This is a genomic window from Canibacter zhoujuaniae (assembly GCF_011752015.1).
GTDB classification, from domain to species: domain Bacteria; phylum Actinomycetota; class Actinomycetes; order Actinomycetales; family Microbacteriaceae; genus Canibacter; species Canibacter zhoujuaniae.
Genome location: NZ_JAAIKA010000001.1, coordinates 863033 through 976889, shown reverse-complemented (window position 1 = coordinate 976889; position 113857 = coordinate 863033). Strand labels below are relative to the sequence as shown.

Below are 113857 nucleotides of genomic sequence, written 5' to 3'. Positions count from 1 at the left end.
CAGGGTAGGTAATGGTGACGGTTTCTTCAATCACATCACCAGGATTGCTGCCAGCAGGAATGGTCACGGTCACGGTGCCGGTCTCAGGATCGACAGTGACAGGTGAGTTCTCAGGAACCTCAAACTTAGTTCCTGCAGGAACATCCTTGTCACCGGTCTGCTCGACTGTGACAGTATCACCGCTCTTACCTGTTGCAGGGTCGTATCCCGGGTCGTGCTGGTCGCTCTGCTTAGGAGCCTCAGCAGGAACGTCAGAAACGTTCAGAGTTACCGACACTGTCTCAGAGGTGCCGTCTGGGTAGGTTACCTTGACCTCTACAACGTACGGGGTGTCAGAGTCAACGTTTGGAGCAGTGCCGGTAATAGCACCATTCTCGTCAACTGTGAGGCCTGGGATACCCGCATTGTTTACGATCTCGAACTTGGTTCCCTCAGGCAGTGCAGGGTCAGAGGTTGGCGCAGGAACAGTAATAGGAGCGCCCTCATTCACCGTTACTTCTGGATAAACAGGCTGGTATGTATCCACATCAGCAGGTTTAGTGATCTCGAACTTTGCCTCACCTGTTGTTGTTGTGCCGTCAGCAAAGGTTACAACAACTGGAACCGTAATTTCGGTGCCAGGCGCAGCATCAGCAGGTGGAACAACGGTTACCTCACCGGTCTTTGGATCGATTGTTGCGGTCCAACCCTCAGGAGCTTTAAAGGTTTCCGGAATCGAGAATGGATTCTCGGCAGCCAGCTTTGGATCCAAAGCGTCTGCAGAAATACGTTCTTCTTCTTCCGTGGTGGTTAGGTCAAAGCCCTTAACTGGAGAAGTCAGAGTTTCGCCTGGCTTACCGGTTACCTCGTCATAGATAGGCTTGTGCCCAACAACTACCGTGTATGAGTCAACAGCGTAAGCTTCGCCGCGCTCACTGGTTTCTTTATTAACCGGGTAAAGGGTTGCGTTGTAGATAGTTGTCTTTGTCAGATTCCTATCGGTTTCCAGCGGGAATGAAGGGATCGTTCCGTCTGGGCCAGCAGCAACAAGCGGACCGGTTGCAATAACCCGGCCTGTTTCGGCTTCAGTCCACTCAATCTGGTAAACCTTACCGTCAACGAACTGGGTAGGCAGGCCAGAGGTAATAGTCTGCGCGACATCACCCGGTACGCCAGAGTTCAGATCGCCTTCGCCATCGCTAACTCGGAAATCTGCATAGTCTGGGTAGACAGCCATATCCGCATTGTTGATGCCGTTGTACAGCGAAAGGTTTGCCCAACCAGCACCGAGTGCGTTGTAAGCGGTTTCGCTCAGGTAACCGTTTGCCATCCATGGTGTACCGACAGCAATGCCATCAGAGAGGTTCGTTGAGACAAAAACCCAGGCGGTGTTGATGTGCTTTGTGGTGCGGCCACCAAGGGTTGCAACGTCACCACCGCTTGTCGCCCAGCGACCGTCGGTCGGCAGCTCAGCAACAGTGTTGAAACGCTCGTTCTCTGTTGGGCCAGCGAAGTTTCCTACGTTATCCCATGCGACACCGTATGTGCCCGAGAACTGCAGCGTGTAACGTCCACGGTTGTCGGTTATCGCAGATACTGTTTCTGCGATCCACTTCTCTTTACCCTCAGCAGCGATCTGGCGGCGAATCCAGTCCTGCAGCTTTGCCTCATTATCCATGGTCCAGCTTGCGTCACGGACCTTGCCGTCAGAGCCGAAAGTGCGTGGATCTTCAGCGTAAATCTTGGAGAGAGCGTAGTCGGAGAGGTAAGAACCGTAAACGGTTACGTTATCAGCGCCGACATCTGCACCGTTAGGTGAGTAGCGCGGAATGAGACCGCCGGTCCAGCCGGTTGGAGCAACAAGCTTCGAAAGCTCCCAACGGATTTGACCTTTAACCTGGCCAGCACCGTCAGCTGCAGGGGTTGCTTTGACAGCGTCGAGGTTGTGCATGGCGTCATTCTGAGGCTTTAGGCCGTAACGAATGTGTGCACCGGTGACGATGTCATTGCCGATACCAGCATGCACCTCAGTGTCGTATGTATAGGTTGGAGGGCCAAACTGGCCGTTCATGTAGTTTGCAAGCTGCGTCAGATTGCCCTTGTCAGGGTTATCTGCCCAGACGCGCCACTTTTCGCCCTCTGGGAGGTTAGGATCTGCATCAAAATGGTAGGTCTTACCTGCAGCGGTGGTGAAGTCAGCCAGTTTGATGAAGTACTCACCGGCTGCGTTGGTTGTGGTGGTGTAGATAGGGGAGACAGTCCCGTCTTTTTCCTTCCACTGAGCGTAGACGCGCACACCTTCAAGAGGGATCGCGCGCATTTTCGCGTCGTTTTTGCTGTCTACCGCGAAGCCACCATAGCGCTGCACAAAAACCTGACCCGAGATGGTCTGGCTGCCGTCAGAGTTTGATGGGGACTCAATGGCATCAGGGTATTTAGCAGCCTGACCGCTGTAGGTGTAGCGCTGCTCATCAGCGCCTGTCTGATAGACGTTGTCAGGGTTGAAACCGGGGTAGCTTACCCCGACCTCGGCAGGATTATCAGGGGAGGAAGCGTAAGCAACTCCCCCGGCGCCCACACTGAGGCTTCCAACCACTAAAGCAGCTACACCACAGGTAGCTGTGAGCTTCAGGCGTGAAAAACGCCATCTGCTCGAAGAATAATTATTTTCCCTCATCACAGATGAGATCCTTTCTTTAATCGGGGGTGGGGGCGTCGCGAACCAAATACGGGCACACTTCTGCCCCATGCGGGTAGCGACTCGTACCAAGTAAACCAGTTTTCGGCTCTGTCTGCAAATGATCAACTGAGACGCTTCGGGGGGGGGGGATCACTGCAGTTGCCACCCTTGTAGATGGCGCTATTGCAGGCTTTATTATCGGGCAGCGGTGCTGATCTACGCCCTGTAGATTAGCGAACTACTGGCCTTGGGCCGCAGCCTTCTCAAGCGCCAGTTTAAGGAAGTCGCGCGCCGGAGTGTCAGCCGCAGAGGGCTTACCCGCGTAGGCGCCGCGGTACTTGGCAGCAGGGTGGCGCTCGTCCACATATTTGTTGCCCGCACCAAAGAGGCTCTCACGCAGGGTTGAGCCCTCGTAGGCGGTGCGGTAGCGGCCGCGCTTCTGCAGTTCGGGAACGACAAACTCTACGAAATCCTCGAAAGAGCCGGGGGAAACATGGTAGGCCAGGTTAATACCGTCCAAGCCGCCCTCGTCGATCCACTTCTCCAGTTCATCGGCGACGGTCTGAGCAGAGCCCACCAGAACCGCGCCCATGCCGCCGGTGGCACAGTGCTCGGCGATGTCCTTGCGGGTCCACTCCTTCTCCTTGTCCTGCAGGGTGAAGGGGGTCAGGAATGACTGAATAGACTCGGTTTCAACGTATTTGAGGGCCTCGTCCTCATCGAACTGATCCAAATCAACGCCGCTCCAGCCGCCGATAATGCCTTGAGATGCCTCAATGTCCTGGTACTTAAGATACTCGGCATACTTGGCCTGAGCCTTCTCGTCGGTTTCGTCTACAACAACGGAAAGCATGGCCAGGATCTTCACATCATCGCGCTTACGGCCGGCCTTCTCGGCTGCGTTGCGGATGCGCTCGGTCAGCACCTTGGTCAGGTGGGGGCGCAGGGCGGTAATAAAGATAGCTTCGGCGTGCTGGCCAGAGAAAGCCTGGCCGCGTGAGGAGGCGCCGGCCTGGAAAATAACGGGAGTGCGCTGCGGGGAAGGCTCAGTCAGGGCGATACCGGGCACCTGGAAGTATTTTCCCTTGTGAAGAATGGGGTGAACCTTTGAGGAATCAGCAAAGACCCCATTTTCGCGGTCGCGAGGCACAGCGTCGTCTTCCCAGGAGCCTTCCCACAGCTTGTAGCAGACATCGAGGAACTCTTCGGCAATCTCATAGCGCTCATCGTGGTCAATCTGACCGGGCAGGCCCTGGTTTTCAGCAGCAGACTGCAGGTAGGAGGTCACCACGTTGAAGCCCACGCGACCACCGGTCAGGTGATCCAGGGTGGAGTAGGAGCGGGCCAGAGTGTAGGGCTGGTTGTATGTGACAGCGGCGGTAACGCCAAAGCCCAGGTGCTCGGTGACAGCGGCCATGGCGGAAATCTGCAGGAATGGATCGCCCACAGGAACCTGGGCGCCATCATTCAGCACGGGAGCTACGGAATCTTTGTAGACATCGTAGACGCCGACCACATCAGCGATAAAAATGGCGTCAAACAGACCCTTCTCGCACACCTTAGCCAGATCTGTCCAGTATTTAATGGTGTTGTACTCGTCCGCACGGTTACGGGGGTGACGCCACAGGCCAAAGCTCTGGTGGCTGGGAGTTGTCATATCAAAAGCGTTGACGACAATGCGCTTCTTCTCGGTCATGGCGCCGGGCCCTTTCACAACTGATGTTTAGCCCTCCGCGCCCGTGCTGCCACTAGTGCCTTTACCTAAGGTAAAAGAACCGAGTTTTCGCGAAGGTGGCGCCTTGGTTGCGCCGTACTTGCATTCCTGCCTGATCCTCATCTGGGGCACCCCGCTACGGGAGAGGGTTGCCGCCCAACTAGCCAGAGCTTGATGTTGGGACTCTTGATCTCGAGATTTACTGTAACCCACACAGCCCACTAGAGGAGCCTATGTTTCACTTTGTTACGCTCGCTGCCGAAGTTAGCCACCCCTCACCGATTGGTCCGGCAGAGGTTACCGCCGACCATATGAGCGGAGCATCTGCGTAAGTAAGGCGGTCATCTGCCGAGTATAAAGCGGAGGTGATAGTGGAGCGGGTGACGAGAATCGAACTCGCGCTCTCAGCTTGGGAAGCTGATGTTCTACCATTGAACTACACCCGCAATCTGCGTAGGACGCAAAATATAGGGTATCAGATAGTAGAAATTCTGAAATAAAATTTTATGCCGCCCGGTGTGTGGAGAGCATGGAGTGTGGTGTTTGAGAAGTGCCGAAAACTCGGCCCAGAGCGGCACTTCATCCGATGAATTGCGCGCAACTTCCGCGTAAGTACGCGGAAAAATACTTCATCAGATGATGATGCGCTTGGCCTATGCCATGCTCTATGGTGATTGGTATGACAGCGTTTTCTCAGGAAGTAATTCAGGCAGTGCTAACGCACATGAACGACGATCACAATGATGACTGTTTGCTCATTGCGCGAGCATTCGGATACCCTGACGCAACCGAAGCAAAAATGGTGGGCCTTGACACTAACTCCGGCACTTGGCGGGTTGTGAACCCGGCTGGTGAGCACCAGCTGCGCGTTGAGTGGCCGTGTGGCGTGATTAGTGAGCGTGCAGAAATCCGCCGGGAAATTGTTGCGCTATATGAAGAGGCCTGCAAAAAAACCGGCACTGCGCCGCGGGGCAGCGAAACTGCTAGCAGCGAAAACCCGCACGCAGGCGGTTATAGTGCGCCGCACGGCCACCACGGTGGTGGCAACCACGGCGGTGCCCACCACGGTCACCCGGGCAAAAAACAGCCCGCGCCGCTGCCAGACGATGCTCCTTTTTCGGCGGTTGTGCGCCATCGCAGCTGGGGCTTCCACTCAGATAGTGAGGGTGCGAGCTTTATGGCAGATATTATGCGTGGGCAGGCGCCGCTGCAGGACTACATCGACCTTGTCGCACAGCACTACTATATGTATGCCGCGCTCGAAGAGGTAACTACCCTGCTCGCGCAGGAAGACGCTACCCGGCCGTTTATTTCTGAAGAGCTGCTGCGCATGAGTGCGCTCGAAGCAGACTTAGAGCATCTGATCGGTGATGACTGGCGCGAGAAGATTGCGCCGGTGCCAGCGGTTACCGAATACACAAATCGGATTCGTAAATGCGGTGCAGAAGGCTACCTGCCGGGCATCGTCGCACACCACTACACCCGCTACCTCGGCGATCTGTCGGGTGGGCAGATGATCGCGAGGCGGATGCGGAAGCAGCACGGCTTCGAGCATGCGGGGGTTGAATTCTATGAATTCAATAGCATCCCAGACCTTGACGCCTTTAAGAACGAGTATCGTGCAAACCTCGACGCCCTCGGGGAAACGCTCGATGCGGCAGGGCACGAAAGGTTCCTCGATGAGGTGCGGATGGCCTATGAGTTCAACACAGCCGTGTTTAACGACCTGGCAGCCGTTAAAGCGGAAGCAGTAACCCGCGCTACTAGACGTCACGCGACGCTTTAATCGCCGAGCGACAGCTGTGTGCGCATAAACCTTTGCACATTCTGGTCGACGATAACATCACTCGGCTTTAGCGGCCTGGTGAGATAGAGCCCCTCGATTGAGCGCACACGGCTTAACGCTACATAGGTCTGCCCGGCGCTAAAGGCTCTAGGGCCGAGGTCAACAATCGCTCTATCGTATGTGTGCCCCTGCGATTTATGGATCGTGACGGCCCACGCTAGCCGCAGCGGGAACTGTTCAAACTCTGCCGCAACTTCGCGCTCGAGTTTGCCGAGTTCTGCGTCGTAGGTGTATTGAAACCGCTCCCAGACGGTTGGCTCAACCTCGTGCTCCTCGTGGTCAATCTCAACCCAGACGTTACCGGCGATGCGCGATACAACACCGATTGTGCCGTTAACCCAGCGCCCATCGGGATCGTTGCGTAAAAACATCACCTGCGCCCCCACTTTCAGCTCTAGGGTTTCATCGGCGGGGAAGGAGTGCTGCTTAAATTCGCCTGTAATCTCTGCCCGTGCCTTTAAGGTGCGCCCGGGCAGCTCAGCAAGCCGTGCGGCATTAATACGATTCACTGTGGCGTTTGTGGTTGCGAGGGTTATAACGCCGGTAGCGGGTGCCGGGCGACAGCCTGCGGCGTTTATTTCTTCCGCCATATCTGCGGTTACCCGCCCCTCACGCAGCGCCGACAGAATCTCTTTAAAGCGCCCGTCTTTTTGGCGGTGCACCTCATTCAATTCGATAACTGACACTGCAGCTGTCTCCCACACCTTGGCGTCAAAAAACCAGAGCGAACGGTAGGTGTCTTTCATATATGCGCGTTCGTGTTCGTCACGGGGCACCACGGGCGGCAGCTGATACGGGTCGCCGAACATCACAATCTGGCACCCACCAAACGGGTCAAAGGGTTTGCGCCGCGCGAGACGGAGGGCGCGATCGATGCCGTCCATCAGATCTGCCGAAACCATCGAAATCTCATCGATCACCAGCAGCTCAATAGCTGCGAGCATCTTTTTTAAGTCGCGACTCTGAGTTAGCTCATGATCGGCTATAACCCCCACGGGCAGGCGCAGCAGCGAGTGAATTGTTTGACCGCCGACGCCAAGCGCAGCAACACCTGTCGGGGCGCAAATCGCTATTTGTTTCGACGTGTGTCGCGCAAGGTGCTGCAGCAGCGTCGATTTGCCGGTGCCAGCCTTGCCGGTAATGAAGAGGTGCTCGTTTGACAGTTCGATACGCTCAAAAACCGCTTGCTGCGCGGCGCTGAGTTTCACCTTCTTTTTGCGAGCCACGTCTCTCCTTAGTTGCAGGCCATTCTTAAATGCTATCTTTCTAGTTTGCGGATCCGCGGTAGGGCTTGAAACTTCAGTGGTTTTTCGCGCGATCCGCACCATTTCTGAGAACCAGCTTAAAGTTGAGTCAAATTCGCTCAACTTTTGTGAATCTGGCTTGACAAGTGGTGTGCCGCACGTAAACTTGAGTGTGTAAGGCTCAAGTCTGTGAGCCGTTTCGACAAAAGGAGAAAATATGTCACGCGCAGTAGGCATTGACCTCGGCACTACAAACTCAGTAGTTTCAGTTCTTGAGGGTGGCGAGCCAAAGGTAATCGCGAACGCTGAGGGCGCTCGCACAACACCATCAATTGTTGCCTTCACAAAAGACGGTGAAGTGCTCGTCGGTGAAACCGCTAAGCGTCAGGCGGTCACAAACGTCGACCGCACCCTCGCTTCGGTAAAGCGCCACATGGGCACCGACTGGACGATCGACATCGACGACAAGAAGTACACCCCGCAGGAGATTTCCGCGCGCACGCTGATGAAGCTGAAGCGCGACGCTGAAACCTATCTTGGTGACAAGGTGACAGACGCCGTTATCACCGTCCCCGCATACTTTAACGACGCAGAGCGTCAGGCAACCAAAGAAGCCGGTGAGATCGCAGGTCTGAACGTGCTTCGCATTGTGAACGAGCCAACCGCTGCCGCGCTCGCATATGGCCTTGACAAGGGTAAAGAAGACGAGCTGATTCTTGTTTTCGACCTCGGCGGCGGCACCTTCGACGTCTCACTGCTCGAAGTTGGTAAGGACGACGACCTCTCTACCATTCAGGTGCGCGCAACCAGCGGTGACAACCGACTCGGTGGTGACGACTGGGATCAGCGCATCGTAGACTGGCTCATCAACCAGCTCAAGAGCGCATCCGGGGTTGATGTTTCAACCGACAAAATTGCGCTGCAGCGTCTGAAGGAAGCCGCTGAGCAGGCAAAGAAAGAGCTGTCAACCTCAAGCAGCACCAACATTCAGCTGCCATACCTCTCACTAACTCCAGAGGGGCCGGTAAACCTGGACGAGACACTGACCCGTGCAAAGTTTGAGGAGCTCACCAAAGACCTGCTCGAACGCACTAAGAAGCCGTTTAACGATGTTATTGCTGAAGCTGGCGTGAGCGTAAACGACATCGCCCACGTTGTGCTCGTTGGTGGCTCAACCCGTATGCCAGCAGTGACCGAGCTCGTGAAGCAGCTGACCGGCGGCAAAGAGCCAAACAAGGGTGTAAACCCTGATGAGGTTGTGGCTGTTGGTGCTGCGCTGCAGGCGGGCGTGCTAAAGGGTGAGCGCAAGGATGTGCTGCTTATCGACGTCACCCCACTGTCTCTCGGTATTGAGACCAAGGGCGGCATCATGACCAAGCTCATCAAGCGCAACACCGCGATCCCAACCAAGCGGTCAGAAACATTCACCACCGCAGAAGACAACCAGCCATCGGTTTCGATTCAGGTTTTCCAGGGTGAGCGTGAATTCACCCGCGACAACAAGAACCTTGGCACCTTCGAGCTGACAGGGATCGCACCTGCGCCGCGTGGTATTCCACAGATCGAGGTAACCTTCGATATCGACGCGAACGGTATTGTGCAGGTGAGCGCGAAAGACAAGGGCACCGGCAAGGAGCAGACGATCACCATCTCGGGAGGGTCTAGCCTGTCACAGGAAGACATCGACCGCATGGTCAAGGAAGCTGAAGAGCACGCAGCTGAAGATCAGAAGCGTCGCGAAGCAGCTGAGAACCGCAACAGCGCAGAGCAGCTTGCATACTCAGTTGACAAGCTCATCTCAGAGAATGAAGACAAGCTGCCAGAAGACGTGAAGTCTGAGGTTTCAGCAGACCTGAAAGCGCTAAAGGATGCGCTCGCAGGAGATGACGACGACGCTGTTAAGACAGCAGCAGATAAGCTCGCAGAGAGCCAGACCAAGCTCGGTCAGGCAATCTACGCCGCAGCGCAAGAGGAAGCGGCCGCTGAGGGTGCTGCTGAGGGCGCAACTGACGAAGACGTAGTCGACGCAGAGGTTGTTGACGACGAGGGAGAGCAGAAGTAAATCATGACTAATGAGGAACAGCGCCCAGAGGGCGAAGAGGTTCCTCAGGCTGAGGGGCCGGCGGCAGACGCTACCGGCCCTGCGGCGCATGAGGAACAGACAGCAGACGGCGCAAACAGTGCTGACTTTACGGTTGCAGACATTCTCGACGCGGAACAGACCGCTGAAGCAAAAGCAGCGGGCGCACAGACAGCAAACGATGCGGCAGAGGCAGTAGCTGACGAAGAAGCCGCAGATCCGCAAGAAAATCCGTATTTGGAGGATCTGCGCCGCCTCACCGCGGAGTATGCAAACTACCGCAAGCGCACCGAGGCGAACGCTGAAATCGAGCGCGACCGGGCAAAGGCGAGCATCGTGCTGTCACTGCTGGGTGTGCTCGACGACTTCGATCGGGCAGAGCAGCACGGAGACCTGCCGGAGGGCAGCGCCGTTGCCGCTATCGCCCAGAAGCTGCGCACAACGCTCGAGAAAATGGGGCTGGTTGCTTTCGGCGAAAAAGGAGAGCAGTTTGACCCGCAGCAGCACGAAGCAATTGCGCAGGTGCCTGTGCCCGGGCAGGAGCCAAACACTGTGCTTGATGTTGTGGAGCGTGGCTATCGCCTAGGAAACGTTGAGCTGCGCCCCGCAAAAGTAGCGGTGGTGGCTGCAGATGGCTAGTCAGGATTGGTTAGAGAAAGACTTTTATAAAGTCTTAGGCGTCGATAAAGACGTTTCAGATAAAGAGCTAACCAAGAAGTATCACAAGCTGGCGCACAAGTACCACCCGGACTCAAATCCGGGCGATGCGGCGGCCGAGGCGAAGTTTAAAGACATCAGCGAAGCATATTCGGTGCTGTCAGACAAACAGCAGCGGCAGGAGTACGATCAGATTCGCGCGATGGGTGCGGGCGGAGCGCGCTTCAGCCAGGGTGCCGGCGGCTTTGAGGATATTTTCGGCGGCATGTTCGGCGGGGGCGCGAGGCGCGGTGCTCCAAACGGCTCGACGAGCTATGAAGACCTGTTCAACATGTTTGGCGGCGGAGGTGGCGGAGGTTTCGGGTTTGCGCCGACTCCGGGGCGCGATATTGCGGCCAACACCACGGTGAGTTTCCGCTCAGCGGTTGCCGGTGACACCATTACGCTCAACACGCAGCACGGCCAGATAAAGGTGCGGATCCCCGCGGGTATTGCCGACGGGAAAAAGATCAAAGTGCGCGGCAAGGGCGAGCCGAGCCCGAACGGCGGGCCGGCCGGCAACCTGGTGCTAACTGTGAAAGTGCGCCCGCACCCGGTGTGGGAGCGCGACGGAAAAAACCTGCGGGTGAAGGTGCCGATCACCTTTACTGAAGCGGTTTTCGGTGCCACTATCGAGGTGCCAACTCTAGACGGCGAAACCGTGAAACTCAAGATCGCACCGCACACTCCGAGCGGTCGCGTGCTGCGCGTTAAAGGCCGCGGCATCGCTGCTGACGGTGGCACAGGCGATCTGCTGGCAGAGGTGCAGGTGGTTGTGCCATCGCACTTAAGCGATGAGCAGGAGCAGGCACTTGCGGCTTTCCGCGAGGTTGAGCCAAAAGAAAACCCGCGTGACGATCTGCTCGCGCGCGCGAAAGCCTAAGCGAGGTGTTGTTGGATGGCTGACGAACGCATGAATCGGTATTCGCCGATTTTCCCGATCGCGCAGGCCGCTGAGCTCAGCGACATGCATCCGCAAACTCTGCGGCAGTACGACCGGATCGGCCTGGTCAGCCCGCAACGCACCAGAGGTAACACCCGGCGATACTCACTGCACGATATTGAACAGCTGCGCCAGATTCAACAGCTCTCTAACGAGGGCTTGAGTTTGGAGGGTATTCGCCGGGTACTCACCCTGCAAAATGAGGTTGGGCGCCTCGAGCAGCGCGTGCGAGAGCTTGAAAGAGCGCTGGCCGATGCGGTGGTGGGCAGTGAACGCCGTGTGTTTGCAGCCGGTACCGGCGGAGAGGTTGTGAGCGTCAGTCGCGGCACACGCGTGCGCAGAAAAACTGAATTAGTGGTGTGGCGACCCCAGCCTAGGCTCTAGACTGTAACAGTTATGACTGAAACCCGCACCGAGCCGTTGAAAATATTAGTAGGCTGTGACACTTTTACACCAAACATTAACGGCGCCGCCCGTTTTGCCGAGCGTTTAGCTGCGGGATTAGTGGAGCGGGGTCACGATGTGCACATCGCTGCGCCGGCAGCCACTTTCACAACCCACGGCCGCTACCGAGAGGTGGTCGAAGGGCAAGAGATGACAGTGCACCGTCTGCCTTCCTGGCGGCTTTTGATGCATGAGTGGGTGCGCTTTGTGCTGCCCTGGCGCGTTGACCACTATGTGCGGCAGTTGCTTGATTCTGTGCAACCTGATGTGATCCATATTCAGTCGCACATTATTATCGGTCGTGCACTCTCGAAGGAAGCAAAAAAGCGAGGGATTCGCCTTATTGCAACCAACCATGTGATGCCAGAGAACATTGTGGATCTGTGGAGTATGCCGCTGTGGCTGCGCCGGCTGTGCGTAAAGTGGGGCTGGCATGATGCTGACAGTGTGTTGCGCCGTGCCGATGGGATCACCACCCCAACAAGGCGTGCCGCTGACTTCTTAGAGCGCTCAACACCCCGCACAGGGGTGCTGCCCGTCAGCTGCGGCCTTGACGCGAGCCAGTACGTTGCAGACCTGAGCGAGCGCACCGAAAAGCGTGTCGTGTTTGTTGGGCGCATGACGCAAGAGAAACACGTTGACGTGCTGCTGCGCGCAGTTGCGCGGTTAGACGCAGAGGTCGGGCTCGATTTGGTGGGCCCCGGCGATCAGCTGCCGGCGCTCGAGAAGCTCGCCAGCGAGCTGGGTGTGCGGGAGCGAGTGGTGTTCCACGGCCGCGCCAGTGACGAAACGCTGCGTGCAACACTCACCAAGGGGTCGGTGTTTGCTATTGCGTCAATTGCTGAGCTGCAGTCGATCGCAACGATGGAGGCAATGGCTTCGGGGCTGCCAATTGTTGCGGCAAACGCCATGGCACTGCCGCATCTGGTGACGGTTGGTCAGAACGGTTTTCTCTTTGAGCCGCGCGACGACGCTGAGCTGGCGACGCATCTCAAGCACATTCTGTCTCTGCCACACGAAGAATTTCAGGCGATGCAAAAGGCTTCGTTAGAGGCTGTCAAAGTGCACGACATCAATAACACGCTCGACAGGTTTGAAGAACTCTACCGCGGCTAGTTTGCGGGTTTAGAAACCCCAGCTAGTGGTTTGGGGAGTGTCAGACGACGGTTTAGAACGCCGGGCACTAGCTCGGAAGTATCAACCGATATTTTAGAAGCGCCAAACAACTGCTTGGAAGCCAGCAGGTGGGTTCGGTGTGAACTTCGTGTTTTCGCTCACGAGCCCCGACCCGCCAGGGTTGTTAGACTCGATGATCTGCAGGGTGCCGTCGTCGTTTACACCGGTGACAAGCATAGTGTGCACGCCCGCAGCCCAGCTGTGCGGTGAAGCAATGTATTCGTATTGAATAACGTCACCGGGCATCGCTGCAGAGATCGGTAGGCGGGTTGCGTTCTGGTAGTTATTGACCGGAGTGCCGCCGTGCACCCATGCGCCGCCACCAGCGTTAATCCAACGCTTTGCGCTAATCAGGCACTCACCGGGCTGATTCCAACCGGTTGGGCGGCTCGTGCCGATCTCAGAGCGAGCCTGCGCGATAGCGGCCTTTACATCGAAGTGGTGACCGACAACCAGTGAGTCGGTTGAGATTGCAACAGAGAGCGCGTCAAGTGATTCAGATGCGAGGTCGCTATCTACTGTCACGAGTGTTTGTCCGGTGGTTGCAGCAAAAGCTGTTTCAGGATCTTCGTTACCGGCGTATGCGTTGGCTGGAGCGGTTGCGAAGCTGAGAGTGAACGCAGCAATAATTGCAACGACGCTACCTTTTGACGCTCGACGCATGCTTGTTCCTCCTGAAGTGTTAGCTTCGTGGTTTTCGTAAGAGAATTAAACCAACTCGATAATTATCTGTTACTTCTTCGTTATAAAGCAAGTTATCAAACTGTTATTTTAAAAATAGTATTCTGACCGGGTGTTTTCACGCAGTCACAGAGCTGCTTCGAGAGCAGCTGCGAGCTCCAAAAGCGCAAAATCAGAGTTTTTGTGACCAATCAGTTGCACGCTTGCGGGCGCAGCATCATCCACCGCAGCGGCAGGCAACACAGGCATAGCAAGCGCCGGGGCACCCACAACATTCACTATCGACGTGAAGGGAGACCACTCACACTGCGCAATAAAATTTTGCGCCGGAGCTAACGCCTCAAAGCATCCAACCGGCTTTGCGTCACCCGCAAGTGTTGGGGTGAGCAGCACATCATAGGCAGACCACTGCGCGGCAACCTCGCGCGCAAAGACCTGCAGCTGTGCAATTGTTGCGGCGCGCTGATCCGCCCCGATCCCTGCACCTGCCTCCCAGGAATATCTCGCATAAGCCGTAAACTGCGCAAGCTGCTCCGCAGAAAACTCTGTCTGCGCGAACTGCGACTGCCACAGCGTAGAAAACAGGCGCAGATAGTGCGGCGGATACTTAATATCAGCGTGCACAACTGTATGACCGAGCGCCTCCAAAGCCTCTGCGACATGCGAAACTGCGGCGAGGTAGTTGTCGGCAACGCGAATATCTAAGTCGTGGGCGAAGGGGGAGGCGAGACTGACCCCGATGCGCAATTTCTTTGCCCTGAGCAAACCGTCTGCAGCCATTGCAGGCGCACTGCTAGGAGCGATCGCCTGAAAGAGCAGCTTCGCATCAGCGCTAGAGCGCGCCAACACACCAGACACAGTAAGCGGCAGCGTCGCACTCTCAGCACGCTGATCAGTGGGCACAAAACCGCGAGTCGGCTTCAACCCCACAAGCCCACAGCAGGCCGCCGGAATGCGGATCGAGCCCCCGCCATCGCTGCCCGGCGCGACCGGCAGCATACCTGTGGCAACCGCCGCAGCAGCACCCCCGCTCGAACCGCCGGCCGTCAACTGCGGATCAAAGGGGCTGCGCGCGGGCTGCGCGACGAGATTTTCTGCATAGCCGGTCAACCCAAACTCAGAGGTTTGCGTTTTACCCAAGTTCACCGCGCCAGCGCTGCGTAACACAGCGGGGAGCGGATCGTCCTGCGCGGCAGGCGCAGCAGCAAACGCCAGGGAGCCGTAAGTTGTTGGTGCGCCAGCGACAGCGACCAAATCCTTATGAGCTAACGGCAAACCCCACAGCGCGGGAAGCGGCCTCGCAGGGTGCGCCGCGCGCTCGCGGTCTAGAGCCGCTGCCTCTTCACACGCCAGCTCGGCTTGTGTAGAAACAAAGGCGCCATATTTCGGGTTTAAAACGTCGATGCGTGAGAGGTAGTGCTCGGTGGCTTCCGCAGCCGACACAGCTCCCGTTTTTAAGAGATGCGAAAGCTCGGTGGCGCTAGTTTTGTTTAAATCCAAGATGCTGCCCGATAAGTTCACCAATTTCAGCCATATTAGCCAGCACGGCATCACGATTTTCAGTGTCGGTCTGCCACTGCGCGATAGCTGCGTAAGCAACGCGTCGCTCACGATTCATAACCAACCCGACATCAGCACGCGCCGACCCAATTGTGCCGGTTTTGTTCCAGAACCAAATATCGCGATCGTAGGCGTAGTGCGCTAGTGGGTCGAGGTTAAACGGTTGCGCGACCATTGAGAGATCAGCGCCCGCACCCAACCAGCGCTGCAAAATATCGGAGCTGCTCTCACTCAAATCTTCGGCGTTAGCAAGTCGCGTCACGAAACGCACCAGCTCTTCGGCGTTGCCAACGCTTAACTGTTGCGGCTTGTGCACCGGTCTCGGCCAGCGCACAACATCGTTGAGTCGGCTGTGTTTGTAACCAAGACTGCTAGCGTGCTCCCGCACAGTTTCGATGCCGAGCACACGGGTCAGAGTGTTGGTTGCTGCGTTGTCACTGAAAGCACCGATGAGCACCGCGACATCGTAAAGAGAGAGCGTGTTTTGCTGCATCAAATACCACAGGCCAGAGTCATCGATCTGCTCAAACGGTTGACGAGTGACGGTCTCTTCCAGCTTGCGAGTGCCAGCATCCACCTCGTGTAGGAGGCGGTGTAGCAAAAACAATTTACCGATCGAGGCGGTGGCCAGCACAGTTTGCGGATCAGCGCTAAACAGTTCTGCACCCGAATCAATATCTTTAACCAGCACCGACCACTGCGTGCCAAAGTCGCGATTTAGTTCAATAACCACGTGATTTTCCTCTCACAAACTGTTTGCAACAGTTAAATTGCAGTCACCGACAATAGCAGAGAGTGTGCCCGGCACGTTTAGCGGGGTTGAAAGTGCATTTGGATCGTGCCCAAAACTCTGCTCCCACAAAACTGGGATCTCTAAGTCGCTGAGATACTCTGCCAGAAGAGCCTTCACTTCAAGCAGATCCCAGCCGCAGTCGTGCCAAGATCCGAGCACGATACCCGCCGCACTCTTGAGGCGCCCCCAACGCTGCAGTTGTATTAGCAGGTTGTCAATTCGGTAAGTTTCTTCGTCTATATCTTCTAAGAAGAGAATATCGCCGCTTTGAAAAGTAGATTCAGGGGCGCCAATAGCCGCAGCCAGCAGGCTCAAATTGCCGCCGGTGAAGTTGCCTGTGGCTGTGCCCTCGGTTTTCCCGGGCACAAGCACCTCAGTTTGCGGGCCCACGAGGGTGCGGCCACCCCACGGTTCAAACAACCAGCGCTGCACATCTTGGCGAATGCTTTCGGAGTTTTTGAACACATCGTTAGTGGCCATCGGGCTAAAGAGGGTGGGCACGTTTAGATGGTGGCGCCAAGCCTCGTGCAGGGCAGTGATGTCACTGGAGCCTGTTAGCAGTTTGGGGCGCCCGTCACGCCGCACAGAGTGCGCCCGCATGAACTGCCAGTCGATGCCGTCAAGCAGACGCATCGCACCATAACCGCCGCGTGCGCACACAACAGCGTCCACGTCCGGGTTTGCCCAGGCAGCCATGAGATCGGCGCGCCGCACCGCGTCAGACCCGGCCAAATAGCTTGCACGCGGATGCTTTGCGAAAAGATGCTCACTGAAAATAACATGCAACCCCCAGTCTCGATAAAACTGGGCGCCTATTTCTGCTGCCTCGGCGGTGCCGGGGCCGGAAGGTGAAACAATCGCAACCGTGTCACCCGGCTGCAGCGGAGCGCTGTTTAGGTAAGCCGCACGTAAATCCACTGTTTCACGTGAAACATCTAGTGTTTGAGTCATTATGGGTTTTCGTTGATGCTCGGAGCAGCAGCCAGCAGCTGCTGCGTGTAAGGGTGGCTGGGGTGCAGGAGGACGTCAGCGGTGGGGCCAAACTCAACAATTTCACCCTGATACATCACGGCAACAGTGTCGGCGATGTTCCAGGCCAAGCCGAGATCGTGCGTAATCACCAGTGCTGACAGCCCGAGATTTTCGCGCAGCGAGAGCAGCAGGCCGAGAATTTCACCGCGCACTGAGGCATCGAGAGAAGCGACAGGTTCATCGGCTACCAATAGCTCCGGGTCGAGCGCCAGCGCACCAGCAATAACCACACGCTGTCGTTGACCGCCGCTCAATTCCTGCGGGATCGCTCCGAAAAATTTTTCCGGCGGTGTTAGCTCTGCGTCTGTGAGCGCCTGCGCAACCCGCTCCCGCTCGTTTACATCGAGACGCTGCACGCGCAACCCCTCTGCAACCAGCTCATAAACACTCAGTTTCGGGTTGAGTGCTGCCGCGGGATCCTGGAACACCAGCTGTGCATCACGCCTAAAACGTTTGAGTTCGCGGCGGTTGGTGGGAATCGGAGATCCTTTAAAGGTGATAGTGCTGCCCTGATCGGCCGCCTGCAAACCGAGCAGGGTGCGTGCGAGGGTCGATTTACCCGATCCAGACTGGCCAACCAGCGCCATAATCTCACCCTGATGCAGCGTGAGATTAACGTTTTTAACCGCCCGATTGAGCTTCCCGCCGGTGCGGTAGGTGACGCTCACATTCTCTGCCTGAAGCAGCACGTCATCGCTCGGTCCGGCGACAAAACTGCGCTCCTCAAACTCATCACCCAAGTAGCGAGTAACGGGGCGCAGCCGAGAGTTTGGATCGCCGATAACCGGGAAAGCCGCCGCCAACTTTTGCGTGTAGGCCTCGCGCGGGTTATTACAAATCTCGTACGCCGGGCCCACCTCTACCAGCTCACCGTTGCGCATCACCGCGATGCGCTCGCACGTGGTTGCCAGCACAGAGAGGTCGTGCGAAATCATCAGCAGCGAGATGCCGCGCTCGCGCACAAGCACAGAAAGCATATCGAGAATTTGCTTCTGCACAATCACATCAAGCGCGGTTGTTGGCTCGTCAGCGATGATGATATCGGGCTCACAGGCGAGCGCCATCGCAATCATAATGCGCTGCTTCTGACCGCCGCTCAACTCGTGCGGATACGATTTTGCCTTAACAGCCGGCAGATCAACAATCTCTAAGAGCTCAGCCAGACGCTGTTGACGCAGCGCCGCAGTCTGCCACTTATCGGTGACATGTAGCTCGAGCGCTTCAATAATCTGTTGCCCTACTGTGCGAACGGGATTCAGTGAGTGCATAGCACCCTGAAAGATGATTGACGCCTCCGCCCAGCGCACCGCGCGCATTTCACCGAAATTGAGAGTTGCGATGTCTGTGTCGCCGATCAGCACCCGACCTGTTAGCTTTGCCGATTTCGGCAGCAGACGCAGCACAGACATAATCAGGGTTGATTTACCGGATCCGCTCTCACCCGCGATGCCGAGAGTGCTGCCGGCGGGCACAGTGAGTGAGATATTTTTTACCGCCGCAACCTCACCGCGCGCAGCGTGCTTAGCGGTTGCGCTCCCGGAAGTGCGATAGGTGATGGAAACGTCGTCAAAAACGAGGTCTGGCATTAGCGGCTCCTCAACGTTGGATTGACGATAGTTTCAACTGCGCGCCCGATTAGCGTGAAGGCGAGCACAACCGAAACGATAGCGAGACCCGGGATTAAGACATACCACCAGTAACCGCTGGTAGCCGCAGAAACGTCCATCGAATTACGCAGGATCGTGCCCCAAGACTGCTTGGTGGTATCGCCCAAACCTAAGAAGGCGAGCGTTGACTCAGCGATAATAGCCGACCCAACAGTTAGCGTCGTGTTTGCGAGCACGAGCGGCAGCACGCCGGGGAAAATATGCTTCAAAATAATGTGCCAGTGGCCGGCACCTAAGGCTTTGGCTCGCTCAACATAGTCTCGGGTAGAGATCGTCAGAGCCTGCGACCGCACAACGCGCGCAGTGCCCGCCCAGGAGGTGACACCGATCGCGATAATAATTGTCAGCATTCCGCGGCTCATTACGCTCGACAGCACAATCGCCAGAATAAGGCTGGGAAGCACAAGGAAAAAGTCAATAATGCGCATCCAGAGAGAGGCGATCCACCCCTGAAAATAACCGGCGGCGATGCCCACAAGTGTGCCGATAACCATCGACATTGCTGTCGCAGAGAGCCCCACGATAAGCGAGGATCGGGCACCCCACACCATGCGCACCAAAAGATCACGAGAGAGATGATCCGTGCCGAAAAGATGCTCAAGCGAGGGCGGCGCAAAACGCTGGTTGTTTAGCTGTGTGACATCGAGCAGATGCGCTGGTGTAATCACCGGGGCAAGCAGAGCTATCAGACTAACCGCAAGCAGAAAGATGAAGCCAGCCATCCCGGCACGATTCTTAGCGAAGCTTTTACAGAAATCGATTAAGGCGACCCTGCGGCGTTGTGCGGCAATGCTGCTCATGCGTGCCTCACTCTCGGATCAAGTCTGCGATAGACCAGATCGGCAATTAGATTCATGAAAATGATAATGGCGGAAAAAACCACGAAAGTGCCCTGCAAGAGTGGCAGATCCGGGCCGCTGAGCGCTTCATAGGTGAGCTTGCCGAGACCCGGCCAAGAGAACACCGCCTCAACAGTGACAGCGCCGCCGATGAGCCCGCCAATGTGCAGAAAAACAAGAGTGACGGTCGGTAACAGGGCGTTTGGCACCGCATGACGCCGGCGCACAAAATCTTCGCGCAGACCTTTCGCGCGGGCGGTCGTGAGATAGTCCGCGTTCATTTCCTCTATCAAACTGGAGCGCATCACCATCAGGTATTGCGCATAGATCACAGCAACAAGAGTGGTGACCGGGAGCACAAGATGCTGAGCTACGTCAAGCACCACTGAGAGCGGATCTGTGCCGGCTGACAGCGAGCGCATGCCCCCGGTCGGGAACCATTTGAGGGTGCCGCCAAAAATCATCAGCAGGATCAAACCAAGCCAGAAGGTTGGCACCGACCAGAATACGAGGGAGGTGGTTGAGGCGAGCTTGTCAAAGAGACTGCCGCGCTTCCAAGCGGCTTTTTGCCCCAGCCAGAGACCGAGTATGATCGCGATTACGGCAGCGGTGGCGGTGAGCAGAATAGTGTTCCAGAAATACTGCCCAATCAGCTCTGACACCGGCTTGCGATACACGTAGCTCTCACCGAAATTGAGAGTGAAAACGTTTGTTAGATAGTCAACAAACTGCTGCCAGAAGGGTTTGTCAAGGCCGTACTGCTCGCGCAGGACCGCAATCTGCTCGGCGCCAAGGTTTTGCTCGCGAGCGATACGCGAAATAGGATCACCGGGCAGCAGCTTGAAAAAGAAAAACCCGAGCAGGATCACCATCGCAAGGCTGATGAGTGCGCCGCCGATTTTATTGGCTAGGTAACGCCAAAAACTATTGTCGCGCGCCGGCTCTTCCGCGTGCGCGCTGGTTGCAATTGCCGATGTCGACGGTGGTACCACATTTGACATAGGAGTCTCTCCTGGAGGGGAAGCGGTAACGCGGGTGCTCACAGCCCGAGCCGTGAGCACCCGAGAGTGTTACTCGACGTCTGCGGCTTTCTTCTTACGAACTGCAAGAAGTCCACCGATACCGGCGACTGCAGCTACCGCCAGAGCGATCCAGAGGACACTGCTGGCGCCGCCACCGCCAGAGTTACCACCGTCTGCGCTGTTATCAGCGGTGCCAACCGGCTCGACGAGCAGATAACCCCAGTAACCTACGTGGTTTGCAATCACGCCGTCCTTGCTTGGCTGCAGACCGAAGTTCTGGAAGCGATCCGAACGATACGCCTCAAGCTGATTCTGGTACCACAGTGTGACCTGGGTGGCTGCTTCATAGTGCATTGCGAGCATCTTGTGCACTATTTCTGCGCGCGCTTTTTCATCGAGCTCAGTGAGCTGCTGCTGGTAGAGCTTATCGAACTCAGGATTAGTAAAACCGTCTTGTGAGGTGCCGCCTGAGCCGTCCGTTTTAGTCGGGCGGGCAGCGCTGGTGTTAATGCTCAGCTGGTAGTTAGGATCCGGGTTGATTGACCAGCCGGATATGTACATGTCGTAGTTACCGGCATCAGTGTTGGCACTCAGAGTGTCACTATCGGTTGACTCAACAGTCATTTCGATGCCAACACTGCGCAACCACGGCCCTAGATACTCACCGATTGACTGCGCGTTAGAGTCTGTTGCGTCAACATTTAACTTGATTGCCAGACGCTGACCGTCTTTTTCGCGAATACCGTCTGCGCCCTCAACCCAGCCAGCATCATCAAGCTGTTTCTTTGCTGCCTCCGGGTCGAAGCTCTCAATTACCGGATCGTTAGCTGGCAGCGCCCAGGTTGCGTAAGAGGCAGGAATGAAGCTGGTTGCTTTTGTGCCCTGACCTTCGAGCACCTTATCAAGCAGGGTGTCGATATCGACCGCTTTGCGGATAGCCTGGCGCACCTGAAGGTCGCGCAGCGGCTCACTCACCGTGCCATATGGAGTGCCGTCAACGGTTTCATACCCTGGATTCAGGTAGAGAGCAGTGTAACGGCGCCCATGCCCAGAGTGGGTTGTGATGCCGTCTTGATTCTGGAGCGCATTGAACTGGCTTGGTGTCAGACCACTGACAAGGTCAACATTTCCGGCGCGCAAAGCCTGCACCTGCGCGTCAGAGTCGGTGTAGTAAATGTAGTGGATCTTGTCGATATTTGGTGTTTGACGCCAGTAGTGCTTGTTGGCAACCAGCTCAAGGCTCTCATTGGCTGCGTATTTGGTGAGCTGGAAGGGCCCTGAGCCAACCACGTCTGAGTCGTTTGCAAAGGTAGACGGATCGTCGAGCTTTGACCAGATATGCTCTGGCACAATCGGCACCTCAACCCCAGGGTTCGGGGCTTGCGCCGCCTTCAGAGTGATTACGAATGTGTGATCATCGGGAGCCTCGATGCTCTCGAAGTTTTCGACCCTGTCGCCGTTAGCGACAGCCATTTCGGGCACAGTCATGATCTGGTTGTAAGTCCAGTAGATGTCTTTCGCAGTGATTGGCTCACCGTCTGTCCAGGTCATGCCCTTGCGGATCTTGAAAGTCCAAACTTTGCCCGTATCATCAGTTTCCCAGCTTTCAGCAAGGCCCGGAATTGGCTCCCCACCGTCTTGTGAGTAGGCCACAAGGTTTTCGTACTGATACCGGTTGGTGTTGGTGGGCAGCAGGTAAACAGAGGTGAACGGGTTAAAAGAGTCTACAAATCCCGCGGTTGCAATGCGCAGGGTGGTTGCGTCGCTTGCTTCATCTGCCGCTACGAATGCGCCGCCTGTTGCGTAAGAGGCTGTCGCTCCGACTGTCCCGAAAGCGACAGCCGCAGTCGCACACGCGGCGAGAGCGCGGAAGAAGCGAGATTTCGTGGTGTTTACCATGTTTCTTCCCTTCAAGGTCAACAACCGCACATCGTTGTGTAGGCGGCTGATTTCCCAATGCTATTAGGCTTTATTGTTTGTTATCAACCTGAGGTGCAGCGCGCAACAGAGCTGTAATCAAGTCGATACGTTCCCACAGAGACTCAACCAGGATATGTTCATGCACTGCATGAGCACCTGCGCCGCGCGGCCCAAACCCGTCAGCGCTTGGAAAACCGGCCGCTCCTGTGAAGTTTGTGTCACCGGCACCGGCAGCTGGGGCACACTCAATCTCTTGGCCAACTCTGTCAGCCGCACTGCTGATGCGGTCAAGCAGCGCGTGCTCTTTTTTGCCAGGCTCCCAAGTTGGGCGCCGTGACAGGATCTCCACCGCAACTTCGGCCTCATCATGGGTCGGCTCTAAATGCGTGAGAGCGTCAAGCACCTGCTCTTCAGAGGCGGAGTCAAAAAACCGTAACCCGATTTCAGTTGAAGCCTCGTCTGCCACCACATTTGCCCGCTCGCCGCCTGATATCTGCCCGACGTTACAAAGCACCGGCTGCACCGCAGGATCCGCGGTTATTTCTCGCACCCGCAGGAGCTGATCAACAAGCTCATCGATTGCGTTAACACCGTTTTCAGGATCGAGCGCCGCGTGCGCTGCGCGCCCCTGCGTGCTCAACCGCATACGCACACTGCCGCGCCGACCAACTTTTAGCGCACCATCCGGATGCGGTGATTCAAACCCCAACACAGCCTTTGCGCCCGCACAGGTTTCGAGCAGCAGCTCTTTGGTTGTGGGCGATCCAACCTCTTCATCACAAACCAGCACAACGCGCACAGCCTGATGCGCGGTTTCACGCAACCGTGCGAGCGCGGTTAGCATGACGACGATCCCGGCCTTCATATCGTAAACTCCCGGGCCGGAAATTTTTTCTGGCGAGATGCGCAGCGGCACCTTTTCAGCGAGAGTGCCCAGCGGCCACACCGTGTCAGTGTGCCCCAACAGCACAAAAGGTTTGCCGAGACCGGCAAAATCGGCAACCAAACTTGTGCCCATCGCAGTATCGATCAGCTTAACTGTGCCGCCGATACGGGTGAATTCGCTCTTAAGCAACTGCGCAATTTTAGCGCTTTGAGTGGTGTCGCCCGTTGGTGTTTCGATAGTGACCAGCTTGGTGAGCAACTCGATCGGATCAAAATCTAAATCAGCGACTGTTGCACCCTGCATATGAGATCTCCGCGCTATCATTGAGCTGTTATCGACACTGAAGTCTAGATTAGTAGGGTTTTTAATGAGCGTTGGGAAGCCACTCGGGCTTAGCGCGGATGCGGCTTTAACTGCCGCAGCAGCAGCCGGAGAGCTGGATCTTTCCGGCTTTGCCCCCGCAGGTTTTAAGTGTCGCCAGCTCGTCAAACACGCAGACTTAAAACGTGCCTCGCAACTTTACACCGAGGTTTTTAAATACAGCGACGCAACCCTGTTTCTAAATCCGTATCTGCTCAGCGCTCTGTCACAAAATGGCGGATCAACCGTCGGCGTCTTTGACGGCCGAGACTTAATCGGTTTCGCATACGGTTTTCCTGCTGTGGCCGGCGGAAAAAATAATATTCCCGGAACGGTATATCACTATTCACAGGCCGCTGTTGTGGCCGAAAGCCACCACGGTGCGGGAATCGGGAAAGCTCTGAAACTCGCACAAGCAGAGGTCGCGCGCGCCTGGGGCTGCACCGAAATGCGGTGGACCTTTGACCCGAAGCTAACCCGCAATGCGCGCTTTAACTTCAACGGGCTTGGCGCCACTGGTATCGCATATTTAGACGACTACTACCGCACAACAAACAGTGATCGCATTCTCGTTTCTTGGGATCTTAGCGCGCATGAAACAGGGCAAACAGCTGCGCGAGCTGCGGCGCTTAAGAGCCTGCGCAGTGAGTATCCACCAGAACTAACGGCCTTGAATTGGGCTTTTGCGGCTGAAATTGATGCGCATGAACTGGCCAGCCAGAACGCGGTTGTTAGTGCCTGCTGGGTGCCGGTGCCGGCGAACCTCGGCAGCATCGATAACAGTAATGATCCGGCGGCACCCGACCCTGAGCACATTGCGCAGCAACTGCGTGCCACACTGACCGCACTGTTTGCCGATGGATACCAGCTGATTGCGTGCAATCGCCGTGAAGACACCGCCGCTTATCTTGCAGTTAAGTGGCGCAACGAAGACTAGGGAAGGCGCTTAAGAATGCCGAAAATTACCGGAGTTTCACTGTTTGAAGTGCGGTTGCCGCTGCGGCATGAGTTTGAGACCAGCTCACACCGTAAAACCTCACTCACACACATTCTCGTTGCCTTACAAGACGGCGCGGGCAACACCGGCTGGGGTGAGATCGCAAGCCCCGCAGATCCTTTCTTTTGTGCGGAAACAAACGACACCGCTTGGCTTATTGCTGAAAAATACTTCGCTAAACAGCTTGTTGGGGTGGAGTTTGAGACTCCGCACGAACTTGAAAAAAACTGGGCAAAGATCCGCGGTAACGAGTTCGTAAAATCCGGATTCTCAATTGCCGGCTGGGATCTGCTCGCAAAAGCGGCGGGAGTCTCTTTGGCAGCCGCGCTCGGTGGTGAGCGTGAGCGGGTGCAGGCTGGTGTGTCGCTCGGCATCGAAACCAGCATTGACGCGCTCCTGACAGAGGTTGAAAAGCACGTTGCAGCAGGCTATGAGCGTGTGAAACTAAAAATTGCGCCGGGGTGGGATCTAGAGCCAACTCGAGCTGTGCGGGTTGCCTTCCCGGCAGTGGATGTTCACGTTGATGCTAACGCAGTTTATGAGCCCGGCGAGGCAGCATTTGCGCTGTTTAAACAGCTTGACAAATTAGAGCTCACGATGTTTGAGCAGCCCTTTGCGCAGCGCGACTTTCTGTCACACGCCGAACTGCAAAAACGTGTAGCAACACCGGTTTGTCTGGACGAATCGGTGGTGTCTCTCGACGACTTAAGACTGGCGCACGCACTCAACGCTATCGGAGTTTTAAATATTAAAGTGTCGCGCATGGGAGGGCTGACGGTGGCTCGTGCCGCGCACGATTTTGCCGTTGAAGTGGGGATCCCGGTGTGGTGTGGTGGAATGCACGAGTTTGGCATCGGTCGTGCAGCGAACGTCGCGCTCTCAACGCTGCCGGGATTTACTCTGCCGTCAGATGTGTCAGCGTCTGAGAAATACTATCGCGAAGACATTATCGATCCGGTTGTGACCGCCACCGGTGGGATGGTGACCGTGCCGAGCGGGGCGGGAATCGGCCATGCGGTGCGTGAACAGATGGTGCGAGACTTGGCGCTTAGAGTTTTGGAAGTGTAGCGATGGATATTACAAACATCAGAGTTATAGACGGGCACAACGATCTCGCCTGGGCGGCAAGACAAAAGTTAGATTACGGTGTCACCGGGCTTGCTGGCTCTGCAAACGGCGAGCTCGCTCCAGTTATCGCCGGTTTACACACAGACCTGCCACGGCTTCTGAAGGGTCAGGTTGGTGGGCAGTTCTGGTCGGTGTGGGTTGACCCTGCGCTGAGGGGCGCAGACCAGGTGGTGGCGACACTGGAGCAGATTGACTGGGTGCGTCGATTTATTGCGGCCCACCCAGAGCAGCTTGAGTTCACTCCCACCGCTGCACAAATGCGCCAGGCGCTTAGTGCGGGTAGGATCGCTTCGCTAATCGGTATTGAAGGCGGAGAGCAGATTGGCGGATCAACAGCGGCGCTGCGTCAGTTTGCACGACTCGGCGCGCGCTATATGACGCTGACATGGTCGCGCACCACCGACTGGGCAGATTCAGCAACCGATACGGCACAGCACGGGGGCCTGACAGATTTCGGCAAGGCAGTGGTGCGTGAAATGAATCGGATCGGGATGCTTGTAGATCTAGCGCATGTGTCGCCCGATACGATGCGTGCAGCTTTAGACGAGTCGCGCAGGCCCGTGATTGTCTCGCACTCTTGCGCGAGCGCTCTCTGCGACCACCCGCGCAATGTGCCGGATGATGTGCTGCAGCGTATCGGCGCTGGCGGCGGAGTTATCATGGTGGCTTTCGTGCCAACTTTTGTGTCGCAAGCGCGGCGCGATTGGTGGGAGAGCGGTGGCCTAGGCGAGGGGCCGCAGGTGACGGTGCAGGAGGTCGCCGATCACATTGAGCATATTCGCAAAGTAGCGGGTGTGCACGCTGTCGGGTTGGGCGCAGACTACGATGGCACAGATGATATGCCCGCCGGTCTCGAAGATGTCAGCGGCTACCCGCTGCTGTTGCAAGAGCTGGCGGATCGCGGTTGGACAGAAGAGGAGCTGCGCGGCCTCGCAAGTGAAAACATTTTGCGTGTGCTAGAAACTGTCGACGCCGACTATGAAGCATTTATTGCGGGCAGCGCTGGAGCTCCTGCACACGAGTTAGTAAAGCCGGTAAAAACTGTGTCTGACAGCGAGATGCCGCAAGTGCTGTTCGTTGTTAACTGGGCAACATCACTGCCCAGACGCTTTGAAACATGGTTTACTGAAGCCGGCTTCAAACTAGATATTCGCTTTGGTAAAGAGGTTGAGCTGCCGAAAAATCTTGATGACTATGCGGGAATGGTGCTGTTTGGTGGCGGTTTAATGCCCGACGAATTCGAGAATGCGCCGTGGCTGAAGCAGGAGCGACAGCTTGCGCAGGAGGCTATCGACAAAGACATACCAACGCTCGGAATCTGCCTGGGCGGCCAAATCTTAGCTGATGTTGCCGGCGGTCAAGTTAAGGCTAAAACCGGCCCGAAAGAGCGTGGCTCAACGGTGATTAAAACCACCGCGGCAGGCCGCAACGATCCGTTAATTTCCGTGCTTGGCGCAGCCTCCCCAATGATTGAGAATCATGAGGATATGATTACCCGCCTTCCCGAGAGCGCGGTGCTGCTGGCCTCAAGTGATGCGATTGAAATTCAAGCGTTCCGGATTAACGAAAATGTTTACGGTCTGCAGTTTCACCCTGAGGTGAGCGCAACTGACATGTGGGGTTGGAATGCCGAGGAGCTTGCGGCAGAGGGCTTTAATCTCGCAGAGCTTTGCCTTGAGGCCGGAAAAAACGATGCGGCAAACACCGCTGCTGCACGCGCCCTCGCTGCGAGTTTCAGCGAAATCATGCACCGCTACGCGGCAGGGTAACCCGCGGGAGATTACTGCCCGCGCGCACCGTGATCGGTGCTGGTCACGTCGATAACCTCCCAGTTGAGGAAGGAACGCGACGCGGTTGGGCCGCGCTGCCCGTGATAGCGGCTGCCGGTAGCACCGTGCCCGTAGGGCTGATCCGCCGGGCTAGAGAGCTGGAAGAAACAGAGTTGGCCGATCTTCATGCCCGGCCACAGGCGAATCGGGAGGGTTGCAACGTTCTTTAGTTCAAGCGTGATGTGCCCGCTAAAACCGGGATCAATAAAGCCCGCGGTTGAGTGGGTGAGCAGCCCCAAACGGCCGAGCGAACTCTTCCCCTCGAGCCGGGCAGCGATATCGTCAGGCAGCGTCACAAGCTCGAAGGTTGACCCGAGCACAAACTCACCCGGATGCAAAACGAACCCCTCACTGGGATCGGCCTCAACAAGCCGGGTGAGATCGGGCTGTTCTTTTGCGGGATCAATCTCAGCGCTCTTGTGGTTGTCAAAAAGACGGAAGTAGCGGTCGAGGCGCACATCAACGCTCGACGGCTGCAAAAGTTTTGGATCGGTCGGATCAAGCGCAATCCGGCCGGAGGCCAGCTGGGCGCGAATATCTCTGTCTGAAAGAAGCACGCTTTAATTGTAACTGGAAGAAGTTATGGCACTCTCGAGAGCCATTCCTTAGTGCTGAACTTCTCGGCGACCAGCTGCTCGGCACGCTCCATCTCAGCCGCTGTCACACTGCCCATCTCGCCGCCGTGCCGGCGTTTAAAGACATCGATCAGATGCTCAACGATCGCCTCGCGACTCAAACCTGTTTGTGAGCGCAGCGGATCGACGCGTTTTTGCGCGGATTTAATTCCTTTATCGCTAAGTTTTTCGCGCCCGATCCGCAAGACCTTTGTCATTTTTTGCGGATCAATATCGTAAGCCATCGTTACATGGTGCAGGATACCGCCCGATCCGAGCCGCTTTTGAGCGGCCCCGCCAATCTTTCCGTTCGGCCCTGCGATATCGTTCAACGGCACATACCGAGCGTCAATCCCCAACTGCTGCAGACCCTCGATAACCCATTCGTCGAGAAACGCGTAAGACTCCTCAAAACTTAAGCCCCGCACAAGCGATTCGGGCACGAAGATAGCGTAGGTGATGCAGTTTTCGGGCACCATATACATTGCGCCCCCGCCCGAGATGCGCCGCACTATAGCGGTGCCGCTCGCCTCGGCCTCAGCGGTATCAACCTCATTCTTTAGTGACTGAAAACTGCCGATATACACTGCAGGGCCGGTAGATTCCCAGATGCGCAGCGTGGGTTTGCGCAGGCCCGTGCCAACCGCTTGCGTCATCACTTCATCAAGCGCGCTGTTCAGAACCGGGCTGACGGGTGCATCATGCACAATTTCCCAGTCGTAGTCACGCCAGGTTGCGGCGTTTGTGAGGGCTCTGCGCACAGCCACACCGATCGCTTGCGGGGTGACACCGAGCAGCTGTGCTTCAGCGGGCAGCGCTGCATCTATTGCAGTGCGATAGTCGGTAATAGAGCTGTCGGCGCGCATCCCGTTGAGCGTCCGGTTGATTTCAGGTACAACTTCATCGGGCTCGACAAAGAAATCACCTGCGAGACTAAAGTTTTCGATTATGCCACTCGTAACATCGAAATCAACAACCGTGAGCTTGCCGCCGGGCAGTTTGTATTCGCCGTGAAACGCAGTCATGCTTCAAGTTTACGGCGCTGCCCCTTAACGCCAACACAAAAGCCAAACTAAAATTTTAGGGTGCCAAGCAACAACCCAGAAACAGCAAAGTCGTTCGCCAAATTGCCTCACTACCTAGTTGTTGGTGCGGGTCTCAACGGAGCCTCCCTCGCCTGGCATCTCACCGCCGCCGGGCACCGAGTAACCCTCATAGAGCGCACAGCACCAGCAGCTGTCGGCAGCAGTTCACACGGCTCCGCCCGCATCTTTCGCGCCAGCTACGCTGACGAAAAATATGCGCGCCTGACGATGGAGTCGCTCTCGTGGTGGCGCAAGCTAGAAGACGTCAGCGGGCAAAAACTCTTGAATTTCACCGGGCACATCGAACACGGCGACGCAGCTGAGCTGGGCGCGCTCGCAGCGGTTTTGGCTCGCGCCGGGGTGCCGTATGAGCTGATTGAGGTTGCCGAGGCGAGTGAGCGCTGGCCGCAGTATCTGTTGGAGGGTGAGTATGTGCTGTGGCAGCCGCAGGGCGGGGTGCTCGATGCTGCTGCGACAGTGCACGCCCTTATCGCAGCAGCGCAGGCGACAGGGTTGCTTGAGCTCTATCTCGACACAGAAATAGAGCGCATCACGCAAACGGCGACGCAGGCTGTTGCCTACACAGCTTCTGGTGCAGTGTTTAAAGCGGATCACGCGGTTGTTGCTGCTGGCAGCTGGCTGCCGCGCGAACTCTTAGCGCGCATCGATTTCACTCTGCCCACGCCGCAGTTCACAGTGCGCGAGGTGTTGGCGCTGCACTTCCCCTACCGGGAGGGATACAGCGACTTTCCAACAATTATTCACCGGCGCGGAAACGTTCCGGCTTATGCGCTGCCCGGTGGTGCTGACGTTGATGGCACAGCTTTAAAGTTTGCTTTTCACGGTGGGCGACCGCGTCAAGAAGCGCTCGATTATGTCGCTAAATACATTCCCGGGGTTGTGCCAGAGGCTTTTGGGGAGACCCTGTGCAACTACACCCAAACCCCCGATGAGGAATTCTTTATCGAGACTGATCGCAACATTACGCTGTTTTCAGCGTGTTCCGGGCACGCCGCGAAATTCGCGCCGCTGCTTGGCAGGCTCTTAGTTGAGCGTGGGTTACTCGGCAGATAAGCGATCTGAGAGCCAGGTAACGAGATCAGAAATTACCTCACTCCGGTTGATCTCATTGATTAGCTCATGCCTCGCTTCTGGATAGAGCCGCAGTGAAACATGCTGCGCACCGGCTTTCCGGTAGGCGGTTGCAAGCAGCGTCAGACCGTCATTGAGATTCAGCGGATCAGCCGACCCTGACACGATCAGGATCGGAATATTTGCGGCAGCCTGCTTCGGCTTGCCAAATAGTTTGGCCGCATTAGTAACCCCAAACATGCGGAAGACATTAACGTTTGTGGTGCGCGGATCCGCAGCCATTTTGCGCCACACTTCAGGGTCGCGGCTGAGCCATTCATGACCGTTTTTATCGCCGAAACCCTCGTTCAGATCGCCAGAATTCATGTGCTTTGGAGTGCGATACGCACTGCCTGAGAGAATGACCGCGTCCCATAATTCCGGTTCACGATTTATGATGCGTTGCGTCATTAACGAGCCCCAGGAGTGGCCGAACACCGCTACGGGAAGGCCTGGATGCTCACTGCGGATCATCGCGGTTAACTGAGTGATTGCGTCTTCGGTGCCGCGCAGCCCACCCTTGCCGAGTTTGGCGATCTTTGCCGGGTCATCACCCCACTGTTCCAAGCCGGTGCGGCCGTGGCCACGGTGATCGTCCGCATAAACTATGAAGCCTGCGTGAGCGAGATCTTCGGCAAATTCTGTGTAGCGGTCGCTGTGTTCAGCCAGACCGTGCAGGATCTGTACCACACCGATTGGGTTGCTGATATCAATTGTGCTGGGATCAGCCGCGATTGGCCCTGTTGCCTGTTCATCGGGTGATGGCAGCCAGCGCCTTGCATGGATGGTTACACCGTATTTATCGGCATAGGTAAAACGTTCGTGTGCGATGCTCATAACACTTTATTGTGGCACGCACACCTTACCGCCGGCTGTAGACCTTCGCGCCGTCAACAAAGGTTTGCAAGACTGCGCCGCGCAGCACTGTTTCGGCGTCTGCGGTGAGCGGATTGTGGTCGAGCACTGTGAAGTGGGCGCGCAAACCCGCGGCAATTTGGCCGACCTCTTCGTCGCGGTGGGTTGCCCACGCGGCGGTGTGCGTCATCGCTGTTAGCGCTGCTGCGGGAGTGAACGCTCGCTCCGGATGATACGGCTCTAACTCTGGCTGCAGCGCAGAGCGGCCGGTCACCGCGATAAACAGATTTGGCAGAGTTTCGTGCGGTGCTGTTGGCGCATCGGAACCGAGCACAATAGGCACCCTCGCCTCCCGCATCTTTTGCCAGGCAAAACCGCCCTCGGCGCGCGCATCGCCCAGCACCGCCTGCCAGTTTTTCAGCACCGCTGGATCGGCGTGCACCGGTTGCATAGATGCTGTGATGTTGTTTTCTGCCAGGCGCGCAAAGGTCTCTTCTGAGACGTACTCTAAATGCTCTATGCGCGGGCGCAGATCGTGGCCGGGTTGCCTCTCTTTAGCAGCTTCAAAAACTTCGCAGCCGAGGGTTACGGCGGCATCTCCGATCGCGTGAAAAGCCACCTGCAAGTCAAGCTCGTGCGCTCTGACGGTCGCGGCTACGGCTGCCTCGCTAGACCAGATGGGGGCGGGGTGGGCGCCGGTTATGTAGGGCTCGTGCATAGCGGCTGTGCAGCCGTCGATCACCCCATCAGACACAATTTTTATTCCGATCAGACGCAACCAGTCGGTGCCATAGCTTGCAGCGAGTTCATCACGGAGTGCCGCAGCCTCCTCTACCTGCGCGACAACGTTTGCAACCTCACTATCAGGGCGGATCAGCCAGTGCATATTGGTTACTAGCGGCAGCCTGCCATCCCGCTCTAGGCGGCGGCGCAGCGTCGCTAGAATCGTCGGATTACCGGCCATTTCGGTGACGGTGGTCACCCCGGCGGCAAGGTATGCTGCTGCGGCGGTGTCGAGAAAAGAATCGCGGCCTGCGTCATCGACTGCGTTTTCTGCAAACGGCCAGGCGATAAGAATTGCGGCACTCTCAATGAGGTAACCGGTTGCCTGACCGTTCGCATCGCGCACAATTTCACCGCCGTGCGGGTCTGGCGTGTGCTCATCGATGCCGAGCGCAGTCAATGCGGCGGTGTTCACCCACGCAGAGTGCAGGTCGTTCGCGTCGAGAATTACGGGGATATCAGAAACAACTGAGTCAATCAGCGCCGCTGTTGGTTGTGCGTCATCGAATATTTCAAATCTCCAACCGACCCCGAACAGATGTTTTGCGTCGGGGTTTTCTGCTCTGGCCTGCCGCAGCCTTTCCTGCACCTCAGCAATGCTGTTGCAGTCGCGCAACTGCACTTTTTCTAAAGCCTGCCCGAGCATCAGCAGGTGTGTGTGCGCTTCAACAAATGCGGGCATCACGAACGACCCAGATAAATCAACCGCCTGCACCTCAGTGTCTGCGTTTGCAGCGCTTGCCAGAGAACGCGCGGCATCGGCTACCGCACTGGCTGATCCGCAAGCTAAAAACCTACCATCTGCGACCGCAAAAGCCTCTGCGTTTGGCGCGGCGGTCGAGCCGGTGAAAACTGTGCCGTTATGGTAGACCGTAATCGTCATAGGAGAAGCTTTCTGGGCAGCATTATGGATGCGAGTGAAACCGAACATTATTCGGTTTCTGTATTGTATGCAGTAACCTCCGACTGTTGTCAAATATAAGGTGTAGAAATGCCAAGACCCACAACAGCTAAACTCACCCCCGAGAAAATTGCGAAAGCAGCGCTTGCGCAGATTGATGCGGGCGGTGAGGTAAATATGCTGCAGTTAGCCAAAAGGCTGCGCGTCAGTGTTTCTTCTATCTACCACCACGTGCCGAGCAAAGAAGCGGTGCTCAGTCTGGTGCGCCGGCAGCTGCTGACAACCTTCAAGCCGCACATCGACCCCGCGGCAGATTGGGAAACAGGAGTTTTGGCATGGATTAGGCAGAGCGCAAAAATGTATAGCTCCCACCCACATGCGGCGCAGTATCTTGCACAGCTGCCCCTCTGCGAGGAAGAAGCGGCCGAAACCTATGGTGCGCTGTTTGAACTGCTTCGCAAAGCTGGCGTAGCAGCCGGTGACGCGGTGACACTGGTTGAAGTAATTGATGCGTTTGTGATTGGGGCGGCGATTGACGCGAGCTCACCGGCCAGTATCTATGACGCAGTATCACTACCGGAAGAAATGCGGCGCGCTGGTAAAGCCCGCCCCTCCGTTTACGCGCGCAACACTGCGGTCATCGAAACGGGAGCAGCCATCTTTGTCGCTGGAATTAGGGCTCACTACGGCTTGAGGTAACAGTCAGACGCGAAAACTAAACTGAGATCTATGACAAAACTTACGGTTTCTCTTCCCGATTCGAGGCATTTAGCGGCGTTACAGGAAGAGTTTTCCGGCCAAAATATCGACTTTCTTGTGTGGGATATGCGCTCAGCGCCCCCGGCAGAAAAAATTGATTTAGTGGTGCCCCCGTATTTGGATAGTGCCCAAACACTCACAAGGTTAGAGGGTGTTGAGACGCAGCTTGTGCAGTGGCAGTCGATCGGTTATGACGGAGTGAGCGACTACCTGCCGAGCGGTGTTCGCTTCGCCAACGCCGCCTCAGTGCATGAGACCGCGACGGCTGAGCTAGCCCTTGGCTTAATCATCGCAGCACAGCGGGATTTTAAACGATTCTTTCAACAGCAGACCGAGGGAATTTGGCGCGGCGGCACAACACGGGCACTTGCGGATCGCCGGGTTACTATCATTGGTGCGGGTGGTGTCGGCAGAGCGATTGCCGAAAGACTTATGCCTTTTGAGGTGCAAATCACGATGCTGGCAAACAGTGCGCGCGACCTGGAACTAACCGGTGGTCTAACAGTCCCAGTGCGAGAGATCGCCGACCTACACGCGCAGCTGGCAGAAACGGATATTCTGGTGCTCGCAGTGCCACTCACCCCTGATACTGCAGGGTTGATCGGAGCGGTGGAGCTGGCGCAGCTGCCCGATGACGCACTGCTTGTAAACGTTGCGCGTGGCAGGGTCGTTGACACCGCAGCACTGGTCGCCGAGGTCGCAAGCGGGCGGCTTCGCACAGCGAACGATGTCGTAGACCCAGAACCGCTGCCGGAGGAGCATCCGCTGTGGCAGTTGGATGGAGCGATTCAGACTCCGCACACCGGCGGCGATAGTGACGCTATGCACCCGCGTATTTTTGCGCTGTTGGTGCGGCAGATTAAGCACCTTATGCGCGGATCCACCCCAGAAAACCTGGTTAAGCCCTAAACTGGTTAAGTCCAAAGATCCCCATCAGCACCTTGGAGAAATAGAGAGAATGGCAGAAGCATCCCGTCTTGACAAAGTAGTGGCCCTCGCGAAGCATCGCGGTTTCGTCTATCAGGCGGGTGATATCTACGGCGGTTCGCGCTCTGCCTGGGATTATGGCCCACTCGGCACTGCTTTGAAGGAGAACATCAAAAAGCAGTGGTGGCGCACAATGGTGCAAAAACGCGCCGATGTCGTTGGGATCGACTCAAGTGTGATTCTGCCGAAGCAGGTCTGGGAGGCCTCAGGGCACGTTGAGGTGTTTTCTGACCCGCTGGTCGAGTGCACCAGCTGCCACAAACGCTATCGTGAAGACCACCTGATCGAGGCCTTCGAAGAGAAGAAGGGCCGCGCACCTGAGGGCGGCATGGCAGAGATCGTCTGCACAAACTGCGGCGCTCGCGGTGAGTGGACAGAACCGCGCGCCTTCAGCGGTCTCTTAAAAACATTCCTCGGCCCCGTCGATGATGAGGCCGGGCTGCACTACCTGCGTCCCGAGACAGCGCAGGGTATCTTCGTGAACTTTGCGAACGTGCTGCAGTCGGCACGTATGAAACCACCGTTCGGGATCGGTCAGATCGGTAAAAGCTTCCGCAACGAAATCACCCCGGGAAACTTCATCTTCCGCACACGCGAGTTTGAGCAGATGGAAATGGAGTTTTTTGTGAAGCCTGGCACTGATGAAGAGTGGCAGGAATACTGGATGCATGAGCGGCTGCGCTGGTACACCGATCTTGGCATCAACCCTGAGAATCTGCGTTTTTATGAGCACCCGCAAGAGAAGCTCTCACACTATTCAAAGCGCACAGTAGACATTGAATACAAGTTTGGTTTCACCGGCGGCGAGTGGGGTGAGCTTGAGGGCATTGCAAACCGCACCGACTACGACCTGTCAACGCATTCGAAAGAATCGGGTAAGGATCTTTCCTACTTTGACCAGGCAGAGAATGAACGATATGTGCCCTACGTTATTGAGCCAGCGGCCGGCCTCACCCGCTCATTGATGGCGTTTCTGGTTGATGCCTATGCCGAAGAAGAGGTGCCGAACGCAAAGGGCGGCACCGACACTCGCACAGTGCTGCGACTGGATCCGCGCCTGGCACCGGTGAAAATCGCGGTGCTGCCGCTCTCGAAGAAAGAGACTCTAACCCCGCTTGCGCAGCAGATTGCAGATGAGCTGCGCGACAGCTGGAACGTGGACTATGACGATTCGGCTGCGATCGGCCGCCGCTACCGACGGCAAGACGAGATTGGCACACCTTTCTGTGTCACGGTTGATTTTGATTCACTTGAAGATAACGCCGTCACAGTGCGCGAACGCGACACGATGGAGCAGGTGCGCGTGCCAATCGCTGATCTCTATAGTTTCTTTGCCGAAAAACTACGTGGAGCTTAAATTTATGACCCAGAACAACCAGCCGCAAGAACCGCTGTATCCGTGGGCGCAGCAGACAGCTCGCGTGCGCGCTCGCACCGAGCCGCTGCGATATCACGAACTGTGGCGTGGGATTAATAAACCCCGCTGGTATAAGCCGCTTGTAGTGAGCCTTATCGGGGTTGGTTACTATATTGCGATTTCCATTGTTTTCGTCATATTGGCCTTTGTCGCAGCCTTCGGTATTGCTTTTGTGACCTCCGCAGAGAGCTCTATTAACCTAGAAGATCTTCTGATGAGTCTGTCGGCAATTAACACCCAGCATCCGCTCTCTATCTTTATCGGCCTCACATCTGTGGCATTAATGATTCCAGCAGGTTGGTTGGCGCTTAAAACTATGGGCATTAAACCAACCGGACGCTTGTGGTCGGTAGCTTTAAAGATCCGCTGGGATCTGCTGTTGGCGGCATTCGCTATCGCCGCCGTTGTTTTGGTAATCGTGCAGTTTGGCAGCATGTTCATTGTCAGCGCGGTCAGTGGCGAGCCGGTGCTGAATGAGCGCCCGGCCGACTTTGACACTCGCGCGATGTGGATTTCGGTGCTGCTGGTGCTGGTTTTGGTGCCATTCCAAGCAACCGCTGAAGAGTATGTCTTCCGTGGTTTCCTGCTGCAGACATTCGGCAATTGGATGCGCAACCCAGTGGTAGCGATACTGCTGACCTCTGCATTGTTTGGTGCGATGCATATTTACGACATTTGGGGGATGCTTTCTGTCACACTGCTTGGCTGTCTGGCGGCCTACCTGACGATTCGCACTGGCGGGCTTGAGGCGGCAATGGCTCTGCACATTGTAAACAACTATGTCGCCTTCGGTTTCATGGCGTCGGGCTACTTAGACAGCACCTCGCAGGAGAGTCAAACTAGCGGATCTGGCCCTGCTCTGGTGCTCACCGAAATCGTTGTGCTCGCGCTCTTCTGGTTGGCTGTGGAGCTGCTCTGGAAGAAAAAAGCTGCGGATCGAGGCTGGGCAAACACTCGCGTTGATGTCATTGAGGTCGATGTGCCTATTGCGGAGCTAACTGAAGAGCAGCGCCGGCAGGCCGGTCTTGTTCCGGTAGCCGCCCCTAACACGGGTGCTTAACCGATGCGTGAATCGCAGCAACACGCGGTAGTAATCGGAGACAACCCTGCCGCCTTCGCTGCTGCGCTCGAACTTGCTGAGGTTGGCGTAGCTGTAACACTGCAGCTGGGAGCGCAGTCGCTCTGGCCGTATGCGCCAGTGCATGACAGTGATAACGCTCTCGCCACGCTGCTTGCGCGCCCGGGTGAGCTTTCGCGCGATCTTGAAATAGCGATTACACGAGTGCCTGCGGGGCCGCTGTATTTTGGCAGCAATACAGCAACCGCAAAGCAGCTTGTAGGGCCGCGGATAGGGGGTATAACGGGCAATCCGCTCGCCTCCCAAAATCGCTCGTTGTTGGGTGGGGGCGGATCCTTCCGTGCCTACCTAGACAGACTGCTGCCTGTGCTGACGATTGGAAAATATAAAAATCTCCAAGGCCTGCTTAAGCGGCGGATCGGAACCCAGGCTAGCAGGTTAGCGGCGGCTGAATTAACGACGCGCTACCCGCAGGATTTTGCTGTGTTAGAAACACAGGCGGTGTTTCCGGGGCTGAATGAGGCGATCACGCGCGCAGGCTCTCTCACCGGCGGTGTCAGTCTTTTAGCGGCGGAGCAGTCGGAACAGTCACTAATTCTCCCGGCTGCCGGGTGGGACGATGCACGTGAAAAACTGCTGACAGCTTTGCGAAGCTACGGTGTGACCGTAAAACCCACTGCTGAGTTACAGCACGCGACGCTCGCCACCGAGCTAAGTAATGCGACATTGGTGCTCGCGCCAGGAAATCCGGCAGAAGCACAAGAATTTTTAGACGTCACCGCAATTGCAGAAGCAGCTAAGCCTGCTGGAATCTACGGGGTGCTCGAGAAGGTTGCGAGTCTGCCGCGGGTCTATCTGTCGATTACGTATGAAGAGGTGCAGTGGGATGCGCCGCACGGTGCAGAACTGATCGTGACAGAAAATGCGTCACCGCGGCGTCTGCGTTTACTCTACCCAGAAGAATTTGCGTCACGCGGTGATGGGACGGCGCAGAGCGTCAGTATTAGCGGTGAGGCGGTTACTGGAGCGCGCGTTGAAAGTGCGCCGTTTGGCACTGTTGCCCAGATGTTGGAGGTGACAGCTGTGCGTGAAGAAGCTGGCGCGGCAGAGGCAGCACTATTGGTTGGGCCGACCGTTTGGGGCGGCGCAATTGCAGCAGCGGTGGCAGATTTAGAGCCGCTGGTAAAGCGGCTGCGTCGCAAACTAATGGGAATTGCTTAATCGAGCATATCGGCAGGGTCTAGTGCGCCCAACACCGTTTCAACGATCCGCTCTTCAATATCAGCTGGCGCTTTGTCGCCGCTAGCTAGCCCTAGTCGCCGTGCCTCGTCAACCGTGTGCTCGCCGATACATGCAATCACAGTAGAGTCGGTGCGCGAACCAAACTGTGTCGCAACCTCGCGCGCAACCTGCGGTGACGACACCAAAATTGCTGTTATTTCACCCGCTGCGACATCTTCGCGAATGTGCACTGAAGCCGGCACACCAACTGTGCGGTATGCAACAACTTGAGTAACGTCGTGCCCGCGTTCGAGCAGACCCATTGTGAGCACAGGCTTTGCCACATCTGAACGCAGGGTGAGCACACGTAAAACGTCACCAGAGTTGATTTCCGGCCAAACCTTCAAGAGCCCTACGGTTGTGGTGTCTGACTCGTGCGTCGTGCGAGCAACTTCGTAGCCGGCATCGATGAATGCAGCATAGGTTGCCTCACCCGCAACTGCCACCTGGGTGCGTTTTGCGATTTTAATGTGGTTGTAGTCAAGCACATCGACAACCGTTGCGTTCGTTGCGGTCATCCAGTCGTAGTAGCCGGCTTCGAGTTTTACCAGCGCTTCGCGCAGCCGATCTACCTCGCTTGTGTGCGCAAAATCGATGAGGGGCGCCACAACAGGAGTTGCGCCCTGGGCGCGCAAGGCTTTGGCCACTACTTTACCCCATGCGCCCCCGCGCGGAACAAGCACCCTCTGACCGGTTAGCTGCGCTCCCTGATTAGCCATATGCTCACAATCTTGATACATAGCAAAGCGGCCAACACAGCTCACAGTAGAGCACGTGCTGGCCGCTTTGCGCAACACAATTTGCTAATCATCTATTGTTGTCGCTTCGCGAAAAATTAGCAAATACAGGGAGGTTGTTTACTCGCTGAGGCGTTTTGTGACGGCTAGCGCAGCTCCGGTTACCGCCGCACCTGCGAGCAGGGCGACTGCGGTAACGCCGGCGATAAAAACTGCCGGCTGCCGTTTGCGCAGTGCAATCAGTCGCGCCTTCTGGCGGCTGATTGCGTTATCTATACGGGTGCCAAAGTCGAGTCTCTGCGATAGCAGCCCCAGTGTTTGCTGAAGTTCTGTGCGTGCTTCCTTAGCCTCTGCCATATTGTTTGTGCTGTCACTCATCGCCATACTCCCTGTTTGCCGGTCTCGGTGCCAGTTTTGCCGGGCTGCGGCTTCATCTTGTCGGCTGAGTTTTTCTTCACCTCACCCGCAGCATCAAGATCGCTCTTGATGCGTGCAAGGGTTTTGTGCGGCACCGGATTGCCGCGCTTGAACAGCACAACAGCAATGACAGCGAGCAGCAGTATGGTTATAACACCTGCGCCGCCAATTACGAGAGCAGAGAGCCACACAGGCCAGCCCGCCCCTTCGGCGATGCCTGCAACCGCTGCCGCGAGCAGCACAGCTGTGGTCCAAAAAAGAATTACAAGAGCGACCACAACCAGCACAATGCCGATTACGAGGTTTTTAATGCGGCCGCTAACTTCTTCTTTAGCGTTACCGATCTCAGCCTTCGCTAACCGCACCGCCTGTGCTGGCACTCGAGTCAGCAGCGCTAGAGTGCTGGGGGTTGAACGTTTCTTTGAAAACATTTGCTTAAAATTTCTGAAGTTCTAGACAATTAAACGGCTGGGGTTGGTTCAGCGGCGCTCATCTCTTTGAAGCGGCGCTTACCCTTCTGTGCCTTCTTCACCTTTTTGCGGGTGCCGGCGATTGCCTCACCCACCTTGGTACCGATGAACTGACGCACATCGTCACTCCGGTCTGCCGCAAATGATTTTGCTTGAGAAACACCGTTCTGCACAAGTTTGGTATCCCAAACCTTGGAGGCAGTGCTCTTAATTTGTTCGTAACGCTTGCGGCCGGCGCGAGAACCGAGCACGTATCCTGCACCGAAACCTACAAAGAGAGCGAGCTTGCCTTTCATGAGTTCTCCAAACGTAAAAATCTATAAAAATCGGGGTAACAACAAGACTAGCGGGCATTTCTGAGCATCTTCAAAGAATTATGTGGGAAATATGCAGTTTTCGGAATCAAATAGAGTGCAAACTAATAGATATGGCACGCGTTGAAATTTATTCAGATCGTTTGATTCTCAAGTTTTCTCGATCCGAACAGTTCACTTCAATGCTGCCCGGCACGATTACAATTCCGCGTGCACAGATCCTAACCGCTATCTCTACCTCCGATCCTTGGCTCTGGGTGCGTGGCGTGCCCAAGCGGGGAATACATCTGCCGAATCGCCTCGCGCGCGGTATTTGGAAACACCGTGGCGGGCAAGACATCGTCTTTATCCGCAAGGGCGCTGAAGCCTTCGTGCTTGATCTTGACAGCTCTGCGCCAGATGTGCAGATGTCGCCCCAGACGCAGCTGCCACCGCAAACGCAGCGCATACTGGTGTCGAGCAGCCAAGCTGCGCTGGTGATGCAAGAGCTGATTAAAGACGGCACTAACCTGCCACCCGAAAAACGTCAGGTTGACTAATTTTCGTCTCACTCGCTGCTTCCCGACTGTGGCTAGCTCTTTGTAAGCGCTGCCTCTAACGCGGCGAGCAGTTGATCCACTTCTTCGACGGTGGAATCCCAGCCGCACATCAGGCGCACCTCATTAGGCAGCCCGGGCCAATCGTAAAAAATGAAGTCTGCTGCAACCTGCTCGCGTGCGGTGGCGGGCATGGTCGCGAAAACAGCATTTGACTCAACCTTTTGTGTGATCCGAAATGCGGGATCTAACTCGGTCAGCTGCGCTAGCCCCGCGGCCAGTCGGGTTGCCATACTGTTCGCGGTTCCTGCATTTTCCAGCCACAGATCGGTGCCGTAGAGTGCCAGCAATTGCGCCGAGATAAAGCGCATCTTTGAGGCGAGCTGCGTTTGTTGTTTACGCAGATAGTGCATGCCGTGATCTAGCTCCGGGTTCAGCACAATAACTGCTTCTGCTGCAAGAGCGCCGTTTTTAGTGCCGCCGAGGCTTAAAATATCAACGCCCGCATCGCTTGTGAGTGTGCGCAGCTCGGTTTGCAGTGTGGCAGCGGCGTTTGCGAGCCGTGCGCCATCCATGTGCAGGCGCATGTTGTGAGAGTGGGCGAGCTTAGCTAAAGCCGTGATCTCCGCTACCGTGTAGCAGGTGCCGTATTCGGTGGTTTGTGAAATGGAAATCACCGTTGGTTGCGCGTGGTGCTCGACCCCGATAACCGCAAGCTGCGGCAGGACGAGTTCCGGTGTGAGTTTGCCATCCGGGGTGTCGATGGGGATAAGTTTTAAGCCTTGGGTGCGCTCGGGAGAGCCGGTCTCGTCAACATTGATATGTGCGCTGTTTGCGCAGATTATTGCACCCCAGCGAGGTGCCGCTGCTGCGAGAGCGGTAACGTTTGCCCCAGTGCCGTTGAATACGGGGTAGGCCGTTGCGCGCGTCCCAAAATGCTGTTTAATGACCGCAGTAAATTCAGCAGTTGTCGGATCAGCGCCGTATGCTCCGACACGACCACCATTGACACGCTGCACTGCGTCCATAATCGTTGGGTGGGCGCCGCTGGCGTTGTCAGAGGTGAAGAAAATTGGGGCACGCTCGTGTATCTCGCTGCTCATGGCTATAACAGTACCGGCTTAGGTAGGTTGGAGGTATGGCAGTTAAGGTTCTTGCGGTGGGAAAAAAGCACGAATCGTGGGTTTCTGAGGGCATTGCGCGCTATGACAGGCGACTGCGAAAACCCTGGAACATGTCTTGGCAGTTTTTGCCGCACTCGGCGCTTGCTGCAGAGCGGGCGCGAGAGGCAGAATCAAAAAGCATCCTTGAGAAACTTGGGCGCGATGAGTTCGTTGTGGTGCTGGACGAACGCGGCCAAATGCTGAGCTCGCCGCAGCTGTCACAGCGACTCTACAGGGCATTGGGGAGCGGCTCGGTCACCGTTGTAATAGGCGGGGCTTATGGTGTGACAGACGAGGTGCGCGCGCGGGCGGATCTGGTGTGGAGCCTGTCTCCGCTGGTTTTTCCGCACCAGCTGGTGCGCTTAATACTTGTGGAGCAACTGTATCGTGCGGGTGAAATTGCCGCCGGTAGGCCGTATCACCATGTCTAATCCTTGGGAGACATAAGGGCGTTATAAAGTCATATACCCGCGTTTTAGTGTTGAGGTATGCGACTAGAAAGAATGCTTGTAAGCCTCAAACGGGCGCCGTGTAAGCCACACACTACACGCGCTGTTACTGTGCCCTGGGGTGTTGGCCGCGATGCTGTCGGGCGGTTACGTGCTGTGACGAATGTGAGCAACCGCAGGCTGCGGGGCGTGCGATTGATGTGTGCGGGAGAGGGGCTGTTTAGTCAGTCTCTGCCGGTGTCACTTGATCCTGGTGAAACGCTGCGAGTGCTCTATCAGCAGACAGAAGAGATGCGTGACGATGGTGTGCTTGTGTTGCGTTGGTTTGAGCCAGACGGAGGTGAGATGCTGTGGTCTGTGCCGCTGTGTTAGTGCTGTTTTGCTTTGCTCTCTTGGGTTATGCGTTGCCGCAGTTGCTGCAGCCGCGCTTCAGCAAAACGCATATTTTCAGTTTCACCGCGCGCAGTTCCCTGCTCAATATCATCCAATGTGATGTAGCTGCACAGGTCTGCAACAGTAACTCCAAGCGCAAAGGCAATGCGCCCGATTGTAGACAGGTTTGGGTTGGCTGTGCCGCGTTCAATTTTTCCAACTGTGCTGGGGTCGATCCCGGTGAGATCTGCAAGATCGCGCTGCGTAATGCCGGCGGCAGTGCGGAGCTCGCGCACACGCTTGCCGAACGGAACAGAAGTTGGAAGTGCGCTCATTCTTAACATGGTCACTAACCTCCTTGCCAATTTCCACAGGTGAAAAATACGCTGTTTATTCGCCTGGGCATAAATCCACTATTTGCGCGAAAAAACACCAGGTATCGGGGCTGCTAAAAATTTGACCACTACATCTAGTGGTTGACGACACGCCCACCCGAATTATGAGATTCAAAAAATTAAATATTTCAACTCCTTGTGGATAACTTGCGAGGTGAGCCGTAATTGCGCTGAAAATTTTCAACAAGTTGGAATGAAATTAGGGGAAAACCTTGTTCATAATCACACGGGTGTAATTACTGCATCTTGTGGTCTTAAATGATGTGGTTCACTATATGTAGTGCCTGACGTGTTTCAGGTGAGCAACGGAGATAAAGGAATTCAAAATGGCAACTACCGTTTACACAAAGCCCTCATGTGTACAGTGCACAGCTACCTACCGCGCTCTTGACAGCAAAGGTATCGAGTATGAAGTGGTCGACCTCTCACAGGACGAAACTGCGCTCGAAACTGTGAAAGAGCTCGGCTACATGCAGGCGCCGGTTGTTGTAACAGATGAAGACCACTGGTCAGGTTTCCGCCCAGACAAGATCGACGCTCTCGCCGGTCGTCTCGCTTAAGCATTAAAGCTGTTTTACAACTACATACTTCCCAACTGGCCTCAGGTTTCTGCTGTAGAAACTCGGGGCCAGTTGTTACGAATTCAAGATTGAAATCACCTGCGCGCTCGGCATTGCGATTAGAAAGGAGTATCCGGTGGCAAACATCGTTTACTTCTCGAGTGTCTCTGGGAACACCAAAAGATTCATAGAGAAACTGAATCTGCCGGCACACCGCATTCCGCTTCTCCCGAAAGAAGATCCCCTAGAAGTAACTGAGCCGTATGTGCTGTTCGTGCCAACATACGGTGGTGGCCCAGAGACAAAAGCCGTGCCAAAACAGGTGATTAAGTTCTTAAACAACCCGGATAACCGGGCGCTGCTGCGCGGTGTTATAGCCGCCGGCAACACAAACTTTGGGGAGGCGTACGGCCTCGCCGGAGACATCATCGCTAGAAAGTGCAAAGTCCCGCACCTATACAGATTTGAACTTTTTGGCACCCCCGAGGACGTCGACCGCGTCAAAGCAGGATTGGAAGAATTTTGGAAAGCACAATAATCGAACCCGGCCACGACTCATCAAAGGTCAGCGAGATGGATTACCACTCACTGAACGCGATGCTGAATCTGTATGACTCAGACGGCAATATTCAGTTCGATAAGGATCGTGAGGCTGCGCGCCAATACTTCCTGCAGCATGTTAACCAGAACACCGTGTTCTTCCACGACTTTGACGAGCGTCTGCGCTTCCTCATCGAAAATGAATACTACGAGGCAGAGATCCTGGAGCAGTACCCGCGCGGCTTTGTCGAGGAGCTCACAGACTACGCCTACGGTCTAAAGTTCCGCTTCCCAACCTTCCTCGGTGCTTTTAAATTCTTCACCTCATACGCACTCAAGACTTTTGACGGTGAGCGCTATCTTGAGCGCTTTGAAGATCGTGTGGTGATGGTCGCGATCGCTCTGGCGGCCGGTGACCAAGCACTGGCAAAGCGTTATGTTGAAGAGATTATTTCTGGCCGCTTTCAGCCAGCAACTCCAACCTTCCTAAACGCAGGTAAAGCGCAGCGCGGCGAGTTCGTATCCTGCTTCCTGTTGCGTATTGAAGACAATATGGAGTCAATCTCCCGCGGCATTAACTCCTCGCTACAGCTTTCAAAACGCGGCGGCGGTGTAGCGCTGCTGCTCTCCAACCTGCGTGAAGCCGGCGCCCCGATTAAGAAAATTCAGAATCAGTCATCGGGCATTATCCCGGTCATGAAGCTGCTTGAGGATAGCTTCAGCTATGCAAATCAGCTGGGCGCCAGGCAGGGCGCGGGCGCCGTTTATCTCTCAGCGCACCACCCGGACATCCTGCGCTTCCTCGATACTAAGCGAGAGAACGCCGACGAAAAGATCCGCATTAAAACTCTGTCACTCGGTGTTGTTGTGCCCGACATCACTTTCGAACTGGCGAAAAAGGGTGAAGATATGTATCTCTTCTCGCCCTACGATGTTGAAAGAGTTTACGGTGTGCCGTTCGCCGATATCTCGGTCACCGAAAAGTATTACGAGATGGTTGATGATTCTCGTATCCGCAAGAGCAAAATTAACGCTCGCCAGTTCTTCCAGACCATCGCAGAGCTGCAGTTCGAGTCGGGCTATCCATACATCGTGTTTGAAGACACAGTAAACCGGGAGAACCCGATTGCCGGCCGCATCAATATGTCAAACCTGTGCTCTGAGATTCTGCAGGTGAACACCCCAACCACCTACAACGCCGACCTCAGCTACAAAGAGATTGGCAAAGATATCTCATGCAACCTCGGGTCAATGAATATTGCGGCGATGATGGACGGCCCAGACTTCGCTGGGAGCGTGGAGTCAGCGATCCGCGCACTGACCGCGGTGAGTGATATGAGCCACATTACTTCTGTGCGTTCTATTGAAGACGGTAACGATCGCTCACACGCAATCGGTCTCGGCCAGATGAACCTGCACGGCTACCTTTCTCGTGAGCGTATTTTCTACGGCTCTGAAGAGGGTATAGATTTCACCAACATTTACTTTTACACGATTCTCTTCCACGCGCTGTCTGCGTCAAACAAGATCGCGATAGAGCGCGGTGTGACTTTTGAGGGATTCGAGAACTCAAAGTACGCTTCGGGTGAGTTTTTCGATAAGTACACAGACCGCGTGTGGGAGCCGGCCACGGCGAAGGTGCGCGAACTCTTTGAGAAGGCGGGAGTGCAGATCCCAACGCAGGAGGATTGGCGCGAGCTGAAGGCGAAGGTGCAGCAGCACGGTATCTACAACCAGAACCTGCAGGCTGTGCCACCAACCGGCTCTATCTCCTACATCAACAACTCAACCTCATCAATCCACCCGATTGCTTCAAAGATTGAGATCCGCAAAGAGGGCAAGCTGGGGCGTGTTTACTACCCAGCGCCGTTCATGACCAACGACAACCTGGAGTACTACCAGGATGCCTACGAAATCGGCCCAGAAAAGATCATTGACACTTACGCGGCCGCAACTCAGCACGTTGACCAGGGGCTGTCTCTCACACTCTTCTTCCCGGACACCGCAACCACACGCGATGTGAACAAAGCGCAGATCTATGCTTGGCGCAAGGGGATTAAGACGATTTACTACATCCGCCTGCGGCAGATGGCGCTGGAGGGCACCGAAATCGAAGGCTGCGTCAGCTGCATGCTGTAACCGTCAGGGCGGCTGTTGCCGCTCCTGAGGTTCGGTAGAGTCGAATTGATCCACAAGAAAAATAAGGTCTGGAAAGAGAACAATGAGCCCCGCAGATAAGCTCCCGCTCGTCAACCACGTGCAGGCGATTAACTGGAACCGCATTGAAGACGACAAAGACGTTGAAGTTTGGAACCGTCTTGTCAACAACTTTTGGCTTCCTGAAAAGGTGCCACTCTCTAACGATGTGCAGTCGTGGAACACACTCACGCCGGCAGAGCAGCAGCTGACTATGCGCGTATTTACCGGGCTTACTCTGCTTGACACGATCCAGGGAACAGTGGGCGCGGTGTCGCTCATCCCTGATGCGCTAACCCCGCACGAGGAAGCTGTGCTGACAAACATTGCTTTCATGGAGTCGGTGCACGCAAAGAGCTATTCGTCAATTTTCTCAACCCTCTGCTCAACCCCAGAGATTGATGAGGCCTTCCGCTGGTCGGTGGAGAATGAGTATCTGCAGAAGAAAGCGCAGATCATTATCGACTACTATCACGGTGATGATCCGCTCAAGCGCAAGGTTGCTTCAACCCTGCTTGAGTCGTTCCTGTTCTATTCCGGCTTCTACCTGCCGATGTATTGGTCGAGCCGCGCAAAGCTCACCAACACCGCAGACCTGATCCGTCTGATTATTCGCGATGAAGCTGTGCACGGTTACTACATTGGATACAAGTTTCAAAAAGGGCTTGAGAACGAGAGCGAGGAGCGCAAGCAGGAGCTGAAAGACTACACTTTCGCGCTCTTGTTTGATCTCTATGACAATGAGGTTAAATACACCCAGGATCTCTATGATCAGGTGGGTCTCACCGAAGACGTTAAGAAGTTCCTGCACTACAACGCCAACAAAGCTCTGATGAATCTGGGCTATGAGGCAATGTTCCCGCAGAGCGTCACCGACGTGAACCCGGCGATTCTTTCTGCCCTGTCGCCAAACGCTGACGAGAATCACGACTTCTTCTCGGGGTCTGGCTCAAGCTATGTGATCGGTAAGGCGGAAGCGACCGAAGATGAAGACTGGGATTTCTAACTAATGTTTTAACGTCGCAGTCTGACTTTAAACTGCTTCCTGAAATGCCCGCCTGGCTACAAAGTTTGGGCGGGCATTTTGTATGTTGCGGCGTGGCTTTAAAAATTTATTAAAAAATTTTCTGCGGTATCAGTTGTGAGTAAATTCCCGTGTTTGCGGGTCAAAAAGCTTATATGAATGAGAATCATTACTATTAAGGTGCGAAATCGTTTGTTTTTCCAAAAATCGGCTTGAAACTGCGTTTTTAGGGGCGTATCTTGAGGGCGTAGCCAAGATATGGATACGCAGAACAAAGGAGTTTCAAAATGAGCGACACGATGCGCGCTATTACCTACTACGGTGACCACGACATTCGCTTTGAAGAGCGCCCGAAGCCGCAGATCATTGATCCGACCGACGCTATTGTGCGTGTTGTTCGGACAACTATTTGCGGCACCGATCTTGGTATCTACAAGGGTAAGAACCCAGAAGTTGAAGAGACGGTAAAAGCTCGCGGCGAAGAGTGGAACGGTCGCATTCTCGGGCATGAGGGCGTTGGTGTCGTTGAAGCCGTTGGTGACGCTGTCAAGAACATTAAAGTTGGCGATCGCGTGCTCATCTCATGTGTTTCACGCTGCGGCACCTGCGATAACTGCGCGAAGCAGATGTATGCGCACTGCCGCAACGGCGGTGGTTGGATCATGGGTTACATGATCGACGGCACCCAGGCTGAGTATGTGCGCACCCCGTTCGCCGACAATTCGCTGTTCCACCTGCCAGAGGGCTTCGACGAAGACGTTGCAGTTTTCCTCTCAGATGCGTTGCCAACCGGTCACGAACTTGGCGTACAGCGCGGGCAGGTAGCTCCGGGTAAGGACGTTTTGATTGTCGGTGCGGGCCCTGTTGGCATGGGAGCTTTGCTGACAGCGCAGTTTTACTCACCCGCCAGCATCATCGTTGCCGACATGAACGACAAGCGCCTGGAGATGGCAAAGAAGATGGGCGCAACCCACGTCGTGAATCCGGCCACTGGCGATCTTGACGCAGTAATTGCAGAGGTTACCGATGGTCGTGGCGTTGACACCGCTATTGAGGCGGTTGGTCTGCCAGCAACCTGGGATCTGTGCGCCGGAGCTGTGCGAGAGGGTGGCAACATCGCTGTTGTTGGCGTGCACGGCAAGCCTGTTGAGTTTGAGCTGCAGAAGATGTGGATCAGAAACCTCACCATCACCACCGGTCTCGTCTCAGCTAACACGACCGCCATGCTGATGAAGGCGGTGCGTAACAGCGATCTGCCAATCGCCGACCTTGCAACCCACCACTTCACCTGGGATCAGTTTGAAGATGCGTGGGAGGCGTTCAAGAATGCCGACGAGCACAACTCAATGAAGGTTGTTATTACCAACGAGTAACTCTGCTTGATAACCAGAGTTGGCGGCCGATCCGATCCCTCGGGTTGGCCGCCTTTTTTATATCGCGATGGGGTAGTTTTCGCCGGAGAGGGATCACTACTCGCGATGCTGGGTGGTATTTACTGTTTTGCGCGACCAGAGCTTCAAAAATGCTGAGAAAATCTGAGTGCGCTTGACTCAAGTTTTTGCACAGAGTTAAACTTGAGTCAACATAACTCAAGTTTTGGAGTGCAAAATGCAAAATATGAATCCTGGACAGCCAGTCCAAGAAAATCAGAGCGCTCTCGAGCAGTTTGGGCAGAATCTCACAGAGATTGCACGGAGCGGAAAGCTCGATCCGGTAATTGGGCGTGACGGTGAAATTCGCCGTCTCAGTCAGGTTTTGACCCGCCGCACAAAAAACAACCCGGTGCTCATTGGGGCGCCGGGCGTTGGCAAAACAGCGGTTGTTGAAGGGCTCGCGCAGCGTATCGTTGCCGGTGACGTAGCCGACTCGCTTAAAGATAAAGAGCTGATCAGCCTCGACATTTCTGCGCTTATTGCGGGCGCAAAATACCGCGGTGAGTTCGAGGAGCGCATGAAAGCAGTGCTCGAAGAGATCAAACAGGCAGACGGGCAGATCATAACCTTCATCGACGAGCTGCACACCCTGATGGGTGCCGGCGGCGGCGAAGCCTCAGTGGCTGCAAGCCAAATGCTAAAACCAATGCTTGCGCGTGGCGAGCTGCGCCTGATCGGCGCGACAACACTCGACGAGTATCGTCAATACATTGAAAAAGACGCGGCGCTCGAACGTCGTTTCCAACAGGTATATGTTGGTGAGCCGAGCGTTGAAGACACAATCGCGATTCTGCGCGGTCTGAAAGAAAGGTATGAGGCGCACCACAAGGTGACCATCGCCGACAGCGCACTGGTTGCTGCTGCAACAATGTCAAACCGTTACATCACCGCCAGGCAGCTGCCAGATAAAGCAATTGACCTAATTGACGAAGCGGCAAGCCGACTGCGCATGGAGATTGACTCAGCCCCGCTCGAGATTGATCAGTTGCGGCGTGCCGTCGACCGTTTAAAAATCGAAGAGCTGGCGCTAAAGAAAGAAAAAGACGCTGCCTCCAAAGAGCGTCTGGCAGCTTTGCGGCAAACAATCACCGAGAAGCAGTCGGAGCTGTCTGAGTTAGAAGCGCAGTGGCAGCTCGAACGAGACAGTCTAAACCGCGTGGGCAATCTGCGTGAGCGTCTCGACCGTGCCCGCTTTGAAGCGGAGCGCGCACAGCGCGAGGGCAGCCTAGAAAAAGCATCTAAACTGCTCTACGGTGAGATTCCCGTGATCGAAAAGGAACTCGCTGCGGCTGAGGCTGCAGAAGCCGCAGGCGCTTCCGGCGCGCCCAGAATGGTTAATGAGCAGGTGACCGCAGAAGATATCGCTGAGGTTGTTGCCCAATGGACAGGTGTTCCGGTGGGCAAACTGCTGCAGGGAGAGACTGAAAAACTCCTTAATCTCGAAAGCGAGCTGGGCAAGCGGTTGATCGGTCAAACCCAGGCGGTGCAGGCCGTTGCTGACGCTGTGCGGCGCAGTCGCGCGGGTATTAGCGATCCGCACAAGCCGACCGGATCCTTCCTCTTCCTCGGCCCAACCGGCGTTGGGAAGACGGAGTTGGCGAAAGCTCTGGCTGAGTTTTTGTTTGACGATGAACGCGCTATGGTGCGTATCGACATGAGCGAATACGGCGAGAAACACTCGGTGTCGCGTCTTGTCGGTGCCCCTCCCGGTTATGTCGGTTATGAATCAGGTGGGCAGCTGACAGAAGCGGTGCGTCGCCGTCCATACTCTGTTGTGCTGCTTGACGAAGTTGAGAAAGCACACCCGGAAGTTTTCGATGTGCTGTTACAGGTGCTAGATGACGGGCGCTTAACAGACGGTCAGGGTCGCACAGTCGATTTTAAAAACGTGATTTTGGTGCTCACCAGCAACCTCGGGTCACAGTTTTTGATCGATCCCGATCTAAAAAAGGACGAGCGTGAGGCGGCTGTTATGGCCACCGTGCGCGCCAGCTTTAAACCAGAATTTCTGAATCGTCTCGACGAGCAGGTAATCTTCACCGCGCTGTCACAGAGCGAACTGGGGGAGATAGTAAATATTGCGGTTGAGAAGCTGCAGGAGCGACTCAGCGAGCGTCGTCTCACGCTGGGAGTGACCCCTGAAGCGCGAGCATGGCTCGCAGCTCGCGGCTACGATCCCGCATACGGTGCGCGCCCACTGCGTCGCTTAATTCAGCGTGAAATTGAAGACAAGCTCGCACGTGCTCTGCTCGCCGGCGAGGTGCGTGACGGTGACACCGTGCGTGTCGTGCTCGGCCCTGACGGCACCGAACTTGCTGTCGAACAGGTTGAGCTGTAGTGCGTCACTTAAGCAGAATGCTCTGCCACAATTGAAGGTATGACTGAGCAGACTGCAGCGCTGGGCACTGATAGCGCAATCCTCGCTGCCGCCGGCCCACACCCTGAAGCCTCAACTTTTGGTGTGGGCCCGTGGCCTGGCGGGCGTGAGAACTGGCCGACGGAAGAGTTCTATGACCCCGAGCTTTTAGAGCATGGGGATAGCCGGAATGTTATCGATCGCTACCGCTATTGGAAGCTTGAAGCGATTAAGGCAGACTTAGACCAGTTTCGTCACAGCTTTCATGTCGCGATTGAAAACTGGCAGCACGATATGAACATTGGCTCTATCGTGCGCAGCGCGAACGCTTTCGGGGCCGATACTGTGCATATTGTTGGGCGCCGTCGCTGGAATAAGCGCGGTGCGATGGTCACAGACCGCTACCAGCACGTGCAGCACCACGAATCTATCGCCGCTTTAGCCGACTGGGCTGCTGCTGAAAATCTTCCGATCATCGCTATCGATAATGTGCCGGGCTGCGTGCCTATGGAGACATTTGCGTGGCCCAAACGCTGTGTGATGCTTTTCGGTCAGGAGGGGCCGGGGCTGACCGCAGAAGCTATCGGTGTGTCAGAGACTGTTGTAGAAATTACGCAGTACGGCTCGACACGGTCAATTAACGCATCCGCAGCAGCAGCGGTGTCAATGTTTAGCTGGGTAAATCAGCACTCACCGCAGTTGCCGGGGCGTGTTTAAGGCAATAAATTTGCGCACCCGTCTAATTAGTGTATAGTTGTACGAGTTGATGATTTCAACGTGCGCCCTTAGCTCAGCTGGATAGAGCGTCTGACTACGGATCAGAAGGCCAGGGGTTCGAATCCCTTAGGGCGCGCAGATAAAATCCCAGGTTCTCCTGGGATTTTTTATTTCTCAAAAGCAGAAATGTGTCAGACGGTGTCTGTTGCTAGCCGTTAAAGCGGCGCAGTCGCAGACTGTTGCTCACAACAAACACTGATGAGAGCGCCATTGCGGCGCCAGCCAACATCGGGTTCAGAAGCCCGAACGCAGCTAGCGGGATTGCTGCTGTGTTGTAAGCAAAGGCCCAAAACAGGTTCGTTTTAATTGTTTTCAGTGTGCGCTGGGACAGGCGCAACGCAGTAACAGCTGTTGGCAGATCTGCGCGCATCAGTGTGATATCTGCGGCGTTTATCGCGGCGTCGGTGCCCGTTCCCATTGCGATTCCGAGATTTGCGGTTGCGAGTGCCGGCGCATCGTTAACTCCGTCACCGATCATTGCAACCCGCTGCCCGGCGTTTTGCAAACGCTTCACCGTGGCGACTTTTTCTGCGGGCAGCACCTCAGCGACCACATTTTGAATACCTGTTGCTGCAGCAACAGCCTCGCTTGTTTCACGCTTGTCGCCTGACAGCAGCACAGTTTTAAAACCAAGTTTGTGCAGCTCACTAACGGCCTGGGCGCTTTCGGGTTTTATTTGATCGCTCACCTCGATGCTGGCAACCGGTGTGCCGTCTAGGTAGACGGTAACGCCCGGTCGCCCAACTTTAACGCGCACTCCAGAAATTTCTCCGGAAACCCCCACTCCAGGTTCGTTCCTAAAATCTGTCACCTCAAGGTCGGGATCATACGCATCTCTCTCTTTAGCGTAGACAACAATCGCCCGTGCGACAGGGTGCTCAGACGCAGACTCCAGCGCCGCTGCGAAGCTTAGTGCGCGATCCGCAGGAAACTCTCCCACCGGAGTCACCGCTGTAACCGCCATATTCCCTGTTGTGACTGTGCCGGTTTTGTCTAGCACAATGGTGTCTATATTGGCGCTGGTTTCCAGCACCTGCGCGCCACGAATTAAGATTCCAAGCTCAGCGCCACGGCCGGTGCCCGCAAGCAGAGCGGTCGGAGTGGCAAGCCCGAGCGCACACGGGCAGGCGATAATCAAAACGGAAATGGCTGCCGCAAGAGCGCGAGTCCAGTCGCCTGAGAACAGCACCCAAGATGCGAGCGTCAGCACGGCAAGCCCGAGCACAACCGGCACAAAAACACTGGCGACTCGATCCGCAAGTTTTTGCACCTGAGCCTTACCCGCCTGCGCTTCGGTCACAAGCCTTGTCATCTGTGCCAGCTTGGTGGCTGATCCAACCTGAGTAGCGCGCACAACGAGCCTACCGGAGGTGTTTAGCGTGCCACCTGTCACCGTGCTGCTGTCAGAGACCTCTGCAGGAACCGACTCGCCGGTGAGCATTGACTCATCAACAGCTGACGCGCCAGCAAGTACAACCCCGTCTGTTGCAATCTTCTCTCCGGGTCGCACGACAAACTCGTCACCGACCACCAGCTCACTAATGGGCAGTAGCTGTTCGGCGCCGTCGCGCAGCACTGTGACCTGTTTCGCGCCGAGATCCAACAGTGCATATAGCGCAGAGCCCGCCTGACTCTTTGCCCGTTTTTCAAAGTAGCGCCCAAGCAGCACAAATGTGATTACTCCGGCCGCAACCTCAAAATAGATGTCGGAGAGCGGGTCGGATCGTCCGCCGAAGAGCGTGAAGGTGTGACGCATGCCGGGCATACCGGCGTGCCCAAAGAGCAGCGCGGCCGTTGACCATAAGGTTGCTGCCAAAGTGCCGATGGAGATGAGCGTGTCCATTGTGGCGCTGCCGTGGCGCGCATTTTTGAACGCCGCAATGTGAAACGGGAGGCCCGCCCAGAATACAACGGGAAGTGTGAGCGCGAGCGAAACCCAGCCCCAGTAGTCAAACTGCAGCGGCGGCACCATCGCTATGAGAACCACCGGAATAGTTAGTGCGGCGGCGATAATTACTCTGATTTTGAGGGCGGCAAGATCAGCCTGCTCTGTATCTTGGCGAACCTCTGTTGCGGTGTATCCGGTCTTTTCGACAGTCGCGATGAGCTCGGCCTCGGTGACACCGGCAGCTGCGCTAATGTTTGCGCGTTCGGTTGCATAGTTAACTGTGGCTTCAACACCTGCGATGCGGTTTAGTTTCTTTTCAATGCGTGCGGCGCAGGCGGCGCAGGTCATGCCGCCGATTTGTAACTCATGCTGAGTGCGCTGCATACCCCGCCTCGTCAACGGCTGCGATGATCGCCTGCTCCGTGACAGCCGCATCAGCCTGCACAGTAAGAGTGCCATTAGCGGCGCTAACTGCGACTGCGTGAACCCCGTCGAGCTCCTCTAATTCAGAGCGAATAGCGGCTTCACAGTGTGCGCAACTCATGCCGGTGACGGTGAAATTCAGGCTCTTCGTGCTCATGCTTTAACGCTACTCTCGAAATCTGAAAATTCCCAAGTAGGCTAAGGGTATGAGCACGCCATACTCTCCGCCAGAGCTTACGATTGCGCACCTTAGCGACCTGCACCTGGTCGCCCCGGGCACGCTACTGTTTGAGCAGATCGATACTTGGCGGCGCACGCGCGAGGCCTTCGCCACCGCAATGGCGCATGAGCCGGCAATTTTCCTGGTCACGGGTGATATTGCTGAGCGTTTTCACGAAATTAGGCCTGCGGCAGACGAGCTGTTGCAGGAGATGGCTGACACCTATCGGCGCACGATTATTACCATCCCGGGCAACCACGACCTGCAGTCAGACTTCACGCAGAGTGTTTACGTGCCGGGAGGCACTGTTGGTGTTGCGCCGAGCAGTGCCGGAGTGACACCCGCTAGTGCGCCGGGGGATCACCGTGGCACAGTGCCGCTTGGAGAGGCGCGCATCAGCTACGGACCCGAACCGGCTGATTCTGTTTTCGAGACGGCGCAATTGCGGGTAATTTCATTAAACTCGCACGGCTACCGGGTGGCGCAGGGGCATCTCACTGATGCGCAGTTGGAGTGGTTGAGCGCGGAGCTTGGCCGATCCGACAGTAGCGCGCTGCAGCAGCGCACGGTAATCACCCTGCACCACCCGCCGGTAGCTAACCCGTATATTGAAATGCGCAATATCGGGCTGCGCGGTCAGCAAGAATTTGCCGATATCCTGCGCGGCGCTAAGAGCGCGGGAGCGCGGATAGACGCTATTCTCTGCGGCCACTACCATATAACACAGGCTGCTAGCATCGCGGATGTGCCGGTGTGGGTCACTCCCGCCGTGGCCTATCAGGGGGATCCCACGGTTGGGCGGGGCCGAGTGCGCGGGCGAGACTATGGTTTTGTGTCTCTGATTCGCTTCGCTGAGGATAGAGACTACAGCGCCCTAGCCATTAAGTTTGCTGGCGCGGGCGCTGAGTTGTTTGATCGTGAGATTATTCGCGAGCTATTGCCGTAGCAATCAGAAGTTGTTGATGCTGCCGAACCAGACCACTGTGCCCATCACAAAAATAATGTACAACAGGGTAAGAGCGGTGAAGACTGCGCCAATAATAATGCCGGCTAGTGCAAGCCTGCTGCCTTCTTCATTGCGCGCCTTCGCACCCTTTAGTGCAATGATGCTGAGAATAAGGCCAACAAGAGGCATCACAAAAGCCATAATGAAGCCCACGATAGTTAGGGCGCTAATCGGGTTTTCTGGCGTCTGCGCAGCGTAGCCAGCCTGCACATAACCCTGAGACGGATTGGTTACCGCTGCATCCGGTGCTGGCTGGGCCTCTGCAAGCTGCGGCTGCCGATAATACTGCGGCGCAGCAGGGGTGTTCTGATCCTGGGGAGTTTGATCCTGGGGAGTCTGATTTTCGTTCATGTGTATATCCTAACCATCAGCTAGAAGCGCCTGATAACTCTGTGCCAGACGCGAGTGCCACCATGTTTCACGTGAAACACTTGCGCGAGTTTCGTGCAGAGCTGCTGCGCTTACCGCGGGGGCACGCACGGCGATTTCTCCCGCTGTAATGCTGTGCGGTTGGGTGAGGATGTCGCGCTGCAGCAAGCTGCCCGTTGCTAAGCCACAAGGGCCGTCGAGCAGAGCGTCGGGGAGTGCGGCGGCGAGCTTGAGCCCTGCGGCTATCCCAACCCCAGTCTCGAGCCCGCTGGAAACCACCGTGGGAAGCTTTAGTGATTCGATGATTGCAAGCGTGCGGCGCACCCCGCCAAGCGGTGCCTGCTTCACGATTACCAAATCAGCAGCTTCGCGCAGGCGGGCTTGCAAGTTTTTATCGAAGGGATCGGGTGCTTTACGCAGTAGTTCATCTGCCGCAATGCGGGCGCGAATTTCGTGCTTGGAAAACTCCTGCCGCAGTTGCTTCAGTTCCGCTAGTGTCGCAACGGGTTGTTCAAAATAGTCGATATTGAATTCTTGCAGCCGCAGTGCTGCGTTGAGCGCATCGCTTACAGACCAGCCCGCATTAGCGTCTAAACGCAGCAGAACACTCTCACCCAGTGCGCGGCGAACCGCCGCAATCCGCGCAGTATCAGCCGCGAGCGACTGCCCAGTTTCTGCAACTTTAACCTTGACAGCCTTTATCTTTTGCAGCGCAGCGAGATCGCCGTAGCGTGCGAGCACTTCCGGCACACGCTGTGCGGGGACCGCAGGAACTGTGACGTTAACCGCGATCCGATCCCGCAGCAGGGGAGGGTGCGACCCCCAACCCTGTGCCAGCGCGGCGCACAACCAACGAGCAGACTCAGCGGGGCCGTATTCTAAAAACGGAGCCCATTCGGCCCACCCGTTTGGCCCTGCAAACAGCATCACCTCACGCTGCAGCACCCCGCGAAACTTGACGCGAAGCGGAATAGAGACGACACGGGCGCGTTCGCGCAGCTCGTCGAGCGAGGGCAGCGGGTCAGGAAGATGCTCTGTCGGAGAGGGGGCTAAAGCCATACCGCAAGTCTAACCGCGCCACCCAATGTGCGAAGCGGCTGCGGCTAAACTTGTGAGCATGAGTGAGAAGGTTTCTGAACTGTTTGACCCGAGTGAGTGGGTGCTTGCGCCGGGTGCTGAAAACTACAGTGATATTACAGCGCACGTGAGTGGTGATGGCCGTATTTCACGGATCGCCTTTAACCGCCCAGAGGTGCGCAATGCCTTCCGACCACAGACAGTTGATGAGCTGTATGACGCTCTTGAAAAAGCGCGTGTTAACCCCAAAATCGGGGTTGTGCTGCTCACCGGTAACGGCCCGAGCCCCCGTGATGGCGGGTGGGCTTTCTGCTCCGGCGGCGATCAGCGCATTCGCGGCAAAGACGGCTACAAATATGCGGCGACCGAGAACGCCGCGGGGATAGACACCGCCCGCGCAGGGCGGCTGCACATCCTCGAAGTGCAGCGGCTAATTCGCTTTATGCCGAAGGTTGTTATCGCGTTGGTGCCCGGCTGGGCGGCAGGCGGCGGGCACTCGCTGAACGTGGTGTGCGACCTCACTATCGCAAGCCGTGAGCACGGGAAGTTTAAGCAGACCGACGCAGACGTGGGCTCCTTTGATGCCGGTTACGGTTCAGCATATTTTGCGCGTCAAATCGGGCAGAAGTTTGCGCGCGAAGTCTTCTTCCTCGCCGAAGAATATGATGCGCAACGCGCATATGAAATGGGTGTTGTTAACCGTGTCGTGCCGCACGAAGAGCTTGAAAAAGAGGGCATTAAATGGGCGCGCACCATACTCGGGAAGTCGCCAACCGCGATCCGCATGCTGAAATACGCGTTTAACGCGGTCGACGACGGCATTGTCGGGCAGCAGCTGTTCGCCGGTGAGGCAACCCGGCTGGCATACGGCACCGATGAGGCAGTTGAGGGGCGTGACAGCTTCCTCGAGAAACGCTCGCCCGACTGGTCGGCCTTCCCCTATCACTTTTAGGGCGCGACATGAAACAATTCGTGCAGGTGCCAACTTCGGATATCGCTTGGTTGTGCGCCGCTCTGTCAGATGCGCTAGCGGGTAAGACACTGCTCATGCCGCTCGCGCAGGGCACAGAGCCGCTCTCGCAGGCAGCAGTTATAAGCGATGAGGTGCGAGCTGAAGCGGCTGTGTTGATTCGCACCTCCGGATCGACCGGCGAGCCAAAAACAGTTGCTTTAAGCGCTGCAGCTCTGCTTGAAAACGCACGCGCAAGCCTCGCAGAGCTTGGCGGCGACGGGCAGTGGCTTGTCACCCTGCCGCTCAACCTGGTGAGCGGTCTTGGGCAGTTGGTGCGCAGCCACATCAGCGGCACTGAGCCTGTCTTTGCCCTAAACGCTGACGCCAATGAGATTATTACCCGGGCGGCACAGCTGACCCACCCACGGCGCTATATGTCGGTGGTGCCGGTGCAGTTAGCCAGGTTATTAGACCTAGCCGAAACCGACGCGACAGCACTACAAACCCTGCAGGAATTCGCAGCGATTCTTGTCGGTGGCGGCCCGACCTCGCTACAACTGCGACAGCGCGCCTACGATCTGGGTGTAAACATTGTGCGCACATACGGATCCACTGAAACAGCAGGCGGTTGCGTTTACGACGGGGTTGAGATCGGCAACTCGCGCGTGCGTATTCGCAATGGGGAGGTGCAGTTGGCCGGCGCTAATCTCGCGCTCGGTTATCTCACTGAAGACGGCAGAATTTCTGTGCAGGATCGGTTTATTACCGATGAAAAAACAGGCGTGCGCTGGTATCGCACGGGTGATACCGGTGAGCTGCTCGGCGGCATGCTGCAGATCACAGGGCGGGCGGATCGTGTCTTTATTTCCGGCGGCGTTAACGTTTCACTGGACAGCGTCGAAACAGTGCTAACCAAACTATACGGGGATGGCAGCGTGGCAGCGGTTGCTGTGCCTGACGCCTACTGGGGTGAGCGGCTCGTTGTCGTGCACCGCAATAACGATGACACTGAAAACAGCAAATTAGAAGAATCAGAAGTTACCGCAGAGCTTGTTAGAGAGCTCGGCAGAGCCGCAACCCCGGCTAGATTTATAAGCCTTGAAACCATGCCGACACTAGCCGGAGGCAAGCCTGACTATCAGGCTCTAACCGCGCTCGCGGCAGCCAGGATTAGCGGTTAGCTAAAAAGAATAGGTGGATTTGTGAATAAGCAGAAAAACCAGCATCGGCCGGGCGTCTCAGGTAACCCCGCAAAACGCGCCGCCACCGCAGCACACCTGAAAACCACAGGCCACAGTAGCGTAACCATAGGCGACTGGGTGCACGGAGCGAGGCTTCGCACACTGCCGCTCGCATTTGCGCCGGTTATCGCCGGAGCCGGCATTGCATCGATGGTGCAAGAATTTTCCTGGCCGCTAACCCTTCTGGCGCTCGCCGTTGCGGTGCTGCTGCAGATCGGCGTGAACTACGCGAACGACTACAGTGACGGGGTGCGCGGCACTGATGAATTTCGCGTCGGCCCCGCACGACTCACCGCATCTGGGCTGGTGAACCCGAAAAAAGTGCTTGCTGTCGCGCTCGGATGTTTTGCGCTCGCGGCGCTTGCAGGCCTTGTTGCGGTTGTGCTCTCCGGGCGCTGGTGGTTTCTCGTAATAGGTGTTCTCGCGATCATCGCAGCCTGGTTTTACACGGGCGGCAAACGCCCTTACGGTTACATGGCCTTGGGCGAGGTGATGGTGTTCATCTTCTTCGGTCTTGTTGCAACCGCCGGCACCTACTATCTGCAGTCTGATATCGCCAATCAGCAGATCTGGTGGGTGGCTGGCGCCATCGGGTGCTTTGCTGTCGCTGTGTTAATCGCCAACAATATCCGCGATATTCCAACCGACCGACAGGCGGGAAAGCGCACACTTGCGGTAGTTATTGGGGATCGCGCTGCCCGCATCCTGTTTGTGCTTTTCGCGCTCGCACCGTTTCTGGTCTCTGCTGTGCACACTCCGTTTTTCCCGCGGATCTCGGTTTCTTTCTTAGTGCTCTTAATTGTGCTGCCAACGTGTTTGATTGTGCTCACCGCGAAAACTGCGCGTGAGCTGATTCTCGCGCTGCAGCTGACAAGCATCGCAGCGCTCGCCTATGCGATTCTAATTGCGTGGGGTTTCGGGCTCTAGCTCGTCGATGGCGGCGTCTTCCACATCGCTGTCGTGCGTGTGACTTGAGGTGCGCCACTCGGCAACCCCCTGCGCGGCACGTTCACGCAGTTTGCCCAAAAACAGCAGCGAGAGCGCTAAAGAAATCATAGCTGCGCAGATAACGGCAAAAAACACTCCAATGGTGAGGCCGTTTGCGTAGACATTTGGCAGCCACAGCATAATTAGCGTGAACGGCACCGCAAAAAACAGCAGCCGCAACACGGTGTATAGAATCCAAGCTTTCTTTGCGCTCATATCTTCGAGTTTAGCGATGCACTCCGACGGCTAGCTGACAGGTGCCGTGCGATAAAATTACGCTATGGCAAGAGCTTTGATAATCACGGTTGTGCTTGCGGCGGCGTTTCAGATTTTTGCGGTGGTTGATGCTGCAATGACTGAGCCGCAGCGCACGCGTGGCGTTTCTAAACCTGTGTGGGTTGTGTTAGTGGTGTTCTTGCCTGTTATCGGTGGTATTCTCTGGCTCACCATCGGGAAGGTGCGCGACAGTCAGGTGGGCGGATCGGCCGGCTCTCGTGGCACGGTCGCAGGCGCTGCGGCATCTGGCGCTGCTGCTGCGGCTGATGCGCTATCCCGTCTCAATGAGTCGAGCGAGGCGCGGTTGCGTGAGCTTGAAGAGCGGTTGCGTGAACTCGATAATGAGACCTTTCCGGGTGAAGACCCGAAACCCACGGATGATTCTGACGGAGACAAGCCGGAAGAAAACAATTAATGACAGTGCCGTTACCGCTGTCGGGTGCTGCTGCTGCGGCTGAGCGGCTTTTGAAGTCGCTTCTCGCATACGGTCTAAGTGACGTTGTTATCGCCCCCGGGTCTCGCTCACAGGCTTTGGCGCTTGCCGCTGCAGAGCTGGAAAAATCGGGGCGTATCTTCCTGCATGTGCGCACGGACGAGCGCAGTGCGGGGTTCTTCGCGCTCGGCCTAGCGCGTGAAACAGGGCGGGCTGCAGCGGTTGTGACGACCAGCGGCACAGCAGTTGCAAACCTGATGCCTGCGGTTATGGAGGCCGCAAACGCACGTATTCCGTTGCTTGTGATAAGCGCAGACCGGCCGCTTGAGTTACACGGTATTCGCGCCAACCAAACAGCGTCACAGGCGGCTATTTTCCGAGCATATGCCCGTTTTGGAATAGACCTTGAGATTGCGGCGGCGGCAGTGCCTGAGCTCTCCTATTTTGACTCACTCGCTGGGCGCTTACACACCGCGAGCAAAACGGGGCCCGTGCATCTAAATCTGCGGCTCAACGAGCCGCTCTCCGGGTCTGGTGACGTTCCCGAATCTGTGTCGCCACCGGAGCAAGCATACGAGGGCGGCGCCAACTCCCAGGTAAAAGCGTATGAGCTTGGCTTGGTCGAGACTTCTCCCGCTGTGTTAGATGACTCCCTCCCCACCGTCGTGATTGCAGGTGCCGGCGCTGGCCGATCCGCCGAAGATTTTGCACACCGTGCGGGGCTGCCGTTATTGGCAGAGGTTGTTTCCGGTGCACGTTTCGGTAGGAATGTGATCAACTGTTATCAAACTCTGCTCGCTGATGCCGAAACTCGTGGCGCGATTGCCCAGGCGGTGGTATTCGGTTACCCGACTCTCACTCGGGAAGTGCTGGCGCTGCTTAGCGAGCCGGCAGTGCGAGTGGTGGTAGTGGATGCTGTGGCAACGAGCTCGGCAGGTGTCGGTCTGCCTGTTTATTTACCGGCCGGTGTGTCTGATGCGGAGCTTAAAAACAGGGTGCGGGTTGTTCCCGATATTTTGCTGCCAGATGGGTTTAACCGCGACCGCGGCCGAGCGTGGCTTCGAGCATGGGTGCGCGCTGACCGTGAGCTGCTCACATCCCGCACTACGGCGCACGCGCCGGATACAGCTCTCGCACGTGAAACCGGTTACAAAGAACGCAATCAGTATGCCAGGCAGGAGCTTGCCGCAATGCGCGAACCGGTCACCCGCGAAATGCTGGTCGAGCGAGTTTGGCAGGCCTGCTGGCCGCACGATCGGCTGGTTTTTGCGGCGTCTCGTCTCGTGCGTGTTGCTGACCGGCAGGTGCCGGGACGCCCCGTGCCCGTGCACGCAAACAGGGGCGTTGCGGGTATTGATGGCACTGTTGCGACCGCGCTTGGCATTGCTACCGCATCCCAGTTTGGAGTCGCAGCGCGAGTAAACGGTGAAATCGCAGCGTCTGCCGGAGTAACCCGGCTTTTAATCGGCGATTTGGCGCTGTTGCACGATGCCGGGTCTCTCGCGCTAACCCCGGGAGAGGCGCAACCAGCGCTGCAAATATTCGTTTTAAACGACTGCGGGGGCACTATCTTCGAGCAGCTTGAGGTGAAGAAAACAGCATCTGCCCAGGCATACGACCGTGTTATGCGCACCCCGCATAATGTTGTGATCGAGTCGCTCGCTACCGCTTACGGCTGGAAGTACGAAAAGGTAGCTACGCGCTCCGAACTCGATACTGTGCTGACCCGGCAGGTGCAAGACCCAGAAATTATTGAAGTAACTATTTAAAAGCATCAACGATCGGCGCAAATTTTGCGACGGTCTCGTCGAGCTCTCTTACCGGATCGGAACCTGCGACAAACCCACCGCCGGCGGTAGCGGTCACAACCCCATCGCGCACTTCAGCGCAGCGTAAGGCTAAGGCCCATTCACCGTCACCGCTCGCATCCAGCCAGCCGATCGCGCCGGCATAGAATCTGCGATCAAAACCTTCAACCGCAGCGATCACATTTTTCGCGGCCGATGTTGGCGTGCCCGCCACCGCAGCGGTCGGATGCATCGCCGCTGTCAGATCGAGAGCAGAAACATCGGCGGTTGTGTGAGCTGAGATTGCTGTTGCCAAATGCCAAACATTCGGCAGCTGCACAACCTGTGGCGCAGTCACCTGGAGCTTAGTCACAAGATCAGAAACCGCCTCGACAACACTCGCTGCGGCATACTCATGTTCGCGCGCGAGTGAGTCTGAGGCCAAAAGATGGTGACGTCTGAGCGCGTCTGCTGCGCTATCTGCGGCGCGCGGTGTGGTGCCGGCCAGCACCAAAGCAGACATGCGACCCCGCACCACGCGCGCGAGTGTTTCAGGGGTGGCGCCCAAAAACCCGTCAAACGCGAAGGTCCAGCAGTCGGGAAATCGCTGCGCTAAACGCCGGAGCGGCACTCGCAAATCAGCATTGGGGTGGATCGGCGCACTAATTTGGCGCGCGAGCACAACCTTCTCTGCGCCTCCTGCAGCGAGCGTCTCTAAAACCTGGTGAGCTTTTTTGAGATAGCTGGTGCGCGCAGCCAGATCAGGGTGTGGATTGAGTGCGACAGGATCCCACTCACCAGCGGGGGTTGTTGGTCGAGCAGAAAAATCAGGCAGTGCGGTGGCACAGTGCGCGCTTGCAACAGTAACGCGTGTCACAAACCACTGATTATCATGCTGATGCAGCGTGATTTCAGGCACGACAAGGCTCGACTGCGCCGCGCTGTCATCGGCAAACGCAAACGCCCCGAAAGCCACTAACCCACTGCCCGGCAGATGCACCTCGTCTGTCACCGCTGCCGCGGCAGCGATTTCCTGCCACTTCTCACGCAACACAGTGAAACGTGCCGGGCCGCTCGCGGTGAGCCTTAAAGCCTCCCCAATTCCAACCGCTTGCCGGTTGCCGCGCAACCAAACGAGCGGCTTCTGGCGGTGCGCAAAATCGAGCAGCTCGCCAGGATCGGCGCAAAACTCGCTCACAACTTTTAGCATCGGGATGCTCACCCGCTCATTTTACTGTGCTTCCTAGGATTTGCTCTGTCTGCGCCGCTACGATAGAGGAGTGAGCAGACCGGATATTGAAACCAAAAAAGCCGCCGACGTTTCAGGAATGTTTGACAAGATCGCCAGCCGCTATGATCTAACGAACGACCTGCTAACTTTCGGTATTGATCGCCTGTGGCGGCTAGCTCTGGTGAAAGCTGTAGCGCCGGCAGAGGGTGAGCGCATTCTCGATCTTGCCGCCGGCACCGGAACCTCCAGCGTCGCGCTCGCAAAACACGGTGCGCATGTGGTGGCAGCTGACTTCTCAGAGGGCATGCTCGCTGTCGGTCGCGCAAAACACGCTAACAACCCGCTCGTAAGCTTTGAATTCGCTGATGCCACACAGCTGCCGTTTGCAGACGACAGCTTTGATGCGGCAACTATTTCATTCGGGTTGCGCAATGTGAGCGATGTGCCGCGGGCGCTTGCCGAGATGCGTCGTGTTGTAAAACCCGGTGGTCGTGTTGTTGTCTGCGAGTTCTCAACTCCGGTAGCACCGCTGCGCAAACCCTACAGCTTCTATGCCGCAAAAGTGCTCCCGGTAATTGCGGGTGCGGTGACGAAGGATCGCGCCGCTTACGACTACCTGAATGAGTCAATTGCGGCATGGCCAAACCAAAAAGAGCTGGCAAAGTTGCTCACTGCGGCGGGTCTTGAAAATGTGAAATACCGCAACCTGTCTTACGGAATTGCTGCACTGCACCGCGGTTTTGTGCCGCTTGAGGAGGGCGAGGAATAATGCTTGGCAAATCAGACAGCGGCGCAATTACGGTTGAAACTGCAACCCAAGCACTGCCCGGCAGGCTCTTTCGCAATGTGCAACACAAGCGCAAGATTAAGCAGTTAGAGGGCGAACTAGCCAAAATTGAAGAGGGTTTGTTAGAGCAAACTCGTTTCTCATCTCCGGTGGCAGATGCCGCTGCTCGCTATCTTGCCGAGGCCGGCGGCAAAAGGATCCGCCCGCTTTTAACTGTGCTTGTGAGCGAGCTTGGAAACGGGCCTGATGAGCGGGTGCGGCAGGTGGCGCAAGCCATTGAGCTAACGCATTTAGCGAGCCTGTATCACGATGATGTGATGGATGCGGCGGTGCTGCGTCGAGGCGTGAAAACTGCGCATCTGAACTGGTCAAACTCGGTTGCGATTCTCGCCGGTGATCTGCTTTTTGCGCGCGCTTCAAGCCTGGTTACCGATCTTGGTGAGGAAGCAATTAAACTTCAGGCTGCAACCTTTGAGCGTCTCTGCCTCGGCCAGCTGCATGAGACAGTGGGGCCAGCTGAGGGTGACAACGAGCTTGAGTTTTACCTCCAGGTGCTCGCCGACAAGACCGGCGCACTAATCGCTTGTGCGGCACGCATGGGTGCCCTGGTGTCCGGTGCGCCGCGCGAGTATTTAGACCCGCTCACCGAATACGGTGAGGCGATCGGTTTGGCGTTCCAATTAATCGACGATGTTATCGATCTCTCGCCCGCAAAACAGGATACGGGCAAGCGGGCAGGCACCGACCTGCGCGCCGGAGTTGTGACACTGCCGCTCCTGCTGCTGCGTGACAAAGCGCGCAGTGATGCGCAGGCAGCAGACCTGTTGCAGCGTATCGATGCGGGCGTGCAGGCTGTTGCAGAGGGGGCCGACCCTGGTGTTATGGACGCAGTGGTAGAGGAGCTGCGTGCCCACTCGGTGACGCAGGCAACTGCAGAGCGCGCCCGGGAGATTGCGGCGCAGGCTATTAGCGCACTGGATATTTTGCCCGACGGGGTTGTGAAGTCAGGGCTGACCGAACTGGCGCAAACCATCGTCAACCGGGAGGGCTAAGGGCAGTGACAGACACCGGTGTGAAACTTCCGACACTGCGCGTCGCGGTTATTGGTGCGGGCCCTGCCGGCACCTATGCAGCCGATATTCTGCTGAAGCTGCAGCGCGATTTTGATGTGGTGGTTGATCTGTTTGAGCGGTTACCTGCGCCTTATGGGCTGGTGCGCTACGGTGTTGCGCCCGACCACCCACGCATTAAGGGCATCATCAACGCGCTGAAAGAGGTGCTTGATGAGGGGCAGATTCGCTATTTCGGAAACGTTAATTTCGGTACCGACATCACGTTAGACGATCTTAAAAAGCACTATCATGCGGTTATTTTTGCGACGGGCGCAATAACGGATGCACCTTTAGAGATTCCCGGCATTGATGCTGCGGGCGCGTTTGGTGCTGCCGATTTTGTGAACTGGTTTGACGGTCACCCTGATGTGCCGCGCACCTGGCCGCTGGAGGCAGAGTCGGTCGCCGTGATCGGCAACGGTAACGTCGCGCTCGATATTTCGCGCATGCTGGTCAAGCACGCAGACGATCTTTTAACAACCGAGATTCCGGATAACGTGTATGAGGGTTTGGCTGCAAACCCTATTAAAGAGCTGCATATTTTCGGGCGGCGCGGCCCGCTGCAGGTGAAGTTCACGCCGCTTGAGCTGCGTGAACTGGGTGAAGTGCGTGACGTTGATATGGTGCTCGATGAGCGCGATTTTACCCTCACCGACGACTATCTTGCTGCGCTGCCACAGCAAAACAAACAGGTTTTGGTGATGACGCGCATTTTTGACAAGTGGCGGGCGGCGCAGCGTGCCCGTGCCGCGGGGGATGAGGCCCCCGCCAGCCGTCAGCTTGTGTTTCACTTCTGGTCTAAACCCATCGGTGTTGAGACCGACGTGTTCGGGCGGGTTTCGGGTGTGAAGATACAGCGCACAGCACCGGATGGCTCCGGCGGGGTTGTTGATACTGACCAGGTGGAAGTGATCCCTGTGCAGGCGCTGTATCGTGCAATTGGATACTACGGCAGCGAGCTGCCTGGTGTGCCGTTTGATGCGGTGCGCGGCGTGATTCCGAATGAGCAGGGCCGAGTTGCCACTGGGGTTTATGCCACCGGGTGGATTAAACGCGGGCCGGTTGGGCTGATAGGCGCAACCAAGTCAGATGCGAAAGAAACGATCGACTCGCTTGTGGCCGACTGGCGGGCGGGGTTGCTGTGGCAACCAGATGCCGCTGACGCTGACCCGGCGGTGATCCCCGCCCTGCTTAACGAGCGTGGCGTTGCATACACAACGGTTGCTGGCTGGCAGAAGCTTGACGCATATGAGCGTGAACTCGGCGCGACGCATAAGCACCAGCGTGAGCGTCTGAAAGTTGTTGACCGCGACGAAATGATCCGTGTTTCTAACTCCTAGAATAGAAGCATGAGTGATGCACGCGAGCAACTAATTGAGCTGATTAAATCTGAGGCTGTTTTTCACGGTGATTTTACGCTGACGAGCGGGAAAAAAGCCACATACTATATTGATCTGCGCAAACTCAGCCTAGATCACCGCGCGGCGCCACTCATCGGGCAGGTTATGCTTGATCTAATTGACGATATTGACGGTGTTGTCGCGGTCGGTGGCCTCACGATGGGGGCCGATCCAATCGCCTCAGCAATTATGCATCAGGGTGTTGCGCGCGGTAAAACCTATGACTCCTTTGTTGTGCGCAAACAGCCGAAGGATCACGGCCGCGGCCGCCAGGTTGAGGGGCCTGATCTTACGGGCAAACGAGTGATTGTTGTTGAAGACACTTCAACAACGGGTGGTTCACCGTTGCAGGCGATTGCAGCGCTTGAAAAGGTGGGGGCCGAGATCGCTGGTGTTGCTGTGGTAGTTGATCGACAGGCTCCGGCGAAGGCGCGCATTGAAGAAGCCGGCTATGAATACCGCTACGCGATCGGCCTTGACGACCTCGGCCTTGACCCGCAGTAGTCGGTTAGAGTGACAGAACACTAGTCTCGCTAACAGAATAAGAACCAGTGAACACAGTTGCAGCAGATAGTATGCCGGGCAAATGGGGGCGCTACGGCGGCGGCGCTAACTCTCTCGGAGCGCTTTGGCCGTACCTTGTAGTCGGCGCGATCAGCGGCGCGATCAGCGGCGTTTTCGGTCTCGGCGGCGGTGTCGTGATCGTGCCGCTTTTGGTTTTTCTGTTTCGCTTCAATCAGCGACAGGCTAGCGCGACGTCGGCTCTGGCACTCGCACCGATCGCACTCTCAGGTGTCACCTCTTTCGCATATCACGGCTCAGTGCATTGGATTGGCGGGATCACGCTTGCGGCGGGGATCTTTTTCGGTGCGCGCCTCGGCGTGAAACTGCAGCAGAAACTCAGCCTCCTAGCCTTGGAGATTGTGTTTTTGGTGTTTATTGCTGTGTCAGCGGTTATGCTGTGGGTGTTTATCCCGGATCGCAGCAGTCACTTTGAGCTGCACTGGTGGGTGCTTGTGCTGCTTGCGGTGAGTGGGTTTACCGCGGGGATAGCGACCGGCCTGCTCGGCATCGGTGGCGGTGTTATTGTTGTGCCGCTGCTGATTGTCGGTTTCGGAATGAGCGATATTCTCGCGAAAGGCACTTCACTGTTGATGGCTTTCGTGGGCGCTATTGCTGCAACACAAAAACAGTTTAAATCGGGCAACGTGCAGTTTGGGCCGGCGATAGCTATCGGGGTGTCTGCGGCTGCAACAGCGCCGTTCGGGGCGTGGATCGCAGTGTCAATTGATCCATTTACCGCCAATGTGCTCTTTTCAGTTTTCCTGGCGCTGATCGCTGTGCAGTATTGCTTGCGCATAAGAAAAGATGTGAAAGCGAAAAAGCTTGCGGATCGCGGCGAAAGTGTGGAAGCGTAACCCGGATGCCGCGACTGCGTCTTGACATTGCTTATGACGGCACCGATTTTCACGGTTGGGCGACACAGCCCGGGCTGCGGACGGTGCAGGGTGCGCTCGAACAGGCACTAACCACAGTGCTGCGGCGCAAGCCTGCTGGAGCTGAAACCACTGTCACCGCAGCCGACCCGGAGTGGGTGCGTCTGACAGTCGGTGGGCGCACAGATGCGGGAGTGCACGCACGCGGGCAGGTTGCGCACCTCGACGTGAGTGAGGCAGAGGCGACGCAGCTGCTTGACCGCCCTCGCCGCATTAACGGGGTGCTTGTGCGGCAGGGGGTCAGTGACGCTGTGGTGCGAGCGGTAACTCAGGTACCGGACGAGTTTGACGCACGTTTCGGAGCTTTGTATCGCCGCTATGAATATCGCATCTGCAACCCTGGCGCGCTCGATCTGCTCACACGCAACCACACCGTGGAGCTAAAGAAAACAGTCGACTTTGATGCCATGCAGGCGGCCTCACAGTCGCTTGTAGGCTTGCGCGATTTTGCCACTTTTTGTAAGGCGCGCGAGGGTGCAACTTCTGTGCGGCATCTCTCACACTTTGAGTGGCGTCAGGTGGCGCCTGGCACCTTTGCGGCGCGTGTGCAGGCTGACGCATTCTGTCATTCGATGGTGCGTGCGCTGGTTGGCGCCGCGGTTGCTGTTGGTACCGGACGGATCAGTTTGCGGGAGCTGGCTGAGCTTGAGGCGGCGCGCACGCGATCCGCAAAATTTGTTGTGATGCCCGCGCACGGTCTCTCGCTCGAAGAAATCGCTTATCCGGCCCCTGGCGAGCTTGCGGCGCGCGCGTTGCAAACAAGAGCCCGCCGTCAATCGCTCAGCTAGTGGCAGAGGGTTAATTTGCTTGCGTGCCGCAGCTTAAAAGTTGCGATGCCGGGGTGAGATTGCTAGGCTAATCTGCGGAAGGTTGTCCGAGCGGCCGAAGGAACTAGTCTTGAAAACTAGCAGGTGAAAGCCTCAAGGGTTCGAATCCCTTACCTTCCGCCACTAGAAAGTCCTGGAAAAGTGAATCTTTCCAGGACTTTCTGCTATTTACTGTGGGGTGTTGTGACCCTCTGAATTGCTTATTGTGTCACGTGTTCCTCTGCTGGTTAGTGCCCACGCCCGGTAACCACATCTGCAATTTTTGCTAGCGGTGATGTGCTTGCACGCCCTGCATTTTCAGCTCCGTCAGCCATTCCGTAAGCTGTGTATAGGGTTTTCGTTGCGATCCATCTAAGTGGTTCTGGCTCCCATTTACGTACCCGGTGATTAACCCAAGGCAAAGTAGTGAGCTGTGTTTTTTGGTGCAGTATCAAATCTGTTAGGGTGCGTCCCGCAAGGTTTGTGCTTGCAACTCCTGTTCCGACGTACCCACCGGCCCAAGCTATATTGGTTTCCCTATCAATGCCCACTGTGGCAGACCAATCTCGAGGCACACCCAACACACCAGACCACGCATGGTCAATAGAGAAGTTGCTTGTTACCGGGAAAAAACGATGGAGAATTTCACTTAACATACGGATCGTTACATCAGGTGTTTTTCCGTCTAGATCAGTTTTTGATCCGTATTTGTATGGGACCCCGCGCCCTCCGATTGTGATTCTGTCATCGGAGGTGCGTTGCGCATACATGTAGACGTGTGCGAAGTCTCCGAGGGTCTCTCGCCCTTCCCAGCCGATTTCATCCCATACAGCTTTTGGTAGTGGCTCTGTCGCAACTATCGACGAATTAAGCGGCAGCCATAGACGCTTTAACCCGTGTAAGTTTGCTGTGAAGCCTTCAGTTGCACGTACGACAGTATCGGCCTTGACGTTGCCGCAAGTTGTCACAACCAGACCTTTAGTTATTTCTATTGCTTGGGTTCCTTCGTAGATTTTAACGCCAAGCTTTTCTACTGCACTCGCAAGACCTTTAACCAATTTTGCCGGCTGTATACGGGCGCAGTGTGGGTGCCAAACAGCTGCTTTAGTGCCAGCGATATTAATCTTTTCTATCGCATCTGGTGCTTCCAATAGTTGTAAATCTGTGTGCTTGAATCGCTGTTCTGCCTTTGCGAACTCTCGCAGACGATTTTCTTGCGCAGTGTTAAGCGCAACATTAAATTCACCACCTTTGACGATGTCAGCATCGATGGATTCGGCATCGCATACTCGGATTACCTCGTCTACTGTCTCATTAACGATTGCCTGGAAACGGTTTACTGTTTCTAAGCCGTGTGAGCGTAGATATTGTTGCCTTCCTCCGGTGATTGAGTTGGTGAGCCAGCCTCCGTTACGCCCTGATGCCCCGTATCCTACGTGACGTTGCTCAATGATTACGATTCGCAAATCTGGCTGAGCTTGTTTCAGATAGTAAGCAGTCCACAACCCAGTGTATCCGCCGCCAACAATTGCAACATCTGCAGTTAAGTCACCCGGTAGTTGCGGTCTCGTGGTTGGTATGCCTATTTGTTGCCACCAGTGTGACACTTGTCCGTTGAGCATAGTATTCCTCTTTATCTTTCTAGCTAGCGGGAACTGTTGGGGTGTTTGTGGGGTTCCAAGCTAGCTGCGCTGAAATATTGTCGCCTGTAATCCAGTTATGGAGATTTGGGCTGCGCACTACACCTTTAGTGCCGTCTTTTAGTTCAATTTCAAATTTCCATCCTGAACCAAGGTAGATTGATTGTTTTATTGTTACCGGCACAGCTTGCATGTCGGCTGGAATATCTGCTCCGCTCGGGAAGAGGGTTCCACGCTCTGGGCGCACCACATAAGCCAATCCTGTTTCGCCAGATTCCACAATCGTGGAATCTCCGATAAATTCAGCAACGAATCGAGAACATGGTGCATCGTAAAGCTCTTGTGCCGTGCCGACCTGTTCGATCCTGCCGGCATTAAAAACCGCGATTCGATCAGACAGTAGGAGGGCCTCCTCCTGATCGTGGGTCACGAAAATAAAAGTGCGACCAACTTCTTTGTGGATTCGCCGTAACTCTAACTGCAGTCCTTCGCGTAATTTTTTATCAAGCGCCCCAAGCGGTTCATCTAATAGGAGGACAAGAGGATCAAACACCAGAGCGCGTGCCAGGGCAACGCGCTGCTGTTGACCTCCGGACAGCTCGTTTGGTAGTCGGTTACCGAATCCTGAAAGACCGGCAACAGCTAGAGCTTTATCAACACGTTCAGCAATTTCTTTTTTATTCACCCCACGTTGTTTTAGGGGGAACCCCACATTTTTGGCTACATTCATGTGGGGGAAAAGCGCATAATGCTGGAATACAATACCTAGCTCACGCTTGTGAACAGGTACATCATTCATTTTTATATCGTCGATGAAAACATCACCCTCAGTTAGTGAAGCAAACCCTGCGATAAGGTTGAGCGTGGTTGTTTTGCCGGAGCCAGACGGCCCAAGAAAAGTGATAAATTCCCCAGCTTTTATATGCAAGCTAACATGGTCGAGCGCTACTGAAGTTGGGTAAACCTTCGTGATTCCTTCAAGGCGAATTTCAGCACCTGTTTTTTTATTATCCACGTTTTTTCCTTCCCACAAAGGTCAGTGATATAGCCACCAGCAGCGTTGTAAGGACCAAAATCATGGTCGCCGCTGCAGCTAGGGTTGGGTCTGTATCACGAGTAACACTCGCATACATTAGGACTGGCAAGGTTTCAAAATGGGGGCTCTTGATAAACAGCGAGATCATAACCTCATCAAATGAAGTTACGAATGCGAAAAGCGCGCCAGAGACCATGCTCGGAGCAATATTTGGCATTGTTACGGAGAGAAAGGTCTTTATTGGGCTAGCACCAAGACTTTGAGCTGCTAACTCAAGTCTCTCGTCAAAACTCGCAAAACCCGCAGTTATTGCTACAACTGTGAACGGTAGAGCAAGGACAGTGTGGGCTAGTAAGAAACCCACGAGCGTTCCGACGATCCCTAACTTTAGGAACACTGCATATATGCCGATTGCAATTACTATGCTGGGCACAATCATAGGGGCGAGAAGACCTGTCGTTAGAATCCCAACGGTTTTTTTCTTAACTATGTGCCTAAGCCCTAGGGCTGCAAATAAACCCAGAACAGTAGCGAGTAAGGCTACCAACAAACCTAATAACAGTGAATTGCCTAAAGCGGTTGTCCATTGCCAGTTTGTGAAAAATGATTCATACCATCTGGCTGACCAACCCGATGGCGGGAAAGAGAGTGATGCCTTATCAGTGAAACTCAAAGGTATCACAATCAGGGTTGGGGCAATCAGCCAGACAGCGACAGCTGTGGCGACAAGCCATAATATTATCTTGGTTGTACGATTTGGTTTCAGCATTAGAAGACCTTCACCGCCATTCCGCGTTTCCTGCCGATCTTTGCTATGAGTGCGACAGCTGCCAAAACTATGAGTGTGCAAACAAGCAGGATGACCCCGAAGGCACCTCCGCGGCCCCAATCGAGCAATCCACTAACTTGTGTGTAAATTGCTTGCGCGAGCATGCTATCGCGTGGAGAACCTAGCAGAGCGGGGGTGACATAGAACCCTAGAGCTTGTATAAAGACCAAGAGGCTCCCTGCCGCTATACCGGGTATTGTGAGCGGCAGAAATATTTTGAAGAAAGCTGCCGCGGGGGATGCGCCCAGTGAACGTGCCGCAGTTACTAGACGCATATCTATGCCGCTCATCACGGAATATAGAGGAAGCACCATGAACGGCATTAATACTTGAGTTAAGCCGATCATAACGCCAGTGTTCGTGCGAATGAGTTCCATCTGCGGGAGTCCAATCGCTTGCAGGAAACTGTTTATTAAACCCGTGTCCTGTAGTAAAACTATCCAAGCGAAGGTGCGAATCATAAGTGATGTCCAGAAAGGGATTAACGCAATTATGATCAGAGCTGTGCGAGCTTTCTTCCCCACAATAAGCATTAAGTATGCGTATGGATAAGCCAACACCAGGCAAATAATCATTGCCAATGCAGCGTTTGTGAAAGTGCGCCAGATAATTCGTATATTGTTTGGATCTCCGAATAACCAACGATAGTTTTGATCACCAAAAGTTGGGTCGGTAACACTGAGCAATAAACTTTCAAGGAGCGGGTAAGCAAAAACTCCTATGAGAAGCGCATACGCAGGTAACAGCAGCAGAAAAGCGCGTGAATTCCAGCGCGACGGGTGTTTATCTGCCCGCCCGATAGGGATTGCAGTTGTGTCAGCCATTTTTAATTCTGGATCCAAGCAATAAAGCGTTTGAGTTCTTCGTCGTAGACTTTGCCCCACCAGGAACCGTCGGTATTGATTAGCTTTTTATTAATCTCTGGATCTGTGATTAGGAACGATTTTCCTAGCTCATCAAACTGCGGGTTTGCAAGGTTATTAATAGGTGCGTAGCTAGATTGCTCACTCAAAATGGTCTGTGCCTCTGGGCCGACGTAATGATTGATGAGAGCCATTGCAGCCTCAGGATTCTGTGCACCTTTCGGTACAGAGATACTGTCCATAACTCTTAGTGCGCCATCCCAGATTGGCGCGTAGTTTGCGCCAGCTTCAACTGCTTTGTAGCCTCGTCCCGACCACACTAGAGCCATGTCAGCCTCACCAGATTCAAGCATCTGCTGTGACTCTGCTCCGGTGCTCCAGAAAATGATGCTATCTTTTATGCTGTCCATTTTTGTGTATGCGCGATCCATATCCAGGGGGTATAGATCCTCAGTTTTTACGCCATCAGCCAATAGCGCACCCTCGAATATGCCTGGACCAACATCCTCGAACCCGGCGATAGCTCGGGTGCCCGGGAATTTCTCTGTGTTAAAGAAATCTGCCCAACCGGTAGGTGCTTTTGGATATTTGTCTTTGTTGTACATAATCACGTATGCGTACTGCATCGCAGGTACGTGACATTTCCCGACCAGAGCAGGGTCTATATCTGATACATCGATAATGTTAAAGTCGAGGGGCATGAGAAGGTTACCGCACTCTCGCTCAGCCCAGACGACATCCGTGTCAACGACATCCCAGGTGACGTTACCACTATCAACCTGAGCTTTAATTTTTGAATACTCTGTCGGTCCGTCTGACAGCACTCGGGCTCCAGATTGTTTTTGGAAGCCCTCTAAAGATGCGATTTGCGCATCCTGATATATGCCGCCGTAGGAGGAGAAGGTTAGGGTTACACCGGTTAGTGCCCCCCCTTGTTTGACCAGCAACTGCAGGGCCATTACCAAGATCAACCTCTATTGCTTGGTTAGTTGCGCAGCCTGTAAGTAGCAGGGTCATTGCTGCTGCACACATCGCGCCTTTGCTAGTGAGTTTTTGTAACTTGACTGCCATTTTGTATTCTCCTTTGAACTATGAAATTGCTAAAGTCTGCTATGAATTGCGGCGAGAGCGACATTTGTAGTGTCGCCGGTGATCCAATAGACCTCTGCTAGCTCTTCGCTGCGATTAACTAGACGATGCGAGATGCTAGAGAGAAACTCGATTGAATCGCCCGCTTCGAGTGTGTATTCTTCATGTCCTAGTTGGAGTGTGATCACTCCGCGAACTGCGATGATTATTTCCTGTGCATCTCCGTGGCCATAGGGCTCTGCACCCGTAGATGCGCCTGGCTCAAAAGTTCCGCAATAAACTTCAAAACCTCTTGCCGCGCTACTGGAGAGAACCCATTTCTTTGCCGGACCATCAATGATCTGAGGGCGTTGGTTTGCTTTTAGAACCCCGGGAGTTGCTACTGTGTTCTGATCCAGTAAATGTGAAGGGGTTATGTGCAGTGCGCTCGCAATTTTGCGTAACGAACCGACACTTACATTCGTTTTACCTTTTTCTAGTTGGCTTAAGAAGCTGAAACTGACGCCAGACATTAGAGCAAGCTCACGAAGAGACATACCACGCAACTTACGAAACTCAGAAATGCGTTTCCCGAGCTGAAAATCAGTGTTGTTATTCTGCTGATTAATATCGGCTGTCAATATACCGCCCCCAATTTACATCGTTGTACAAAGCGTTTTGCTCACTGAACAGCATGTGCAGTTATATGAACAATAGCGATTAGTCAGGCGTTATGCAAATTGCGCAGGTATGTTCATTGCACCTGAATTGGGTGCCATTCACCTTTAGCGTGTGGGCCTTTATAGAGCAGCACTAGTTAGAGGGTTCCGCAAGGCCCCAAACCCAGTTCGACGATCAACCCTAAGGGGTGACGAAAAGCCGCGCTGATCTAGCTGTTTCTGCAGAGCATAGAACCGCGGCAGAGGTTTAGCAGGGCTAGTGAACTAACTCTTGTTAATAGTGCTGATAACCCCAGAATCGGTTGGCAGCGTGTTGCGCTGATAGCTGCGGGCGCCGTCGCGCACGCCGACAAAACGGAAGGGCGCGCGGGTGACGCGCGGGTTTTGATAGTCGTGCTTGCTGCCGCGTTCGTGCGCCGCATGCAGGGCACGATACTCCTCGAAAGAGAGCTCTTCGCGCTCATTAATCGCAGCATCAGCGTAGTGGCTGTCGATCACGCGGCGATAGCCGGGCTGCACAACCCCCGTGAAAAACTCGCCGGTCGCGCCAGAGCCGTAACTGTAGAGGCCGATCCGCTTACCGTCAAGATCAGCATCGCTGTGCAGCAGCGACAGCAGGCCAAGATACAGGCTTGCCGTGTAGCTGTTGCCAAACTGTGTGGTGTAGCGCAGCCCCGGCTCAACCGTTTGCTCATCAATCAGTTTGCCGGTGTGCTCGACGAGGCGACGATGCCCCTTCACTGCCATCTTGGTAAACGGCTGATGGTGCACAAAATAATCGATTTCATCGAGCCCAGCGCCGCCGTGCGCAAGATAATCTTCCCACGCCCCGGTAAAAGCACCCAAGTATGCATCAAGCGACCGCGCACCATCTACCAGCGGTGTGCTCAGATCGTTTGGGCGCCAAAAATCATCAATATGCGCCGACCACACACCCGTCTGCGGTTCAATCTCAAGCAATTGTGGATCGGCGCCAACAACCATTGCAACAGCGCCGGCACCCTGCGTCGGCTCACCCGCAGTGTTAACCGCATAGCGCGCAATATCACTGGCGATAACCAACACCTGCTCTTGCGGGTTGCGCGCCACGATACCGAGCGCCATCTGCAGAGCTGCCGTGCCCGCATAACACGCCTGCTTAGTTTCAACAATGCGCGTATTTACGCTTAAATCAAGCAGGTCTGCCGCAAAAACACCAGCCGATTTAGACTGATCGACACTGCTCTCAGTCGCAAAAATCAGGGTGCGGATCGCGGTTTTCCCAGTCCTCGCCAAAACCCGACTCGCCGCAGTGGCGCCGAGCGTAACCGCATCCTCATCGAGGGCGGGCATGCTGAAGTTTTCCTGTCGCAAACCGAAACGATATTTGTTCGGATCAACATTGGTAGCGTGAGCCAGTGCGCTCAAAGACACGGAGTGGTGTGCGGTTGCCATCTCCATATCAACGATTCCGAGCTTCATGACTAAGCCTCCTCTGCCGCAGCTGCGGCCTCTTCATACTTCACTCGCGTGTTGCCGCGGCGTTCAATTGCGACGTGCGTTGCCATCAGTTCACCGGGGTTTGTTTGCGCAGCAATGAGCGAGAGCTCACCGCAGAGCACTGTCGCTGCCGTGATCGCGGCGAGACGGCGTGCGTCTGCGCCCGGCTCGTCCTGCCCTGCGCAGCCCATACGCTCTAGCGCCTCACCCACGTGTGGCAGATGCTTTCCGTTGCCGACAGTGCCCACAATCAGGTGGGGGAGTGTGCAACTGAAATACAGGTCGTCGCCGCGCACCTCAGCGTAGGTAATGCCCTGTGATCCTTCAACAATATTCGCCGCATCCTGGCCGGTTGCAAGATATACGGCGAGCAGCATGTTTGCGTAGTGGGCGTTTGCCGAACGTAGTGCGCCAGCAATTGTTGAGCCAACCAGGTTCTTTTGCACAACCAGCTCAACAATCTTTTCTGGTGTTGACCGCAGACGGTTAACAACAATCTCGCGCGGCAGCGTGATTTCAGCCACACAGGATTTGCCGCGTCCGAGAATACCGTTTACAGCGGTAGCTTTCTTATCTGAGCAGTAGTTTCCGGAGATTGATCCGTAGCTGAGCCCGAGATCCCAGCTTAGAATTTCAGCCATCAGGCTTTCGGCAGCGGCGGTCACCATATTGTGTCCGCTGGCATCCCCGGTGGTGAAGGCGAAGCGTGTAAAGAGCATATTGCCGACAATCTCGGGGTGCACTTCAATAAGTTTTGCAAACCGGCTCTGCCTTGACACTACAGCCGCAAGCTCATCAAAGCGCGCCTCTAAAACCCTAGCTGCGTCGAGGGCGACCTGCGCGTTTGGCGCCTGGAAGAGAGTCGAGCGGGTCATGCGTTCACCCGTTAGGGTGACGACGATGCCCTCATCAACCATGCGGGAGATGCTTGCGCCACGGCCGACAGAAGGCCAGAGCGGAGTTTCATAGGTGGCCAGCGGCACCGCAACCTCTTCATTCAGGGTATTGCCGCTGATGCGCAGCGGGCCTACCCATGCGGTGGGGATCGGAGTGTAAAGCTGGTCAGCTGAACTCATCGGAGCCTTTCGCTGTTTGCTCGTTCGCTGCTGCGACTTGCAAACCCGGCAGGGTCGACTCCTCGCAGCTGGCAGTATTCTTTTACTCGCCCGCGAATAAGCACGTCGGTGTGTTGCAGCTCAGCGCAGGTTGCTGCACCAAGCAACGCGCTAATCTCACGAATGCGCGTTATCCACCAGTTTAGTGCGCTCACAACACGCTCGCTGTCACCGTCGACCGCTTCTTTCAGGATCGCGCCCGCTATGCCCACACTGCGTGCGCCAAGCGCAAGCAGCTTTACGGCGTCCATGGCCGTGCGCACGCCGCCACTTGCCAGGAGTGTGTCGAACTGTGGCGCGTCAAGGAGGCTCACAATCGCCGACTGACCGTAGCTGAGCAGATCATCGTATCCCTCTGGGCGGCGTGCCGCTTCTATCAGCGCAAAATTGGTGCCACCGGTGCCGCTGACGTCAGCTATCTGCACACCGATCTCACCCAGCTGTTTGAGAGTGCGCCGGCTCAACCCGAAACCGACCTCTTTCACAACCACCGGCACCGGCACCGCCTGCACAATCTCGGCTATCAGCGGCAACCAGGTTTCAAAACGTCGCTCACCCTCCGGCATCACTGTCTCTTGCACAGCATTAACGTGAATCTGCAGCGCGTCAGCTTCCAACAGATCAACAGCGCGGCGCGCATCATCAACTGAGCGGCCCGCCCCGATGTTGCTAAACACGAAACCGTGCGGATTGCGCTCACGAAGCACTTTAAAAGTTGCGGCGGTCTCAGGCTGGTCAAGCGCGATACCGACAGAGCCTGTTGCGATAGCAGTGCCGGTTGCGGCGGCAGCCTCAGCGAGAGCGGTGTTGATGCGCAGCGCGGAGTCAGTGCCACCCGTCATTGCGTTAATGTAAAGCGGGTGCTGCCAAGTTTTACCGGCAACCTCAGTTTTTAGATCAACACTTTCGATATTGCGGCCGCTCAGCGCATGATGGATAAACTCAAGATCGTCAAAATCACTGTGTCGCACGGCAGAATTTTGCTGTGCGAGCGCCAAATTTATGTGATCCTCTTTGCGACTGGCAGCTGTATGCTGCGGGTTAGAATTCAACGCACACTCCTTCGCCTCGAGTGACACAAGTGTCGAGCACAGTGATCCCTGCGCCCTCCCACGCTTGAATCACTGCCTGCCTGGTTGCCAGGTCGTTTGCAAAAGCAATTCCGCAGTCACCACCGCCGGCACCGCTGCTTTTAGCGGCTGCGCCAGCGCTTAAAGCGAGTTCACAAAGCGCACTCAACAGCTCAGTTTCAATTGCGATCCCGGTTGCCTCCCCATATTCTTTAAGGGCGGATCGTGCAGCTGCGACGGTTTGCTGCAGCTGCTCTCGATCGAGAGTATCGGCGCTTAACACCGCTGCGATTTCCTGTACCGCTCGTGCACTCTTCGCAAGAAACAATGCTTCAGCTTGCGGATCGACAGGTGCCGCCTTTGATTTAGCAACAAGCTGTTCTGTTTTGGCGGGGCTGCCTGTCCACCCGACAAGAAAGTGCAGATCGCTGTGCAGCTCTACCGGCTCAATCAGACACCCGTGCCAGCCGGGCGAGTTGAGTGCTCCATCAAGCCCGCCCTTTCGATAATCGGCTGCGATCTGAGTGCGATCGGGGCTGATATAGCGGATTACACCGCCAAAAGTGCTTGCTGCGATATCGCCACCGGACCCGCGCACAGACAGACTTGCTGAGGCGATCAGCGCGAGCTGGAAACGTTCAGCCGGTGTCAGCGCAAGCTGATGCAATTCTCCTAGGGCCGCGACAGTGGCCACAATAACAGCGCCTGAAGAGCCGAGCCCAAATTTTAAACCGTCTGCGGCGGTGAGATCGTTTTCAACCCGTAACTCATAGTTAATCGGAGGCAGCCCCTGCAGCACCCGCAACTGTTCTACAACGGTAATCGCAGCGCTTAAGGCGTCTGCCGGATAGTCACCAATCGTGGCGGTGCCGTCGGGGGCGATGGTGAGCTCTGCCCGGTCGCCGTAGGCTGCGTCGATAACGCTGGCACCGATAACCGGAACTGCTGCTGTGTGCGGGTTTTCTCTGTCAGACACGGCATCGCTAGGCGCGTGATTGTGTTCTGTTACCGTGACAGTGAGATAGCGGTCAACAGCAGCGATGAGGGCTGCGTTGCCGGGAGTTACAATCGCATACTCGCCCGCAATGAAAAGCTTGCCAGCTGCGCGTGCACTGATCACGCAGCACCCTCCAAATATGCACCAGGCCCAGGGGCGGCAATATGGGTTGCGCCAAACTCGCTAAGCGCTGCAGCAACCGCCGCAGCATCTTTAGGCCTCGCGATTGCAACAACGTTTGGGCCGGCGTCGGCTGTGCCGTAGGTTTCAATGCCGGTGGCGCGCAGCTCAGCGATGCGATCAAAAGCCGCAAATGAGGTGGGCGCTAAATAGCGCAACGGTGGCACTGCTGAGAGCGCGAGCGCGTGCATCTGCATTGCGTGCGCTTCGGTCAGCTCGCCGATTTTTGTAAAGTCCTGCGCGGCACACGCTGCCAGCATCTCTGCGAGCGCCTTCTCTGTTGCAGGTGCCCAAGCCGGGTAAAACGGTGAAGTGTCGCGGGTGTGTCGCATTCCGTCGCGACTGGAAACCGCCTTCGGCCCCGCATTGATTTCGCAGATAATCATGCGCATATCCGGCGCATCGATCTCTTCTGCAAAAGAAGTCTGATCGTCATCGCCAGCATGCCACACTGCAAAGCGATCTATTAGCGACCGGGCGGCAGAGCCCGAACCGCGCCGTGCGAGACGACTCAGTTCGGCGGTTGAGAGGTTTAACCCGTATGCTGCGGCGGCAGCGGTTGCGAGCGCTGCGAAACCAGAGGCTGACGAAGCAAGCCCTGCCGCAGTGGGGGCGTCATTGTGCGATAGGACTGTTGCACGATCATCGCTGCCCGCTAGCTGGCGCACCAGGTCAAGAAACTTAAAAACTTTGTCGGCTGCGCGGCCGGTGCTGAGCTCTCCATTCAACTGAAAAACGTCACTGTCGCCGCCCACTGACACAGTTGTGCGGGTGGCAACAGAATCAAGCGTCATCGACAGTGAGCCGGCAGCGGGTAGCATCAGCGTCTCATCACGCTTGCCCCAGTATTTAATTAGGGCAATATTCGGATGCGCTATTGCGGTAGCGGTGCCCATACGCTCTGCCTGTTCTAGTCGGTTATTTGATCACCTGCGTCCAGTGTTGAAACCCAGGTGTTGGCGGCACCGGCGGCAGTGAGCTGTGCGGCGATTGCCGGAGCGTCTGCAGCTGATGGGGCGAGCGCAATAATGCAACCGCCCAATCCGCCTCCTGTCATTTTAGCGCCTAGGGCGCCTGCGACAGCAGCTGCGCGCACCAGATTGTTGAGATCGGGGGAGCTAACGCCCATCTCATTTAACACTTCATGTGCGGCGCTTAAAATCTTTCCGAGGGCGGTGTCTTCACCGTTTGCGAGCGCGGTTTCAGCGGCAACCGTCAGGTCTGTGAGCTGATAGACCAGATCGTCGATCAGCTGTGAGTTGTTCTCGCGTAGTGCCCGCACACCACCAACCGCGATTGAGGTTTTCCCCGGGTTTCCGGTGTCTGCTATCACAACGGTGAGCGCTTTTGCTGATCGTAACGGCCTGCAAATGCCATCTCGAAACAGCAGCGGCACACTGCTTGCAACAGCGTGCGCGTCAAGCCCGCTGGAGGTGCCGTGGGCGACACGTTCTGCGTGCTGCACGAGATGGTAGCGTTCAGACTCCTGCAGATCGTATCCCGCAAGACCGGCAGCTGCGCGCACTATCGCGGTAGACACGGCAGCGCTCGAACCCAGCCCGCGCTCAACCGGGATCGGGCTGTCAATTGTTAGGTGGACTGTTTGCGGATCAAAGCCGAAGTGGCGCGCCGCTTCGCGCAGAGCTGTGAGCGGCGGCCGCAGCCTGGCCGGGGCTGACTGGGCGGAGCCTGAGTAAACAGCAGAAGAGATCTGCGCCTGATCCGCACCATTATCGAGTGTTGTGAGTGTGGCGGTGACCTTGAGTGCGTGCAGCGGGAAAGCGATCGCCGGAGCACCATAAACAACAGAGTGTTCGCCGATCAGAATCGACTTACCGTGTGCGGTGCCAGCTGCCGTTACAGGCTGCATCTGCTGTGTCATTTGCGCCCCTCTATTTTGGTTGGGTAGCTTTTAAGTGTAGTGAAATATGCTTATTAAACTACGAACGTTCCGGCGCGGGCGCTGGTTGCATTTGAGGAGTAGCTTTGGCAAAGCACAGCAAGAAACAACATGCTGGCCGCACAACAACAGTGCGACACGGGCGTTTGCCGCGCTCCAGCACTGTGCGCAATCTGTTTCGCACTGTGCTCACAATGGTGGTTGTCGCTGTGCTCAGCACGGGCACGGTCGCAGCTTATGCGATCTGGGATTTACGCAATCGCGTGCAAACCGTTGATCTCGCAGATGAAGATGTGACCGGGGCAAAACTAAGCCAACACGCACTCGACGGTGCCATCAATATTTTGGTGGTGGGTTCTGATTCGCGTGTCGGGCAGAGCATCGATGACGGTGAAACCGGTGAGCTTAACGATGTCACGATGCTGGTGCGCATCTCAGAAGACCATAAACGTGCCACGGTAGTGAGTTTCCCACGCGATTTGATGCTGCCAATTCCGTCTTGCCCGGGGCCTGCCGGTGAAGAGAACTACTACCCGGCTTCGAGTGAACAGCAGTTGAACTCTGTGCTGCAGTATGGGTTGCCGTGCGTTGTGGAGACAGTCGAGGCACTGACCGGAGCCGATATTTCCTATGCCGGAATGATCGGTTTTGACGGTGTTATCAACATGTCCAACGCTTTGGGCGGTGTCACCGTATGTTTGGCGCAGCCGATCCAAGATCCAAACGCTGACCTTGATCTGCCGGCTGGTGAAGTCACCTTGAAGGGTTATGAAGCCCTGCAGTTCTTGCGCACGCGCCACGGCGTTGGTGACGGCAGCGACCTTGGGCGCATCTCAAATCAGCAGGTGTTCTTGTCTGCAATGGCGCGCCAGTTGCAGAGCGCCTCAACCCTGACAGACCCTGTGAAGGTTTACCAACTGGCGAAAGCAGCGGTTGAAAATATGACCCTGTCGCGCAACATTGCTTCAGTTGATTTTCTACGGGGTCTTGCAAAAACGCTCTCTGAGGTCGATCTAGGAAACGTCAATTTTGTGCAGTATCCGGCACTGCCACACCCCTACCAAGAGGGCAGGCTTACCCCTGATACTTACAACGGTGAGCTTTTGATGCAGCGTATTCTGAACGACGAAGATTTCACCATCACCGATCAGGGTGTTGCCGCTGTCGATGTTGCCGAGGTGGAAGGCGAGCAGGCGGCAGATAACGAGAGCGGATCTGCAGCAGGCGAGGCTGCACCCGATGCGGCAGCGCAGCCTGAAGCAGCTGAAGGCGCAACCGAAGAATTTGGGGGCGATGAAGCAGATAATCTCAACCAGCAGCAGGCAAACCCGAGCAATGTCACCGGCCTCAACGCCGCTAAACCCACCTGCGCTGCCGGCCGAGTGAATTATTAGCGCCGCCGGGCTTTGCAGGGTGGGAGAGCCTGCGCTATAGTTAAACTCGCGTCAATTTTTATTGGCGCAAGGAGACGTGCCGGAGCGGCCGAACGGACTTCACTGCTAATGAAGGGTCTGGGTTAAACCGGACCGGGGGTTCAAATCCCCCCGTCTCCGCCAATTTCTTTTAAGCAGTATGCGATCCTAGCTACCTGCTGAACTTCTATCTGCCCCGATTTGCGACATAATTTACATATCGGACGATTACGATCGGGGACAAAGATGTTCAAAAAAATTCTTGTTGCCAACCGCGGTGAAATTGCAATTCGTGCTTTTCGCGCCGCCAACGAACTCGGTGCGCGCACCGTCGCAGTCTATCCCTACGAAGATCGCAACTCCCTGCACCGCTTAAAAGCCGATGAGGCCTATCAGATTGGCACTGAAGGCCACCCCGTGCGCGCATATTTAGATGTTGCAGAAATTATTCGAGTAGCCATCGAATCCGGTGCTGACGCTATCTATCCGGGCTATGGGTTTTTGTCTGAAAACCCTGAACTTGCAGCAGCCGCAGCTAAAAACGGCATCACCTTTATCGGCCCCGGTCAGCAGGCACTAGAAATGGCAGGCAATAAGGTGTCGGCAAAAGAACACGCAATTGCCGCACAGGTGCCGGTTTTGCAATCAACCCCGCCATCACAAGACATCGAAGCTTTGATAGCGGGCGCTAAAGAAATCGGGTTTCCGGTTTTTGCCAAAGCGGTCGCCGGCGGTGGCGGGCGTGGCATGCGTCGCGTTGAAAATGCTGATGAATTACGTGAAGCACTAGAGTCTGCCATGCGCGAAGCAGAAAGCGCTTTTGGCGATGCAACAATGTTCATCGAACAAGCCGTGCTGCGCCCGCGCCATATTGAGGTGCAGGTGCTTGCCGATCGCACCGGTGCGGCCGTGCATCTATACGAACGCGACTGTTCAGTGCAGCGCCGGCACCAGAAAGTTGTTGAGATTGCGCCGGCACCAAACCTCGACCCGGCAATCCGTGAGGCGCTCACCCGCGATGCAATCGCGTTTACAAAATCGATTGGATACGAAAACGCTGGCACTGTTGAATTCCTCCTCGACACTGAGGGAGACCGTGCCGGCCAACACGTTTTTATCGAAATGAACCCGCGCATCCAGGTCGAGCACACCGTCACAGAAGAGGTCACTGATGTTGATCTCGTGCAGGCACAGATTAGGATCGCAGCGGGCGCAACCCTTGTCGAGCTCGGGCTGACGCAGGAAAACATAAAACTGCACGGCGCCGCTTTGCAGTGCCGCATCACAACAGAAGACCCCGCCAATGACTTCCGGCCGGATCTCGGTCGGATCACCGCGTATAGATCGCCCGGCGGCGGCGGGGTGCGGCTTGACGGCGGCACCATAAACCCCGGAGCCTATATCAGCCCGCACTTTGATTCAATGCTTGCAAAGCTAACCTGTCGTGCCCGTAATTTCACAGAAGCTGTTGTGCGAGCGCGACGGGCGCTCGCAGAATTTCGGATTCGTGGGGTTGCGACAAACATCCCATTCCTGCAGGCGGTGCTTGACGATGCTGACTTTACAGCGGGTGACATCTCAACAGCCTTCATTGCTGAACGCCCGGAGCTGCTCACCCTGAATAAACCGAAAGATAGAGCCACCAGAGTGCTGCAGTATTTGGCAAACGTGACGGTCAACCAGCCGCACGGCGAGTGCCCAATCACAGTAGCACCAGCAACAAAACTACCCGAGATCGACCTTGCGGCAGCTATACCTCAGGGGCAGCGCGACCGACTGCTGCAACTGGGCCCGGCAGGTTTTGCAAAAGCGCTGCGTGAGCAGACCGCACTCGCGGTCACCGAAACCACTTTTAGAGACGCCCACCAGTCACTGCTAGCAACCCGTGTGCGCTCACGCGACCTGATAGCGGTTGCCCCACACGTTGCGCACCTCACACCAGAACTGCTTTCTGTTGAAGCGTGGGGTGGTGCCACCTATGATGTGGCACTGCGGTTTTTAGGTGAGGATCCGTGGGAGCGACTTGCGGCGCTGCGTGCGGCCCTCCCAAATGTGCCGATTCAAATGCTTTTGCGCGGTCAAAACACTGTTGGATACACCCCCTATCCGAAAGAAGTTGCTGGGGCTTTCGTGCGGGAAGCCGCAGCAACCGGTGTTGATATTTTCCGCATCTTTGACGCCCTAAATGATGTGCAGCAAATGCGGGTCGCTATCGATGCGGTGCGCGAGACCGGCACAGCTGTAGCAGAAGTGGCGATGGCCTACACAGGCAATCTGCTAGATCCCCAAGAAAGCAAATACACACTGGATTACTACCTGCAGCTTGCCGACCAGATTGTGGCAGCGGGTGCGCATATTTTGGCGATTAAAGATATGGCGGGTCTGCTGCGCCCGGCGGCTGCTGCCCGACTAGTGTCTGCGCTGCGTGAGCGTTTTGACCTGCCGATCCACCTGCACACACACGACACCCCGGGTGGGCAGCTTGCAACCCTGCTTGCTGCCGCTGACGCGGGGGTTGACGCGGTAGATGTGGCCTCTGCTCCAATGAGTGGCACAACCAGCCAGCCATCGCTGTCTGCCCTAGTTGCGGCGCTGCAGCACACTGAGCGAGATACCGGCATCTCGCTCACAGCGGTGAACTCATTAGAACCTTATTGGGATGCGGTGCGGCATCTTTATGCGCCCTTTGAATCGGGGCTTAAGTCTCCCACCGGCCGCGTTTACACGCATGAAATCCCCGGCGGGCAACTGTCAAACTTGCGCCAGCAAGCAATTGCGCTGGGGCTGAGCGACAACTTCGAGAAGATCGAGGATATGTATGCCGCCGCCGATCGCATTTTGGGTCGGATCCCGAAGGTCACTCCGTCATCGAAGGTCGTCGGTGATCTGGCGTTACACCTTGCCGCAGTAGATGCGGATCCTGCGGAGTTTGAGGCGGCACCTGAGAAGTTTGATGTGCCGGATTCTGTTGTCGGATTTTTAGCGGGGGAGCTTGGCGATATTCCGGGCGGCTGGCCTGAGCCGTTCAGAACAAAGGTGCTGCGCGGGCGCAAAATAGATCTGTCAGCGACACCGCTTAGCGCAGAGGATGCCGCCGCCCTTGCCGATGGCGCGAGCGAGGTGCGGCGCGCAACCCTGAACCGTTTGCTGTTTGCTGCGCCCACCAGGGAATATGAGGCAGTGCGTGAACAGTTCGGTGATCTGTCAGTGCTAGAGACTGGCGACTACCTCTACGGACTCGACGCCGCTAAAGAGCATATCGTTGATCTCGCGCGCGGTGTGCGCCTGTATGTCGGGCTTGAAGCGATTGGCGAGGCTGATGAAAAGGGCGTGCGCACCGTTATGGTGCGAGTTAACGGGCAGCTGCGGCCGGTTTTTGTGCAGGATGAGAGTGTTGCGGTTGCCGTCGACAGCGTTGAAAAAGCGGATCGCACGGTGCCGGGGCAGGTGGCCGCGCCGTTCTCAGGCACAGTAACTCAAAAGCTCTCGGTGGGTGATGCTGTCTCTGCGGGGGATACTGTGGCCACAATTGAGGCCATGAAAATGGAGGCGGCAATTACTGCGCCGCTTGCTGGCACTGTTGCCCGGCTAGCGTTTGACGGCACGCGCGGTGTTGCAGCGGGTGATCTGATTCTAGTTATTGAGTAGGTGAGTGATCACAGCGGCAATCTCGGCGCGAGCCGCAGCATCAAGCCCCTGCACCGGTAACGGGAATGAGCTTGCGGCGGCACTGCTCTGAACGAGACCGAGCGCGCCGGCTGCGGCGTCCATAACTCGCAGACTGCCACCAAATTTGCGATAGAGATCCCAGAGTTGCTGCAGTTTTTCCTCAACCGCTATCGATGCTTGCGGATCCGCGTCAGCCGCGGCAGCAACAAGCTCGAGCGCGAGAGTTGGCAGAGTGCCACCAAAAACTGAGAAGAAGAGCTCGGATCCGTGCCGCAAAGCGGACGTCGCGTGATAATCACCAGAAATACCGATTGCGGTGTCACTGCCGACAGCTTCGCGGATCGTGTTCAGATGGTCGGCGTCAGCCGCCGATCCGCACCCAGTTGTGTCAGCGCGCAACCCCGGAATTTTTACCGCCTTTATCTGCGGCAGCGCGGTGAGCCGGGTGTAAAGCTCCAAGCTGAAATTAAAGTTGGTGGTGCCGGGGTTGTCATAGATGATGATCGGAAGATCACTGTTTTCGGCGGCTGTGCGATAGTAGTCGAAAACTTCGTGATCGCGCAGCGGCTGATAGTGCAGAGGAGACAGCAGCACCGCGCTCGCGCCAACCTCGTGGGCGGTGCGCAGGCGATCGAGCATGTGCGTGGTGCGCAGCGCGCTCACCCCGAGAAAAACCGGCACCTCACCGGCGTTAGCAACCGCTATTTCAGCGCCCTGCCGGTATTCGGCAGGGCTGAGATAGGTGTAAGAGCCGGTGGATCCGAGAGCGCCGATCGACGCGACGCGATGTTCGGTGCCGCCCGCATCAACATATCGTGCATCGCGTAGATGCTTGATTAATCCGGCATATGCCTGCTCATCGAGCGTGTCATCGACGAACGGTGTCAGTGGAAAAGCGCTAAGCCCGGAAAATAGCTGTTCCTGAGTCATGCTGCTGCCTTCGCAATAGTGGCTACGGAAATTTTCTGATCGATCTTCGTGATTTTTAGTTTTTAGGTAGAAGATCAGCAACCGAGTCGATGATCTCGTTCGGTCTAAACGGATACCGTGCAATCTCGTTATCATCGCTGATGCCTGTGCGCACAAGAATTGTGTGCAGGCCAGCCTCCATGCCGGCAACAATATCGGTGTCCATCCGGTCACCAATCATCGCGGTCACTTCAGAGTGGGCGCCGATCTGGTTGAGCGCAGAGCGGAACATCATCGGGTTTGGCTTGCCCACAACATACGGCTGCTGCCCGGTCGCTTTGGTGATCAGCGCGTTTACCGCACCGGTTGCCGGCAGCGGCCCTTCTGCGCTCGGCCCTGTCGCATCAGGATTGGTTGAGATAAAACGGGCACCCTTCTCAATATGGCGGATCGCTTTGGTGAGAGCCTCAAAACTGTAGTTGCGGGTCTCACCGACGATAACAAAGTCGGGGTTTGTCTCGGTCATAATAAACCCGGCCTCGTGCAGTGCGGTGAGCAGCCCAGCCTCACCGATAACGAACGCAGACCCTCCCGGAGCCTGCTGCTTCAAAAAAGCGGCGGTCGCAAGGGCGCTGGTCCAGATGCGTTCTTCCGGCACGTTAATACCGCTGGCGGCAAGTCGCGCGCTTAAATCGCGGGCGGTAAAAATTGAATTATTGGTGAGCACAAGATATTCCTGTTGCGTCTCCTGCCAGTGTTTTAGCAGCTCAGCCGCGCCTGGAATGGCCTGATTTTCGTGCACCAGAACACCGTCCATATCGGTGAGCCAACACTCGACACTTGCACGCCCCTGACTCGCTAGAGCGGCTGCCTCGTCTAGTTTGTTCGTTTTAGTGTTCATCACTTTTAAGCGTACCCTGCATCTTCTATTACGTACAGGCTGCGGCAGCGATGCAAGAATATAAGCATGAGTGAACGGGCAGGTAATTACGCTACGGAAGCTGATCTAGTTGACTTGGACGAGTTAGAGTCTGCGTATTTCAAGCTGCGGCCGGATCCGACACTGCCGGCGCAGCGGGTGAGTTTCGGCACATCAGGGCACCGCGGCAGCTCACTGTCGCGCTCGTTTAATGAAGCGCATATTGTTGCTATCTCACAGGCGATCGCGGAGTATCGTGCGGCGCAGGGCATCACAGGTCCGCTTTTTATCGGGATAGATACCCACTTTCTGTCTGGCCCGGCGTTTGCCTCTGCCGGGCAGACACTCATCACAGCGGGTGTTAATTTGCGGATCAGCGCTGGCGGTAGTTTCACCCCAACCCCGGCGCTCTCTCACGCCGTTTTGAAATACAACGAGGTTGCGCGTCTTACGGGTCTTGGGCTGGCCGACGGTGTTTTAATCACCCCGAGCCACAACCCACCAGCCGACGGCGGCATTAAGTACAATCCGCCGCACGGCGGCCCCGCCGACACAACCGCCACAAAATGGATTGAGCAGCGCGCAAATCAATTGCTTGCAGCCGGTGTTGTTGATCACGCTTCGCTCCGTGAGATTGTGCCGTTTGCTGAAAAGACGGGAACCGTCACCCAGCACGATTATGCTGCCGAATACATCGCAGATCTCAAGCACGTAATTGATATGACAGCGATCCGCAGCTCCGGATTGCGTTTTGCGGCGCACCCACTGGGCGGGGCCGCAACCGGATACTGGCAGGCAATTGCTGAAACTTATGAGCTGAACCTGACCGAGATCGGCCCGGGGATCGATCAGCAGTGGAGTTTTATGACGCTGGACTGGGACGGCAAAATTCGGATGGATCCGTCAAGCCTAAACGCGGTGAAAGCGGTTGTTGATTCTGCCTCTCACGCAGACTACACGCTGACACTCGCTAACGATGCGGACGCAGACCGGCACGGAATTATTGTCGGCACTGAATTGCTTAATCCAAATCACTTCTTAGCGGTCGCGATTGACTACCTGCTGACCCACCGGAAGGGGTGGCATAGTGCGACAGGGGCTCCTTTGACCGTTGGCAAAACTGTTGTCTCCTCCGGCATGATCGACCGCGTTGTGGCCGCGCACGGCGCAACCCTGGAAGAGGTGCCGGTCGGTTTCAAATGGTTTGTGCCGGGCTTGAGTGCGGGCACAACCGTTTTCGGCGGTGAGGAAAGCGCGGGAGCTAGCATGCTCACTTTCGAGGGTGGGCCGTGGAGCACAGATAAGGACGGTATTGTGCTCTGTCTGCTGGCCGCGGAGATCACCGCAGTCACCGGTAAAACACCCGCGCAGCTTTATCAAGAGCTCACAGAGCGGTTTGGACCGCCCGCTTACGGACGCATTGATGCACCGGCTACGGCAGAGCAAAAGTCTAGACTGCTCGCCTTAAGCGCTGCGGATATTAAGACAGCAACGCTTGCGGGGGAGAGCATCACAGAGATTTTGACGCATGCGCCAGGTAATGGTGCGCCAATTGGCGGCCTTGTGATTAAAACCGCCGATGCCTGGGCCGCGATCCGCCCCTCCGGCACCGAAGCAGTGATGAAAATTTATGCTGAGTCTTTCGCTGGCGCTGAGCATCTGAAGCGCGTGCAAAAAGAAGCGCAAGAGCTGCTAGCTAGCGCCCTGAGTTAAAGTCTCAGACCCGGTCAGTAGAGTAGTATTTATGACTTCCATTTCGGCAGACACCGCTCGCGTTTACTCCTATTTAGGGCCGGCGGGCACGTTCACCGAGCAAGCTTTAAAACAGGTGGCAGAAGCTGAAGGTCAAATCTGGAAGCCGGTGTTAAATGTTAGTCAGGCACTGGCTGATGTGACAGACGGCACCAGCAACGCCGCCATGATCGCCATTGAAAACTCCCTCGATGGCGGGGTTACTGCGACGCAAGACGCTCTCGCAAAAACAGATAATCTGCAAATCTTGGGCGAATATCTCGTGCCGGTAAATTTTGTTTTAGTGTCACGGCGCAATGTGTCGCGCGACGAGATCACGACAATCGCAGCGCATCCGGTCGCCTACGCGCAGTGCCGTGCATGGCTTGAAAAGAATCTACCTAAGCACCGACATATTCCAGCAACCTCGAACGCGCAGGCAGCTGTCGATCTTTTCGGCACAAACGCAGTTGCGAATGCTGCAATTGCGCCGCCAACGATCACTGAACACTACAACCTCACCGTGCACGCGACAGACCTTGCCGGCGACTTAAGCGCAACAACGCGCTTTGTTTTGGTTGGGCCGCGGCAGCCGGCGGGGGAGCCCAGCGGTCACGATAAAACCTCATTAATTGTTGACCTGCCTGACGACCGGGCGGGTGCCCTGTTGACACTGCTAGAGCAGTTCGCTGCGCACGGTGTGAACCTCACCCAGATTGCGAGCCGCCCGACCGGCAGTGTGATGGGAAGCTACCGTTTTTATATTGATGCGGAGGGGCACATTCGGGAAGAGCGTGTGCGATATGCGGTATTGGGGCTGAAACTGCACTCACCAAACGTCCGCTTTTTAGGGTCGTATGCGCGCGCCGACAAAATTGCCCCAAGCACCGATGTGCACCACAGTGACGCCGCCTTTAAAGCCGCGAAACAGTGGCTGAACGATGTTGTTTCCGGTGTTAGCGAAGCGGGTGACTAAGTTTGCGTCTCGCGGTTGTCTATCATCCTGGGAAAACCGATACCGAGATTTTGTCGGCCGCTCTCGAGCGGGCAAAAGATGAAGAAGACGTTATTAGCTGGTACCCAACAGCAGCGTCTGATGCGGGTGTTGGTGCTACGGAGCAGGCGGTTAGTGAGGGTGCCGATGTGGTGCTCGCATCCGGCGGTGACGGCACGATCCGCGTTGTTGCAGGGGTGCTTGCCGGCACTGATGTGGCGCTAGCTATTTGCCCGCAGGGCACAGGCAATATCCTCGCGCGTAATATCGGTGTGCCGTTGACACGGTTTGACAGCATTGCAGCTGCCGCCCTGCACGGCAGAGAGCGACACATCGATATCGGATACGCCGAGATTGTGCGCACTGATGGAAGCTCCGTTAGAGAGCCATTCCTGGTGCTTGCCGGTATCGGGCTTGATGCCCGGATGATCGCCGGCACCGATCCGGCATTGAAAAAGAACTTTGGGTGGCTCGCATACGTTGACTCAGGGATGCGCTCGATCCGCAACCTGAAACCGTTTCGCGCGAGAGCAGTGACACTCGATGCTGAGCAGCTTGCCTCTCGACCGACTGCGCTAGATGCGTACACAATCATGATCGGTAACTGTGGTGTGCTACAGGGTGGGATCCTGCTGATCCCCGATGCAACAATCGACGACGGGCTGCTTGATGTGGTTGCAATGCAACCAGAAAAACGCTGGGGAGTTTTTTCTATTGCACGTATCGCGCGCCGCGTGGCGGTTGAAAATAAGCTTGGCCAGCGGGTGGCACTGCCGTGGGTTAGCAACAACCGCACAGTCACATACAAGCAGGTGCGTCAGCTTGAGCTTGAAATTCCTGAGGGAGAGGCTGTGCAGCTTGATGGAGATGATTTTGGTGAGGCCAGCCAGGTGCGGTTTACTGTTGCTCCCGCTGCGTTAAAAATTAGAGTGCTTGGCACCTGGGAGCAGCCGGTAGATATTTTCACCACCCCGCTCGATTAGCCTGGCTGATCCGTAAACTGGGCGGATAGACTGGAATAGTGATTGATACTATTCTGTTTCGCAACCAACCTGAAATTATTGCCGAGTCGCAGGCAAAACGCGGCAACGATCCCGCAATTTTGGAAGAAGCTATCGCTGCAGACAGCAAGTGGCGTGCGGCACAGTCTGAGTTTGAGACTCTGCGCGCTGAACAGAATCGTTTTAACGATCAGGTTAAAAAAGCCACAAAAGAAGAGAAGCCGGCGCTTATCGCCGAGGTTAAAGAGCTTGCTGGCCGGGTGAAGGCAGCAGCTGCTAAGGCGAGTGAGCTTGAGGCGGCGGCGCGTGAGGCTGCGCTGCGCATCGAAAACACCGTCATTGCAGGAGTGCCCGCCGGCGGCGAAGAAAACTTCGTGACACTGCGCACTCACGGAAAGCCGGCAGAGTTTGACTTTGAACCACGCGATCACCTCGAACTTGGCGAAATGCTCGGCGCTATAGATATGGAACGCGGGGCGAAGGTGTCGGGGGCCAGGTTTTATTTTCTGCGTGGAGTTGGGGCGCAGCTTGAGCTGGCGCTCATGAACCTGGCACTCTCGAAGGCGCTCGCAAACGGTTTTGTGCCACTCATCACACCAACCCTCGTAAAGCCTGAGATTATGCAGGGCACCGGTTTTCTGGGCGAACACGCTGATGAGGTGTATCACCTCGAGAATCAGGATCTTTACCTGACGGGCACCAGCGAGGTAGCGCTCGCGGGATACCACGCCGATGAGATTCTGGATCTTGAAAACGGCCCGCTGCGCTATGCCGGCTGGTCAACATGCTATCGTTCTGAGGCCGGCTCACACGGGAAAGATACACGCGGCATTATTCGTGTGCACCAGTTCAACAAGCTTGAGATGTTTGTGTACACAAAACCAGAAGATGCAGAGGCCGAACACGACCGGCTTGTCGCTTGGCAGGAAGAAATGCTGCAGGCGCTGGGGCTTAGCTACCGAGTTATTGATGTGGCCGCCGGTGACCTCGGTTCGAGCGCCGCACGTAAATTTGATATTGAGGCCTGGGTGCCAACGCAGGGAGCCTACCGTGAGCTGACGAGCACCTCGAACTGCACTGGTTATCAGGCGCGGCGTCTGGGCACCCGTTATCGTGGCGAAAACGGTAAAACACAGCCTGTTGCAACACTGAACGGCACGCTCGCCACAACCCGCTGGATCGTAGCGCTGCTTGAAACTCATCAGCGCGCGGACGGATCCGTTGCAATCCCTGCAGCGTTGCAACCATTTATGGGAGGCATGACTGAGCTGCGACCATGAACTCAAAATACCTTATTGCATTAGACCTTGACGGCACGGTTTTGCACCACGACGCGAGCATCGACGATGATTTGGTGCTCGCCTTGCAGAAACTTCATGCACACCCTGACTTTGAGCTGGTGATCGCAACAGGGCGCAGCTTTGATGCGACGCTCACTGTTGTTGAAAAGCTTGGGATCCGCCCAGAATGGCTTGCCTGTTCAAACGGTGCTGTGCTCTACCGTGCGACACGACCTGGCGGTCACTACGGGATTGCTAAAGTGCACACTTTTGACCCTGAACCGCTGTTGCGCAAAATAAAACAGGAGCTGCCAGCAGCGTCACTCGCGGTTGAGTCTCCCGACGGGCACTTCTATTCAGACGGTAAGTTCGAGACCACTATATTACCGCTGCGACACTATCATGTTGAGTTTGAAATTCTCGTGACTTTCGATGCCGTGCGTATCGTTGGGGTGAGCAGCGGTCACGCAAGCAAAGAGTTTATTAGGGCCATCGACCGTCTCGGTTTGCACAGTGTCACCTATACGGTCGGCGACTCAGCATGGCTTGATATTGTTGCCGACGGCATTAACAAGGCCGTTGCGTTAGAGCCGCTGCGAGCTAGCCTCGGTGTGCCGCGCGCTAATGTTTTTGCCGCGGGCGATGGTGAAAACGATATCGAAATGATTGCCTGGGCGGCCGCAGAGGGTTGCGGTGTTGCGATGGGGCAGGGCTCTGCTGACGCATTTGAAGCGGCAAACTTTGTGACCGGCGGCATCACAGAGGGCGGTCTTTTGCAAGCCTTAAAGGGTTGGGAACCAGCTGCTCGGGTGCTCGCAGCAGCCGCCTAGAGAACGGGTCTCAGCCTCCCCTGCAATAATGAGGCTATGCGCAAAAGCTCAAGCCCCAGCCCGAAAACACTGTTTAAAATTTTTGCAACCGCAGAAGCTATCACTTGGGCGGGATTGATCGCAGCGCTTATTGTTCGTGCAGTTGCGGATCTCGATCTAGTGCGCATCGCCGGCGGGATTCATGGTTTCGTGTTTTTGAGCTACTGCACCGTTACAGTGTTTGTTTGGGTAAACCAGAAGTGGCCAACAGCGGTTGGTGTCACAGGCCTCCTACTTTCGATAATTCCGTTTGCGACCGTGCCGTTTGACATTGCAATCGATAGAAAAGGCCTGCTCGCAGGCGGCTGGCGACTCGCACCCGACGGTGATAAGCCGCAGAATTTTGTTGAAAAAACCCAAGCCTGGGTGCTGCGCAACCCTCTTGTTGCGGTGCTCCTGCTGGCAGTGTTCGTGACCGTGCTATTCCTCGTGCTGCTGTTTGCCGGGCCGCCGATCCCACAGAGCTAGCAGCTGCCTCATCCAGTTAGAACTGGCTGCATAGCAGCTGCTATTTGTGGGTGGCAGCCGTCTAATAGCCAAACACCTGGGTGAGATATTTGTTTGTAAAGATACGGTGCGGATCGTGCCTGTTGCGCAATTCTAGAATCGCATCCCAGCGGTCGTAGCGCTCTGCGAGATCCGTGTCTGTGAGCGAGTGCATTTTGCCCCAGTGCGGGCGGCCGCTGTGTGCTTTGAAAACACTCTCACACACGGCAAAGTATTCACGATAGTCTTCGTGAGCCGGTTTATGCACAGCAATATAACCGGTTTCGCGGCCGTAACTAGTTGCCAACCAGCCGGTGTCGGCAGCAGCTGCGCGCACCTCAAGCGGGAAGGTTGAAACCAAACCGCGACGCTTAAACTGCGAGCGCAGCTCACGCAAAATCTCAGGCACAGCTGCAAACGGCACAGCATATTCCATCTCGTTAAACTTCACACGGCGAGGGCTGGCAAAACCAGCGCTCCAGTTGCGTACCCGCTCGCTAGAGCCCCAAGCGGCGGTTGCAAAACTGTTTAATCTGCCGGTGAAGCCGGGAATTAGGCGACCGACCCCAACGAGACCGGCGAAAGCGGCGTTCCCAATCAGCTCTTCGTTAATAAAATCGGCGACGCGCCTGTCAGGGGTGCGCGGCAGCTCATTAGGCTGCACCCGAGTTGAGGTTTTGGTGACAACGCGATCTGCTTCAGCAAACCAAAAAAATTCAAAATGATCGTTGTTGCGGTTGAGATGCTCCCAGCTGCCGAGCACGAGATCGAGACTCTCTGGGCGCTCGACAACCTTTAAGTCGTAGTCGTCTACGAGCTGCAGTGTCACCTCAGAAATAACGCCGTATGCGCCAAGCGTGACACGATACTTATCTAATTCCTCTGAGTCTGAGTCGTCGATAGTGATCTCAGCACCTGTGCCGTCAATTAACTTGACGCCGGCCACCTGACTGCCCAGGCCCCCAAAGCTGAGCCCTGTGCCGTGCGTGCTGGTGGAAATAGCTCCGGTGATGCTCTGGCGGTTAATATCACCCAGGTTTTGCATCGCGAGACCCAGCGGCGCTAGCAGCGGCGGAATCTGCCACAGCTTGGTGCCGCCACGTAAAGTGACCTGTTTTTTCTCGACATCAACTGCGACCACTCCCTGGTGCCTGCTGAGGTCGAGCTGCGTATCTGCGGCGACCGCACACCCTGTGAATGAGTGCCCGCTGCCGATGGGGCGCAGTTTTCGCCCCTGAGAGATAGCCGTTTCAATGGCTGCTGAGATGTCAGCCGTTGAAGCGGGGTGCAATACCTGCTTTGGAGTGACCTGATGTGCACCAGACCAGTTTGACCAGACTGCTTTCGAATTCATAAGAATGCCGCCCCTTCGCCGCGATATGTTAGTAGTCGATGCAGATTTTCAAGATCGGTGCCGAGCGCCCAAAACTCATTAACGTGTTCAGCGAGCTCACCGGCCTTTGTGTGCCGCCACCAAACCGGACTGCCAATTTCAGGGGTGCCGGTCGCACCAGCGCGTGCGCGAACGCGCAACGGGGTTTGCACCTCACCAGCGCCCTCTAGGTCTGTCACAGCTAGCCCGCGCGGCCACACAGGTTTCGGGAGTCTGTCCGCGCCTGCGGCGCCCGAGGCAACCCACCCGCCACCGTGCACGGTGACTATATCAGGGGTTGGTTTGCGGGTTACCTGCGTGGCGAAAAACGCGGCCGGCTGCGGTTTAAAAGCATCGTAGCCGTCAAATAGATGCGGCCCGAAGAGACCGCTGCCGGCGGCAAGCTCTGTGACCTCGGTCTCAGCTCGCGTGGTTTCAAAACTGCCCGTGCCGCCGCCATTTACGAATTCTAAGTCGGGAGCACCCTGAGCTGCTAGCGCCTTGCGCACCGCGCGCACAATCTCTGTGCGGCGTTTAGACAGTTCGCGCACCGATACACGCTTCATTTGGCGCACGATCATGCTGCTGTCGGTAACCCCCGCAATCTGCGCTTCATATCCCATAATTCCAACGAGTTTAAGGCCGGGAACTCCAGCAATATGGGTTGCTGCGGCGACAGCATCCCGCACTGTTCTAATGGCGGATCGGCGAGCCCCGATATGCACCAGCCGGCTAAACCGTAGAGAGCAGTCAACATCTAGGCAGATCCGGGTTGCCGGCAGCTCATTAGCTGCGTCGCTCCCAATCCCGCTTGCTACCATCGTGCGCGCAGCGAGAATTGGGGTGAGCTGCTCTGGGCGGTCGACCATCAGCGTGATCTTCTGCAACAGCTCGGGATCTGAGTGCAGCACTGTTAGTTGCGCGCTGTCTAACACCGGATAGCCAACAACAGCATCATCTGTCACCCCGCTGCGCACAAGCTCAATCGCTTCACCGAGACTGTACGCGAGCACTCCAGAAAAACCATCGAGCGCCAAAATTGCGCTGATGATGCTTGGTACCCTGAGTGACTTTGAGGCAATACGAATCGGCACGCCCTCTGCCCGGCGCACAAGGTCGGCTGCGTTGCAGCGCACAGCGGCAAGATCAAGCAGCGCGACAGGGTATGTTTTGCCCTGTGCGACTGCTGCTTTAAGAGCCTGGTTGTAGCGCGCAAATCTCTCATGCTGAGGCAGCGCGCACAACGATGCGGCGTGCTCTAAATCTGGTAACAACAGTGTTTCCGTAGTGCTCACATGAACCTTCGAATAATGCTCTCTGAGACCCGACCGACCGGTGCGGCAATCAGTTTAATAGTATCGGGGCAGTTGTTTTTCTTTAATACTGCACGTTCGTGGGTGAAAGTTTCAAACGACCACTTTCCGTGATAGTTGCCGAGCCCGCTCTCGCCAACCCCGCCAAACGGCAGATACGGTGTTGCAAGATGCACAAGCGGAGCATTGATAGCGACACCACCGGAGCTGACGGTATCGACTGCTTCACTGAGCAGCTTACGACTCTTAGCGAACACATAGAAGGCGAGAGGTTGCGGGCGCAGATTAATCTTTGCCGCCGCCTCAGCAAAGTTGCGCACTGTAATAACCGGTAAAATCGGCCCGAAAATTTCTTCGGCCATTAACGGGTTGTCTTCGGTAACCCCGGTTATGACGGTTGGGTCGATATAGCGATTAGCGACATCAGTGTTGCCCCCGCACAGCAGTTGCGGACGGGAATTTTTCTTTGCCCCGCCTGCCGCTGATCCGAAAGCTAAGCCGTCTACAATCAGATCGTTGAGCCGCTGTGCGTGTTTTTCAGTGATAATGCGGCCGTAGTGTGCACTCTTGTGCGGCGCTTTACCGTACTGCTTTTTTATTTCTTTGACCAGCAGTTTTGTGAATTCTTTCGCAACTTTCCTGTGCACATAGATGTGATCCGGCGCGACACAGGTTTGACCGGCATTGGTGAATTTTCCCCAGACGATGCGACGTGCTGCAGTCTTTAGATTTGCATCCTTATGCACATAGGTTGGCGATTTGCCGCCGAGCTCCAGAGTTGTTGGAATGAGATGCTTTCCACACTGTTCTGCGATAATTTTCCCGACTGGGGTGGAGCCGGTGAAGAACACGTGATTTGGTTTCTGGGCGATAGCCTGCGAGACCACCTCCGGCCCGCCGGTAATTACCTGCACAACACTGCGGTCAAAATACTGCGGCACAAGTTTGGCGACGAGTTTTTCTGTGTGCGAGGCCACCTCGCTCGGTTTCAGCACCACCGTGTTGCCGCCGGCAAAAGCGCCAACAAGCGGTGAAAGCTGCAGCTGCAGTGGATAGTTCCAGGGTGAAATAATTAGCACAACACCGAGCGGATCGTGCCGCACCCAACTGCGACCCGGTGCGAGAGTAAGCGGGGTCTTGGCTTTGGCGTCACGCATCCATTTTGCAAGATGTTTGCGTGTGTGGGTGATCTCGCCCAACACCTGCGAGATCTCAGTCAGATGCGCATCAACACCAGCTTTGCCCAGGTCAGCGTGAAGCGCTGCCTCCCACTCACGGCGATGTTTCTTCACCATTTTTTCGACCTGTGCGATCTGTTTAAGCCGCCACTTTAAAGGGCGAGTAACGCCAGAGTCGAAAGCTGTGCGGAGTTCCTGAAAGGTCGCTACGATGCTCATAACACGATACTAATAGACTTTTCTTATGGCAGAACCCAGCTCGCACCACGCTGCGGAAGATGAGCGCCGGCTTGCGCAGATCCGCCGCCGCTGGGCGGTGCGCACCGCAAAATGGCGCACATTTATGGCACAGTATCCGTTGCTGTTCTGGGCGTGGCGGATTCTTGTGGTTATTGTCGGCGTAATCGTGATCATCGCCGGCATCCTGATGCTGGTGCTACCGGGGCCGGGATGGCTGACTATTTTCTTGGGGCTGGCGATTCTTGGTTCAGAGTTTGCTTGGGCGCGCAGACTACTAACATGGACGCGGATCCGGGTTTATGCCGCGGCGCATCGCCTCCAAGCATGGTGGAAACAGCGCCGCGACAGCTGAGATCGTTTTGTGCCTGCCCCTTGCAGTTTAGAGATCTGGGCTTGCGCCGGGAGCGGTGATAACGCGCACATCAGCGTGGCGGTCGAAGCGGTACCCGGTGCCGCGCACTGTGCGAATGATGTTACCGTACTGGCCGAGCTTGATGCGCAGGCGGCGAATATGCACATCGATGGTGCGCTCGTTTGGTTTTTCTTCAGCCGGTGCGTGACGCCAGAGTCGGTCAAGAATATCTTCACGGCAGATGGTCTGACCTTCGCGCAGCACGAAAAACTGCAGCAGCTGGAACTCACGATAGGTGAACGGTGTTTCAAGATTATCGAGGAGCACCCGCTGACGTTGAATATCTACAGTGACACCGCTGTGTGCCCGGTCTGCGCTGGTGTTGCGTGCTTTTTCTTGGCGCTTGCGCGCTCCCGGTTCACCGAGCGCGTAGCGCACAACGTCAACATCTCGGCCACCCAGGTTTTTCGGTGCGATAGCTAGCGTTGCGTAGCTTTCTACGCCGGGGGCTAGCTCTGCGAGACGAGCTTTCAGCTCAGTGACGATGGTTGCGAGGGTGGTGTCCTGCGCTGCGAGCTGCGCTTCAGTTGCACCGATGTAGAGTGCGAAGCCGCGCACTTCGGCGCCGTCAGGCGTGGTGTGAATTGCAGGTTTTACAGAGGCGGGTTTGGTTAGAGTTGCGAGGTTTGACATTTGAGCTTTTCTTTCGGCTGCGACCGCGGCTGAATCTATAAACGCCAGCGGTGCTGTTAAGTAGTGTGCTGCTGTGCAGCGGGAGAGACAGCTTTTGCTGTCTGTGGCTTTTAGTGCCGAGCTCGAATCATTTATTAGGCGCTAAATTCGAATGCGCACACACTACGGCGGCACATCATCTTGCCCATGTCTCCAGAAATCACCTCGCTGATGAACTGGAAGCCGTGTGTGTTAGTCATAAAAATAATAATTACACTATGTCACCGAAAAGCGCAACTTTAGTGTGGCGTGCCATAGAGGCGGTCACCCGCGTCGCCGAGCCCGGGCACAATAAACGCCTGCTCGTTTAGGCCCTCATCGAGCGCGCCGAGCACCAGTCGCACCCGCCGATCGCCGACAACCCGTTCAAGAGTTTCAACACCCTGCGGGGTGCCGAGCACACAGATTGCAGTAACATCGTCTGCACCGCGTTCAAAAAGGAATTCAACCGCTGCAGCGAGAGAGCCACCGGTTGCTAGCATCGGATCGAGCACAAAACACTGCCTGCCGCTTAAATCTTTCGGGAGACGCTCAGCGTAGGTTGTCGGTTCAAGAGTCTCTTCATCGCGCACCATGCCGAGGAAGCCAACTTCAGCGGTCGGCACCAAACGGATCATTCCCTCAAGCATTCCAAGCCCCGCTCGCAGGATCGGCACAACAAGCGGGGTCGGGCGGGTCAGCTCAACGCCCGTCGTTGTTGCCACCGGGGTTTCAATTGTGATTTCTGTCACGCGCACATCACGAGTTGCTTCATACGCCAAAAGCGTCATGATTTCTTCAATCAGTTGCTTAAAAGTTGGCTGCGGGGTGTGCTTATTGCGCAAGACGCTCAGTTTGTGGGTGATCAGGGGGTGATCGGCGACAAAAATCTGCATGCTTTAAGTCTATCTGCGCGATTATGGTAGAAGTATGAAAAATCAGCCCGGTATCCCCGTTGCAGCGCGCGAGTGTGCGCAAATGGGGGAGGCGCTGCAGGCTGCTGAGAGGGCGCTAGAGACGGGCGATGTGCCTGTTGGGGCAGCGCTTTATGATGCGGACGGATCGCTGCTAGCGCTCACCTGCAATAACCGTGAAGCAGCAAACAACATCACCGGGCACGCCGAAGTTTTAGCGATCAATGAGGCGGTGCGGCAGCGGGGTGATCGTGTGCTCACCGATTGCACCCTGGTTGTCACACTAGAACCGTGCGTTATGTGCGCCGGAGCGATTCTGGCCGCCAGAGTGGGTCGCGTTATTTTCGGCGCTTGGGATGACAAAGCCGGTGCCGCCGGCTCAGTTTACGACCTGCTGCGAGACGGACGCCTGCCGCACCCGGTGCCGGAGGTGATTGCGGGCGTGCGCGAAAGTGAGTGTGCCGCGCTGCTACAGAATTTCTTCAGCGCTCGCCGTGAGAATTCTGTGCCGCTAAACAAAAACTCTAATCGTAGCTGAGAGTCACGATGTTTGATGTGCTCGGCGCTGTGCCGGAGTCGTCAAAGTAAACATCCGGGGTCACAAAAATGTGTTTCGCAACCGGAATTAGACGCTCAATTTTGCGCTCTGAAAGAGCAACCGCAATAGACACCTGTCGCATAGTCGTGTCTGCCGGCAGTGAAATTTTTGCCCCGACAACCTGGGTTTCTTGATCAACATCGATAACCGTGACGCGAATCACACGGTCGACACCGTCGATCTCTAACAGTGCGGCTTCAATCTGATTTACTAACGGATTTTCTTCACTCATCGCCACGCCTTCCGATTTAGCTGATCTGTAACAACTCTGGCATATCCAACCTAGAATGAACTGTATGTCAATAACTGCATTTATAGGTGTCGGGTCAATGGGTGGCGCCATTCTTAAGGGGTATCTCGAAAAAAAATCCGCGCAGCCTGATGCTGCTGCAGATACTATCCGAGCCACAACCCGATCCGCAGAGAGCGCGCAGAAGTGGGCTAACACTCCGGGCCTCAGCGTGACCGCAACCGAAACCGACTCGGCAGCAAATCTGAAAGCAGTGCAAGATGCAACAACGGTTGTGCTTGGGGTTAAACCGTGGGCGATCACCGAGGCTATAACTGAAATCGCGCCCGCCCTGGCAGAGGACGCGACGGTAATCAGCGTTGCTGCCGGGATCACAATCGAGACTATGCAGGCCGCGCTCGCTGCTGCCGATGCTCCTGCGAGCGTTACTGTCATCCGTGCGATGCCGAATACGCCAGCGCACATCGGTAGGGGGGTGACCGGTCTCGCCGCTGCAACTGACGCACCGCAGGATGCAGTATCTAAAGCTGTTTCCTTGTTCCAGGCGGTTGGTGAGGTGCTGGTTGTAGATGAGGATCGGATCGACGCCTTGAGTGCGGTGTCGGGTTCTGGTCCGGCCTATCTTTTCTGGTTTACAGAGCAGTTCATCGCCGCAGCTGAAAGGCTCGGCTTCAGCCCGGAGGAAGCGAAACTGCTAGCTCAGAATACGGTCACAGGGGCTGCTGCTCTATTGTCTGGCAGCGATAAATCAGCTGCTGAATTGCGGGTTGCGGTAACCAGCCCAAATGGCACGACAGAGCAGGCGCTGAAACGTTTTAACCGCGGCTTTGCAGACGGTGGAATGCCGGAATTGATGGATGAAGCGCTCGCTGCCGCAGTAAAACGCGCAGCAGAGCTCGCCGCTGGCTAACTATTGTTATGTGAGAGCGGCAAAACGCTCAACATCGCTCGTAGTGCCAGAAACAATGATGAGATCATCGTTCAGCAGCACGGTCTGCGGGGTTGCGTAGGTGAACTTGCCACCCGGCGACTTAACCCCGACAACTGTCACCTTGTATCTGGTGCGCACGCCAGACGAGTCCAGCGTTTGATCCTGCACCACCAGGGGTGGATTCATTTTCGCCAGCACAAAATCGCCATCAAACTCAATGAAATCGAGCATGCGCCCACCCACCAAGTGCGCCACACGCTCACCGGCTTCACGCTCTGGGTAAATGACGTGGTGCACGCCGATCCGCTCCAAAATTTTGCCGTGTGAGGCCGAGATAGCCTTTGCCCAAATCTGTGGAATTCCGAGATCAACAAGATTCGCGGCGACCAGCACACTAGCCTCGACAGAGGAGCCAACCGCAACCACAGCAACCTGAAATTCTGCCGCCCCAACCTGCTGCAGTGCCTCAATGCTGCGCGCATCTGCCTGCACAACGTGCGTGATCCGATCCGCCCACTTTTGCACCAGCGTGGCATCTGTTTCGACCGCAAGAACCTCACGGTCTAAGCGGTCGAGTTGACCTGCGCAAGCGGCGCCGAAACGGCCGAGACCGACAATCAGCACCGGTGCGTCGTGGGGCACACTAGAAAAATTAACCAACGATCGGCCTTTCTTCAGCTAAGCGATAGAGACGGGAACGACTTGAAGCGGCCACCGCGCTTGCGAGAGTCACGGTGCCAACACGGCCAGCCCAGATTGTGGCGGCAAGAATTATTTTTGCACTTGTGGGAAGTTCAGCAGACAGTCCGGTTGTCAGCCCGCAGGTTGCGAAACCAGAAATAACCTCAAACAGCACACGGTCGAGATCTTCACCGCTGATTTGGGTGATCGCAATTGTTGCAGTGACAACTATGGTCGCACCCCAAATTACAACCGACACCGCTAGCCGCAAAACCTCGGTTGGAATGCGGCGGCCAAACGCTTGAATGTCTTGGTAACCGCGGGCTTCGCTCATGGCGGCCAAAAACAGCACCGCAACCGTGGTGACTTTAATGCCTCCCGCGGTTGAGGCTGAGCCGCCGCCAACGAACATCAGCATGTCCAGCACAATGTGCGTTGACCCGTTCATGAGAGAGGGATCGATCAGTGAAAAGCCACCTGAGCGGGTCATGACAGACGTATAGAAAGAGTGCATTAGTGCTTCACCGACCCCACCTGCGCCTAGAGTGCGGGGGTTCTGCCACTCAAGTGCGCCAATCACCAGCCAGCCAGCTAGGGTGAGGATGATTGTGGTTACAAGCGTTAGTTTCACATGCAGGTTGAAACGCTTGTGTGTGCTCCACCCGCGGTCGACAATATAGCGGTAGAGGGAGAAAATTACCGGGAAGCCTATCGCGCCAAGAAAAACTCCGAGCGACATAATTCCCAGAAAGCCGTAGTTTCCAGTGAAACGGTCGAGCCCGTCCGCCATTGGCACAAAACCGGTATTGGTGAACGTTGTGATTGCCATATAGCCCGAATACCAGAGTGACCGCAGGGGATCGTATCCGGCAAGCAGCATCTGGGGATACATCAGGAGCATCAGCGCACCCTCAATAATGAGCGTGCTTAAGGCGACGCTGGCGAGCAGGCCTCGCATATCACCAAGGCTGGAAGCGGCACTCTGCCCGCGGGCGCCGATCTGCCTGCTCGAGTTTGCTTCAGACTGGGCGAGCAGCCGCTGTTTCAGGCCGAGTCGGCGAGTGACTGTGAGGCCGAGAATGCTCGCGAGGGAAAGCACCCCAATGCCGCCTATCTGTGCGCCTAGGAGGATTACAGCATCGCCAAAAAGCGACCAGTGTGAGCTGTGTTCAACCACGGTGAGGCCTGTCACACAAATTGCGCTGACCGCTGTGAAGAGTGCGTCGGGGAGCGGGGTGATGGTGCCGGATTTAGAAGCGATGGGCAGAGTTAAAAGGAGTGTCCAGATCGCAATCAGGAGAGTAAAAACTCCGATTGCAAACCGGGCAGGGATCGAGGAAAACGCCTGCCGCAGTGTGCGCGCCTGGCTGCGCTCGCTAGTCGCGGGGGCGTCTAGGACCATTTTCTGCCTTCTACCTGCTGTGAAAGTTGTGTGCTTGGTTTTAACGTCGGTTCTATAGTTAGACGTCCTTAATCATACGCCTGAGTGCGCAGACCGGCCTAGGCAGGTACGCTAGTAGCATGGCTGACATTTTTTCTGTAATCGCAGATGCTACCCGTCGCGATATTTTGACGCTGCTGCTCGACCGCCCCGCGGGCGAGGAAGAGATGCGGGTCTCAGACATTGTCGACGAACTAGATATCAGTCAACCAACCGTTTCGAAGCACTTAAAGGTGCTGCGCGAAGCCGACATGGTCGAGGTTCGTGAAGAGGGGCAGAGTCGTTTTTACAAACTGCAGTCTGAGCCTTTGAACGAGGTTGAAGATTTTGTGCTGCGCTTTCTGACCGCCGGGGTGTCGTCAGAGATCTCGGTTGAGTATGTTTCAGAAACGGGTCAGGTGCTTTCAGCGGAAGAGCTGGGTCTCAAATCTCTGCCGGGATCAACCGCTGGTGGAGAAGAGCCAGTGCTGCCCTCTGGCGCAAAAAACGCCGCAGAGAGCATTGGTCGCGCGGCCGCGACGGCGACAAACCAGGTTAAGGAATTGGTTGCACGTTTCCGCTTCGGTCAGTAGTTGCGTGATATTTCGCAACTGAATTAGCTAGCACTCCCTTGGTGCTGGTCAGACTTTACTGTATTATTGGAGTGTTGTGGTCTCGCAAACAGGCGAGAGCCCTTAAGACATGAGGTGAATTATGGGTTCAGTAATTAAGAAGCGCCGCAAGCGTATGTCTAAGAAGAAGCACCGCAAGCTGCTTCGCAAGACTCGCCACCAGCGTCGCAACAAGAAGTAAGCTTCAGGCTTTAGCCTTGACGCCGGTTTCCTAATTTTTAGGGAACCGGCGTTTGCTTTGCGCTGAGGTGATTAAGCGTTCTCACATTTGAGGCGCGTAGGCTGTGCTTTGTAAGAAATAGATGCTTAGATGTTGACTTTGATTTTTGGGAGCCTGCGTGTCTGAAACTGCGGTACCACTGACCTTGGTGGGGCGAACTGACTGCCACCTGTGCACAGATGCCAAGGCGGTGATTGAGACAGTGATAGCCGCAGCAAAAGACAGTGACATCGCTATCGAATATAGAGAAGTTTCGATAGACGACGATCAAGATTTTGCCGAAAAATACGGGGAAGATATTCCGGTGGTGTTGGTCAACGGCAATGTCTATGCGTCACACATCGTCTACGAAGATAAGCTAGCGTACGCAGTGCTTTATGAACGTGACCGGATAACCCGCAGTAAACGCAGATGGTGGCGCTTCGGGTCTTAAACTCCCGAAACACCACCACTCTGTTAGAGCCTGGTTTAAGCCTTACCGTTTTGCAGGTTTGCCGCCATCACGCTGATGAACTCGTATGCCACGTGGGAAGCGGCCACCGCCGTCATCTGTGCATGATCGTAGGCTGGCGCCACCTCAACAACATCTGCGCCGACCACATTTAGATCAGCAAAAGAGCGGAGCATGCGCAGCAGCTCCCTGCTTGTTAAGCCCCCAGCCTCAGGGGTTCCTGTGCCCGGCGCGTGGGCGGGATCGAGCACATCGATATCAACCGAGAGGTAAATCGGGCGGTCGCCAAGGCGCTTGCGCATTCTTGCGATAGCCGCCTCAACGCCCTCTGTTTCAATCTCAACCGATGAGATAATTGCGAAACCCAGGCGCTCGTCATCGCGGAGATCCTCTTTGCCGTAGAGTGGCCCGCGGATCCCGACGTGCAGGCTCGCCTCCATATCGATGAGCCCCTCTTCAGAGGCGCGTCTGAAGGGGGTGCCGTGCGTGATGGGTGCGCCGTAGTAGGTATCCCAGGTGTCAAGGTGTGCGTCAAAATGCACTACGGCAACTGGGCCGTGCTGTTTTGCAACCGACCGCAGCATTGGGAGCGCCAGGGTGTGATCCCCACCGATTGTTACTAGGCGGGTGCCGCCGGCGCGCAGCTCATCAGCGGCAGCTTCGATCTGCGCCACAGCCTCAGAAATGTTGAAGGCGTTTGTTGGAATATCGCCCGCGTCAACAACTTGGCAGGTTGCAAATGGTGCGATATCGCCCGCCGGGTTGTAGGGCCTTAAAAGCCGGGAGATCTCACGCACTGATGACGGACCGAAGCGTGCGCCGGGGCGGAAACTTACGCCAGAGTCAAAGGGAACGCCAACTACCGCAATGTCAGCTGCGCCCACCTCCTCAATGCGTGGCAGCCGGGCAAATGTTGCAATTCCGGCGTAGCGTGGAGAGGTTGCCGCATCGGCGGGGCCGATTTTGCCGCTCTCAAATTCGACGTATGCGGGGTGAAAGCTTGGGTTGGTCATTAGTTCGTCTCTTTTAGTGAATCTATAAGGTGGCTAATATGCAACTATTGTTGCATATTTAATAAATTTTTTCTGAGGCGTCTGATTGTCGTGCGTCCCAAACGGCAGTGCCTAGTGGGTTATGCGCTGGGGTGGCCGGGGTTACTCGCCCAGGGTGCTGGGATTAAGCACCAAACTGCTGTTGCGCCTGCCGGGCTTTCCCAGGTGTGCGGCTCACTGCCAGCAAAGGTGAGTGTGTCTCCCTGTTTCAGGCTGGTTGTGTGGTCTGTAAAGCGCACCAGCACCTCGCCGCGAATAACGTGCAAAATCTCGGACTTGCAGTTGATGGTGTAGAGCTCATGTCCGCCGTGCGAGCCGGGTGCCATCTCTGAGTGAATAAGCTGTGCGCCGCTCAACCCGCGCGGTGTGATCATTTTTTCAACCGCTGCAGTGCCGCCCAAGTTGATGAGGGGAGCGCTGCTGAGGGGCACCAGATCAACCGCAGGGGCCTCGAACAGTGACCCTATGGGGATAGCAAGAGTCTGGCAGATGCTCATCAGGGTTGTGACGGAGGGGCTGGTCTGATCCCGCTCGAGGCGCGACAGATAGCCTTTGGTAACCTGCACTAAATCTGCGAGTTCGCCGATCGTTAACCCTTGTGCTTTGCGGATCGCGCGGATCTTGTCGCCGATTTTTAGTGGCGTGTTATTCGTGCTGGGATTTACCGGTCGCATGTCAGGCTCCTGGGCTTGCTGCTAAAATGAGTTAGTTGTATTATATGCAACATTTGTTTACTAATTATATATTAGGGGATCAGCGCGCCCATCTAGAGAAGCGCAATAGGGCGGACGAGAACAGAGCGGGGTTTACGAGTAATGAGTGATATGAATACCTCTGTGATTCCTATTAAGGGCAGCGTTTCCGGCGTCGGAATAGCCCTCATATGGCTGGCAGCCAACCTGGTTGTGACAACTTTGTTAACGGGCACGCTGTTTGTGCCGGGGGTTACCTACGGCACCGCCATTGCAGCGATTGTGGTTGGAACTCTGCTCGGCGCACTGATCCTCACCATGATTGCGGTGATGGGAACCCGCACAGGTCTCTCAACTATGGCGCTAGCCCGCGGCTCTTTTGGGATTCGCGGCGCCACACTGCCGACCACCGCGAACATCATCATCCTGATGGGGTGGTCATGGGTGCAGGCGATGCTTGCCGGCATCTCGATCAACTACATTATTGAGCAGCAAACCGGATACTCAAATCCGATCCTGTTTTCCGCGCTCTGCCAGGTGATCGTCGTCGTTCTGGCAATTTTCGGGCACGACGGCATAGCAAAAATTGAGCCCTATCTGGGGCTTGTGATCCTCGGAATTGTGATCTACATTTTTGCTGTTGCCTTCACAACCTACAGCCCGGCCGAGTACTTTGCGATTCCGGCAGATAAGTCGCTCGAATACACGGGCATGAGCGTCTTCGATATTGTGTTTGCAACCGCGATCTCCTGGACTGTCTTGAGCGCGGATCTGACACGCACCGCACGCACGCAGCGCGGTGGCGCTATCGGAACCGCGCTTGGCTACAGCACCTCCACCATCACAGCGATGACCCTTGGTGCGACCGCCATCTCTTTTGTGCTGCTGCGGGGAGGCGAGGTAGCGTCCTTTGATCCGACAGTGATCATTGAGAGCTTTGGGTGGCCGTTAGCGATTGCAATATTTTTATCTGTGACAGCAACCAACACTATGGTCGTCTACGGCATGGCAACCTCGGCGCAAACCATTGTGCCGCGCACAAATCCGCTGCCGTTTCTGCCAACCGCGCTTGTTCTGGGCGCTATTTCGGTTGCGGGAGCAACGTGGCTTGCGATGCTCGACCAGTTCACCAACTTCCTGGTGCTCATTGGTGCCTTTTTTATCCCGGTGTTCGCAATTATGATTATCGACTACTATGTTGCACGCCGACGCACATACGCACACGATATTTTGCGCACCCAGGGCGGTCGTTACTGGTTCACCGGCGGCGTCAACATCGGCGCGGTGGCCACCTGGATTATCGGGTGCGGCGTGTACCTGCTCTTCACATTTGTGTGGCCGCTCCCAATCGGTGCAAGCCTACCCACGATCGTGCTCTCCGCTGCGAGTTACCTGCTTTTCACCAAATTAATGCGGATCGAGGAGCCGGCAGATACTCGCTCGATCCATCTCACTGAATCGATCTCTGTTGTGAATGCCGAGCAGTAGCAGATTACGCTAAACGTAAAGGGGTCGGGCAGCTGACAAGCTGCCCGACCCCTTTATTTACCTAACAGCTAAGGCTGTAGACGAGTTGGACCGCGGAAGAGATATGTGGTTTCCCTAATCGAGCTCTGTTCCAGCATCAGCATGAGCACTCGTGCCAAGCCCATACCGAAGCCGCCGTGTGGCGGAACACCGTGCCGGAAGAAATCGAGATAGAAGCTCATCTCTTTCGGGTCGAGGCCCTTTTCTACGGTCTGCTGCTCGAGCACAGCAATGCGATGCTCACGCTGTGCGCCGGTTGAAATTTCGACGCCACGATAGATGAGGTCGTAACTGTTGGTGAGGGAGGCATTGTCGGCGTGCCGCATGTGGTAGAACGGGCGGATCGAAGTTGCGTAGTCGGTCAGGAACACAAAGTCGTGTCCGTATTTTTCTTTTACATAGGCGTGAATCTGACGCTCACCCTCTGGATCCATGTCAGCATCATTGCGCGGCACCTCGTAGCCGCGCTCCTTCACAATTTCTTTCGCCTCCGCTAGCGGAATTCGTGGGAAGGGCACCGTTGGAACTTCGAGTGTTTGACCAAAGAGCTTTTCTATTTCAGCGCCGTGTTTCTCCTTCACCGCGGTGAAACCGGCGACAATCAGCTCTTCATGAAGCTGCATGACGTCTTCGTGCGACTCAATCCAGCTGAACTCACAGTCAACAGAGGTGAACTCTGTTGCGTGGCGTGACGTAAAGGACGGATCGGCGCGGAATGCAGGGCCCACCTCAAAGATGCCGCCAAAGCCGGCCGCCTGCGCCATCTGCTTAAAGAACTGCGGGCTCTGCGCTAGATACGCTGTGGTGTCAAAGTACTCTAGCTGGAAAAGCTCAGCGCGTGACTCAGATGCGCTCGCCATAAGTTTTGGAGTCTGCACCTCGATAAAGCCCTTTTCAACCCACACGTTGCGCAGAGCCTGTAAGAAGGTGGTTTGAATCTTAAAGATCAGAGCCTGCTCTGGGCGGCGTAGATCGAGGAAGCGCCAGTCTAAGCGCACATCGATACCGGAGTCGGGGGCCACCGGAGTTTCAGGGTCGGCTGCGGTGACAACCTCAAATTTATCTATCTGCACCTCAATGCCGCCGAGCTTTACGCGTTCGTTTTTCTGCAGCTCACCGCTGACGATGACAAAGCTGCCGGTTGCGACCTCGCTAATGGCGGTTGTGCGCACGTGCCGATCGGCGTCTTTCGGATCCTCAGAATTCGGATCAAGCTCGCGCACAACACCGCCGTTTACCAGCTGCACAGCAGCGCCCGATTCGTCACGCAACACAACAAACTGGACATAGCGCTGGTCGCGCACTTTCTCAACCCAGCCTGCAACAGTGACCGGACCCTCTTCACGGTTTGCAAGTGACGCAATAAGCTCTCGTTTGATCATTGTTTCATTTTAGCGGGCTGGCCGCGGGCTCGGCGGCGCAGTGTAGTAATCTTTTTGCATGAACGCGATGTCGCAGCTCATTTTTCGTGAGGCTACTCCGGAAGATTATTCACGCGTAGATGAATTGGTTGAAAACGCCTACACGCAGGCCTACGGAGACCTCGATGTGTCTTGGGATAAAGAGCGCACCGCGGTGGCGCGTGCGGCATATCCGCAGCATATCTGGGTGGCACAACGGCCCACAGGAGAAATCATTGCAACACTGTCAGGCCGCATTTTCGGAGAGCGTTCTGTTGTTGATGAAGATGTGCAGACTCCCGACCACCTGATGGACTTACGGTTGCTTGCGGTTGACCCGAGCGCGCAGGGCGAGGGCGTGGCCGCTCGTATGATGGCGCACGCTGAAACTGTGGCGCGGCAAACCGGGTTTAAAGGCCTCCTGCTAGAAACACTCAAAGAGTGGCCCGGCCCGCAGGCGCTCTACCGCAAGCTCGGATGGCGGGAAATTGCCACAATCGAGCCGCCAGCCGACAACCCCGAGGTGCCAACTCTGCTCGTATTCACTAACGAGTGGGAGTAGCCGTTCGCATTTCTTACACACTCTCAGCTAGCCGCCGTAAACTCATAGAGTGAGTTCGCACAAAATTCATCTCATTCGGCACGGCGAGGTAGATAATCCAGAGGGCATTCTCTATGGTCGTCTGCCGGGTTATGCGCTCAGCGAGAACGGCCGCAAGATGGCAGAACTGGCGACGCAGGCACTGCTTGATTCAGGTGTTGCAGTCGGCCACCTTTATGCGTCGCCGCTGCTTCGGGCACAGCAGTCTGCAAGACCGATAGCCGAGGTGTTCGAGCGCGAAATTAAGACTGAGCAGCGCATTATTGAACCGACGAATAAATTTGAGGGTCTGAAGAATCACGGCCCGGACTCTGCGTTCAAGCAGTTGCGGCACCTTCCGAAGCTGTGGAATCCGGTGCTGCCGAGCTGGGGCGAGCCTTACGCCCGAATTGCGCGCCGCGTGCTCGCCGCAATGGATGATGCCTGGACGCTGGCGCAGGCTTCTGACGTCGCAGGCGATATTGTGATGGTCAGTCACCAGGCGGTAATTTGGGCTGCGCACAGGCGTATCAATGGCAAACCTTTAATGCACAACCCGGCAAGCAGACGGTGCGATCTTTCGAGCATCACAACCTTCGAAAAGATTGATGATGTGTGGCGTGAAATTGCTTATGTGAGCCCGGCTGCGGAACTGATCAATCAAGCTAACGATGTGGGGGCGGTATAAATGAGCAAAGGGCGTGCGGTCGCTAAAAAGTGGCCCTTACAGCAGCTTGTCGGTATCGGGGCGGTGTTGGCTCTTCCTCTCGGTCTTGCTGCTTGTTCCAGCTCGAACGAAGCGTTGGTTGCTGCCGCCGACACAGGTTTTGTGGCCGGTGACGGCTCGAGTATTTCGATCCCTGCAAGCGAGCGCAGCGCGCCGGTTGAATTCTTCGGCACCGACGAAAATGGCAACACGATAACAAATGCTGAGTTTCTCGGAAACATTACCGTCGTAAATTTTTGGTATGCAGGCTGTGCTCCGTGTCGCGCTGAAGCGGCTGACCTGAATGAGGCCTATGCGCAGTGGCAGGGCGAGGGAGTGCGATTCCTGGGTGTGAACACACGTGATCAGGCCGCACAAGCAAAACAGTTTGCCGCCGAGTTTGATGTGCCTTATGCCTCCATTATGGATGTTGCAGATGGCCGTGCTGTGCAGAGCGCATTTGCGGGTGCCATTCCCTTGAACGCTGTTCCCACAACGCTCGTGCTTGATCGGGAGGGGCGCGTTGCCCACCGTATTTTAGGGCAGATCGCGGGAGCATCACAGCTGTCTACAATGATCAAAGAAACAGCAGCTGAGACTGCCGGCAGTTAGTGAGTGCCTGTGGAATCGCTCATTTATGAAGGTTCGGTGCTCGCTGCTGCACTGGTTGCGGTGCTCGCTGGCGCACTATCGTTCTTTTCTCCGTGCGTGCTGCCTCTCGTGCCGGGGTATCTTGCTTATGTTGGCGGATCTGCCGAGCTGGCAGCAGCAGCAACGACCGGTGCCGGCCGTAAACGCCTGCGCGCCCTTGGGGGGCAGCGGCGAATGTTAGCTGGTGCTGCACTGTTTGTGCTCGGATTCTCAGCCGTATTT

The 113857-nt window shown here is 55.9% G+C and carries 109 protein-coding genes, 4 tRNA genes and 1 riboswitch (2 of these 114 cut by a window edge); of the genes, 59 read left to right on the top strand and 54 right to left on the bottom strand.

The genetic code is table 11. The annotated features are described in order from the left end of the window. The 3 genes from HCQ99_RS04630 to HCQ99_RS04620 form a co-directional block, all read right to left on the bottom strand. Window positions 1-2656: part of a YPDG domain-containing protein coding region (locus HCQ99_RS04630; RefSeq protein WP_243854786.1), annotated on the bottom strand (this coding region is incomplete at its 3' end). The annotated region extends 1137 nt beyond the left edge of the window; the window shows 2656 of its 3793 annotated nt. Window positions 2657-2897: 241 nt separating this feature from the next. Beyond that, window positions 2898-4355, bottom strand: coding sequence for an LLM class flavin-dependent oxidoreductase (locus HCQ99_RS04625; protein ID WP_166986322.1), 1458 nt, complete (start codon window positions 4353-4355; stop codon window positions 2898-2900). A gap of 109 nt (window positions 4356-4464) precedes the next feature. Further along, window positions 4465-4565: riboswitch (SAM riboswitch) on the bottom strand. A gap of 180 nt (window positions 4566-4745) precedes the next feature. Then, window positions 4746-4819, bottom strand: a tRNA-Gly gene (locus HCQ99_RS04620). Window positions 4820-5052: 233 nt separating this feature from the next. Here HCQ99_RS04620 and HCQ99_RS04615 point away from each other — a divergent pair. Then, window positions 5053-6159: a biliverdin-producing heme oxygenase gene (locus HCQ99_RS04615; RefSeq protein ID WP_166986319.1), complete on the top strand. Its 1107-nt coding sequence runs from the start codon at window positions 5053-5055 to the stop codon at window positions 6157-6159. On the opposite strand, the gene HCQ99_RS04610 is transcribed toward HCQ99_RS04615, so the two are convergent. Continuing rightward, entirely contained in the window at window positions 6156-7445 is a 1290-nt protein-coding gene (locus HCQ99_RS04610) for an ATP-dependent DNA helicase (RefSeq protein ID WP_243854542.1), read from the bottom strand. The genes HCQ99_RS04615 and HCQ99_RS04610 overlap by 4 nt on opposite strands. Window positions 7446-7680: 235 nt before the next feature. Here HCQ99_RS04610 and dnaK point away from each other — a divergent pair, with 235 nt between their 5' ends. Genes dnaK through HCQ99_RS04585 form a run of 5 tightly spaced genes read left to right on the top strand, consistent with a single transcriptional unit; the run spans window position 7681 to window position 12742 of the window. Then, window positions 7681-9525, top strand: a complete 1845-nt coding sequence (gene dnaK / locus HCQ99_RS04605) for a molecular chaperone DnaK (protein WP_166986316.1) — start codon at window positions 7681-7683, stop codon at window positions 9523-9525. Window positions 9526-9528: 3 nt separating this feature from the next. Beyond that, window positions 9529-10182, top strand: a complete 654-nt coding sequence (locus HCQ99_RS04600) for a nucleotide exchange factor GrpE (RefSeq protein ID WP_166986313.1) — start codon at window positions 9529-9531, stop codon at window positions 10180-10182. Further along, window positions 10175-11122, top strand: a complete 948-nt coding sequence (locus HCQ99_RS04595) for a DnaJ C-terminal domain-containing protein (protein ID WP_166986310.1) — start codon at window positions 10175-10177, stop codon at window positions 11120-11122. The genes HCQ99_RS04600 and HCQ99_RS04595 overlap by 8 nt, the downstream gene beginning before the upstream one ends. 15 nt (window positions 11123-11137) lie before the next feature. Further along, window positions 11138-11566, top strand: coding sequence for a heat shock protein transcriptional repressor HspR (locus HCQ99_RS04590; RefSeq protein WP_243854543.1), 429 nt, complete (start codon window positions 11138-11140; stop codon window positions 11564-11566). Window positions 11567-11578: 12 nt separating this feature from the next. Beyond that, window positions 11579-12742 carry a glycosyltransferase gene (locus HCQ99_RS04585; RefSeq protein WP_166986307.1) on the top strand — a complete coding sequence of 388 codons (1164 nt, stop codon included), beginning with the start codon at window positions 11579-11581 and terminating at the stop codon, window positions 12740-12742. Between the two features lie 93 nt (window positions 12743-12835). On the opposite strand, the gene HCQ99_RS04580 is transcribed toward HCQ99_RS04585, so the two are convergent. The 9 genes from HCQ99_RS04580 to HCQ99_RS04540 form a co-directional block, all read right to left on the bottom strand. Beyond that, window positions 12836-13465, bottom strand: coding sequence for a lipase (locus HCQ99_RS04580; protein WP_166986303.1), 630 nt, complete (start codon window positions 13463-13465; stop codon window positions 12836-12838). A gap of 144 nt (window positions 13466-13609) precedes the next feature. Further along, window positions 13610-14926, bottom strand: a complete 1317-nt coding sequence (locus tag HCQ99_RS04575; protein WP_166986300.1) for an amidase — start codon at window positions 14924-14926, stop codon at window positions 13610-13612. A gap of 37 nt (window positions 14927-14963) precedes the next feature. Beyond that, complete coding sequence (locus tag HCQ99_RS04570; RefSeq protein ID WP_166986297.1) at window positions 14964-15776, bottom strand: serine hydrolase; 813 nt, start codon at window positions 15774-15776, stop codon at window positions 14964-14966. Between the two features lie 12 nt (window positions 15777-15788). Beyond that, window positions 15789-16787 (bottom strand): S66 peptidase family protein, encoded by a 999-nt coding sequence (locus HCQ99_RS04565; RefSeq protein WP_166986294.1) that lies wholly within the window; start codon window positions 16785-16787, stop codon window positions 15789-15791. Continuing rightward, window positions 16787-18454: a nickel ABC transporter ATP-binding protein NikE gene (gene nikE / locus HCQ99_RS04560; RefSeq protein ID WP_166986291.1), complete on the bottom strand. Its 1668-nt coding sequence runs from the start codon at window positions 18452-18454 to the stop codon at window positions 16787-16789. Before nikE ends, HCQ99_RS04565 begins: the two co-directional genes overlap by 1 nt. Further along, the gene (locus tag HCQ99_RS04555) at window positions 18454-19335 is read right to left on the bottom strand and encodes an ABC transporter permease (protein ID WP_166986288.1); all 882 of its coding nucleotides are present in this window, start codon (window positions 19333-19335) and stop codon (window positions 18454-18456) included. The genes nikE and HCQ99_RS04555 overlap by 1 nt, the downstream gene beginning before the upstream one ends. Beyond that, window positions 19332-20375, bottom strand: coding sequence for an ABC transporter permease (locus HCQ99_RS04550; RefSeq protein ID WP_166986285.1), 1044 nt, complete (start codon window positions 20373-20375; stop codon window positions 19332-19334). Before HCQ99_RS04550 ends, HCQ99_RS04555 begins: the two co-directional genes overlap by 4 nt. A 69-nt stretch (window positions 20376-20444) precedes the next feature. Next, window positions 20445-22295 (bottom strand): ABC transporter substrate-binding protein, encoded by a 1851-nt coding sequence (locus HCQ99_RS04545; protein WP_166986282.1) that lies wholly within the window; start codon window positions 22293-22295, stop codon window positions 20445-20447. A gap of 70 nt (window positions 22296-22365) precedes the next feature. Beyond that, on the bottom strand, window positions 22366-23505 hold the full coding sequence (locus HCQ99_RS04540; protein WP_166986279.1) for a M20/M25/M40 family metallo-hydrolase: 1140 nt from the start codon (window positions 23503-23505) through the stop codon (window positions 22366-22368). Window positions 23506-23569: 64 nt separating this feature from the next. Between HCQ99_RS04540 and HCQ99_RS04535 the strand changes: the two genes are divergently transcribed. From HCQ99_RS04535 to HCQ99_RS07015, 3 genes are read left to right on the top strand one after another with little or no spacing between them, the layout of a single operon-like run. Then, window positions 23570-24499: a GNAT family N-acetyltransferase gene (locus HCQ99_RS04535; protein WP_166986276.1), complete on the top strand. Its 930-nt coding sequence runs from the start codon at window positions 23570-23572 to the stop codon at window positions 24497-24499. A gap of 15 nt (window positions 24500-24514) precedes the next feature. Next, window positions 24515-25627: an o-succinylbenzoate synthase gene (gene menC, locus HCQ99_RS04530; RefSeq protein WP_166986273.1), complete on the top strand. Its 1113-nt coding sequence runs from the start codon at window positions 24515-24517 to the stop codon at window positions 25625-25627. 2 nt (window positions 25628-25629) lie between these two features. Further along, window positions 25630-27456 carry a membrane dipeptidase gene (locus HCQ99_RS07015; RefSeq protein WP_243854785.1) on the top strand — a complete coding sequence of 609 codons (1827 nt, stop codon included), beginning with the start codon at window positions 25630-25632 and terminating at the stop codon, window positions 27454-27456. An 11-nt stretch (window positions 27457-27467) separates the two neighbouring features. On the opposite strand, the gene dcd is transcribed toward HCQ99_RS07015, so the two are convergent. Then, window positions 27468-28073, bottom strand: coding sequence for a dCTP deaminase (gene dcd, locus HCQ99_RS04515; protein ID WP_166986270.1), 606 nt, complete (start codon window positions 28071-28073; stop codon window positions 27468-27470). Between the two features lie 23 nt (window positions 28074-28096). Further along, the gene (gene lplB, locus HCQ99_RS04510) at window positions 28097-29155 is read right to left on the bottom strand and encodes a lipoate-protein ligase small subunit (protein WP_166986267.1); all 1059 of its coding nucleotides are present in this window, start codon (window positions 29153-29155) and stop codon (window positions 28097-28099) included. Window positions 29156-29215: 60 nt separating this feature from the next. On the opposite strand from lplB, the gene HCQ99_RS04505 reads away from it, so the two are divergent. Beyond that, on the top strand, window positions 29216-30289 hold the full coding sequence (locus HCQ99_RS04505; RefSeq protein WP_166986264.1) for an FAD-dependent oxidoreductase: 1074 nt from the start codon (window positions 29216-29218) through the stop codon (window positions 30287-30289). Here the strand turns inward: HCQ99_RS04505 and HCQ99_RS04500 are convergent. Together HCQ99_RS04500 and HCQ99_RS04495 are read right to left on the bottom strand one after the other, a co-directional pair. After that, complete coding sequence (locus tag HCQ99_RS04500; RefSeq protein ID WP_166986261.1) at window positions 30275-31183, bottom strand: alpha/beta fold hydrolase; 909 nt, start codon at window positions 31181-31183, stop codon at window positions 30275-30277. The two genes, HCQ99_RS04505 and HCQ99_RS04500, sit on opposite strands and share 15 nt — an antisense overlap. Window positions 31184-31208: 25 nt before the next feature. Beyond that, window positions 31209-32867, bottom strand: coding sequence for an amidohydrolase (locus HCQ99_RS04495; RefSeq protein WP_166986258.1), 1659 nt, complete (start codon window positions 32865-32867; stop codon window positions 31209-31211). Between the two features lie 108 nt (window positions 32868-32975). On the opposite strand from HCQ99_RS04495, the gene HCQ99_RS04490 reads away from it, so the two are divergent. Genes HCQ99_RS04490 through HCQ99_RS04470 form a run of 5 tightly spaced genes read left to right on the top strand, consistent with a single transcriptional unit; the run spans window position 32976 to window position 38347 of the window. Next, window positions 32976-33584 (top strand): TetR/AcrR family transcriptional regulator, encoded by a 609-nt coding sequence (locus HCQ99_RS04490; RefSeq protein ID WP_166986255.1) that lies wholly within the window; start codon window positions 32976-32978, stop codon window positions 33582-33584. A 30-nt stretch (window positions 33585-33614) separates the two neighbouring features. Further along, window positions 33615-34553: a 2-hydroxyacid dehydrogenase gene (locus HCQ99_RS04485; RefSeq protein ID WP_166986252.1), complete on the top strand. Its 939-nt coding sequence runs from the start codon at window positions 33615-33617 to the stop codon at window positions 34551-34553. A 49-nt stretch (window positions 34554-34602) separates the two neighbouring features. After that, window positions 34603-35988 (top strand): glycine--tRNA ligase, encoded by a 1386-nt coding sequence (locus HCQ99_RS04480; protein WP_166986249.1) that lies wholly within the window; start codon window positions 34603-34605, stop codon window positions 35986-35988. A gap of 4 nt (window positions 35989-35992) precedes the next feature. After that, window positions 35993-37108, top strand: coding sequence for a CPBP family intramembrane glutamic endopeptidase (locus tag HCQ99_RS04475; protein ID WP_166986246.1), 1116 nt, complete (start codon window positions 35993-35995; stop codon window positions 37106-37108). Between the two features lie 3 nt (window positions 37109-37111). Further along, window positions 37112-38347: a hypothetical protein gene (locus HCQ99_RS04470; RefSeq protein WP_166986243.1), complete on the top strand. Its 1236-nt coding sequence runs from the start codon at window positions 37112-37114 to the stop codon at window positions 38345-38347. Here the strand turns inward: HCQ99_RS04470 and HCQ99_RS04465 are convergent. The 4 genes from HCQ99_RS04465 to HCQ99_RS07010 form a co-directional block, all read right to left on the bottom strand. Beyond that, window positions 38344-39126, bottom strand: coding sequence for a uroporphyrinogen-III synthase (locus HCQ99_RS04465; RefSeq protein WP_166986240.1), 783 nt, complete (start codon window positions 39124-39126; stop codon window positions 38344-38346). The two genes, HCQ99_RS04470 and HCQ99_RS04465, sit on opposite strands and share 4 nt — an antisense overlap. 138 nt (window positions 39127-39264) lie before the next feature. Beyond that, window positions 39265-39522, bottom strand: a complete 258-nt coding sequence (locus HCQ99_RS04460) for a hypothetical protein (protein ID WP_166986237.1) — start codon at window positions 39520-39522, stop codon at window positions 39265-39267. Next, window positions 39519-39992, bottom strand: coding sequence for a phage holin family protein (locus HCQ99_RS04455; RefSeq protein ID WP_166986233.1), 474 nt, complete (start codon window positions 39990-39992; stop codon window positions 39519-39521). The genes HCQ99_RS04460 and HCQ99_RS04455 overlap by 4 nt, the downstream gene beginning before the upstream one ends. Before the next feature lie 29 nt (window positions 39993-40021). Continuing rightward, a complete protein-coding gene (locus tag HCQ99_RS07010; RefSeq protein ID WP_243854544.1) occupies window positions 40022-40327 on the bottom strand; it encodes a hypothetical protein in 306 nt (101 codons plus the stop codon). A gap of 131 nt (window positions 40328-40458) precedes the next feature. Between HCQ99_RS07010 and HCQ99_RS04445 the strand changes: the two genes are divergently transcribed. Continuing rightward, the gene (locus tag HCQ99_RS04445; protein WP_166986230.1) at window positions 40459-40884 is read left to right on the top strand and encodes a hypothetical protein; all 426 of its coding nucleotides are present in this window, start codon (window positions 40459-40461) and stop codon (window positions 40882-40884) included. A gap of 32 nt (window positions 40885-40916) precedes the next feature. Here the strand turns inward: HCQ99_RS04445 and HCQ99_RS04440 are convergent, their stop codons facing one another. Then, the gene (locus HCQ99_RS04440; RefSeq protein WP_166986227.1) at window positions 40917-41984 is read right to left on the bottom strand and encodes a threonine aldolase family protein; all 1068 of its coding nucleotides are present in this window, start codon (window positions 41982-41984) and stop codon (window positions 40917-40919) included. Window positions 41985-42019: 35 nt separating this feature from the next. Between HCQ99_RS04440 and HCQ99_RS04435 the strand changes: the two genes are divergently transcribed. After that, entirely contained in the window at window positions 42020-42475 is a 456-nt protein-coding gene (locus HCQ99_RS04435) for a 23S rRNA (pseudouridine(1915)-N(3))-methyltransferase RlmH (RefSeq protein WP_166986224.1), read from the top strand. 57 nt (window positions 42476-42532) lie between these two features. After that, a complete protein-coding gene (locus tag HCQ99_RS04430; protein ID WP_166986221.1) occupies window positions 42533-42865 on the top strand; it encodes a hypothetical protein in 333 nt (110 codons plus the stop codon). On the opposite strand, the gene HCQ99_RS04425 is transcribed toward HCQ99_RS04430, so the two are convergent. After that, window positions 42862-43200, bottom strand: a complete 339-nt coding sequence (locus tag HCQ99_RS04425) for a helix-turn-helix domain-containing protein (RefSeq protein ID WP_166986218.1) — start codon at window positions 43198-43200, stop codon at window positions 42862-42864. The genes HCQ99_RS04430 and HCQ99_RS04425 overlap by 4 nt on opposite strands. Before the next feature lie 386 nt (window positions 43201-43586). On the opposite strand from HCQ99_RS04425, the gene nrdH reads away from it, so the two are divergent. The 8 genes from nrdH (at window position 43587) to HCQ99_RS04385 (ending at window position 52222) form a co-directional block, all read left to right on the top strand. Beyond that, the gene (gene nrdH / locus HCQ99_RS04420) at window positions 43587-43820 is read left to right on the top strand and encodes a glutaredoxin-like protein NrdH (RefSeq protein ID WP_166986215.1); all 234 of its coding nucleotides are present in this window, start codon (window positions 43587-43589) and stop codon (window positions 43818-43820) included. Window positions 43821-43956: 136 nt separating this feature from the next. Continuing rightward, the gene (nrdI, locus tag HCQ99_RS04415) at window positions 43957-44358 is read left to right on the top strand and encodes a class Ib ribonucleoside-diphosphate reductase assembly flavoprotein NrdI (RefSeq protein ID WP_166986212.1); all 402 of its coding nucleotides are present in this window, start codon (window positions 43957-43959) and stop codon (window positions 44356-44358) included. A gap of 35 nt (window positions 44359-44393) precedes the next feature. Then, window positions 44394-46499, top strand: a complete 2106-nt coding sequence (gene nrdE, locus HCQ99_RS04410; RefSeq protein ID WP_166986618.1) for a class 1b ribonucleoside-diphosphate reductase subunit alpha — start codon at window positions 44394-44396, stop codon at window positions 46497-46499. A gap of 82 nt (window positions 46500-46581) precedes the next feature. Continuing rightward, window positions 46582-47562: a class 1b ribonucleoside-diphosphate reductase subunit beta gene (gene nrdF / locus HCQ99_RS04405; protein WP_166986209.1), complete on the top strand. Its 981-nt coding sequence runs from the start codon at window positions 46582-46584 to the stop codon at window positions 47560-47562. Between the two features lie 305 nt (window positions 47563-47867). After that, entirely contained in the window at window positions 47868-48953 is a 1086-nt protein-coding gene (locus HCQ99_RS04400; protein ID WP_166986205.1) for a zinc-binding dehydrogenase, read from the top strand. A 235-nt stretch (window positions 48954-49188) separates the two neighbouring features. Beyond that, window positions 49189-51351: an ATP-dependent Clp protease ATP-binding subunit gene (locus tag HCQ99_RS04395; protein WP_424945197.1), complete on the top strand. Its 2163-nt coding sequence runs from the start codon at window positions 49189-49191 to the stop codon at window positions 51349-51351. 39 nt (window positions 51352-51390) lie between these two features. After that, window positions 51391-52086: a TrmH family RNA methyltransferase gene (locus HCQ99_RS04390; RefSeq protein WP_166986198.1), complete on the top strand. Its 696-nt coding sequence runs from the start codon at window positions 51391-51393 to the stop codon at window positions 52084-52086. A gap of 62 nt (window positions 52087-52148) precedes the next feature. Further along, window positions 52149-52222, top strand: a tRNA-Arg gene (locus tag HCQ99_RS04385). 72 nt (window positions 52223-52294) lie between these two features. Here the strand turns inward: HCQ99_RS04385 and HCQ99_RS04380 are convergent. Continuing rightward, window positions 52295-54418, bottom strand: coding sequence for a heavy metal translocating P-type ATPase (locus HCQ99_RS04380; protein ID WP_166986196.1), 2124 nt, complete (start codon window positions 54416-54418; stop codon window positions 52295-52297). Beyond that, window positions 54399-54614, bottom strand: a complete 216-nt coding sequence (locus HCQ99_RS04375) for a heavy-metal-associated domain-containing protein (protein ID WP_166986193.1) — start codon at window positions 54612-54614, stop codon at window positions 54399-54401. The genes HCQ99_RS04380 and HCQ99_RS04375 overlap by 20 nt, the downstream gene beginning before the upstream one ends. A 49-nt stretch (window positions 54615-54663) precedes the next feature. On the opposite strand from HCQ99_RS04375, the gene HCQ99_RS04370 reads away from it, so the two are divergent. After that, a complete protein-coding gene (locus HCQ99_RS04370; RefSeq protein ID WP_166986190.1) occupies window positions 54664-55623 on the top strand; it encodes a metallophosphoesterase family protein in 960 nt (319 codons plus the stop codon). Window positions 55624-55626: 3 nt separating this feature from the next. Here HCQ99_RS04370 and HCQ99_RS04365 read toward each other — a convergent pair whose 3' ends face one another. Together HCQ99_RS04365 and HCQ99_RS04360 are read right to left on the bottom strand one after the other, a co-directional pair. Beyond that, complete coding sequence (locus HCQ99_RS04365) at window positions 55627-56034, bottom strand: DUF4190 domain-containing protein (protein WP_166986187.1); 408 nt, start codon at window positions 56032-56034, stop codon at window positions 55627-55629. 9 nt (window positions 56035-56043) lie between these two features. After that, window positions 56044-57111: an o-succinylbenzoate synthase gene (locus HCQ99_RS04360; protein ID WP_166986184.1), complete on the bottom strand. Its 1068-nt coding sequence runs from the start codon at window positions 57109-57111 to the stop codon at window positions 56044-56046. 58 nt (window positions 57112-57169) lie between these two features. Between HCQ99_RS04360 and HCQ99_RS04355 the strand changes: the two genes are divergently transcribed. The 3 genes from HCQ99_RS04355 to HCQ99_RS04345 are packed head-to-tail and all read left to right on the top strand — an operon-like array spanning window position 57170 to window position 60249. Beyond that, entirely contained in the window at window positions 57170-58081 is a 912-nt protein-coding gene (locus HCQ99_RS04355; protein ID WP_166986181.1) for a 1,4-dihydroxy-2-naphthoyl-CoA synthase, read from the top strand. A gap of 8 nt (window positions 58082-58089) precedes the next feature. After that, on the top strand, window positions 58090-59262 hold the full coding sequence (locus HCQ99_RS04350) for an AMP-binding protein (RefSeq protein WP_166986178.1): 1173 nt from the start codon (window positions 58090-58092) through the stop codon (window positions 59260-59262). Between the two features lie 21 nt (window positions 59263-59283). Beyond that, the gene (locus tag HCQ99_RS04345) at window positions 59284-60249 is read left to right on the top strand and encodes a 1,4-dihydroxy-2-naphthoate polyprenyltransferase (protein WP_166986175.1); all 966 of its coding nucleotides are present in this window, start codon (window positions 59284-59286) and stop codon (window positions 60247-60249) included. Here HCQ99_RS04345 and HCQ99_RS04340 read toward each other — a convergent pair. Continuing rightward, a complete protein-coding gene (locus HCQ99_RS04340) occupies window positions 60223-60525 on the bottom strand; it encodes a DUF4229 domain-containing protein (protein ID WP_166986172.1) in 303 nt (100 codons plus the stop codon). The genes HCQ99_RS04345 and HCQ99_RS04340 overlap by 27 nt on opposite strands. A 64-nt stretch (window positions 60526-60589) precedes the next feature. Between HCQ99_RS04340 and HCQ99_RS04335 the strand changes: the two genes are divergently transcribed. After that, complete coding sequence (locus tag HCQ99_RS04335; RefSeq protein ID WP_166986169.1) at window positions 60590-61000, top strand: PLD nuclease N-terminal domain-containing protein; 411 nt, start codon at window positions 60590-60592, stop codon at window positions 60998-61000. Further along, window positions 61000-62787, top strand: coding sequence for a 2-succinyl-5-enolpyruvyl-6-hydroxy-3-cyclohexene-1-carboxylic-acid synthase (menD, locus tag HCQ99_RS04330; protein WP_166986166.1), 1788 nt, complete (start codon window positions 61000-61002; stop codon window positions 62785-62787). Before HCQ99_RS04335 ends, menD begins: the two co-directional genes overlap by 1 nt. Here menD and HCQ99_RS04325 read toward each other — a convergent pair. After that, window positions 62780-64027 carry an isochorismate synthase gene (locus HCQ99_RS04325; protein ID WP_243854545.1) on the bottom strand — a complete coding sequence of 416 codons (1248 nt, stop codon included), beginning with the start codon at window positions 64025-64027 and terminating at the stop codon, window positions 62780-62782. The genes menD and HCQ99_RS04325 overlap by 8 nt on opposite strands. A 58-nt stretch (window positions 64028-64085) precedes the next feature. On the opposite strand from HCQ99_RS04325, the gene ubiE reads away from it, so the two are divergent. From ubiE to HCQ99_RS04290, 7 genes are all read left to right on the top strand, one after another. After that, window positions 64086-64805: a bifunctional demethylmenaquinone methyltransferase/2-methoxy-6-polyprenyl-1,4-benzoquinol methylase UbiE gene (gene ubiE, locus HCQ99_RS04320; RefSeq protein ID WP_166986163.1), complete on the top strand. Its 720-nt coding sequence runs from the start codon at window positions 64086-64088 to the stop codon at window positions 64803-64805. Next, window positions 64805-65875, top strand: coding sequence for a polyprenyl synthetase family protein (locus HCQ99_RS04315; RefSeq protein ID WP_166986160.1), 1071 nt, complete (start codon window positions 64805-64807; stop codon window positions 65873-65875). Before ubiE ends, HCQ99_RS04315 begins: the two co-directional genes overlap by 1 nt. Before the next feature lie 5 nt (window positions 65876-65880). Continuing rightward, on the top strand, window positions 65881-67275 hold the full coding sequence (locus tag HCQ99_RS04310; protein ID WP_243854784.1) for an FAD-dependent oxidoreductase: 1395 nt from the start codon (window positions 65881-65883) through the stop codon (window positions 67273-67275). Between the two features lie 9 nt (window positions 67276-67284). Next, window positions 67285-67839 (top strand): orotate phosphoribosyltransferase, encoded by a 555-nt coding sequence (gene pyrE, locus HCQ99_RS04305; protein ID WP_166986157.1) that lies wholly within the window; start codon window positions 67285-67287, stop codon window positions 67837-67839. Window positions 67840-67886: 47 nt separating this feature from the next. Beyond that, on the top strand, window positions 67887-68753 hold the full coding sequence (locus HCQ99_RS04300; protein WP_166986154.1) for a sulfite exporter TauE/SafE family protein: 867 nt from the start codon (window positions 67887-67889) through the stop codon (window positions 68751-68753). Window positions 68754-68758: 5 nt separating this feature from the next. Beyond that, window positions 68759-69619: a tRNA pseudouridine(38-40) synthase TruA gene (gene truA / locus HCQ99_RS04295; protein ID WP_166986151.1), complete on the top strand. Its 861-nt coding sequence runs from the start codon at window positions 68759-68761 to the stop codon at window positions 69617-69619. Window positions 69620-69695: 76 nt separating this feature from the next. Next, window positions 69696-69781: transfer RNA gene (locus HCQ99_RS04290), tRNA-Ser, on the top strand. Window positions 69782-69885: 104 nt separating this feature from the next. Here HCQ99_RS04290 and HCQ99_RS04285 read toward each other — a convergent pair. The 12 genes from HCQ99_RS04285 to mvk form a co-directional block, all read right to left on the bottom strand. Beyond that, the gene (locus HCQ99_RS04285; protein WP_166986147.1) at window positions 69886-71259 is read right to left on the bottom strand and encodes an NAD(P)/FAD-dependent oxidoreductase; all 1374 of its coding nucleotides are present in this window, start codon (window positions 71257-71259) and stop codon (window positions 69886-69888) included. A gap of 19 nt (window positions 71260-71278) precedes the next feature. Further along, the gene (locus tag HCQ99_RS04280; protein WP_166986145.1) at window positions 71279-72292 is read right to left on the bottom strand and encodes an ABC transporter ATP-binding protein; all 1014 of its coding nucleotides are present in this window, start codon (window positions 72290-72292) and stop codon (window positions 71279-71281) included. Further along, entirely contained in the window at window positions 72285-73082 is a 798-nt protein-coding gene (locus HCQ99_RS04275) for an ABC transporter permease (RefSeq protein WP_166986142.1), read from the bottom strand. The genes HCQ99_RS04280 and HCQ99_RS04275 overlap by 8 nt, the downstream gene beginning before the upstream one ends. Further along, a complete protein-coding gene (locus HCQ99_RS04270) occupies window positions 73082-73966 on the bottom strand; it encodes an ABC transporter permease (protein WP_166986139.1) in 885 nt (294 codons plus the stop codon). Before HCQ99_RS04270 ends, HCQ99_RS04275 begins: the two co-directional genes overlap by 1 nt. 2 nt (window positions 73967-73968) lie before the next feature. Next, the gene (locus tag HCQ99_RS04265; RefSeq protein WP_166986136.1) at window positions 73969-74964 is read right to left on the bottom strand and encodes an ABC transporter substrate-binding protein; all 996 of its coding nucleotides are present in this window, start codon (window positions 74962-74964) and stop codon (window positions 73969-73971) included. 141 nt (window positions 74965-75105) lie between these two features. Continuing rightward, window positions 75106-75714 carry a helix-turn-helix domain-containing protein gene (locus HCQ99_RS04260; protein ID WP_243854783.1) on the bottom strand — a complete coding sequence of 203 codons (609 nt, stop codon included), beginning with the start codon at window positions 75712-75714 and terminating at the stop codon, window positions 75106-75108. A 303-nt stretch (window positions 75715-76017) separates the two neighbouring features. Further along, window positions 76018-77214 carry a hydroxymethylglutaryl-CoA synthase gene (locus HCQ99_RS04255; protein ID WP_166986132.1) on the bottom strand — a complete coding sequence of 399 codons (1197 nt, stop codon included), beginning with the start codon at window positions 77212-77214 and terminating at the stop codon, window positions 76018-76020. 2 nt (window positions 77215-77216) lie between these two features. Continuing rightward, on the bottom strand, window positions 77217-78308 hold the full coding sequence (locus HCQ99_RS04250; RefSeq protein ID WP_166986129.1) for a hydroxymethylglutaryl-CoA reductase: 1092 nt from the start codon (window positions 78306-78308) through the stop codon (window positions 77217-77219). After that, a complete protein-coding gene (gene fni, locus HCQ99_RS04245) occupies window positions 78305-79399 on the bottom strand; it encodes a type 2 isopentenyl-diphosphate Delta-isomerase (RefSeq protein ID WP_166986126.1) in 1095 nt (364 codons plus the stop codon). The genes HCQ99_RS04250 and fni overlap by 4 nt, the downstream gene beginning before the upstream one ends. After that, entirely contained in the window at window positions 79389-80537 is a 1149-nt protein-coding gene (locus HCQ99_RS04240; protein ID WP_166986123.1) for a phosphomevalonate kinase, read from the bottom strand. The genes fni and HCQ99_RS04240 overlap by 11 nt, the downstream gene beginning before the upstream one ends. Beyond that, window positions 80534-81490 carry a diphosphomevalonate decarboxylase gene (gene mvaD, locus HCQ99_RS04235; RefSeq protein WP_166986120.1) on the bottom strand — a complete coding sequence of 319 codons (957 nt, stop codon included), beginning with the start codon at window positions 81488-81490 and terminating at the stop codon, window positions 80534-80536. The genes HCQ99_RS04240 and mvaD overlap by 4 nt, the downstream gene beginning before the upstream one ends. 14 nt (window positions 81491-81504) lie before the next feature. Continuing rightward, a complete protein-coding gene (gene mvk, locus HCQ99_RS04230; RefSeq protein WP_166986117.1) occupies window positions 81505-82476 on the bottom strand; it encodes a mevalonate kinase in 972 nt (323 codons plus the stop codon). 104 nt (window positions 82477-82580) lie between these two features. Here mvk and HCQ99_RS04225 point away from each other — a divergent pair, with 104 nt between their 5' ends. The 3 genes from HCQ99_RS04225 (at window position 82581) to HCQ99_RS04215 (ending at window position 87554) form a co-directional block, all read left to right on the top strand. Further along, the gene (locus tag HCQ99_RS04225) at window positions 82581-83888 is read left to right on the top strand and encodes an LCP family protein (protein ID WP_243854782.1); all 1308 of its coding nucleotides are present in this window, start codon (window positions 82581-82583) and stop codon (window positions 83886-83888) included. A gap of 70 nt (window positions 83889-83958) precedes the next feature. Then, a tRNA-Ser gene (locus tag HCQ99_RS04220) sits at window positions 83959-84050 on the top strand. A 102-nt stretch (window positions 84051-84152) separates the two neighbouring features. Further along, window positions 84153-87554, top strand: a complete 3402-nt coding sequence (locus HCQ99_RS04215; protein WP_166986114.1) for a pyruvate carboxylase — start codon at window positions 84153-84155, stop codon at window positions 87552-87554. On the opposite strand, the gene HCQ99_RS04210 is transcribed toward HCQ99_RS04215, so the two are convergent. Both HCQ99_RS04210 and HCQ99_RS04205 read right to left on the bottom strand, forming a co-directional pair. Further along, complete coding sequence (locus HCQ99_RS04210) at window positions 87540-88505, bottom strand: dihydrodipicolinate synthase family protein (protein WP_166986111.1); 966 nt, start codon at window positions 88503-88505, stop codon at window positions 87540-87542. The two genes, HCQ99_RS04215 and HCQ99_RS04210, sit on opposite strands and share 15 nt — an antisense overlap. Window positions 88506-88560: 55 nt before the next feature. After that, window positions 88561-89385, bottom strand: a complete 825-nt coding sequence (locus HCQ99_RS04205; protein ID WP_166986108.1) for an HAD-IIA family hydrolase — start codon at window positions 89383-89385, stop codon at window positions 88561-88563. Between the two features lie 66 nt (window positions 89386-89451). Here HCQ99_RS04205 and HCQ99_RS04200 point away from each other — a divergent pair, with 66 nt between their 5' ends. From HCQ99_RS04200 to HCQ99_RS04175, 6 genes are read left to right on the top strand one after another with little or no spacing between them, the layout of a single operon-like run. Further along, the gene (locus HCQ99_RS04200; protein ID WP_166986105.1) at window positions 89452-91116 is read left to right on the top strand and encodes a phosphoglucomutase; all 1665 of its coding nucleotides are present in this window, start codon (window positions 89452-89454) and stop codon (window positions 91114-91116) included. A gap of 31 nt (window positions 91117-91147) precedes the next feature. Then, window positions 91148-92110: a prephenate dehydratase gene (gene pheA, locus HCQ99_RS04195; RefSeq protein ID WP_166986102.1), complete on the top strand. Its 963-nt coding sequence runs from the start codon at window positions 91148-91150 to the stop codon at window positions 92108-92110. A 2-nt stretch (window positions 92111-92112) separates the two neighbouring features. Next, complete coding sequence (locus HCQ99_RS04190) at window positions 92113-93111, top strand: diacylglycerol/lipid kinase family protein (RefSeq protein WP_166986099.1); 999 nt, start codon at window positions 92113-92115, stop codon at window positions 93109-93111. A gap of 38 nt (window positions 93112-93149) precedes the next feature. Then, complete coding sequence (gene serS / locus HCQ99_RS04185; RefSeq protein WP_166986096.1) at window positions 93150-94409, top strand: serine--tRNA ligase; 1260 nt, start codon at window positions 93150-93152, stop codon at window positions 94407-94409. Beyond that, complete coding sequence (locus tag HCQ99_RS04180; protein WP_166986093.1) at window positions 94406-95239, top strand: HAD family hydrolase; 834 nt, start codon at window positions 94406-94408, stop codon at window positions 95237-95239. The genes serS and HCQ99_RS04180 overlap by 4 nt, the downstream gene beginning before the upstream one ends. Before the next feature lie 36 nt (window positions 95240-95275). Then, window positions 95276-95746, top strand: a complete 471-nt coding sequence (locus HCQ99_RS04175; RefSeq protein ID WP_166986090.1) for a DUF3817 domain-containing protein — start codon at window positions 95276-95278, stop codon at window positions 95744-95746. Window positions 95747-95807: 61 nt separating this feature from the next. On the opposite strand, the gene HCQ99_RS04170 is transcribed toward HCQ99_RS04175, so the two are convergent. Genes HCQ99_RS04170 through HCQ99_RS04160 form a run of 3 tightly spaced genes read right to left on the bottom strand, consistent with a single transcriptional unit; the run spans window position 95808 to window position 99846 of the window. Beyond that, entirely contained in the window at window positions 95808-97118 is a 1311-nt protein-coding gene (locus HCQ99_RS04170; RefSeq protein WP_166986087.1) for a D-arabinono-1,4-lactone oxidase, read from the bottom strand. Next, on the bottom strand, window positions 97115-98431 hold the full coding sequence (locus HCQ99_RS04165) for an alanine racemase (protein ID WP_166986084.1): 1317 nt from the start codon (window positions 98429-98431) through the stop codon (window positions 97115-97117). The genes HCQ99_RS04170 and HCQ99_RS04165 overlap by 4 nt, the downstream gene beginning before the upstream one ends. Next, a complete protein-coding gene (locus HCQ99_RS04160; protein WP_166986081.1) occupies window positions 98428-99846 on the bottom strand; it encodes an aldehyde dehydrogenase family protein in 1419 nt (472 codons plus the stop codon). Before HCQ99_RS04160 ends, HCQ99_RS04165 begins: the two co-directional genes overlap by 4 nt. Before the next feature lie 25 nt (window positions 99847-99871). On the opposite strand from HCQ99_RS04160, the gene HCQ99_RS04155 reads away from it, so the two are divergent. Beyond that, a complete protein-coding gene (locus HCQ99_RS04155; RefSeq protein WP_166986078.1) occupies window positions 99872-100219 on the top strand; it encodes a PGPGW domain-containing protein in 348 nt (115 codons plus the stop codon). Window positions 100220-100246: 27 nt separating this feature from the next. On the opposite strand, the gene HCQ99_RS04150 is transcribed toward HCQ99_RS04155, so the two are convergent. Both HCQ99_RS04150 and upp read right to left on the bottom strand, forming a co-directional pair. After that, on the bottom strand, window positions 100247-100912 hold the full coding sequence (locus HCQ99_RS04150) for a winged helix-turn-helix domain-containing protein (protein ID WP_166986075.1): 666 nt from the start codon (window positions 100910-100912) through the stop codon (window positions 100247-100249). Window positions 100913-101190: 278 nt separating this feature from the next. Next, window positions 101191-101826: a uracil phosphoribosyltransferase gene (gene upp / locus HCQ99_RS04145; protein WP_166986074.1), complete on the bottom strand. Its 636-nt coding sequence runs from the start codon at window positions 101824-101826 to the stop codon at window positions 101191-101193. A gap of 82 nt (window positions 101827-101908) precedes the next feature. Between upp and HCQ99_RS04140 the strand changes: the two genes are divergently transcribed. Further along, window positions 101909-102382: a nucleoside deaminase gene (locus HCQ99_RS04140; protein ID WP_166986602.1), complete on the top strand. Its 474-nt coding sequence runs from the start codon at window positions 101909-101911 to the stop codon at window positions 102380-102382. On the opposite strand, the gene HCQ99_RS04135 is transcribed toward HCQ99_RS04140, so the two are convergent. Beyond that, entirely contained in the window at window positions 102369-102674 is a 306-nt protein-coding gene (locus HCQ99_RS04135) for a hypothetical protein (RefSeq protein ID WP_166986071.1), read from the bottom strand. The genes HCQ99_RS04140 and HCQ99_RS04135 overlap by 14 nt on opposite strands. A gap of 64 nt (window positions 102675-102738) precedes the next feature. Here HCQ99_RS04135 and proC point away from each other — a divergent pair, with 64 nt between their 5' ends. After that, window positions 102739-103602: a pyrroline-5-carboxylate reductase gene (proC, locus tag HCQ99_RS04130; protein WP_166986068.1), complete on the top strand. Its 864-nt coding sequence runs from the start codon at window positions 102739-102741 to the stop codon at window positions 103600-103602. A 6-nt stretch (window positions 103603-103608) separates the two neighbouring features. Here the strand turns inward: proC and HCQ99_RS04125 are convergent, their stop codons facing one another. After that, window positions 103609-104265: a potassium channel family protein gene (locus HCQ99_RS04125; RefSeq protein WP_243854794.1), complete on the bottom strand. Its 657-nt coding sequence runs from the start codon at window positions 104263-104265 to the stop codon at window positions 103609-103611. 10 nt (window positions 104266-104275) lie between these two features. Next, a complete protein-coding gene (locus HCQ99_RS04120) occupies window positions 104276-105706 on the bottom strand; it encodes a TrkH family potassium uptake protein (RefSeq protein WP_166986065.1) in 1431 nt (476 codons plus the stop codon). 119 nt (window positions 105707-105825) lie between these two features. On the opposite strand from HCQ99_RS04120, the gene HCQ99_RS04115 reads away from it, so the two are divergent. From HCQ99_RS04115 to HCQ99_RS04105, 3 genes are all read left to right on the top strand, one after another. Then, complete coding sequence (locus tag HCQ99_RS04115) at window positions 105826-106317, top strand: ArsR/SmtB family transcription factor (RefSeq protein ID WP_166986063.1); 492 nt, start codon at window positions 105826-105828, stop codon at window positions 106315-106317. A 121-nt stretch (window positions 106318-106438) separates the two neighbouring features. Beyond that, on the top strand, window positions 106439-106537 hold the full coding sequence (locus HCQ99_RS04110) for a 30S ribosomal protein bS22 (protein WP_005504750.1): 99 nt from the start codon (window positions 106439-106441) through the stop codon (window positions 106535-106537). A 157-nt stretch (window positions 106538-106694) separates the two neighbouring features. Then, on the top strand, window positions 106695-107009 hold the full coding sequence (locus HCQ99_RS04105; protein WP_166986060.1) for a glutaredoxin family protein: 315 nt from the start codon (window positions 106695-106697) through the stop codon (window positions 107007-107009). A 35-nt stretch (window positions 107010-107044) separates the two neighbouring features. On the opposite strand, the gene speB is transcribed toward HCQ99_RS04105, so the two are convergent. After that, the gene (gene speB, locus HCQ99_RS04100) at window positions 107045-108040 is read right to left on the bottom strand and encodes an agmatinase (RefSeq protein WP_166986057.1); all 996 of its coding nucleotides are present in this window, start codon (window positions 108038-108040) and stop codon (window positions 107045-107047) included. Between the two features lie 119 nt (window positions 108041-108159). After that, entirely contained in the window at window positions 108160-108753 is a 594-nt protein-coding gene (locus HCQ99_RS04095; RefSeq protein WP_166986054.1) for a helix-turn-helix domain-containing protein, read from the bottom strand. Window positions 108754-108894: 141 nt separating this feature from the next. Here HCQ99_RS04095 and HCQ99_RS04090 point away from each other — a divergent pair, with 141 nt between their 5' ends. Next, entirely contained in the window at window positions 108895-110259 is a 1365-nt protein-coding gene (locus tag HCQ99_RS04090; protein WP_166986051.1) for a purine-cytosine permease family protein, read from the top strand. A 68-nt stretch (window positions 110260-110327) separates the two neighbouring features. On the opposite strand, the gene aspS is transcribed toward HCQ99_RS04090, so the two are convergent. Then, window positions 110328-111680 carry an aspartate--tRNA(Asn) ligase gene (gene aspS / locus HCQ99_RS04085; RefSeq protein ID WP_166986048.1) on the bottom strand — a complete coding sequence of 451 codons (1353 nt, stop codon included), beginning with the start codon at window positions 111678-111680 and terminating at the stop codon, window positions 110328-110330. A gap of 58 nt (window positions 111681-111738) precedes the next feature. Here aspS and HCQ99_RS04080 point away from each other — a divergent pair, with 58 nt between their 5' ends. The 4 genes in view from HCQ99_RS04080 to HCQ99_RS04065 are tightly spaced (at most 49 nt apart) and all read left to right on the top strand, a layout consistent with a single transcriptional unit that may run on beyond the window. Then, window positions 111739-112260: a GNAT family N-acetyltransferase gene (locus HCQ99_RS04080; RefSeq protein ID WP_166986045.1), complete on the top strand. Its 522-nt coding sequence runs from the start codon at window positions 111739-111741 to the stop codon at window positions 112258-112260. A gap of 49 nt (window positions 112261-112309) precedes the next feature. Next, window positions 112310-112966 carry a histidine phosphatase family protein gene (locus HCQ99_RS04075; RefSeq protein ID WP_166986042.1) on the top strand — a complete coding sequence of 219 codons (657 nt, stop codon included), beginning with the start codon at window positions 112310-112312 and terminating at the stop codon, window positions 112964-112966. Next, window positions 112967-113596, top strand: a complete 630-nt coding sequence (locus HCQ99_RS04070; protein ID WP_166986039.1) for a TlpA family protein disulfide reductase — start codon at window positions 112967-112969, stop codon at window positions 113594-113596. A gap of 3 nt (window positions 113597-113599) precedes the next feature. Then, a protein-coding gene (locus HCQ99_RS04065; RefSeq protein WP_166986036.1) for a cytochrome c biogenesis CcdA family protein crosses the window boundary here: on the top strand, window positions 113600-113857 show its beginning. The gene runs 519 nt beyond the window's last position; only the first 258 of its 777 coding nucleotides appear in the window; the start codon lies at window positions 113600-113602; the stop codon falls past the right edge of the window.

Bases quoted from the DNA above. Each gene is read 5' to 3' on its own strand.
- mvaD (WP_166986120.1), bottom strand. From the start codon at position 81,490: ATGGGCACCGCTACCGCAATAGCGCATCCGAATATTGCCCTAATTAAA.
- HCQ99_RS04585 (WP_166986307.1), top strand. From the start codon at position 11,579: ATGACTGAAACCCGCACCGAGCCGTTGAAAATATTAGTAGGCTGTGAC.
- HCQ99_RS04480 (WP_166986249.1), top strand. From the start codon at position 34,603: ATGGCAGAAGCATCCCGTCTTGACAAAGTAGTGGCCCTCGCGAAGCAT.
- HCQ99_RS04470 (WP_166986243.1), top strand. From the start codon at position 37,112: ATGCGTGAATCGCAGCAACACGCGGTAGTAATCGGAGACAACCCTGCC.
- HCQ99_RS04445 (WP_166986230.1), top strand. From the start codon at position 40,459: ATGGCACGCGTTGAAATTTATTCAGATCGTTTGATTCTCAAGTTTTCT.
- HCQ99_RS04315 (WP_166986160.1), top strand. From the start codon at position 64,805: ATGCTTGGCAAATCAGACAGCGGCGCAATTACGGTTGAAACTGCAACC.
- HCQ99_RS04625 (WP_166986322.1), bottom strand. From the start codon at position 4,355: ATGACCGAGAAGAAGCGCATTGTCGTCAACGCTTTTGATATGACAACT.
- HCQ99_RS04460 (WP_166986237.1), bottom strand. From the start codon at position 39,522: ATGAGTGACAGCACAAACAATATGGCAGAGGCTAAGGAAGCACGCACA.
- dnaK (WP_166986316.1), top strand. From the start codon at position 7,681: ATGTCACGCGCAGTAGGCATTGACCTCGGCACTACAAACTCAGTAGTT.
- HCQ99_RS04350 (WP_166986178.1), top strand. From the start codon at position 58,090: ATGAAACAATTCGTGCAGGTGCCAACTTCGGATATCGCTTGGTTGTGC.
- HCQ99_RS04270 (WP_166986139.1), bottom strand. From the start codon at position 73,966: ATGGCTGACACAACTGCAATCCCTATCGGGCGGGCAGATAAACACCCG.
- HCQ99_RS04250 (WP_166986129.1), bottom strand. From the start codon at position 78,308: ATGAGTTCAGCTGACCAGCTTTACACTCCGATCCCCACCGCATGGGTA.
- HCQ99_RS04595 (WP_166986310.1), top strand. From the start codon at position 10,175: ATGGCTAGTCAGGATTGGTTAGAGAAAGACTTTTATAAAGTCTTAGGC.
- HCQ99_RS04160 (WP_166986081.1), bottom strand. From the start codon at position 99,846: ATGAGCATCGTAGCGACCTTTCAGGAACTCCGCACAGCTTTCGACTCT.
- HCQ99_RS04395 (WP_424945197.1), top strand. From the start codon at position 49,189: ATGCAAAATATGAATCCTGGACAGCCAGTCCAAGAAAATCAGAGCGCT.
- speB (WP_166986057.1), bottom strand. From the start codon at position 108,040: ATGACCAACCCAAGCTTTCACCCCGCATACGTCGAATTTGAGAGCGGC.
- upp (WP_166986074.1), bottom strand. From the start codon at position 101,826: ATGCAGATTTTTGTCGCCGATCACCCCCTGATCACCCACAAACTGAGC.
- HCQ99_RS04475 (WP_166986246.1), top strand. From the start codon at position 35,993: ATGACCCAGAACAACCAGCCGCAAGAACCGCTGTATCCGTGGGCGCAG.
- HCQ99_RS04440 (WP_166986227.1), bottom strand. From the start codon at position 41,984: ATGAGCAGCGAGATACACGAGCGTGCCCCAATTTTCTTCACCTCTGAC.
- HCQ99_RS04370 (WP_166986190.1), top strand. From the start codon at position 54,664: ATGAGCACGCCATACTCTCCGCCAGAGCTTACGATTGCGCACCTTAGC.
- HCQ99_RS04485 (WP_166986252.1), top strand. From the start codon at position 33,615: ATGACAAAACTTACGGTTTCTCTTCCCGATTCGAGGCATTTAGCGGCG.
- nrdH (WP_166986215.1), top strand. From the start codon at position 43,587: ATGGCAACTACCGTTTACACAAAGCCCTCATGTGTACAGTGCACAGCT.
- HCQ99_RS04430 (WP_166986221.1), top strand. From the start codon at position 42,533: ATGCGACTAGAAAGAATGCTTGTAAGCCTCAAACGGGCGCCGTGTAAG.
- HCQ99_RS04580 (WP_166986303.1), bottom strand. From the start codon at position 13,465: ATGCGTCGAGCGTCAAAAGGTAGCGTCGTTGCAATTATTGCTGCGTTC.
- proC (WP_166986068.1), top strand. From the start codon at position 102,739: ATGTCAATAACTGCATTTATAGGTGTCGGGTCAATGGGTGGCGCCATT.
- menC (WP_166986273.1), top strand. From the start codon at position 24,515: ATGCCGAAAATTACCGGAGTTTCACTGTTTGAAGTGCGGTTGCCGCTG.
- HCQ99_RS04095 (WP_166986054.1), bottom strand. From the start codon at position 108,753: ATGCGACCGGTAAATCCCAGCACGAATAACACGCCACTAAAAATCGGC.
- HCQ99_RS04215 (WP_166986114.1), top strand. From the start codon at position 84,153: ATGTTCAAAAAAATTCTTGTTGCCAACCGCGGTGAAATTGCAATTCGT.
- menD (WP_166986166.1), top strand. From the start codon at position 61,000: ATGACAGTGCCGTTACCGCTGTCGGGTGCTGCTGCTGCGGCTGAGCGG.
- HCQ99_RS04365 (WP_166986187.1), bottom strand. From the start codon at position 56,034: ATGAACGAAAATCAGACTCCCCAGGATCAAACTCCCCAGGATCAGAAC.
- HCQ99_RS04110 (WP_005504750.1), top strand. From the start codon at position 106,439: ATGGGTTCAGTAATTAAGAAGCGCCGCAAGCGTATGTCTAAGAAGAAG.
- HCQ99_RS04535 (WP_166986276.1), top strand. From the start codon at position 23,570: ATGAGCGTTGGGAAGCCACTCGGGCTTAGCGCGGATGCGGCTTTAACT.
- HCQ99_RS04265 (WP_166986136.1), bottom strand. From the start codon at position 74,964: ATGGCCCTGCAGTTGCTGGTCAAACAAGGGGGGGCACTAACCGGTGTA.
- HCQ99_RS07010 (WP_243854544.1), bottom strand. From the start codon at position 40,327: ATGAAAGGCAAGCTCGCTCTCTTTGTAGGTTTCGGTGCAGGATACGTG.
- HCQ99_RS04590 (WP_243854543.1), top strand. From the start codon at position 11,138: ATGGCTGACGAACGCATGAATCGGTATTCGCCGATTTTCCCGATCGCG.
- nikE (WP_166986291.1), bottom strand. From the start codon at position 18,454: ATGCCAGACCTCGTTTTTGACGACGTTTCCATCACCTATCGCACTTCC.
- pheA (WP_166986102.1), top strand. From the start codon at position 91,148: ATGACTTCCATTTCGGCAGACACCGCTCGCGTTTACTCCTATTTAGGG.
- HCQ99_RS07015 (WP_243854785.1), top strand. From the start codon at position 25,630: ATGGATATTACAAACATCAGAGTTATAGACGGGCACAACGATCTCGCC.
- aspS (WP_166986048.1), bottom strand. From the start codon at position 111,680: ATGATCAAACGAGAGCTTATTGCGTCACTTGCAAACCGTGAAGAGGGT.
- HCQ99_RS04175 (WP_166986090.1), top strand. From the start codon at position 95,276: ATGCGCAAAAGCTCAAGCCCCAGCCCGAAAACACTGTTTAAAATTTTT.
- HCQ99_RS04070 (WP_166986039.1), top strand. From the start codon at position 112,967: ATGAGCAAAGGGCGTGCGGTCGCTAAAAAGTGGCCCTTACAGCAGCTT.
- HCQ99_RS04495 (WP_166986258.1), bottom strand. From the start codon at position 32,867: ATGACGATTACGGTCTACCATAACGGCACAGTTTTCACCGGCTCGACC.
- HCQ99_RS04465 (WP_166986240.1), bottom strand. From the start codon at position 39,126: ATGGCTAATCAGGGAGCGCAGCTAACCGGTCAGAGGGTGCTTGTTCCG.
- HCQ99_RS04335 (WP_166986169.1), top strand. From the start codon at position 60,590: ATGGCAAGAGCTTTGATAATCACGGTTGTGCTTGCGGCGGCGTTTCAG.
- HCQ99_RS04205 (WP_166986108.1), bottom strand. From the start codon at position 89,385: ATGAACACTAAAACGAACAAACTAGACGAGGCAGCCGCTCTAGCGAGT.
- HCQ99_RS04550 (WP_166986285.1), bottom strand. From the start codon at position 20,375: ATGTCAAATGTGGTACCACCGTCGACATCGGCAATTGCAACCAGCGCG.
- HCQ99_RS04340 (WP_166986172.1), bottom strand. From the start codon at position 60,525: ATGAGCGCAAAGAAAGCTTGGATTCTATACACCGTGTTGCGGCTGCTG.
- HCQ99_RS04200 (WP_166986105.1), top strand. From the start codon at position 89,452: ATGAGTGAACGGGCAGGTAATTACGCTACGGAAGCTGATCTAGTTGAC.
- HCQ99_RS04135 (WP_166986071.1), bottom strand. From the start codon at position 102,674: ATGAGTGAAGAAAATCCGTTAGTAAATCAGATTGAAGCCGCACTGTTA.
- HCQ99_RS04555 (WP_166986288.1), bottom strand. From the start codon at position 19,335: ATGAGCAGCATTGCCGCACAACGCCGCAGGGTCGCCTTAATCGATTTC.
- truA (WP_166986151.1), top strand. From the start codon at position 68,759: ATGCCGCGACTGCGTCTTGACATTGCTTATGACGGCACCGATTTTCAC.
- mvk (WP_166986117.1), bottom strand. From the start codon at position 82,476: ATGACACAGCAGATGCAGCCTGTAACGGCAGCTGGCACCGCACACGGT.
- HCQ99_RS04615 (WP_166986319.1), top strand. From the start codon at position 5,053: ATGACAGCGTTTTCTCAGGAAGTAATTCAGGCAGTGCTAACGCACATG.
- HCQ99_RS04170 (WP_166986087.1), bottom strand. From the start codon at position 97,118: ATGAATTCGAAAGCAGTCTGGTCAAACTGGTCTGGTGCACATCAGGTC.
- HCQ99_RS04455 (WP_166986233.1), bottom strand. From the start codon at position 39,992: ATGTTTTCAAAGAAACGTTCAACCCCCAGCACTCTAGCGCTGCTGACT.
- HCQ99_RS04545 (WP_166986282.1), bottom strand. From the start codon at position 22,295: ATGGTAAACACCACGAAATCTCGCTTCTTCCGCGCTCTCGCCGCGTGT.
- pyrE (WP_166986157.1), top strand. From the start codon at position 67,285: ATGAGTGATGCACGCGAGCAACTAATTGAGCTGATTAAATCTGAGGCT.
- HCQ99_RS04080 (WP_166986045.1), top strand. From the start codon at position 111,739: ATGAACGCGATGTCGCAGCTCATTTTTCGTGAGGCTACTCCGGAAGAT.
- HCQ99_RS04275 (WP_166986142.1), bottom strand. From the start codon at position 73,082: ATGCTGAAACCAAATCGTACAACCAAGATAATATTATGGCTTGTCGCC.
- HCQ99_RS04565 (WP_166986294.1), bottom strand. From the start codon at position 16,787: ATGACTCAAACACTAGATGTTTCACGTGAAACAGTGGATTTACGTGCG.
- HCQ99_RS04600 (WP_166986313.1), top strand. From the start codon at position 9,529: ATGACTAATGAGGAACAGCGCCCAGAGGGCGAAGAGGTTCCTCAGGCT.
- HCQ99_RS04425 (WP_166986218.1), bottom strand. From the start codon at position 43,200: ATGAGCGCACTTCCAACTTCTGTTCCGTTCGGCAAGCGTGTGCGCGAG.
- nrdE (WP_166986618.1), top strand. From the start codon at position 44,394: ATGGATTACCACTCACTGAACGCGATGCTGAATCTGTATGACTCAGAC.
- HCQ99_RS04150 (WP_166986075.1), bottom strand. From the start codon at position 100,912: ATGTCAAACCTCGCAACTCTAACCAAACCCGCCTCTGTAAAACCTGCA.
- HCQ99_RS04180 (WP_166986093.1), top strand. From the start codon at position 94,406: ATGAACTCAAAATACCTTATTGCATTAGACCTTGACGGCACGGTTTTG.
- HCQ99_RS04490 (WP_166986255.1), top strand. From the start codon at position 32,976: ATGCCAAGACCCACAACAGCTAAACTCACCCCCGAGAAAATTGCGAAA.
- lplB (WP_166986267.1), bottom strand. From the start codon at position 29,155: ATGACTGCGTTTCACGGCGAATACAAACTGCCCGGCGGCAAGCTCACG.
- HCQ99_RS04540 (WP_166986279.1), bottom strand. From the start codon at position 23,505: ATGCAGGGTGCAACAGTCGCTGATTTAGATTTTGATCCGATCGAGTTG.
- HCQ99_RS04155 (WP_166986078.1), top strand. From the start codon at position 99,872: ATGGCAGAACCCAGCTCGCACCACGCTGCGGAAGATGAGCGCCGGCTT.
- HCQ99_RS04360 (WP_166986184.1), bottom strand. From the start codon at position 57,111: ATGGCTTTAGCCCCCTCTCCGACAGAGCATCTTCCTGACCCGCTGCCC.
- HCQ99_RS04255 (WP_166986132.1), bottom strand. From the start codon at position 77,214: ATGAAGCTCGGAATCGTTGATATGGAGATGGCAACCGCACACCACTCC.
- HCQ99_RS04390 (WP_166986198.1), top strand. From the start codon at position 51,391: ATGACTGAGCAGACTGCAGCGCTGGGCACTGATAGCGCAATCCTCGCT.
- HCQ99_RS04500 (WP_166986261.1), bottom strand. From the start codon at position 31,183: ATGAGCATCGCACACGAACGTTTTACCTATGCCGATAAATACGGTGTA.
- HCQ99_RS04115 (WP_166986063.1), top strand. From the start codon at position 105,826: ATGGCTGACATTTTTTCTGTAATCGCAGATGCTACCCGTCGCGATATT.
- HCQ99_RS04210 (WP_166986111.1), bottom strand. From the start codon at position 88,505: ATGACTCAGGAACAGCTATTTTCCGGGCTTAGCGCTTTTCCACTGACA.
- HCQ99_RS04400 (WP_166986205.1), top strand. From the start codon at position 47,868: ATGAGCGACACGATGCGCGCTATTACCTACTACGGTGACCACGACATT.
- nrdF (WP_166986209.1), top strand. From the start codon at position 46,582: ATGAGCCCCGCAGATAAGCTCCCGCTCGTCAACCACGTGCAGGCGATT.
- HCQ99_RS04090 (WP_166986051.1), top strand. From the start codon at position 108,895: ATGAGTGATATGAATACCTCTGTGATTCCTATTAAGGGCAGCGTTTCC.
- HCQ99_RS04435 (WP_166986224.1), top strand. From the start codon at position 42,020: ATGGCAGTTAAGGTTCTTGCGGTGGGAAAAAAGCACGAATCGTGGGTT.
- HCQ99_RS04380 (WP_166986196.1), bottom strand. From the start codon at position 54,418: ATGCAGCGCACTCAGCATGAGTTACAAATCGGCGGCATGACCTGCGCC.
- HCQ99_RS04375 (WP_166986193.1), bottom strand. From the start codon at position 54,614: ATGAGCACGAAGAGCCTGAATTTCACCGTCACCGGCATGAGTTGCGCA.
- HCQ99_RS04140 (WP_166986602.1), top strand. From the start codon at position 101,909: ATGGGGGAGGCGCTGCAGGCTGCTGAGAGGGCGCTAGAGACGGGCGAT.
- HCQ99_RS04285 (WP_166986147.1), bottom strand. From the start codon at position 71,259: ATGCTCAACGGACAAGTGTCACACTGGTGGCAACAAATAGGCATACCA.
- HCQ99_RS04355 (WP_166986181.1), top strand. From the start codon at position 57,170: ATGAGTGAGAAGGTTTCTGAACTGTTTGACCCGAGTGAGTGGGTGCTT.
- HCQ99_RS04120 (WP_166986065.1), bottom strand. From the start codon at position 105,706: ATGGTCCTAGACGCCCCCGCGACTAGCGAGCGCAGCCAGGCGCGCACA.